This window comes from Paenibacillus daejeonensis DSM 15491 (assembly GCF_000378385.1).
GTDB lineage: Bacteria > Bacillota > Bacilli > Paenibacillales > Paenibacillaceae > Paenibacillus_D > Paenibacillus_D daejeonensis.
Genome location: NZ_KB899667.1, coordinates 115,343 through 230,685, shown reverse-complemented (window position 1 = coordinate 230,685; position 115,343 = coordinate 115,343). Strand labels below are relative to the sequence as shown.

The following is a 115,343-nucleotide window of genomic DNA, read 5'->3' as shown; positions in this document are numbered from 1 at the left end:
TTCGCACCAGGCCAACCCCATCTGAGCCCCTCCGGTTTCATAGCCGAGCTCGGGATAGGCGTGATAGACCATCCAGTAGCGTCCGTCCACCTTCTTCAGCGTCGGCATGGCGTACAGATCATTGGATTCCAGCAGGATCCAGGAGCCTGCCGCCCCTACCCAGTCCCAGCACGACGTATCCTCTCCGCGGCCCAGGATAATCGCTTCGTGCCGCCACTCCTTCAGGTCCGGACTCGTGGCCAGCGCCGTCTGGTAGCCTTGCCCGTCAAAGCCGACATACATCATATAGAATTGCCCGCCATGGCGGAATACGAACGGACAATCGACCGCCTTTGCATCGAACGCCCCGGACGCTCCAGAGCCTTGCAGCACAGGAACTCCCGACCGGTTTGGCGTACGCAAGTGGGCAAACGCTTCTATTCTTATAGGCTCCATTGTAAGCTCATTCCCTTCCTTATTCCTTGACGCTGCCCATAACGATGCCCTTGATGAAGAACCGCTGCAGGAACGGATAGACACAGATGATCGGCAGCGCCGCCAGGAAGATCTGCGCACCCTTCATCGTCCGGTCCGACACCATGGCCAATGTCTCGGCATCCGCCATCGTGATCAAACTGAGATCGCGATTAATGACTACGGTCTGCAGATAGCTCTGCAATGGATAATCATTGGGCGAATTCATGAGGATTAGTCCGTCAAACCAGGAGTTCCAGTGGCCTACCATCGTGAACAAAATCAGCGTTGCCAGCGCGGGCAGCGAGAGAGGCACGAAGATGCTCCACAGAATCCTCCAATGTCCAGCGCCGTCAACAAATGCGGCTTCCTCCAGCTCCTTGGGCAAGTTTCGAAAAAAATTGAGCAGCAGCACCACATTAAACACATTGACCGCCCCCGGCAGCACGAGTGCCCAGATGGAGCCTAGCATACCGAGCTGCTGAATGATCAGGTACCAGGGGATCAAACCGCCGCTGACCAGCATCGTCACAACAAAGAACCAGACATAGAACAGCCGCCCGGCAAAGGCCGCTGGCTCCTTGGAAAGCGGATAAGCGAGCGTAATCGTCAGAACCATATTCAACGTCGTACCCAGAGCAACCCGCTCCAGACTGACGGTGAAGGCACGCAGAAACTCCGGCTTCTGCAAGACGTACGCGTACGCCTTCCAGGTGAAATCGACCGGCCACAGCTTGACCAGCCCCGCACTGGCGGCCGTGCTGGAACTCAGTGAGACCGCCAGCACATTCACCAAAGGCAGCAGGCACAGGATGGCCAGGACGAGCAGGAAGACAGAGTTCGCCGCATGGAACAGCTTGCCCGATGTTGAGTTCGTTACCATTCTGCTCTCCCCTCCTCTCTAAAATATCCGGTAATTGGCATAGCGGTACGCCAGATAATAGGAACCGGAGATCATCACAAGTGATACGACGGACTTGAGCAGCCCGACAGCCGTTGCCAGCGCATATTGCGCCTGTTCCAATCCGAGCCGGTACACCAGGGTATCAATAATATCGCCCGTCTCGTAGACTTGCGGACTGTAGAGATTGAATATTTGATCGAACCCAGCATTAAGCACATTGCCCAGACTGAGCGTCGCCAGCAGCACGACGATCGGCAGCATGCCGGGAATCGTAATATGCAGCGTCTGCTTCCAGCGGTTCGCTCCATCGATGACCGCCGCCTCGTATAGAGCGGGATTAATACCTGTGAGGGCGGCCAGATAGACGATTGTACTGAAGCCGAATTCCTTCCAGACATCCGAGATGACGACCACGCCCGGGAACCAGGAGGTACTGCCCAGGAAATAGATCGGCTCGATGCCGAATACGCCGAGCAGTTGGTTGACGATGCCGCCCGACGGCGACAGGATATCGATCAGGATGCCCCCCAGAATGATCCAGGACAAGAAATGAGGCAAATAGATGAGCGTCTGAATCCAGCGCTTGAACACGCGAGCCCGCAGCTCGTTGAGCAGTAGCGCGACGACAATGGGCACAGCGAGTCCGGCCACAATTTTCATGCCGGCAATGACCACTGTATTGCGTATCACCAGCCAGATGTCAGGCAAGGCGAACATATACTCAAAGTTGGCAAGACCGACAAATTCAGAATCAAACATGCCTTTGACAATCGAGAATTTCTGAAAAGCGATGACGAGCCCGCCGATCGGACCGTAGCTGAACACCAGAACAAGCAGAAATGAGGGCACAACCATCAGATGAAGCGGAAGCTGACGTTTGAATCGGGCTCTGAACATGCATAACGCTCCTTTCGCACACGTGTTGCCGACAAGGATGGCGGCGATTGGGATTGACAGTGCGGCACCTGCTTTGAAAAAAAAGTCCGGAAGCCAGCTTCCGGACTTTCACCTTCGTTTAAGATTTGTCCGCGTACCATTCGTTAACTTCATTGGTAATCTGCTCGCCGCCGAGCTTGTGCCAGTCGGAGACAAAGCTGTCGAAGCTGTCGATTGGCGCGCCAAGGATAATCTTCGTGAACGTCTCCAGTACGAGCTTGTCGAGAATGGCCTGCTTCTCCGTCATGCCTGGCGTCGGTGCGCCATAGAATTCACTTTTCTTGAGCAGGTTTTGATCCGCATAATTTGCTCCGATCACGGCCCATGAGCCGTTCTCGCCGAACACCTTGTTGGTGCCCCATTGTGCGCGGTCGCCCCCCAGATACAGTTGGATATTGTCGTAATAGCTTTTTTCCTCCGGCACCAGTCCAGATGGGTCTTCGGCTGCCACAGCGGCAATGACATTCTTATGAACACTCAGTAAGCCTTGCGGTGTACCGAAGCCATTGCTTAGCAGCGCATACTTGAAGTACTCGAAACCGTCTTTGCTGTGGAAGTTGGCCGGATCGGCTTGCTCGCTGACAATCTTGTCGTTATACAGGTTGAACAGCTTGATGATCGCCTCCGGATGGGCTGCGCCTTTCTTGACGACCCAGAAGGAGTTAAAATCAGCCTTGGACTGCGCACTTGCCGGCGTTCCATCTGCGGAAGGAATCGGGAACGCGCCCCACTCCGCGTTGGGATCGTTGGTCACCGAATCCTGCAGTGGCCAGAGCGGGTTCCACATCGCACCGAAGCTCATGCCGACCTTGCCGGCCGTCTGCAGCTCCGCCGCCTTGCCGCCATCCTTGACGCCGAACTCCTTGTCGATCTGACCCGACTTATACATCTCTTGCAGCTTGCCCAGCGCCGTCTTCATCTCAGGCTGCACACTGCCATTGACCAGCTTGCCGCTCTCGTCCTTGATCCAGATATTCATGTACGCATGGTAGCCGTTCATGAAGCCCGACAAATCGGGGTATCCGCCGATCAGATCCTTGGAAGCCGCTAGGCCGTAGGAATTATTTTGACCGTCGCCATCCGGATCACCCGTCGTGAACGCCTCGGCGATGGTCAGCAGATCGTCCATCGTCTTCGGCTCCGGCAGGTTCAGCTTATCCAGCCAGTCCGTGCGCACCCACAGCAGTGGCGCACCGCCATAATAATCCTCTGCCGGTGGAATAGCCAGCAGCTTGCCGTCATACGTGGCAGCCGATTTGGCATTGGTGCCCCGTTCGATCATTTCCTTGGTCAGCTCGGAGCCGTACTGCTCCACCAGCGGCGTCAAATCTTCCAGTTGGCCGGCCTCCGCCAGCTCCCGGAATTGCTTGGCATCCACCATGAATAGGTCGGGCAGCTCCTTGGAGGCAATCGAGAGGTTCATCTTCTGATTATATTGATCGCCATTGACGACCCATAGATTCTTCACTTGAATGCCCAGCTCGCTCTCGTAGGCACGGGTCCATACATTGTTGTCGATGGAGTCGCCGTCCGGGAAGCGGAACGAGGAGTCCGTGTAGCGCACCGTCGAGATCTCAATCGGCGGATCGTACTTGGCATTCGGATCGATGACAGGCGTCTCGGTCGATGGTGAGTTGGTATTTGTCTCTGCTGCGGGCGGCTGAGCCGCCGGGCCGTTGTTGGTCGTGCCGGTGTTGCTGCAAGCCGTTGTCAGAGCCAGAGCGGTCGCAATGACGGCGATGGCGCAGGTGTTGCGGCGTTTTCTATTCATGTGTTTTCCCCCCAGGCGATGAAGTTGATCAAGGAAGCGCTCCTTATGCCTTTATCATAATGCACACCGCGCCTCGTTCCTATCGTCCATTATTGACAACCGCTCTACCCTTTTCTACCCGCACTTGCTGCAGAAAATTAACGATGCAAGAGACGATTATTGAAATACACGAATGTAATCGACATACAGATCAATCTGGTTGCCATAGCGCTCCAGATCAACTGGCCAGCCGCCGCCCAGCGCCAGGTTGACCATAAAATACATCGGTGTCTTGGCCTGCTCGAACGTTGCGTGGCGCCATACCTCTACGTTATCGATATAGTAGATCGTATCGGTAGGTGTAATCTTGGTACCATAGATATGCCACGTGGAGGCGCTATCGCCAAAAGCAAAATTGGAGGAAGAACAATTCGTCTCATGCATCTCCGGACTGCCTTCCCACCAGTGCACGGCCTGGCAGACGCCTTGCGGATTATGGCCATACCCTTCCACCGTATCAATCTCCGCTGTGGAATGAACGCCTTCAGAGATGCTGTTCTGGCTCATCAGCCAGAATGCCGGCCAGGCTCCCTTGCCTGCAGGCATCAGCATACGTGCTTCAAAATAACCGTAGGTGGCCGCAATCCCGGTGCCATCCGTACGCAGCGAGGATAACAATCCGCCCGTAAACGTGCGGTTCCAGCCCATCGGATCGACGGTGCCTGCCGGGGCTTTCTTGGCACGGATGCGCAAGTAGTTATCCCCCAGAATCGTAAACGGCTGATGCGGTCCATTAATATCCGCGAAGATCGCTTCGCCGAATTCCGTACCATTAGGCGCGTCCGGCTTGGCTGTGGCGTAGGTAGCGCCCGCGCCTGTGCGGGATGCGGAGAGCGGCCCGGTGAAATCATCGGCATAGAGCACGCTCATACCCGCTGCTTGCGGTGGCGCAGATGGCAATCCTCGTTTCCAGACGACGCCGCCTTCATTAAACAATTGCAAATAGCAGTTATCCGAGTGGGTGAAGCTCGGGTTGCCTTCCGCCGAATCCCAGGCGCTCAGAATGACAGTCGTCGGGCCATGCGGAAACTGGTTGGCCGGGAACACGATCTCGCCGTAGCCATTCGCATCCGGTGTGACACGGGCAAACCACGAATCATAACCGTTCGTTCCGGGATTGGCCGCATCCGGCTGCTTCCAGGCACGCGCCCAGACATTCTGCATGCCCGGGGCGTAGAACTTAATAGTTACATCCCCGTTCACAGACGCACCATAGCTCGGGGATACGACGCTCACTTGATACATCGGATATCCTCCAGGCGGCGTGACCGGCGGCTCTGTTGGATCGGTTGGGTCTGTTGGATCGGTTGGGTCTATCGGGCCTGCAGACTCACTTCCGTAAGCAATTTCGGTCGCCCCCGACTTTGCACCTGGTGCATGAGTGAACAACACTCGGAACTTCGAGGCGCTCACCGACGTGAACGTAATCGTGTGTTTCTGATTGGCAGCCGGTACGGCTGGCGTCATCGACGGGCTAGCTACCGGAGCCCACGCGCTGCCATTCCAGTACTGCACATTAAGAGCGCTGGGCGCGCGAACGCCGCCGCCATCGTCATACACGTAGATGTCTGCCGAGCTCTTGGTAACCGCCACTCCGAAGTCTGTCTCAATCCAGTCCGACGCGTTCGGCGATTCATAAGCGGTCCAACGGTTTCGTGGGTCATTGGTGTACGATACAACACCGTCGTTGACGTGCGTTACCTGATCCATGTAGAACGTGTAAGAGGCGCTGACCGTCGCCCCCGTGTCGTAAGCCGATACACTGACCCCGGACATCAGCGTCATCAGGAATGCGCTTACAATCAATAGAGAAATCCTACGTCTCCACCGGTTTCTTGCTGTCTTGCTCATCATCGTCACAGCCCTTCGATTAATTTGCGATGCACCCTGAGTATACGGAATATGGGGTGCGCCGCCATCAACCGTTGCGGACTTTCGCTCTGCCGATCTTGACATGTTGTCTGAATCGGCGGTAAAGGTAGACAAGTGTTGAGGCAATGTCACAAACGGATGATGTGCGCCTGCACTGCCTTTCGGTATCGTAGAAGCACCATCTTCGCAATCCGGGGGTTGCGTCGTGGAATTCAGCCTGAACCGAGGTGCCAGACTACCATGAACCGATTATTCAACAAACCAGTCTTCCTGCTTGCGCTCGCCTTCCTCCTCTGCGCAAGTCTGATCCACGTCCCGCCAGCGTCAGCCGAACCCGAGCCGGACGAAACCGTGACGGCGTCCTACACGTACCCTGGTGACCAGCTCGCTCACGTCATCGACGGCATCATCTCCTACAATGAGACGCCCAAAAATCGCTGGACCGCGTACGAGTCCCCGAATAGCCAAGACTGGATTCGGACTACCTACGCCTCCGCCCGCACCAAGGATGCGGTAGGCATCTATCTGTTCGCCGACGGCGGCGGTGTCCGGGAGCCAGCAGCCATCCAGGTGCAGTATTGGGACGGTACCGGCTGGTCTGATGTCGCCGAGCCTGTGGCCACGCCTGCCCAGCCAGCGGGAAATGAGTTAAATCTGATTACCTTCGAGCCAGTGACAGCCACCGACTTCCGCGTCTTGCTTACACACGGCGCAGCCAAAAGCGGCGTCACCGAGCTGCGCTATTGGGATTCTTCAGTCGAGCCGCTACCAGGCTCTGAGGTCGTGCCGCTCGGCATCGTCTCCGCCTCATACACGTTCCGGCTGGACCAGGCAGGCCATCTGAATGACGGTATTGTCTCTTATACCGACGATCCCAAGAACCGGTGGACCGCGTATGAATCGCCGAACGCCTCGGACTGGATCCAGACGAACTTTGGCAGTCCTGTCGTCAAGGATGCCGTTGGCCTCTATCTGTTCGCCGACGGCGGCGGCGTGAAGCTACCGCAGTCCTATGATGTGCAATATCAGGATGCCCAGGGGGAATGGGTCACCGTGCCCGGACAGGTGCGAACGCCGCAGCAGCCCCAGGGCAATGCGCTTAATCTCGTCACCTTTACCTCGACCGAGGCCCAACGGTTCCGAATCGTATTCGTCCATGCCGATGGTGCCGGATCAGGCGCGACCGAGATTACGTATGTGGACTCCACTCGGCATACACTGCCAGCTGAGCCATCCGCTGGCACCGCCACGGCTTCTTATGCACATGAAGGCGATCCCGCGACGGTCGTGAACGATGGCATTGTCTCCTTCACCGATTTCCCGCGCAATCGCTGGACAGCCTACGGGACTCCCCATGCCTCCGACTGGGTAGAGACCACTTACCCCAGCCCGCGCTCCGTCAACGCCGCAGGCATCTATCTGTATGACGATGGCGGCGGGGTACAAGCGCCAACCACCCTGGAGATTCAGTATTGGAATGGCAGCGACTTCGTCGCCGTGCCGAATCCGGTCCTGACACCGGAGCAGCCGACAGGCAACAGCCTGCTGCTCGCCATCTTCGATACGGTCATCTCGGACCGGTTCCGGGTCCTCTTCACCCATGCGCCGGGCACCGCTTCGGGCGCAACCGAGATTGTGTACGTAGATAATCACATGCAGCCGCTGCCGCCACCCGCTACAGTGCTCGTACCGGACCCGTATATCCTCGTACTCTCTCCAGAGCTGGGGTCCGCGGTCTCTGGCGCAACCGAGCTGCATTTCTACTCGCCCGATGTCACCCATGTCCGGGCTTCAATCTGGCGTCAGCCGGACGATGCGCATCCAGATCCCAACGGGTACGCCTTCGAGTTCCCTCTGATCGAGCTGGATGGAGAAGGCTATGGCGATTTGAGCTTCAATGCTGCAGACTTCCCCAGTGGTCCACTCACTGTTGTCCTGCACGGCTGGGACGCCAATGACGAGGACGAAGAGGATGTGACTACAGCTGATGCTTATGTTCAGCTCTATAATGAAGGTGGCGTCGCTTGGCGGATTGGCCTGCCCGCTGCACCGCCACAAGCACAAGGGATGACTGTCAAGTTCCAAGACGACTTCACCGGCCCGCTCTCCGTATCGAAGACGGGCGTCGGGACGACCTACACCTCGACCAAGCCAGACTGGCCCAACGGCTCGCAGTTCGGCGAAGCGATTTTTGCCGATCCTACAGACGCGGTCAATCCGTTCGCCATCCTGGGTGATGATTTCTTGCGAATTCGTGTCACCAAGGCTCCTGACGGTTATGTCGATCCGATGGGCTGGAACCGCAAGTACATTGGCGGTCTGCTCTCCTCCGTGCGCCTGGACGGTACGGGCATCTCTGCAACCAACGGTTACTTCGAAGCGCGAATGCTGATGCCTGCCGGCAAAGGGGCATGGCCGGCATTCTGGCTTATGTCACAGAACAGCTCTGGACCGAACCACCTCCCCTCGACGGCCGAGCTGGATACGATTGAAGGCTATGGGCATAATCCAAGCGGTGCATGCCAGGCAACCCATTGGTGGGCTGGCAACCCGGAGATGCATATGACGAATTGCTCCTCCGACAACTATGCCTTCGGCAATAGTGCATCCACTTGGCATATCTACGGCACGAAGGTCACTCCGGAGGAAATCATCTACTATATCGATAATGTAGAAGTCTGGCGTCACCCGACATTTGAGCAGGCGAATACGCCGCTATACTTCATGATTAATCTGGCGCTTGGTGGCGGCTGGCCGATCGACCTCGACGCGTACCACAACCAGCTCGACCTGTATGTGGACTATGTACGGGTGTTCGAGCCTGCTGGCGACGGAGGTTCCGATGGGGGCGGCTCCGGCCCGCCGACAGGACCGCCTGCTGGGCCCCCTGCTGGACCATCGGGGCCAACGGAATCCGAGCCACAGCCGGGGACCGAGCCTGGGCCGACCGTGACCTCGGGCGTGATCCAGCCAGTCTTCTCTCAGGAAGCATCCGGCATGGCACGTTCAAGCTTCGGTGCAAGTGCCTGGCAGACGGCATTGCAGCAAGCACGCGACGCCGGGAAGCGCACCATTGTCGTCGACGTGCCGGTCCGAGGGGACCTGCTGCAGGAACTCCCTCCTGAAGCACTATCTGCCGCTGACGGCGTGTCGCTGGAGATCCGGACCTTGTCCGGGAGTGTAACATTGCCTTCCGGCTGGCTGGCCCGTGAGGCTGTCGAGACAGGTAGCGTATCCCTGCAGCTCGCATGGTCTGGCAGCAAGCTCAGTGTCACCGTGCTGATCGACGGACAGCCCGCGCCTGCAGGTGCACTGCTCTTGCCGATGAACGCTGTGATCCTGTATACCCCAACTCCTGCACAGCTGGCTGCACCAGAGTTCCTGGTCATTACGCGTGCAGGTCGTGGTGACACTCATGAGGTCATTGCCAGCGGCCGCTACGATGCCGCACGGGCGGGGGTCCGCTTCCAGGCCAAGCCGCACGGCACCTTCTCCGTCGGCTATCACAAGAAGAGCTTTGCGGATGCCCCTGTCCAGAGCGACATGCGCCATGCGATCGAAGTGCTGGCAGCCAAGGGCATCGTCCGCGGTGTCTCCGCCGAACGGTTCGAGCCCCGGGCCGCACTGACGCGGGCCGATTACGTCACGCTCTTGATGCGTGTGCTCATGACAGAGCCCGCTGATGAAGGCCGTGCCGCCTTCGCCGATGTCGATCCGCAAGCATATTATAGCGGCGCGGTCGCCGCGGCCCGTGCCATGGGCATCGTTCAAGGCACCGGCGACAACCGCTTCGAGCCGACCCGGCCAATCAGCCGGGAAGAGATGACCTTGCTCACCTATCGCGCGCTGGTAGCAGCTGGACTGCTCGAAGACAACGGAACGCCGGCCGAGGCCCTGCAGCACGCTGGTCTCTTGCGTGGCACCGGCAACGGCCTGGCACTTGAGCGTGGTGCGACCCGTGCCGAGGCGGCTACCGTCATTTACCGCATCTATCAACTGCTTTAAGAACAGGGGGAATGGGTCCGACCACTTCGGTGTGGTCGGACCCGTTTTTTTGTTGCAGCGAACAGGGCATTAACCAGCAGGGCAAAAAAAAGTAAAAATAGAGCGATAGAAGGTCAAAATCCCGGCATGGTCAGCAGCAGATAATCCTTATAATTGAAAGCGGATTCATAAATCTGGTCTGAAAGGGGTATTCCATGCTGAGGAAAACCAAAACCACCGCCATGCTGTTGGCCAGCGCCGCACTGCTCTGGGGTTCGGTGCCCTGGAGTCCGGCGCCTTCGGCTGTAGCTGCGGCACCTGCCCGAACGATTGTTATCGATGGCAACGACGTAGACCCGCACAACAGGTTCAAAGGCTTCGGAACGGTAACCGCCAACAACACCTCCCGCTTGATGGTGGATTACAAGGATGAGCATCCGGAGGCGTATTGGGCCATCATGGACAAGTTGTTCAACCCTCTGACGGGAGCCGGACTGACGCACGTCAAGGTCGAGCTTGGTGCCGATGTCGACTCCTCCTCTGGCACCGAGCCTGCCACCATGCGCTATCCCGATGAACCCGCCAATGTGCTGCGCGGCGCGGGCTTCCAGTTCGCGGCCGATGCCAAGCGCATCAATCCCGCCATTACCACCGAGGTGCTGAGGTGGGGCGAGCCACGCTGGACATGGAACGGCGCGGCTACTCAGAACTACGAGCCCCGATATCAATGGTTCAAGCAGACGGTTGACGCAGTTTACGAGGAATATGGCTTCCGGCTCGACTACATCGGCATCTCGCAGAACGAGCGTGCCCAGAACAATGGACGCAATGAGCTGGAGTGGCTGAAGTATTTTACCTCCAAAATCAAGACCGAGCCGAACTACGAGACGGACTACAAACAGATCAAGCTCGTCGGCGGCGACGGCTACCGGGATACGCGGACCATCAGCCGCACCCTGCTGGACCACCCTGACCTCATCGATGAGATCGATGTGATCAGCACCCACTATGGCCTGACTGGCTCTACTGAGCTAGCCCAGCTGCAAGCCCGGCTGATCGCAGACGGCAAGAAGCCCAAGGAGATCTGGACCTCCGAAGGCATCGCACCGATGATCAACGCGCGTTACCGCATCAATATGGAACCGCACTACCTGGGGCTGGGAGGCCAGGCCGGCATTATCGACGTCACCTCCCGCATCATCTCCAACTATACCTGGACGGGAGCCGGTGACCTTCCGCTGCAGGCGGTTTCTTTTGACTTCCAGCCCTCTGTCGGGGCATTCTACCAGGGCTCCAATTACAGTCCGAAGCATCTGATCAACGCCTTCACGCCTTGGAACGGCTTCTATGAGGTGGACGGCGGCATTCAGGGCGTTCGTCATGTGATGAACTTCGTCGGTTACGACGATCCCGACACGGCTGAGAATGAACGCTGGATGTATGTGAAGGGTGCGACGTTCAGCGACGGCAGCTTTTTCGACGGGGGCGTGGATGTCGACACGAGTACGCATAATTACATGACGCTCAAGGATCCGGAGACTGACGATTATACGACAATCTATGCCAACAATACCCGGGAGACGCGCACGTACAGCATCGAGACGGTCAACCTCGGGGACAAAGAGCGCGCCCCACTCTATGTCTGGGAGACCAGAGGGCCGGATCCGGGCCAGGCCTATGACGCCAACTGGTTCAAGCGAATTAATCGGATCGTACCGGAAGACGGACGCTATACAATCGAGGTCAAGCCTTATTCGATCGTGACAGTGACAACACTGGACCGTGAATCGGAAATCGAAGGCTTCGCCGATCCTTATCCGGCCGTGGATCTTACCGGTGATACCATTCTGCCGCTGCCGTATACGGACGATTTTGACTACAAGGACTACCCGCTCGACGACCAGGGCAGAACCTATGTGGAACGCCGTGGCGGCACGCCGCGCTATACGACCGATCAACTCGGGGCTTTCGAGGTGGTGAAGGAAGCGACAAGGCCGCAATCGGCTGGCAGCGCCGTTCGTATCCCGCGGGACATCCCCGAAGCAGAGGAACGCGGCAACCTGCTGCAGCAAAAGATCACCCACGACATCATCGGCGCCGATTGGGCCGTCTGGGGCGGTACGGACGGCTCCGCATCGGGCAGCAACCCCCATACCAATCTTGGCGATTACCGCTGGGTGAACTACAAGGTATCCTACGACTTCCTGCTCGATGACCATACGCCTGCGGCCGCAGGCAGAAGCAACTATGCCCTGATCGGCTTGCGCCACGTCAAGGCTGGTGGCACAGATTCCCACGCGCCTTACAACGCCCGCATCTATGCGGACGGCAGATACGAAATTCTCAAATGGAACCAAATCATGGCTTCGGGGACCATTGCGGATTTTGACAAGACCGTATGGAACGAGATGTCTTTTGAGGCCAAAGGACGTGTGTTCACGCTTTATTTGAACGGTGATACTATCACTTCTTATACGGATGCTGACGGAACCGTCATGGCCGGCAGAGCCGTGATTGGGTCCGGCTATTACGAGACGCTGTTTGATCGTCTGCGCATTGAGCCCGTTGAGGGGTATCCGTACGCCTCGGAGAAGGTCGACAGCGCCCAGGGCAAGTATTACGACAGCGAGGAACAAGCGCTGATTCATGTGGATGCTGCCAATCCCATCGGCTACATCGGCGATTGGACGTACAGTCAGGTCGGCTATGCGTATCACAACCGCACACGCATGACCGCACGTACAGAAACTCCCGTCGCCAATGTCACTACGGTCGGCTACCGGGATGCATTTGCGGGCGAATCGGTCCAGACCATCGGTCCGATGGAGATCGTCAAGATTCGAGACGACGAGTCGCTCATTGGTGACGAGCCGGATACGGTCTATGCGTTCCGCAAGAATAATGTCTGGGGCTCGCAGAGCAGCAATGCCTGGGCCAATTTCAACGATGATCCTTACATCTGGATTAACTTCACAGGGACGGGGATCGCCTATCGCTCCGGGTCCACGGACCAGACCGCCTATCACTTCGAGCTGGACGGAGAGGATGTGGGTAGCCATACCGTGGACTCGTCGACAGGTATCCGTTATGCGGTGAACCAGCTTGCGTACGGTCCGCATACGCTAAAAGTATCGCTGGGCGACAACGAGAAACGGGAAGACTTCATGGATTTCCGTGGCGTAGACATCTACCGGCCGCTGGATGAGGTGCCGCTGCACCAAGTCGTTTACTCCGGTTCGTGGCAGTCCGGCCCAGCTGATGCCCAGGGTACAGAGGGTTCCTCCTTTGCCATGAATGTTGAGGGAAGTGAAATCCGGCTCCTCGGCATCACGGGTCCGGGACGCGGGTCGGCAGATATCTATCTAAATGGCGAGCGGGTCGGCGAAGCCAATTATCTGAACAACAGCGAGGTGCCACGGGTCGTCTGGTCTACGGAAGGACTGGCCGATGGCATCCATGAATTGAAGGTTGTCGCCAGGGAGGGCTCCATCAGCTTCCTGCGTGCAGAGATCACCTCCTCTGCACCCGTGATATCTGTCCGGCAGCTGGGCCCTAACGACATTGTGAAAATTCAGGATGACGAGTCGCTCATCGGCGATGAGACGAACACCGTCTATGCGTTCCGCAAGAACAATGTCTGGGGCTCCAACAATAGCAATGCCTGGGCCAATTTTAACGATGATCCATACCTTGTCATCCACTTCACCGGTACCGGTATCGATTACTTGGCAGGGACCGGCGAGCAGACCGCCTATCACTTCGAGCTTAATGGCGAGGATAGGGGCAATCATGTGGTGGACTCGGCTACGGGCGTGCGTTTCTCGGTACGCGACCTGGAGGAGAAGTCGCATACGCTCAAGGTATCCCGCAAGGATAACGAGATCAAGGAAACCTTCATGGACTACCGGGGCATTCGAATCTACAGCACCCCTAATCCGGACAGCAGCAACAGCAGCATGGTCTTTCGCTTCCAAGGCACCGGATTCCATCTGTTCGGAGCGACCCCTGAGGCTGTTCTAGACATCTATATTGATGGTGAGCTGCATGAACGCAATGCTCGAATTCCAAGCCGAGGCCCACGGGAAACCTCGTATGTGGTAAGCGGCTTGGCAGATGGTAGCCATACGGCCAAGGTGGTGGTCAAGGGAGGAACGTTCGAATTGGAAGGTCTGGATATTCTGACTCGTGATCCTGAGACGGGAACGAATCCAAACCCCAATCCTAATCCGAACCCCAATCCAAACCCTGGGCCGAATCCGACGCCGAGCCCTGATCCGGAGCAAGAACCGGAAGAGCAACCGACGCCAACACCAGCAGAACCTGGTCAGCTCATCGTGAAGAAAACAGCCTACGGGATTACAACTGGCACAGGTGCTGGCGGACGAACAGAGTGGACCTATACCGTCGACGGTAAGCAAGTAATCGCACAATTGGACGAACACACAAATAAAGTTGAACGGTTGACGTTCCTGTTGGAACGGTCGGTCAATGACATCGATGCCGTTGTACTCCCTGCTGATCTGATTCAGCGGTTCGCGGAGACCCATCCCGAAGCAGACGTGGAGCTGGTCTCGGCTGGCATCGTCTACCGCTTCCCGGCAGCAGCGCTCGGTCAGGCTGTGAGCGCAAGCAGTCCGAGTGATGAATCCGAATTGGCATTGCGGATTGTCCTGCAAGATCACGACGCTTCTTCACTAGTGGCCCTTGCAAGTGACGTTATCCATTCGCGTGTGATTTCTTTCCGTCTGTTTGCAGAGGCGGGAGACACGATCGTGGAGCTCAATGATCTGGAAGACTATGTACGTGTAGTGCTCCCCGTGTCCTCGGACAGCATTAATCCGTCGCGGGCATCCGTTCTGCAGGCGATAGATGGCGACTATCGCTTCACGCCAACTCGAGTCAGCAGCTCTGCAGCCACCTTCATGACGAGATCTGCGGGCACCTACGTCCTTGCCCAGCAGGAAGTCCGTTTCAACGATGTACCCGCCGGATTCTGGGCCAGGGAATACATCGAGAAGCTGGCGGCCAAGCATATTATGAAAGGTGATCCAGATGGCACAGCGCGAGCGCATGATTCCATCACGCGGGCAGAGCTCGCCGTGCTGCTCACGCGCAGCCTGGCTCTTCCGGCTACCGCGCCATACATCGGTCCATTCACCGATGTGAATGAGCAAGCATGGTATGCTCAGGAGCTAGCTGCCGCCCACCGTCACGACATCATCCGTGGTTTGGGCGATGGCCGGTTCGGACCGCAGCAGCCCGTCTCCCGTCAAGAGGCAGCCGTCATGATGGTACGCGCCTATGCGTTGGTCGGCTGGGATGCGTCAAGACTAGACACTGAGCGCACTCTCTCCCAGTTCACGGACAACGGCCACATCGCGAACTGGGCCGCAGACGCTGTGGAGCAGCTGCTCCAAGCGGATATTATCGGTGGACGTGAGGACGGTAGCTTCGATCCCGCAGCACCAATTACTCGCGCCGAAGCCGCCAAGATGCTCGAACGCAGCCTCGTCTTCACCGGGCTGATCGATTGAGCGCAGGTCATGAATAATCGGCGGACGTAGACAAAAATAACGATAACCGCTGCGCGTGACGATGCATGCGTCCCGCCACCGTTACCAGCACCCCGCACCAAAACCAAGCTGCTGCCCAAACTGGGTAGCAGCTTCTACACTTTCAACGCTACTTTTTAGCTCTACTCACGCCTCCTCTCTACTCCAGCACCTCCACAACTCCACTCCCTTACACTAGCCCCACATTGCTCCCACCCCGACTATTAGCTTTAATTGGCAAGTACAATGACCGATTGGCGAATGCTCTCCCCGTGCCCATAAGTAGGCGGACTTGCAAGGGAAGAATGGTGCGCTACTGCAGCGCGTGACCGGTTTCAGAGTAAATAGAGGAAGAAAGGTGTGTTACTGCGGGCGGTTGACGGAGATGCGAGCAAATAGAGGAACAAAGGTGCGCTACTGCAGGCGCGTGACGGGTTTGCGAGCAAATAGAGGAACAAAGTGCGCTACTGCGGGCGCGTGACGGGTTTGCGAGCAAATAGAGGAACAAAGGTGCACTACTGCGGGCGGCATGTATTCAAAAAAACCTCCATCCCGCTTAAGGGAGGAAGGTTGGCCGGGTTGGCCGGGGAGCCAGAGGTGCCAGGGTTCCGCAACTACCGGCTTCCCCGGGGCTGCCGGCGCCGAAATCAGTCGGGCCTTAAGCCCCTACTGTGCCTGTGTCCGATACTCGGCGGGCGTCATCCCGACGGCGGATTTAAATAGCTTGATGAAGTAGCTCTGGTTGTCGTAGCCCAGCGTTTCGCAGATTTTGCCCACCGGCGTTCCAATTCCCTTGAGCAGCTCTCGGGCCCGGTGCATCTTCATCCGCGTCACATATTCGATGAAGGTCTCGCCCGTCTCTTTCTTGAACAAGCGGCTAAAATAACTCGGATTCATGAAAAGGGATTCTGCGACTTCCTCCAGGGTGATCTTGCGATCCAAGTGCCTGGACACATACGCGCAGGCTTCAGCAATCTCTGTGCGCTTGGTGGTGCTGCCCGCATAGTGGTCCGCCGCGATGATCGACAGGCAATGAGCGATCATCCATTCCTGCAACTCGATAAGTGTGTCATGGGTCAGCGCCTCATTGGGCATGAGGTCGAATTCGGCAGCGGGCCGGTAGTTCAAGACGGATTGGAGCTTCAGCCGCAGATCCAGCAGCACCTTCAACACCCAATCCCGAACAATGGCGGGATCCACTTGATGCTGCCGGGCCCCCTCCAGCCAGCTATGAATGACCAGCGGCAGCTCTGCGACCCGCTTGCCCAGGATCAACTGCCGCAGCTCATCACCCGCCTGCCCGAAATTCGCGAACAAATCATAGTCTCCGCCTTTGTGCGCCTTATGCGTCAGAATAGATCCGTATGACCGGTAAAAGCGTATGACAGCCTCTTGTTTAATCTCCGCTATCGCTGCCTTGATGCCCGCCGGGTCGCTGCAGCTCCGGCCCATAATAAATGAGACTGACAGCTTCAAGCTGCCTACCGCCGATTGCAGCAGCTTCAGCAGGACGGCAGCGGCTTCGTAGCCGTTCACCTTGAGTCCGCCCTGGAACGCTGCCAGCACCACGATTTCCCTGGCGTCGTAAGGAAAATGGACCGCCTGCACCACTGAATCCCGGAGCGTTTCCTCCAGCACATTATCTACCGCGAACCGCAGCACTTCGTCGGATTGGAACCGCAGCCTGGCAGACTTGGCATCGTCCACAACGCCCAGGATCGGGATAACGGTCGTCCCGCGCGCAAGCGGCAGTCCGAAGCCCTCCAGCTCCTGCTGCCATTTATCAGCATCCCACAGCGGCTGTTCCAGCGTCATCCGGAGGAATTTCTCCTTCATGAGGGAGCGGTTGCGATCCATCAGCCATTCCATCCGCAGCTGCCGGGAACGCAACGCTTCTTTTTCATCCAGGTCGGCAATGAATGCGGAGAGCAGCTTCGTCATATCGCTGGGGTCCAGCGTATCCTTCAGCAGATAATCCTGTACTTGCAGCTTCACCGCCTTGCGCGCATAGTCGAACTCATCGTGGCAGGACAGGATGGCAACGCACAGCTCTGGATGCAGCTGCTTCAGCTGCGCGATCAGCTCCAGACCGTCCATCTGCGGCATTCCGATATCCGTAACGAGAATATCCGGCATTTGCTGACGGGCCGCAGCCAGTGCATCTGCCCCGTTCTGATGCAGGCCGATCACCTGTAGCCCCAGACTATCCCAATCAACCGCATAATGAATCAAATCCAGCACCGGATAATCATCATCCACCAGCATGACTGTATACATCGTTCTCTTCCACCTCCGCCTTGGGGATGCTCATCGTAATGGTTGTGCCTTTACCTGGATGACTGACCGCCTGCACACCAAATTCCTCCCCGTATGCTAGACGCATACGCTCACATACGTTTGCCACACCGATCCCGGAGAAACGTCCGCTCGTCTGATCCGGGGGCTCTGGCCGCTCGCCGCGCCAAGCCAGCTTGTCCTGTAGCGTCTGGAGTGTAGACTCATCCATGCCTTGTCCGTTATCCCTGACAGCTATGATACATCTCCTCTTCTCGGAAACGGCTGTGATGGCGATGATGCCAACTCTCTGATGCAAGCCATGAATAATCGCATTTTCAATCAACGGCTGTATAAAAAAACGCGGGACCGGCAGCATCAACACTTCCGGCGAGATGTCGAGTGCCAGCTCCGTCTCCTCCTTCTGCCGCATGTTCATCAGCTTGACGTAAGCCGCCGCCATAGACAACTCCTCGTGCAGCGGAATCATGCCTTTGTCCTGAATAATTGTCATACGCAGCAGCTTGGACAAGGAACTGATCATCTCTGCGCTGTCCATATCCCCCTTGCGCATCACCTTCATGCGTATGGAGTTGAGGACGTTAAACAGAAAATGCGGATTGATCTGCGCCTGCAGCATGGCCAGCTCGGCCTTGCGCTTACGGCTCTGGGTCCGCATCACCTCCGCGAGCATCTCTTTGATATGCTCCAGCATGAGGTCGAAGGAAGAGCCGAGATAGCCGATCTCGTCATGGCCACGGATATGGGAGCGCACCTCCAGATTGCCCCGCTGTACCGTTTCGGCTACCTTCCCCAGCCGCACAAGCGGCCGGGTGAAGCTCCCTAGCAGATAGAGAAACAGCAGCAGGAACACCACAAACGAGACAAGCTGCAAGACAGCAATCCGGTTGAAAATCGCATTCAGTTGAAAGACAGCAGCCTTGTAAGGCGTCAACGACACCAGCTCCCATCCGGTCACGGTATGCGGCTGACGAGTCAGAATGGCGCTGCCCTCTTCCAGCTCCACGATCTCGGAGACCGGGGCGGCCGAGCCGCTGGGCGTGAACGTCTGCCCAATTCGTTCCCCGTTCAGATGGGACAGAATGCGGCCTTCTCCGTCGAGCAGCATCGTCTCCTGCCCCTCCGCCAAGCGATTAAAAATGGTGCTCACCTGTCTCTCCATAATGGTCACCACAACATAACCATACGGGGTAATACCCGAGCGCAGCGTGCGCGCCATCGAAATTTGATATGGACTGCTTCGCCGGTCATTGGGAAAAACAGTCGGTGAAGTGCCCAACCACAACGATTGGACCCCTTTGAGCTGATTCAGATCTTCAAACCAAGGCTCCTGCCGGAGATTATTAGGTGCATACTCGTCGGTTGAATAATTGGTAAAGGTGCTGCCATCTGTGAGCAAGATCGTCACATAGGCCTTGTCACCGTAGACCGTCATATGCTCAATCTTGTTGATGATCCGCATCCAGTCGGTGTACTTCTCGTATTCGGCATTTGCCCCTTCATACAGCTTGCCTGCGGCAATTTCCTTGAGCACTCTGCTCATCTCCGAGTCATGCTGCACCGTGTTGACGATATAGAGCATATAGTCCAGCAGATTGGATACATAACCCTCCACCAGCTGGAGCTTCTGCCGGGATTGGGTCATGGCTTCCTCTTTGACCGCGTCCTTGGTCAGCATATTATAGAGCGCCAAAGTAATGAAAGCGGGTACAAGAAGACAGACCACCGAAGTGATCATCAGCCGGAAACGGAATGATCTGGACCAGTGCCAAGGCTTCACAGACATAACTGTCCTCCCGCTGCGGAATTCGGCTGGGCCGTGGCGAACGCAAAGAGGTGCAGCCATATCCGCACCTCTTGCTCATTCTACCCTCTAGTATAGCTTATTATGGGTTGGCATCAATGATCTTTTGGACCCGATCTTCCAGCGCCGCGATGGTCGCATCCACATCCTGCTGACCGAAGATCAGCTTCTCGTACTCTTCATTAATGACCTTGTAAATTTCGGATTGATAGGTGACCGGAGGGATAATGCGGGAGGACTTCGCCCCTGCCAATGTACTGACCAGTGAAGCCTTATCGACCTTCTCCGGGGTCTGTGTACCGCTGAGGATAATATCGATCAGCTCTTCCAGCTGGGAATCCTCCACGCCATTCCAAGCCGGGACGTTTTTGGCCTGAGCGATCTGTCCCTCTGTCGTATACCAGCGTACAAACGTGTAAGCCGCTTCTTTGTTCTTGGACGATTGTGCAACCGATACATAATCGGTCGTTACCATTGTATAGCCGCCTTCATCGCTGGCGTTGTTTTTTGGAATGGGGGCCACAGCAACTTCGAAGTTGAGCGGGAACTGCTCGGTGCCGCCAATCTCGGTGTTCATCCAGCTGCCGATCATAATCATGCTAACCGACTGGTTGAAGAACTGGTTGCGGTAGTGCAGCTTCTGCGACATCATGTCGGTATAAGGCGTCGCCGATTGGTCTTCCTTCTCCATCTGCATCCGCAGCTCCAGTGTCTTGCGGAAGCCAGGGTTGCTGAAGTTCATCGATCCGTCTGCCTTCAGGAATTCCGTGTCATCGGGCTGATTGGCCAAGGCCAGCTTCATGTATTCCATCCAGCCGCCGTTTTGCGGACCGTGGAAATAAGTACCGTACCGCTTGCCAGCACCGTCACCGCTCGTCAGTGCTGCCGCATAGCTGGTGAAGTCATCCCATGTCCAGTCCGTTGGCACATCAAGCCCGGCTTCGTCCAGATGCGTTTTGTTGAGCAGCACATACCAAGGATTGAACTTGCCAGGCAGCGCATAGATCTGACCGTCGAGCGTCGTGTCGACCTTGTACTCCTCGGTCAATGTGTAGCCTTCCGCCTGAATGAACTCATCCAGCGGCGCCACCATACCCAGTCCGACGCGCTGCGCATAGCTGGCCGGGTCACTGAACATGAGGACGTCCATCGCTTCGCTGGAGGAGGCAGCCAGGTCCAGCTTCTGGAGCGCTTCCTGGGTATCCCCTTTTTCGCTCAGAATGTTGACGTTGACCTTAATGGACGGATATTGCTCTTGGAAGGCCGCTATGGTCTGCTGCCAGTTGTAGTTGGCTTCATTACCGAATGTATGGAGTTGGATGGTGACCTCTTCCTCCTCAGCTTCTGGAGCTGCATCTGGCGTATTGTTGCCCGCTCCGTTGTTGGCCGGTGGGTTCGATCCCCCTGTACCCGTTTGGTTGTTGCCGCTGGAGCAGGCGCTCAGCACCAGAATCAGTGCCAAGGCCAGCATAACCAGTGCGTGTGTACGTTTTACCATTTCTAACCCCTCCTCATTGTATAGGCGAGAACCCCGGACAACGAACCGCTTGCTGCGGTTGAATCCGCTTTCTTGATTTCTATTGTATCAAGCTTTTTCTGTCGCTCATGCCGCAATCTTTACTTCCTTTGCTGTGATTTTGACTTTTGTCCTAACCTTTGACCCCGCCGAGGGCAATCCCTTCAATAACACTCTTCTGACCAATGATGAAGACGATCAGCAGGGGCAGAATGGCCGAAACCGCGGCAGCCATCATTAGGGAATAGAACTCACCGTTAATGGTGGTGAACTTTTGCATCGCCAATTGAATGGTATACAGGCCGTCTGTTCGCAGGAAAATCAGCGGATTCTGGTAGTCGTTCCACGTCCAGATGAAGCGAAGAATCGCATAGGTGGCGATGGCCGGACGCACCAGCGGGAAGGCAATCTGCCAGAAAATCCGGGCATGGCCGGCCCCGTCGATTTTGGCGGATTCAATAAACTCGGTGTGGATTCCCATGAAAAACTGCCGCAGCATGAACGTCCCCAATACACTGAAGCAGCTCAGGAGGATTAAGCCTGTGTGACTGTCGAACAGACCGATGAACCGGTAGAGAATGAATTGCGGCACCAGGATGGCCTGCTGCGGAATCATGTATGTGGCGAGAACGATCAGAAACAGGTACCCGCTCGCTTTGAACTGGATTTTGGAAAAGCCGTACGCAGCCAGAGCCGATACGCCTGCTGAGATCAGCGTCGTCAGCACGGTCACTTTGACCGTATTCCAATAGTAGATATAGAACGGGAACTGGCCGACCCAGACTTCCTTGTAGTTGTTGATGATGTTCCATTGGGTGGGCAGCCACTGAATCGGATAAACGAACACCTCGGCTTCGATCTTGAATGAGGTGGACAGCATCCAGATGAAGGGCATCAGGAATAGGATGCTCATCCCCAGCATCAGGACCGTGATGATGGTTTTGCGTAAATTAATGGTGCGCAGGGCGGTCATGCCGCTCCCCTCCTCTCTTGGTGGCTAGTAATTCACCCATTTCTTCTGGCCGATCCATTGCAGGAGCGTGATGAAGAGGACGCAGAAGAACAAGACGACTGCCATGGATGAGGCGTAACCGATTCTCAGATTGACGAAGGCGGTATCGTAGAGATGCCACACGATCATGGACGTCGAGTTGAGCGGTCCGCCCTTGGTCAGCACGGCGATCAGGTCGAATACCTTGAAGGTCGAGATGATACCGGTAATCAGCAGGAAAAAGGTTGTTGACGACAGCTGTGGGAAGGTGATGCTTTTGAATTTGGCCCAGGTGCCTGCGCCATCAATCTCCGCCGCTTCGTACAAATCCCGCGGGATCGACTGCAGCCCTGCGATATAGACGATCATATTGAAGCCAATGGAAATCCAGATCGAGATCATCATCAGCGACACGAGGGCATACTGCGGATCTGCAATCCACTTGGGGGGATCGTCCCAGCCCAGCGACATGAGCACCTGATTGACCGGTCCAGCCGACGGGTGGAACAGGACCTGCCAGACGATGGCCACGGCTACGATGCTGGAGATGTAAGGCATGAAATAGGCGACTTTGAAATAACTCTTCATATAGACATGCTTGTCAATCAGAATCGCCAGCAGCATGGAGATGGCCAGGTAAATTGGTACGGCCAGAAGAAACAGCGCGTTGTTGCGCAGCGACTTCAGAAAAGCCTCGTCCTGGAACAGCCGGTTGAAATTGTCGAGGCCCACCCACTTGATGTCCTTCAGTCCCGCCACGAAATTCCAGTCGGCCAAGGACAGAAAAAAGGTCGCCAGAATCGGAATCAGCGTTAATACTGTCACGCCGATCAGCATTGGACCGATGAACAAAAAGCCGGACAAGGTTTCTTTTCTCTGGAGCGTACTGGTCTTGCGCTTCGGCCGGACGGTCGGTGCCGGAGCCGGCGGTTGTGTCTGCATCGTGCTCACCTCGCAACTTAGTTCATACTCGTATTATAGGGAGCTAGACGCGTCGTTTCGTACCACTATTTTGATCGGCTATGCCGCTATTTTTACCTTTTGTGACTTCTAACGTTGACAATGAACAGAAAAAGAGGCTGTCCAAACGTCAGTTCACTGACATCTGAACAACCCCATCCCTTGCTTTACGATATGTTTTACAACAAATGCATCTTCCCCTCCGCCTCGTCCCACGGGACGGCATAGCCTGCGCCCTTGGCACAGAAGATGGAGGTGGAGGTGTATAGCGGATCGGCGTCCTTGCGGTACGCTTTGCGTTCGATGACCTCTTGCTCGTTGTGGCAGCGGTCGTAGCCGGCAAACACAAGCTGCAGCGTGCCTTTGCCTCCGGTATAGGAAGCCAGCTCTGTGCTGTATCCCATGAACGTTGCCACGGGCACGAGGCCTCTCACGATGGCATGCGTATCCGTCGTCTCTGGCGGATCGAAGCGGCCCGATGCCCGCTGAATATCCGACATCACCTTGCCCAGATGGTCCAGCTCGGTCCGGATTTTGAACCGATAGTACGGCTCCAGCAGCACATTGTCTGCCTTCTCCAGCCCTTGCCGGAGCGCCCGGAACGTCGCTTCGCGAAAATCACCGCCATGTGTGTACTCCTTGTGCCCGGCTCCCCGGACCAGCGTCACCTGGATATCGGTCAGCGGCATCCCTGTCAGTAATCCATGGTGGTCCCGCTCCTGCAGATGGGTCTCCACCAGCCGCTGGTGAGCCACGCTCATTTGATGGACATGGCACTCGCTGCGGAAGGTGATGCCCCTCCCCCGCTCGCCAGGCTCCAGCTGCAGATGGACCTCGGCATAATGCCGGAGCGGCTCGAAGTGACCGTAGCCCATCACAGGAGCTGCAATGGTCTCCTTGTACAGAATCTCGGGCGGGCCAAACTCCACGCTGAACCCGAATCGGTCGCCCACCAGCTGCTGCAGTACCTCCAGTTGAATAAGGCCCATCACATGAATATGGATTTCCTGCAGCTCTTCTTCCCATACGACATCCAGCGATGGGTCCTCGGCCCCCAGAATGCGGAACGCGCCAAGAACGTCCTTCACCGGCAGAGCGCTATCATAAATCACCTTGGATGTCAGCGTTGGCACCAAATCATAGCTTAGCCGGTCCTCACACGTCCCCAATCCCTGCCCGGCCTCGGCTGCTGATAGGCCAATAACTGCACACAGCTCTCCCGCAGCTGCCTCCTCAATGGGCTGCGACTTGCGCCCGTTGATGCGCAGCAGCCGCGTCGCCTTCTCATAGATCGGCTCCTCCGCTCCGGGGTAGCTGAGTTCGTCCCGTACCCGCAGCGTGCCGCTCAGCACCTTGATGTAGGTCTGGCGGACCCCTTGCTCATCGTGACGGATCTTGTAGATTCGGGCGCCAAAGGCAGCCTTCGCATCGTAGGCCGTTGCGGTGAGCTGATGCAGCTGCTCCAGAAACTCGGCGATCCCTGTATCCTGCAGCGCCGAACCGCTAGCGACCGGGAACACCCGGTGCTCCCGGATCAGCCCGCCCAGTGCTTCCCGCCAGTAGGCCGCGTCACCTTCGCCTGCCATATAGGCTTCCAGATGCGTCTCGTCCCGCTCTGCGATCTGCTCAATCAGCGCTGCCGATGCTGCTCCATCCGTCCAGTCGCCGGTCAGCATTACAGCATCCCCCGTCAGCTGCGTGTGGATTTCCTCCACTACACGTGCAGCGTCAGCACCGGTGCGGTCGATTTTATTAATGAAGAAAAAGGTCGGGACCCGATGCTTGTGCAGCAGCTGCCAGACTGTCTCGGTATGTCCCTGCACACCCTCCACGGCGCTGACAATCAGGACAGCATAGTCCATCACTTGCACCGCGCGCTCCATCTCCGGCGAAAAATCGACGTGACCCGGCGTATCAATCAGGTGATACGTCTCCCCCTGATACGACAATACGGCCTGGTCCGCGAACACCGTAATGCCCCGCGCCCGCTCAATCTCATGACTGTCCAGGAAGGCATCGCGGTGGTCCACTCTTCCCCGCTCCCGGATGCTCTGGGTGTGGTATAACAGCTGCTCGGCAAACGTCGTCTTGCCCGCATCGACATGCGCGAACAGGCCTAATGTAATTGGGCTCATTGCAATTACCATCCTCCGATCCACTTCAATGCCTGATCAGTATAGCACAGGTTCGGGGGACAGTGGGGTTACGGATCGTTCTTACGATCGCTGTTGTTCCCAGATTTCTTTATTTTGGACCCCCTCATGGGGGGGAAATCCGGGAACAAAGGCGAGCGCTACGCAGCTTATGCTCCCGAAGTCGCTTTCTTGCAGAAAGCGTTGACCAGAATCGATCCGTACCCTTGGATAAGATTGCAGTAAGCCGAAATCTACATTAGATAATGTCCTTCTTTAACGGACAATCCCTTCGATATCCTCCTCGGTCAGTGCTCGGTTGAAGACGGCGAGTCCGCCTAGCAGGCCACTGTAGAAGTTGCCGGGGACGCCAGAGCGATTGACCGCCGCCACTGTGAAATCCGCGCCGTCTGTGCCGCCATCAAACAGCCCGCCCTCGTAGGCAAACGGGTTCCACTGCTCCCGCTCATCGAGCTTGCCGTCCAGGTAACAACGCGCCGTCTGCCCGTCATACGTGAAAGCGATGGCGTGCCACTCCCCCTTCACAACCGGTGAATTCCCGATTGCCGAGGACATGCAGTATTTGTAGCCAGGGGTTGGTCCCCCCTCTCCGGAAACATGGCCGCACACCTGATCTTGGCTATCCCAGATCTTGAGATCCAGGAACAGACAATACTGGCGCTTCTTGCGCGTCTCATCCCACATGCCAGCGACCGCCTGACATTCCGGTGTATCGCGTTGCTCCCTCTTCACCCAAGCCGCAACGGTGAGCTGCGCATTCGCTCCGCCTATATTCAGCGCGGGCGCGGCCGCTCTCGGCAAGTTGAACCACTGACCAAAGGCAATATCCGCTGCATAAGGGCCCAGTACACCCTCCGCCGCCCGCGACACAGGTCCGCTCTGCTCCTGCAGGGCATAGGGATAGGGCCCCTTGGCTACCCGCGGCTGCCCCGCCTCCTCCTGAAAATCCCACACGCTAATCAGGCCCGGGTGGGCCAGCAGCACTTGCAATCGTTCCTGTTGGCTGTTCATGACGGCATCTCTCCTTTTCTTATGACAAGTATACGTTTACGGCCTTGCCGGAAGCTTCACGCCGCTCTTCAGCTCACGCTGACAGGCCGACGGCGGATACCCCATCCAACGTCGGAACGCTCGGTTGAAATGAGACGGATCACTATAGCCCAAATAGGCGGACACCTCCGCGATCGTCATGCGAGTGTTGAGAATCAAGTCCCGGGCCGCATGGATGCGAACCTGATGCAAATAAGCAATCGGCGATGTACCGGTCAATTCGGTGAACAGATGCGTGACATAATTCGGTGCCCGGTCCACCAGCGCAGCGAGGTCGGCGATACGGAGCGGCTCCCGGTAATGAACAGCGATATACGCTTGCATCTCTCGAATCAATCGCAGCTTCACGGAGGCCACGTTCATCTGCTGTCTATCCTCGGCGAACATGCCCGCCAGCTCCATAGCAATGCCGTTGCACAGGATCGGCGCGTAAGGCCGCTGCTCGAACCAGTGCCGTGCCAGCACGCCAAAGCGTTGACGAATGTATTCGAATTGTCGTGTCTTGATTTTGCAGGGTCCCGCTGGCCCCGAGAGCTGCAAGGCCAACTGCGGCGTGGCATGAAAATGGATCGAATACTTGCGGTGCGGGCCGTCCGGGCTGTTCCTGCCGGATCGCCGCACCCCTTGCGGCAGATAGAGCAGTTCGCCCTTCTCCACCTTATACGGCACCCCCTCCACCTCATAGAGGACGCTTCCCTCCATGACCGCAATGAGCATCGCCGTCAGGGTCGGCGCTTCTTCCTTGGACCATTGCTCATCCATGTCATCGAGGTACACCGAGATCAGCTCCAGCATCTCCTTCCCCTCCCCTCTTTTGCTCCATTATAGCTTAGAATCGTTCAGATTATCATTGTTTCAACAATGGTTTTCAGGTACAAGAAAGCGCTACAATTTAGATAGAAAGGAGTGACGGTCATGGCCGTTCATCGCGTTGCCAGAACAGAAGACATTCCTGAGAACACCCATCTGATCGTGGAGGTGGATAACCGCTCCATCGGCGTCTATAACGTCAAAGGCCAGTATTATGCGATCCATAATCGCTGCCCGCATCAGGGCGCAGAATTGTGCAAGGGTACACGCTGCGGGACTACCCTGGATTCCGAGGTGTACCAGTTCATCTACGGCCGGGATCAGGAGATTGTCCGGTGCCCCTGGCATGGCTGGGAATTCGATATCAAGACGGGACGCTCACTGTTCAATGAAAAGATTCGGACGCGTAGCTATCCGGTCCTCGTGGAGGACGGATTCATCGGCATCGTGCTCGCTCATTAAGAAGGAGGTTCATACGCATGACAGAAGCACAAGAGAAGCTCACCATCATCGATTGCGACGTCCATCCGCAGCTCCGCAGCGGTGCCGACCTGCTCCCCTACCTGGATGAGCCGTGGCGCAGCCAGGCCGCCCGCGCCGGCTTGCCCGGCGCCGGCCTGCCGTACGCCTCGCCCATCGGCAACAAGCGCAAGGATGCGGACCCGCCGAGCGGTCTGCCTGTCGGCTCGGACCCCGCTTATATGCTGGAGCATTATGTCCTGCCCTTCCAGGTCGAGTATGCCCTGCTGTGCTCGGATTCCATCATCGGAGTCTCTGGTTTCGCCGATGCGGATTACGCTGCAGCCGTCTGCAAGGCCTACAATGACTACCAGATCGCCGAGTGGCTGCCCCGCAGCGACAGGTTCAAGGGATACCTCTGCGTCGCCACCCAGGATCCGTACCAGGCCGCAGCCGAGATTGACCGCGTCGGTCCTCATCCCGATATCGTGGGCGTCAGCGTCACCGGCGGCTCCCGGATGCCCTACGGTCAACGGTTTTTCCATCCAATCTACGAAGCCTGTCAACGCCACGGACTGCCGCTAGTCATTCACCCTGGCGCAGAGGGCGGCGGCATCTTCAACCCGCCAACGGCAGCCGGCTATGTGTCGAACTATCTACAATGGCATACGTGCCTGCCCCAGACCTTCATGGCGCATCTGGTCAGCTTCGTCTGCGAAGGCGTATTCGAGAAATATCCCGGATTCCGCGTCGTGCTCTGTGAAGGCGGTGTCGCCTGGCTGCCCCCGCTGCTGTGGCGGCTCGACAAAAACTTCAAGGCGCTTCGCGCATCCACCCCCTGGCTGAAACGAATGCCAAGCGAATATGTGCGGGACCATTGTTTCCTGACCACGCAGCCCATCGAAGAGCCTGACCAGCCCCGGCATCTGGACGCCATGTTCGAGATGTTCGACGCTGAGAACATGCTGCTGTTCTCCAGCGATTATCCGCACTGGGACTTCGATGATCCGACCCGGATTTTGACACGCCTCTCCCCGGAGAAGAAACGCAAAGTGTTCCGCGATAACGCCCGCCAGCTGTTTGGGCTTGTCTGAGAGCTGGGATGACACGCGGGCTCTTGAAACTGCCACTTAATAAATCGACCTCCGCTGGACAACGTCCAGGGAGGTCGGCCACGCGGTTACAACGGACGGCTGGGCTTGCGCTCATTAGAGCGAACCGCTTGGCAATCAGAGTGCAAATGTTCAGTCCTTGGTCGTATACCATTCATTCATGGCATCGATCGCGGATTTCCCGCCACGGGCGTTGAATTCTTCGACAAAGCGGTCGAACTCATCCAGACTGCGGGTGCCCATGATGAACTTCACCGCATTCTCGTCCTTGAACGATTGGAGCTCATTGAATTTGTTGCTCCACTCATCGATAGGCGGAGCGTAGAAGGTTTCCTCACGCACCATCTCATAGCCCGTAAGCTGGTCATGATACGGCGTGAATCCTTTGCTCTCCAGCCGGGCTTCATAGTTCTCCTGCGTGTCTGCCAGTTGATACAGAATGCGCCATGGAATCTGGGCCATCTGTTCATCGCTCGACACCGGCTTCCCGTTCTCCATCGCATGGTCCCTGCCTTCAACGCCCCAATCCTGGGTGAACAGCGCTTCCTCCGTAGCAAAATAGTCCATGACACGAATCGCGCCTTCCGGGTTCTTCGCACCCTGCGGGATCACATGGTAGCCACCAAACGGATTCGACTCGATGATTCCGCGCTCGCCTTCCGGACCGGCAGGCAGCCCCAGGTAATGCATCTCTACGCCCTCTCGCTTGCTGGAGAGATTCTCATAGGTCGTCTTGGCGTCCCACCACGCCATCGTGGCGAAGGCCGCTTGCTCGCCGATCAGTTTTTCTTTCATATTGGAACCCTTGTTCAGCGCGAACTCCTGATCCATCAGGCCCTCGTTGTACAGCTTGTTCATAAACGTCAGGAACGCTTTGTATTCCGGCTCCGTCCAGGAAAAAGCGAGCTTGCCCTCCCGTTCGACAGTAATCGTCGATACACCGAATGCACCGGCAATCGGGGCTGCTGAGCCGTCCAATTCACCTGGCGTCGAGGCTGCAAGGGTGAACGGCGTCATGCCGAATGTGTCTTTGATGGCGCTCAGCACCGCATACAGCTCATCCAGCGTTTCCGGGGCTTCCATGTTCAGCTCCTTCAGCAAATCCGTGCGACCATAGATGCCGTTCGTGAATTTGACCGTATTGCGGAACGGCAAGGCATAGGTCACACCGTCCACCTGCACGCTGCTCAGCAGCTCCTCGGACACCGTATTTTTGTAATTCGGGAGATCGTCCAGGTACTCGTCGAGCGGCAAGAAATTCCCTTGCGCTGCTAGCTTGAAGTAATCCGCCCTGCTGCCAATCTTCATCATATCCGGCACATCGCCAGATGCCAGAATGAGGGCAATTTTCTGCGAGGGCTCATCCTTGGGCAGCAGCTCAATGGTGAAATCCAGCCCTGATTTTTCTTTATGCCAATCCAGAATGTGATTGTTATTCAGATCCGAGCCGGATGGGAATTGATCCGCTGCCGGATTGTAATTCATCAGAATGGTCGTAGGCCCGCCGCTTGCTCCGTTGCCTGCCCCCTCACCGCCTGCTCCCGAAGCACCGGTTTGCCCGCCCCCGCCATTGCCCCCTGAGCATCCGCTCAGGACGAGTAGCAAGGCCATCCCTGTCAGTACTGTTTTCTTCATATGTGTATCCTCCCCTTTGTATAGAACACTTCAGCCCTTCACGGCTCCCAGCATGACACCTTTGACAAAATACTTCTGCACAAACGGATAGATAAGCAAGATGGGCACCACGGCCGCAATGATAGTCGCCGCCCTTACCGATTCTGCGGCCGTATTCATCATCGACTCCGCATTGGCCAGGTCCATTCCCATCTGGTCGGTAATGATCTGCATGAGGTAGACCTGCAGCGGAATGAGATTGCGGTCGGTAATGTACATCAAGGCCTGGAAGAAGCTGTTCCAGTAGCCCACGGCGTAGAACATGGAGATTGTGGCGATTGCCGCCATCGATAATGGAGCATAGATGGTGAACAGAATGCGCAGATTCGACGCACCGTCCATCTTGGCCGATTCCTCCATATCATCGGGCACGCTGCTGAAGAAGTTTTTGAGCAGGATCAGGTTGAAGGGCGCCAGCGCGACCGGAAGAATGAGCGACCATAGCGAATTGGTGAGCGACAGCCCCTTGACCACTAGATAGGTCGGAATGAGACCCCCGCTGAAAAACATCGTCAGCACATACAGAAACATGATGGCACGCCGGTGCGGCATGATCTTGCGGGATAACGGATACGCCGTGAACATGGTGATCAGGATGCTGATGGCTGTTCCGACGACGGTAATGAAGATGGAGTTGCCAAATGAAATCAGAAACTGCTTGTTGTTCAGCACGAATTCAAACGCGCCGGTCTGGAATCCCTTGGGCCACAGCGTCACTTCCTTGGCGAGCACATAACGGTCATGACTGAGCGCCTTCGCCAGCACATGGATGAACGGCAAGAGCATGCTCAGACTGACCAGCGACAAGAACATGGCATTGACGGTGCGGAACCATTGCTCCCCCTTCGTCTCCTGCATAGCAAGCCCTCCTTTCCAAGTGGTTTCTCACGGATGATTAATAGATGCCCTCTTCCCCGATTCGTCGGGCAAACGCGTTGGCGAGAATGAGCAAGACGCAACCGACTACGGATTTGAACAGCCCGGCCGCCGTCGTGAAGCTGAATCGCAGCTCGCCAAGTCCAATTCGATAAACATAGGTATCAATAATGTCGGCCATCTCGTACACGGACGGATTGTACATCATCAAGACTTGCTCCATGCCGACGTCCAGCAGGTTGCCGATCCGCAGCAGCAGGATAACGATGATGGTTGCGCGTATGCCGGGAAGCGTCACATGCCAGATTTGCCGCCACTTGCTGGCCCCATCGACGGTAGCCGCCTGATAGAGTTCGCTATTGATGCCCAGAATGGCTGCGAGGTAGATGATGGCACCCCAGCCCGCTTCCTTCCAGACGTCGGAGAACACCAGTACCCCGCGGAACCACCAGCCGTCGCCCATGAAGAAGATCGGCTGGCCGCCCAGCGCGACGATGATCCGGTTGACAATACCCGAGCCGGGCGACAGCAGATCCATGAAGATACCGCCGACCACGACCCAGGAGATGAAATGGGGAATGTACGTGATCGTCTGGATCGTGCGTTTGAACACCATGTGGCGAATCTCATTCAGCAGCAAGGCCAAGACGATCGGGGCCGGAAAGCCGAACACCAGCTTCATCAGACTAATCACCAGCGTGTTGCGGATGACCCGCGGAAACTCGTTGAAGGCGAACAGGTTATAGAAATGCTCCAAGCCTACCCACGCACTGCCGAACACACCTTTGACCAGGTTATAATCCTTGAAGGCAATGATGACCCCGTACATCGGTGCATACTTGAACACCAACAGAAAAATCAGTCCCGGGATCGACATCAGGATCAAATCGTAGGCACGCGTGTATTGTCTAATGCCCAACCCCTTTTTCATTCACTTCCCCTCCTATCCTCAATCTCTCCACTCTCTATCTCTGTATCCCAGGCTGATGAAAAAGAAAGCCTACAGTCACGGATCGTTCTTCCGATCGCTGTTGTCCCCAGGTGTCTTGGATAGTGTGCGACCTGCGGTAGACACCCGGGGACAAAGGCGAACGCTTCGCTTCTCCAGATTCGATTCCGTGCCTCTCCGGCTATTCTTCATCAACCTGATATCTGTCTCTGAGATAACTATAGCGCTTTCATGTATAAGCCAAAATAACAGTACGATGACTTCGCATGCAACTCTGATGACTTTAGCGGTTATGCCGCTTTTGTTGCGCGATCGCATGGGGGGAGCAGTTAACTAACGGCCCGCAGACGCGCACGGCGCATGGCCTGACTGCGGGCTGCGGGCGGATTTAACTGCCGTTTGGCAGGTATTTCGGCGCTCAGGCCCCATCCGAGCTCATCCAGCTGCCATCTTGCAGGTATTTCGCTCCATACCCGCCGCACGCACCATACCAGCCACGACGCACTATCCAACTGCCGTTTGGGCAGGTATTTCGGCGGCTCGGCATTCTAACGGCCACCAGCGCACTTATTTGAGCTGTTTTGCCCGGCTTCCCATCCTAACGGCCACCCGTGCACTTATTTCAGTGTAATTAGGCTAAAACAGGCTCCGACAGAGCAAATAGGTGCTTATATGGCCGTTACATTCTCGAACTAGCGATTTAAAGCGAAATAGCGGCCTGGGTGTCCGTTAGAGCTGATACAGGTTGAAATAGCAGGAGTCGTGTTGGTGAGATGATAAGGTGCAGAAGCCTATTGGGTATACTCGCCTGGTTTGACGCCCCAGTACTTTTGGAAGGTCTTCGAGAAATAATTGACATGCCGGTAGCCGACCTGCTCGGCGGCTTCGTAGACTTTGAGCCCCTGATTCAGCAGCTCCTTGGCCCGCTCCATCCGCCTGCGGATCAAGTAATCGCTGAATGTCATCCCCAGCTCTTCCTTGAACAGCCGGCTCAGGTAGGAGGCATTCATGTACAGCATGGAGGAAACCTTGTTGAGGCTGATCTCATCTCCCAGATGCGCATCAATGAGATGCAGCATTTCCTGGACGGTCACCTGGGTCCCGGAGCGTCTGCGTTCGGAGGCATAGGTGCACCACCGGATCGTCATCCGGCGCAGCCAGTCGTGAATCTGCTCCCTCGTCTTCAGTGCGCCGATATTCTCGAACAGGACAAAATCCTCGCCTGCCACCTCGCTCAGCAGCCAGTCACGCTGATGGGCCAGACGCGCAAACAATCCGCTAATCTGCAAGAGTGCCTCGCGAATGCCGGTCACGGTAACAGGCGGCACAAAGGCAGCCTCCACGAGCGCCGCGACGGTAACGAGCGCTTCCTGCTCCTCGCCCACCTCCAGCTGTGCCTCCAGCTTCTGTTCGAGCTTGGCCAGCGAACGCCAGGCCGGATCGGCCGTCTGTCCCTGCCGGTAGGGAATCGCCAGATTATTGCCCAGCACCGTACGCTGCAGAAGCGCCTGCTTGGCTTGGCGGTAATGGTCCGGCAATCTTTCCGGCAGGGCGACGATGGAGCCGATGCCTGCGCTCGCGGTCACTTTGAGACAGCTCTTGACTGTGTCGAGCAGCCCTACGACACTCTGATTGATGCGGTGATAGATCTCTTCCTCGACGCCATCCGGGGGAACGCGGAAAAGAGCGACCGTAGGTCCCTCGTCATTTTGCCAGGTGCGACAGTCCAGCGCTTCCGTATACTCGCGGGCGATACTGTGCAGGGAAAAATAAAGCAGGGAAGCATCCTTGGCCGTGTAGCGCGCATCCTCCTCCTGGATGGGATCGATGTCCAGCACAACGGGGACAAAAAGGATTCCAGCCAGCTCCAGTTGGACATTCCGGCTCTTCGTCTCGATTTCCCAGGCATTGTACCGCCCCTCGGCCCAATTTTTCAAAAATACATCCTGCAGCTGCGTCAAATGGGCTTCCCATTTGGACTTCAACGCTTCGTAATTATGCTTGGCTCGCAGTTCTTCATTCCGCTGGCTGGCTGCAGCCTGAACGCTCTTCAGAATGTCCTCGTTGCTAGCCGGTTTAATCAGATATTGGATGACGCCGTAAAGAATGCTCTGCTGGGCATACTCAAAATCCGAATGGCCGCTCAAAATAATGATTTTGACATGGGGGTAGCGGGCGTGGATTTCACTGGCCAGCTCCAGTCCCGACATCTCCGGCATTTCGATATCTGTTAACACAATATCCACCGGGAATTGATGCATCAGGGCCAGCGCTTCCCCGCCGTGCGTGACGGCGCCGGTGAGCGCAATCTCATGCTCCTCCCACGGAATCATGCCGACAATTCGCTCTCTGAGCCGGATCTCGTCTTCAACGACCAACAGATTCATGCTCCATCTCCCCCTCTTCCTCTAATGGAATCCAGACGTTCACAGTCAGCCCGCGCTGCGGGTGATTCTCTAGCTCCAGCCCCGCCGCCTCGCCATAATACAGCTTCAAGCGCGACTGCACATTGGTCAATCCGAAGAAGCGGGTTGGTGGGATAGACTCCTCTCGCTCCTGCAGCAAGAGCCGCATCTGGTCCACCGTAATGGCTGCCAGACGGGACTGCAGCTCTTGGCACACTTCGACAGGCATGCCCAAGCCGGTATCCTGCACTTGAATGAGCAGCATGCCATCTACGATGGAGGATGCAATGCGCAGCTCGCCCCCCGCTTGCCGCTTTTCCAAGCCGTGAATGACCGCATTCTCAACAATCGGCTGCAGCAGCAGCTTCAGAACAGGAATTGACCGGGTCTCTTCCGCCATCTCAATCTGCACCTCGAAACGATCCATCAGCCGGAGCTGCTGGACACGAAGATAATACATCAGATGCGCCATCGTCTCCTCAACTGTGAAGCGATCCTTCCCTTTGCCCAGACTAACCCGGAAAAAAAGCGCCAAATTGTAAACCATGTCGCTAATCTCGCGCTCTTCATGCTCCAGGGCGACGGAGTAGACGCTATCAAGCGTATTGTATAGAAAATGGGGATTGATCTGGGATTGCAGCAGACGGAACTCCGCCTTCGCGAGCCGGAGCTGTTTCTCGTAATCTTCCTCCACCAGGACTCGCTGTTTCTCCGCCATCTGATTGAAGCTGTCCATGACGTACCCGAACTCGTCACTGCGACGATGGGGGATTCGGGTCTTGAGGTTGCCCAGGCTGAACTGATTCATCGCCCGCGTGAGGCTCGTCAGCGGCTTGGCAATCCGATTGTAGATAATCCAAGAGATCAACACAGCCAGGAGAATACTGAGGACAATGATCAGGTAGGTGTAGGTGCGATTGTGCTGAATGCTCCGCAAGACCTCAGCCTCTGGCAGATCATACTGGAGCGTCCAGCCCATTTTGCCGGTGACCTCGACTTGAAAAAGCTTCGTATCCGCTACGACTTCTCCTAACTCCACTGCCGTCTGCCCGTTGTACCGCAAGGCAATGCTCGCCTGCTCAGAAGACAACAGTGGCGCGACAATGTCCTGCAGCCGCCGCTTGTTGATCGATACCAGGACAAAGTCCGAGCGGCTCGTCTGGTTCAGAAAATCGACACGGCGAATCATATAAAGACGTTCCCTCTCGAACATCCCCGTACCGTCCGTGATCCCGAGCGAGGTCGAATTCGGAAGATACACATAGCTCGAACCTTGCCGGCGTGAATGCTCCATTCGGTACCACATTTCCTGCTGGTACCCGTCCGTCCGGTAAAAACCGCGATCCGAAGAGAGCACATAGCCGCTGGAGCCGTGCAGCACGATCGCTTCATCCAGCTTGCTGGATACCCGGCTCATCGTATTGAGATCCTGCTGTACGGTGCGCAGATCAAAGAGCGATTCGGGCGAAATCGACACGCTTGCACTGTCCATGGCCTGGATGACGTTCTCGTTCGTGCTAAGCAGAAGTGACGCCTCATCAAGATTTTCCATAATCAGATCGATGTACGTCATCGAGGAGGCTAAGGCGGAGGCCGTCTGTTGGCGGGCCTGGCTCTCCAGTGCCGTCTCGGCTTGGGCATTCACATAGAGACCGACAGCCGTTAGGGGCATCAGAATGGTCAAGAATAGTAAGGTGAGTCGGAACTGTATGGATTTCAAGCCCATCGGGGCGCCTCCTTCGTTTGACCAGGTCCTGTCGTTAGAAAAAAAGGCCGCCTTGCTCAGACGGCCTTGTGGATATCAAGACTACTATAGCGCAGCATGCGCCTGTTGAACACCACAGTTTCATGACTCTGAAGGCAACTCTGATGACCCGCTTGCTCTACACAGTAAAAAAAGACGGGAATATTGCCAGCTCACGTGATAAATTACCTTGCCAAGCTGGCGTGAAGTCGGTAGAATTCGAATGGGCATACTAACAATAGCACCCTATTTGAAGGAGAATCTTAGCATGATTAGAAAAGAAATCGGGGTTCATGAACGACCTCCCCTCCGGCAGAGCCTGCCGCTAAGCTTTCAGCATCTATTCGCGATGTTTGGCTCGACGGTATTGGTTCCTAATATTTTGGGCGTTGATCCGGCGATCTGTTTGCTGATGAACGGCATCGGCACCTTGTTTTACCTGTGGCTGTGCCAAGGCAAAATCCCGGCTTATCTGGGGTCGAGCTTTGCTTTTCTTGCTCCTGCTGGAGCGGTTGTAGCTAGTGCATCAGGCGGGGGGTACGCTGCGGCCCTAGGCGGTTTTATCGTTGCAGGTGCTATCTTTACAGCTGTCGCGCTTCTTATCACCGTTGCAGGGACAAAATGGATTGATATTGTATTTCCCCCTGCTGCGATGGGGGCGATCGTCGCAATCATTGGTCTGGAATTGGTACCGGTCGCAGCGCGGATGGCAGGTTGGATTCCTCCAGCCGATGTAGATCCCGACCTGTGGACGATGGACGGAAAAGTCGTCTTTCTGTCGACTATCACGCTACTCATTACCGTGTTTGGATCGGTTCTGTTCCGCGGGTTTATGAAAATCATCCCGATTCTGTTCGGCATTGTGGCAGGCTATTTGATTGCCATGCCGCTTAAACTGACGAATTTTGAAAAAGTAGCCGAGGCAGGCATTATTCAGGCCCCCACGTTTACAATGCCTGTTTTCGAGTGGACAGCGATTATCGCCATTGCACCAGCGGCCCTCGTGGTTATTGCTGAGCATATCGGACATCTCGTCGTGACCGGCAATATCGTGAAGAAAGATCTGTCCAAGGATCCGGGCCTGCACCGTTCAATGCTGGGTAACGGCCTCTCGACCATGGTGTCGGGCTTCGTCGGAGCTACGCCTAATACCACTTACGGTGAGAATATCGGCGTGCTCGCCATTACCCGGGTCTATTCAACCTTCGTCATCGGCGGCGCTGCTGTTATCGCGATTCTGCTGTCGTTTTCGGGCAAATTCTCCGCACTGGTTGCTGGAATTCCCGAAGCGGTCATGGGCGGCGTGTCGCTGCTACTGTTCGGCGTCATCGCCGCATCCGGCCTGCGGATGCTGATCGAAGCCAAGGTCGACTATAGCAAGCCGACCAACCTGTTTCTGACGACGATCGTGCTCGTCACCGGACTCAGTCATGTGGAGGTAAAGTTTGGGGACTTCTCCCTGACAGGTATGGCCCTCGCTACGGTCGTAGCCATCCTCTTCAGCCTGCTGTTCAAGCTTTTCGAGGTGCTGCGTATCTCCAACGATGAAGAGGGCGCGGGACACTAGGCTGACCTGGTAACACGTCTAACAACGCCCCCGGCTCCCCGCCGGGGGCGTTTGGTTGTTCTGGCGCCCGTGCGTCCAATATAATAGTAAGTAGCAAAAACATTAAGGAGGCGTGTCTATGACGCAGCAGATGAGCAACTGGGATGAAGCGCAGATTCCGTCCCAAGCAGGAAAGATCGCCATCATCACCGGAGCGAGCGGCGGGCTCGGACTGGAAACCGCCCAGGCGTTAACCCGTAAGGGTGCGACTGTCATTATTGCCGTGCGCAGCGCAGACAAGGGCAATAAGGCCAAGGCCGCGATTCGCAGCAGTCAGCCGGATGCGGACGTTCACGTCATGCCCCTGGATCTGGCAGATCTCGATAGCGTCCGCGCTTTTGCCGAGAGCTTCGCCTCGTCTTACACGTCCCTGGACCTTCTCATTAACAATGCGGGAGTCATGATTCCGCCTTACAGTCAGACCAAGCAGGGCTTTGAGCTGCAGATGGGCACGAATCATTTTGGCCATTATGCCCTGACAGCGAGATTATTCACACACTTGAAAGGAACGCCCGGGTCACGTATTGTCAACGTCTCCAGCTCCGCCCACCGGATGGGTAACCTGAACCTGAACGATCTTGACTGGCAGGAGCGCAAGTATAAGCCTTGGCAGGCTTATGGCGACAGCAAGCTGGCAAACCTGTACTTCACCCTAGAGCTGGACCGGCGCATCAAAGAGGCCGGACTCGATGTGGTTACGACCGCCGCACACCCCGGTCTTGCCCGCACCGAGCTGGACCGCACATCCGGCGGCGTGAAGCTGTTCTTCCGGCTGTTCGGACAGGATGCCGTAATGGGCGCCCTGCCTACACTGCGCGCGGCGGTGGACCCGCAGCTGCAAGGCGGCGAATACATCGGACCCGGCGGCCGGATGAAAATGAAAGGCTATCCTGTGCTGGAGGCCCCCGTCCCCTTGGCCTTCGACGAGAAGATCGCCCACCAGCTATGGCGCATCTCCGAAGAACGCACCGGCGTGACCTTCGATTTCTCGCCGCTGCCCGCACATATCCTGCACTGACAGCACGGATAACACCGATAGCACGGACCAAGCTGCCAGACCGCACGAACAGCCCGTTTCTCCGTACTGCTGACTGTACGTGGAAACGGGCTATTCTTAATGAGCCGACTATTGCTGGATTAGAGTGTTTTTTCCGGGTCTTGGGGAAAGGTTGTTACAGTTATAATTGGCATTGTCTTCTACCACCGCAACGGTTCGTAGTTCTTCCAGAGCAGCCAGCGTCCGGTCTCGCGAATCGTGCCAGTGCCAATCTCATAGTCGCTGCGCTTGGAATTCGTCAGGTCGATGCGGTGCAGCATGCCTGCATAGGTGCCGACATGCAGCTCGCGCCCATCGATACTCAGGTGCAAACCCGAGAGCGTTCCTCCGACAAAATAACGCCAGTGCTCCGTCCCCTCATTCGAGAGATACCGCAGGTAGCCGTAGGCATCACCAAGGATACAACCATCACCATACGCCACCCCGGCATAGACGCGCATCTCATGGTTCACCACCGTCTGCTCATCCTCTCCTGCAAGGCTGTCTGCCTCAGCAAGGGGGATGGTTATCGTGTCACCATTATAGAAATGGCAGGCGTTGAACCATACGTGGCTGCCGTCCGCAGAGAACAGACTGAAGTGCGGGTAACTGGACTGCGGCTCGTATTCGTGCCGGACCCCCTGCTCCCAATCCTCCAGCAAATGATCGCTGTCTTGCCCGCCATAGGCGAGCCAGCGCCCATCCGGCGAGACCGCGCCGTGAACCATGTCTACATGGACCTCATCCAGCTTCCACTTCTGCATGCTCTCCTGGGAAGGATAGAGTACCAACACCTGCCCATTGGCCCGCAGCTGGTAGATTCCCTGCATACTGACGAGCAGAACCTGCTGTCCGTGGTCAAAAGGAATCAACTGCTCCATGCGACCTTCCGGCTCCTCTTCATTAGCCAGTGATGTCACGTCCCCCAACTGCTCCTGCACCTGCGAGCGGAATGTCTCCCAAGTCAGCGAGAAGACCTCTTCTCCTGCAAGAGTAGTATCCGGCTGTTTAAGGACACGAATGCCGGAGCCCTCCGATACCGCCAGATAGACTCCATCATTGGAGCCGCCTGCCATAGCAATGCCGGAGAGCTTCCGAGCGCGTTCCTCTCCCGCTATAACCAATGTATTCGGTTCCCAAGAGGCCCCCGTCCGTACAAGGACTTCCCCGTTGGGCCAGACGAAGAGTGGTTTGATGCTCTGAGTCTCGTCCTTGAAGGCCTCCGTCAAGGGCCAAGTCGCCGGTGGCAGGTACTCACGCAGCTTGTCCACCTCACCCGCCTCATTGGCAGCGACAATCATCTTCACCGCCTTATGAGCCAGTGGCGGACGAGCGTCATCCTCAATCTGCTCCTCCAGCTCCCAGTCCGTCTCCATACCGATGCGCACATATTCATTGACATCTCCTGCATAACGCTTGCCTTCCTCACGCCAGGTCTGTGCCGTTTCCTCCTGCAACCAGTTCATCCTCATCCTCCTGTCTGATGCGATATTTCCAGTTTATAGAAAAGGCATTTAAATGCCATCGTACCATGGACCCAAAATGGCGATTCATCAGGGGCAATGTTTAGCCAGATATTGCGCCGGGGCCCCGAAAACTTATTCGCTATTACCAGGCAGGTCTGGCCCGGGCGAATCGCAAGTCCTTGTGCGTTTCCTCACATCCTGAGCCGGCATGACATGCTATGCTCTAAAAAGAAAGTCATCCGGACAGTCTTACATGATAAGGAGGGAAAGCGGAATGAAAACCTCTCGATTCGTAATACTGGGGATTGTGGTACTAGCCGTTGGGATCTACTGGCTCGTGGCACAGCAATCACAGCCGGCCCTCCAGCAGCAAGCATCCCCTGCATTGCCAACTGATGTGAAACAGGTTGTTGAGCAGCTCAGTTCAGGCATACTGCCGGCACGAAGCGCCTCCATTGATGCCAGACAACTCACCCTGATTTCCGGTGATGATGCCCAAAATGTTTTCGCGCTGCCTGCCGAATCGTTTTTTGTCTCAATCGCTCCGTATCTGCAGGACACACACCCCTGTGCTATTCATAACCTGGCTGGCTGTCAGGGGGAACTGGCGGGGGAAGCCTTCGCAGTTTATGTTGTTGATGATACCGGCCGAGTCCTTGTTGATGAACAGATGCTCTCGCATCCGAACGGGTTTATTGACCTCTGGCTGCCGCGGGATCAGAGTTTCAAGATCAGCATTACTCAGGATGGAAGAAGCGCTGACGCTGTGATCTCCAGCTTTGATGAGGATCCCACCTGTATTACAACGATGCAGCTGAGCTAGCACGGTACGCCTCCTCTTCTACTCAAGCCAATTGGACTGCATGACGCAGCTAGCCCCGCACCTCTAGGATAGAGGGCGGGGCTAGTTCGTCTGTCCGTTAAGACATATACGTATCTACAAGCTCATAACAACGTTCTTTGGTCATACTGGCCATGGCCATCATCTGTTCGACGGGCTGCAAGGTGCCACCTTCTGAACCTGCCGCTTCTTCTTCTGCTTGTTCATCACGCAACGCGGTCCATTCCCGCTGCTCCTCGCGCAGTTGATCCATCTCGACATCGGACAGCTGTTCCTCAAGCGTCATATAAATCTCATTTAACGCGTCGTCCCAGCGCTGGAACTCCTCGCCTGCGGCTTCGCGCATGGAAGCGGTCGTGCCCTCTTCATACATCGCCTCGACGTCGTCCATGTTGGCCTCAATATCATCCAGCATCGCGCGGTATTCCGCCTGGCTGCCGGCAGCGCCAGTATCGTTAGTCCCATTCTCCCCTGCCGTATTATCCGGTGCAGGCTCTTCCACAGGCGGCGTCTCATCCTCCGGCGGCGGAGGTGGCGGCGTGTTGGTTCCTGTATCAGCCGGTGGAGTAGTATCCTGCGTATTATTGCCATCCGTGGCGTTGCCGCATCCAGCCAGCAGCATCCCGGCAAGAAGTACGACGAAGATTTGCTTTTTCATGCGTCATCACCCTCTTTTTGAATTTGAAGCCATCCTTGGCAACTTATACCCCCTTACCCTCTCCCGGCAAAAGAAATCATATGTCCCGGATTTTTGAGGCCATTTGCCCACAAACTGCCTTTGACTTCGAACGTATGTTCGTAATATAATATGGATATGTAAGGAGGAGAATCGTATGGATGTAATGGACAAACTAGAAATCCTCACCGCCTCAGCCAAGTACGATGTTGCCTGTACCTCCAGCGGCTCCCGCCGCAAGGGCGAAGGCCCCGGCATGGGCAGCGGGGCCGGGATGGGCATCTGCCACAGCTTCTCATCGGACGGACGCTGCATCTCGCTGCTCAAAGTTCTCATGACTAATGGCTGCACCTTCGACTGCGCCTACTGCGTCAACCGCAAGTCCAACCCGATTCGCAGAGCCGCCTTCACACCACAGGAGCTTGCCGATATAACAATGCAATTCTACCGTCGCAATTATATAGAGGGGCTGTTCCTCAGCTCTGGCATTATGCGCAATGCCGACTACACCACGGAGCAGTTGATTGCCGCTCTGGAGCTGCTGCGCTACGAATACCATTTCACCGGCTATATCCACGTCAAGGCCATTCCCGGCGCGGATGAGAAGCTGTTGTCCCGGCTCGGTCTGCTCGCAGACCGGATGAGCGTCAACATTGAGCTCCCTTCCCAGGACAGCCTGGCCAAGCTTGCTCCCGACAAGAGCAAGACGTCGATTCTGAAGCCAATGGGCGTCATTCGTGAGCGAATCCACGAGAACCGCGCCGATCTTGTTAAATATAATCACACCCCCAAGTTTGCACCCGCTGGCCAGAGCACCCAGATGATCGTCGGAGCAACGCCAGACAGCGACCACCAGATTATGATGCTGACGCAGGGGCTGTACAAGAACTATAATCTGAGGCGCGTTTTCTTCTCGGCGTATACACCAGTCGTGGAGGACTCGCTGCTGCCGTCGCTGGACACCAAGCCTCCCTTGTTGCGGGAACACCGGCTGTACCAGGCGGATTGGCTGCTTCGCTTCTACGGCTTTCGAGCGGAAGAGCTGCTGAATGAGCAGAACCCCAACTTTCACCCGCTTCTGGACCCCAAATCGAGTTGGGCTATTCATAACCGGGAGCAATTCCCCGTAGAGATCAATAGTGCACCGTACGAAATGCTGCTGCGCGTACCCGGTATTGGCGTCCGCAGCGCCCAGCGTATTGTAAGAGCGCGCCGGGCGGGGGCGCTCGATTTCCAAGCGCTTAAGAAGCTCGGGGTCGTCCTGAAGCGGGCCCGCTTCTTCATTACCTGCCGGGGCAAGCTGCTGGACGGAATAAAAGTCGGCGAGCATACGCTGATCCGGACACTGATGTCTGGAGGAGAAACCGCGTTGCCGCAATCCCAGCCGGAGCAATTGTCGCTGTTCGACGACCAGCAATTCTCGGCTCTGCGCGTTGGTGGCTCCTCTTGGCTGCAGGGCTGAGGAAGGAGAGCATCGATATGACCAGGACGACCTCCCTCGCCTACCAATATGACGGGACCTTCGACGGCTGGCTGTGCTGCGTGTTCGAGAGCTATCTGTGGAAGGAGATGCCGATCGCCATTCACTCGGCGGAGGACCCCCAGGGTCTGCTGCTGGAAGCCAAGTGGATCGAGACCGATCCCGAGAAGGCGGCTCGCGTACGGCGGTCGATGCCGGAGAAGATGGGACCGGAGGCCACGGAGTGGATCCGCCTCGGCTTCTTGACCTGTGTGGCGGATAAGGAGCTGCTGCTGCTCCGCTTCCTGCGTCTGGGCTATACGCACGGTCCCACAGTGATGGACAGACTGGCGGATGACACGGTGCATGCGCTGGGCAAGGCGATTCAGCAGCTGCGCCGGGAGAGCCATGATTATCTGGCGTTTCTCCGGTTCTCGGTGTACGGTTCGGTGATGGCTGCGATCATTGAACCACGAAACGAAGTGTTGTCTCAGATTGCCGAGCATTTCTGCGAACGGTACCGCAACGAGACGTTTCTGATCTATGATCAGACCCACAGACAGGCAATTGTCCATCGCCCGGGCCGGTACGAGATCATCCCCTTGGATGAATGGGCACCGCCTGAGCCAGATGAAGCCGAAGAAAAATACCGCAGGCTCTGGAAGGGATTCTATAATGCCGTCGGCATCCGGGAGCGCCGCAACCACAAGCTACGCGCCTCCCACATGCCCAAGCGTTATTGGCGGCTGCTGCCGGAGATGCAGGTCGGCTGGCGGGCTGGCGCCCACCAGGGGAATGCGTCCCATGAGTATGCGGCCGATCTTAAGCTCCGATCCGTCAAGCCACGCAGCCGGTTACGCTCTACCCCCGGGCCTGAACAATACTAATCACTCTCACCAAAAATTCATTTACTTTAAAAGTAATTCATGGTAACGTATCCTAAATGCGATGAAGAGAAGAGTAAACAGGCTGATGTATCTCAGAGAGCTCCGGTAGCTGAAAAGGAGTATAGATCACTTGTTGAACCAAGGCTCTGAGCAGCACATCGAAACGAACTCAGGGATGATGTGACAGGTGCTTCTGTTATCGAGCACGAGTATACTCATGTACTCACAAAGGCTCATGTGGCAACACATGTGCGAACTTGGGGTGGCACCGCGATCCAATCGCCCCCGGGAATTCCTATTCCCGGGAGGTGATTTTTTTTTGATTTTGTCTTCTTGAAGACATAAATCTGTTTTAGAAAGGGTGCCCCCATGAGTTCAAAGCCTTTCGCGTATTGGAAGTATGCTGCAATCCTTTTATTTGGTATCGGTCTGTCTAACGTTGGGGCGTGGATTTATTTCATTGCGTTAAATTTAATTATTTTGGATATGACAGGCTCCCCCCTCGCGCTAGCGATCCTCTATATGATGCGACCCTTGGCAGGTCTAGTCACCAACGCATGGTCCGGCAGTCTGGTCGATCGGGTTAATAAAACGAAAGCTTATGATTGTTCTTGATATCATCCGGGCTATAATGATTGGCCTCTTGCCATTCTTCACATCCGTGTGGATCATTTTCGCCATGGTATTCCTCATTCACATGGCTAGCCATGTGTTCGGCATAGGCGCCTTCATCTATGTAACAAAATTAATCCCTGAAGCGATGCGGCCGCGTTTTAATTCGTTGCACACGCTGCTTGGTTCAGGCTCATTCCTCATTGGGCCGGCTATCGCAGGACTATTGTTCATGATTGGCACCCCGGTAACCGCCATTTATATCAACGCAATGGCCTTGTTGATCTCCGGGTTCATTACCTTCCTGTTGCCGAACATCGAAGAGGGTGAACCGAGCCCGCAACACCAGTCCTCGCACTTTTCATTCGCCGTATGGAAATCTGACGTTCATCAAGTCATCCATTACTATAAGCAGCATCTTCTTGTCATGGCTATATGCCTTTTATTCGGGGGCCTCACGGTCGTGATGGCTTCTTCAGTCGACTCCTTGGAAGCTGCATTCTCGACTCTCGTGCTAGGCCTTACCGAAAGCGAATACGGCGTACTTGTAAGTATCGCAGGTGCAGGTATTCTTACCGGGTCAATGATTAACACCTTTATCGTTACGAGGGTCCGACTTGCGACCTTGATTAACGTCGGAGCCCTTGGCAACTGTCTAGGTTATTTGATCTATGCATTCTCGGATTCTTTTCTCGTGGCAGCGATAGGCTTTTTTGTGCTTGCCTTCTTTCTAGCCTTTGCCAACACCGGGTTTGCAACATGGTATCAAAAAACGATACCTATTCATCTGATGGGGCGAATCGGAGGATTCAACGGCCTGATCGAATCCCTGCTTACGTTGGTCGTGACATTGTTATTTGGTGTTCTGGCTGAGATGGTGCCCCTTAGAAGCGTAATTGTCGGTGGTGTCTTGATGATGCTGGGGTTAGGCGTTGCTCTGACGGCATTCAATCGGGAGGCTCAACCGAATCATCGAACGGTACAATTCAAGCAACGATGAATCCACAAAAAAACCTGCAGCAAAGCCGACATAACGTCGATTTGCTGCAGGTCACTCTTTATTAAGATACATTTAGAAGTTATTGTAGATCCGCTCCGCCGTCACTTGACCGCTCGCTACATCTTCAGAGGTGAAGCCGGATACCGCATTGCCAACTTTGAAGTCCTCGCTCACCAGTTGCTCAGACAGCGGCGGTGCAGTTGGGCCCGAGATCCCATATTCGGTCGCATCCGTTACCGTCACCCACAGCTCGCCAATGCGGAAGCTTGTGCCGTCGGCACTGACTTCGTCAATGATCCCGTCAATGTTGACCATTTGTTTGGCCGTAGTAGGCGCCGGTTGATTCTCGACAACGGCAGTACCTGTACCTGGTGCAGGCGCCACTGGCTCGCTGCCTCCGTTGAAGGCATAAATACCCAAGCCCAATACCGCGCATGCCGCCACGCCTGCCGTCCAGGCCGTGAGTGTTTTTCTTTTCCGTGTTGTTGGTTGTGTTGTTGTCATGGTATTTGCTCCTTTAGCTGTCGTTTTCTGATTTAATTTAAGCTTCTGTATGGTGCGTGCCTCGAAATCTTCGCTTCTCCGCAACTGGTCCAGAGCATCCTTGTAGCTCGGCTTCTTCTTCATGCTTCCATACCTCCTATCGCTCCTCGGAGCTGAGTGCGGCCGCGTGCCAGCCATGTCCCTACGGTCGCGGGCTTAGCATGAAGAATATCCGCGATCTCCTCCAGGGAATAACCTTCGTAATAATGCAAATGGATGGGAATGCGATATTTTTTGTCCAAGGATAATACCGCCTGCAGGACCGAGTATTCATCCTTGGGGAAATACGCCAGGTTGTCCGGAATGGGGGTTCTGCTGCGGAACCAACCGGCCTTCAGCATATTTTTGCTTTTGTTGATCGCTGTCCGGATCAGCCATGCCTTCTCATGCTCGTCGCTCTCAAATACAGGCGCGGTCTGAAGATAGGTTAGGAATACGTCCTGCGCTACTTCCTCGGCATCGGCCACATTTTTGAGATACGTAAACGCGATCTTGATGAGATTGTCCGAATAGGTGACCACAGCTTTGCGTACGGATTCATTGAGCTCATATGAATCGTGCACCTCAAATCCCCCTTTCACTAGTAATACAACTGAGCACCCGATTATTTTTCACGCGAACAAAATTTTTTAATATGATTCATCGTACGCCTTGTGGTTGACGGCAGGCAAGAACATCCCCTATTGTTAGGAGATATTGATTTTTGGAATAGTTGGGGGATTGTGGATGACGGGAAGCAAAAGCAAATTATGGACATGGGGCATGCTGCTGGTCATTGTTGTATTGATCGGCATGATGACGGCGAACTGGTTCTACCAGAATCGCAGCGAAGCCGTGTATAATCGAATTTTTAATCAGGATGGATACAAGTTAACCTTCATAGAGGAGGGTGTTGAAGCGGAATTCTTCTTTAAGCCGGAGTGGATTCCGGAGCAAGAGGATGAAGTGAACGAACTGGGACTTGTTATCGAAGAGAAGTATGATACTTCAATTGTCTTGGATAAAGTGGGGAAGCGGCGGGATGACTTCTACTTGCATTTAACCCTAGACCCGCATCTGGAACGCAGCTCAGGCTATGTCCTGTCCACGAGGCTTCATGAAAGTAACCGTTCTCTCATTCACGCGAATTCGGTCCGTTGGCAAATCACCGATACTGCAGGCCAAGACCTCCTGGGGGGCCAATTTGGAACTGGGGACGGTCCTGGTTCATTAGCCGCCATCGTCGTTTCCGATGAATACCGCGACAAGTTCGCAGACGGGGCAACCATTCGTTTTTCTGGCTATTATTCGTACTGGTATGAGAAGATTCCCGGCGAGGGCACATCCCCTTCCTTATGGTGGCCGCTCTTTAATCTTCTTCTGTTCAGCCTGCTGGTCATCTTGTATCGCAGACGTTCCACGGATGAAGCAGGACTGGTCTTCAAAATCGCTGGCTATTTCCTACTCGGTGCCTTCACCTTCAATCTGAATAACGTTGGCCTGCCACTTGGCTTTGTCATCTACCTGCTATTCTTCCGCCACCCACCCACCAACCCGGAGATCAAGCAGCAAGCGGCGCTGCTGGGACTTGTCCTGTATATCTCGCAGTTCTTATTCGGACGAATATAGATACGCAAGCGTAAATCGCAAATAAAGGAACTAAGACAACGAAAGAAGTCTCCAGCTAACCTGCGTCAGGTTAACTGGAGACTTCTTTGTCATCTGCTCGTTCTAGACCTCGCTGAATACGCCCAAGTATCGAACCTCATCGGAGATCGGCGTCAGTACATGCTCCTCCAGCGAGTTGAAATAGACGGCGTCCCCCGCTGTCAGGGTATACTCCACTGATCCGACTTGGTACTTCATGGTGCCTTCGAGCACATAGACGAATTCCTCGCCACTGTGAGAGAACACATGCTTCTTCACTTCTCCCTTGCGGGCAACAAAATAATAAGGCTGCATTTTCTTGTCCGCCCGGCCGGCGGCAAAGGCGTAAAACGAGTAGCCTTTCTCCGTCTTGATCCAGTTATCGCGATCCTGCACATGCGAGGCCTGGGCATAGAAGGTGCGCGCCTCCTGGTTCTCTTCCAACAGATCGGACACCTTCACGCCCAGCGATTCAGAGATCTTAACCAAGGTCGAGATCGGCGGCGTGGAGACACCGTTTTCAATTTTGGAGAGCAGGCTCTTCGTGAAGCCGCACTGCGTCGCGATGTCCTCCAGCGTACGTTTCTGCTGCTTGCGTATCATTCGGATGCGTTGCCCAAGTGACATAGAGATGATTTCCTTTCTCCGTGGTCTGCCAGTGATCGGCGATGCGCCGTCCAGCGGCACTATGCCTCTATTATAATCGTTAACAGACCGGAAAGAAAAACAATCCTCGCTGGCATTCTTATTTTGACTCCATCAATCGGTCGTAGTTGGTCTGATAGATTTCCACAATCTCTTCAATATTCATCCGTTTCAGTTGCTCCACATAGGCATCCCATTCCGCATCAATATTACCGCGCATGACCCACTGAGTGAACTGGCTGTCGATATAACCGTTCTCTTGGAAGAGCTCCGGTTCCAGTACAGCAAGACGATTCACGTCCTCTTCATCCATCATCAGACGAGGATAGACCTCCTCCGGTGTAAATGGCGCATACATCTCCACCAGCTCACGCTTCTCCTGCTGCGACGGACGACGCTGAATGAGGTCACCGATGATATATACTGCTCCGGGCCCCGGCGTCTCTTGTACCCGAAAAGCAGCTTCGGCTGTACCTTCCGGTGGCCAGTGAAGACCAATTTTTCCATCGTCCGTGTCATACAAATGACTGCCGAAAGGCCCAAAAGCATGCTCCACGCTGGTCCGTTCTTCATAGACATGATCAAGCCAACGCATCGTCAGTTCCGGATAGGGATTCGTATTGGTAATTGCAAATGAGCCTACTGTCGTTCCGCCGGGCTGTCTAGGCCAGAGTTGATGTCCTTCCGGACCCTTGAGCGCTGGAATCGGAACATAATCCCAGTTTTCTCGCTCCTGTCCCCACAACACTGAACGGCTCCATCCGAATAACACACCTACTGTGCGCTCGTCAGCCCGGATTTTGGCATCATATACTTGCCCTTCCTGGGAGAATACTTCCGGGTCAATTAATCCCTCTGCATATAGTTTGTGCACGTAGCTCACATATTCTTTGTATTCCGGTTCCATCGGCGTGAAATACACCGTACCGTCCTCGACATAGAAGCGGTTTGTACCGGTAACCAACTTGCCAAAAGCACCCGTGAGCGCCTCTATACCACTGATTGAGTCGCGTGTTCTGAAGCTCATGGGAATCTCGTCCGCCTGTCCGTTCCCATTCAGGTCAGCTCCTTTAAACGCTTTCAGAACCTCATACAGTTCATCTGTTGTCTCCGGCACATCCATGCCTACCTGGTCCAGCCAATCCTGATTCACGAACATGGCCGCGCTGGCTTCTGCAGCCGGGTCAAATTCATTGACATGCGGCAACGAGTAAATATGACCGTTAGGCGCTGTGATCAAGGCTTTAATATCCGGACGTTCCTCCAGGAACGCATGAAGATTCGGAGCATATTCCTCGATCATGTCCTCCAGCGGGATGATGAGTCCCTCAACGCCGTACTGTACTACCTCGTTATTGCTCAGCACACCCGTGCCATAGAACGCATCCGGCAGTTCGCCGCTGGCGAAGATCAGATTTTTCTTCTCTGCGAAATCAGGCCCTGTCGCCGTAGTCCACTGAATCGTCATATTGGTTTTATCCTGCAGATCTTTGAATACCTGCATCTCACCAAACGGTTTAATGGCGTTGGCATTGCCCTGAGCAAAGAATTCAAGTTCAATCGTCTCTTCCAGCGGAAAAGCGCTGGCCGCGTCTACATCCGGTCCATTCCTGGTGTTGTCTGACGAACAAGCGGTCATTCCAAGCGCCAATGCCATACTTGCCAGAACAATGGATTGCTTACGCATATTCATGTCCCCTCACCTTTAATTTTGGATGTTAACCTTTAATGGAGCCAATCATCACGCCTTTGATAAAGTAACGCTGGACAAATGGATAGAGGATGAGCACCGGCAAACTGGAGACGATGACGACCCCGTATTTAATCAATTCAGAAAAATCCTGCAGTTGTGCTGCATCTTCGACGTTCATGAGCTCTTGGGCTGAGTTGCGGACAAGAATCTCACGAAGTACCATTTGTAACGGATACATCGACTCATCACGCAGATAGATTAATGCACTAAAATAAGAGTTCCAATGCACGACGGCACTGAACAAAACCATAACAGCGATGATCGGCAGCGACAGGGGCAATACAATCCGCAGGAAAAAACGGGTGTTATTGCAGCCATCCACCTTGCTGGCCTCTAGCATCTCAATGGGTATCGTCGATTCAAAATACGTGCGGACGACAATGAGATGATATACGCTGACGGCATTGGGAATGACTAGCGCCCACATCGTATTCAGCATCCCCAGGTCGCGAACAATCAGATAGGTCGGAATGATCCCACCTTGGAAGAACATCGTGAAAACAATCAACAATGTGATGATGTTACGGCCGGGAACATCCTTGCGGGATAAAGCATAACCACCCGTCATTAGCAACGCGACATTAATAACAGTGCCGACAACGGTGTACAAGGCTGAGTTGCGGTAGCCGTTCCATAACGCTTCATGTTCAAAAATCTTGCGGTATCCTTCCAGGGTCATATCAACCGGCCAAAACCAGACTGCACCCGTGTTAACCTTGACGGGATCGCTGATGGAAGCAATGATAATAAAATAAAGCGGATACAAAACAAGAGCCAGTACGAACAGGAAAAACGTCACATTGAGTGCGTCGAAGAGCCGGTCGCCCTTGCTTCGATTCATAAGCATACGCTACACACCTCCTCTACCATAAGCTGGTCTGATTCAGCTTCCTGGCTATCATATTGACCGACAGCAAAAGGACGAAGCTGATCAACGAATTAAATAGGCCGATTGCAGTGGAGTAGCTGTACTGGGCATTGAGCAGACCTGCCTTGTACACATACGTCTGAATGATCTCGGACGAGGTGATATTCACAGAGTTTTGCATCAAATACACCTTCTCAAAGCCGATACTCATGAACTGGCCAATATTTAATATGAGCAAAATCATGACGGTCGGCATAATGCCAGGCAGATCGATATGCCAGATGCGACGCGCTTTAGAAGCACCATCCATGACAGCGGCTTCATGAAGATCGGGACTGACCCCTGCAAGCGCAGCGATGTAGATAATCATGCTGAAACCGGCATTTTGCCAAACACCAGAGAAGACGAATACCGTTTTGAACCACTCAGGCGCAGCAAGAAAGAAGACCGGATCCAGACCAAACAACATAAGGATCTGATTGAGAATGCCTTTACTAGGCGACAAAAAGAGATATAACATGCCTACCATAACTACGACTGAGATAAAATGAGGCGCATACGTCACCGTTTGAATTAGTTTGCGAAACCGATGACTCGTCAATTGGTTAAGTAGAAGCGCTAGGATGATAGGTATTGGGAATAGAGCGAGTTCATAGAGGCTGATGAGCAGTGTGTTCTGCAGTAGATTCCAGAATTGGTAGGATGAGAAGAAGCGTTCGAATTGTTCAAAGCCGACCCATGGGCTGCCGGTAATTCCCCTAGAGATCGTAAATTGCTTGAAAGCAATTTGCACTCCGTAGATCGGACCGTACTGGAAGATCGCGAAATAAATCAGCGTCGGAAGCATGAGCAGGTACAACTCATAGCTTCGAAGTATTTTTTTTAGCATGCGGGTCCCTCCTGCTTTGGAACAAGGTCAGGGCTGACACGATCGGACGTTTCTCCGATCGCTGTTGTCCCCGGATCACGGGATCAGATTTGCGTTGCGATCCGGGAACCGCTCATGCAGAGATAGCAATCAGAGCTGGACGATCCGCCCTTCGCTGGCGGACACATAAGCAGCGTCTAGCATCTTGATCGTCTGCAGGTTATCCTGTGCACTATTGGGAGCCGGCTCCCCGGTTTCCAGTGCGGTGAGAAGCTGGTTCAGCCCGCCATAGGTGGCTGTCTCGCGGGAAATGGTATTTTTCCACGATTGGACCGGATTCTGCTCTCCCCGCTTCAGCAGGTTAACAGTGCCGTGCTCAACGTGCAGCGTCCCCTCTTCGCCGATGACGATCATCTCGGTGCGATTGAAGATGGACGAGAAGCTCTGAACATAGGTCAGGACCGTATCGTTGGCAAAGGTAACCTGGACAGTCGCGTCCGTCTCGCCCTTACAGTCGACTGCTGCGGAGGAGCGGTTGTGACCATGCACCGACACGGCCTGCGAGCCGAGCAATAGACGGACGCCATCAAACCAATGAATACCCATGACGGACAGGGCATGGCGTTCGCAATCCAGCCGCCAGCCCGTATCCTGTCGGAAGAACAGGTTGGTAAAGAGCACCGATGTGACCTTGCCGATGGTGCCTTCTGCTACAATCTCCCTTGTCACCTCGAAGGGGAAATGCTGTCTGAAGTTCTGATTCACAGAGACGGGACGAGCGTGCTGCTCCGATAGCGCTACAATTTGCTCAGCCTCGGCCAAGGTATCCGAGAATGGCTTTTCTACGAAAACAGGCAGTCCGGCAGCCAGCAGCGGCTCGATAATTTTCTTCCGCAATGGGGAAGGCGTACAGACGACTGCCACATCCACGCCACTGTTGGCAATAAAATCTTCGAGCGACGAGTAACGATCAGCAATGCCGTATTTATCGGCTCGCATGGTTAGCATTTCCGGGTTCAGGTCACATAGCGCGGTCACCTGCACCCGCTCCGGATGCTCCTTATAACCTTCCAGATGCAATTCACTGACGCCGCCCGCTCCAACGATACCTACCTTGTACGTTTTCACTCGTTACCCTCTCCCTTAGTCCATAGTAATCGCAGCAAATCTGCGAATTTGTTCCGTAATGGCCTGTTCAACCGGCAACCGCTCCATGCTCGATGCGCCATAGAAGCCATGGACGTCCTGCGTCCGCTTCAGCACATAGGCTGCATCCTCCGGCTCGGAGATCGGACCGCCGTGACAGAGCACGATCACGTCCGGATTCTCTGCCCGTGCCCCATCCGCTATCCGCTGCACGGCGGCTGGCGCTTCCTCCAGGGGGATAGACGTCTGCGCGCCAATCTTGCCCTTCGTAGTCAATCCCAAGTGAGCCACGACAATATCGGCTCCTGCTGCTGCCATGCGCCGGCCTTCTTCTTCATTAAAGGCATAAGGTGTGGTCAGGAGGTCGCGGCGTGCGGCCAGGCGGATCATCTCGATCTCCTTGTCGTAGCCCATCCCCGTCTCTTCCAGGTTGGCGCGGAACAGGCCGTCGCACAGTCCCACGGTCGGGAAGTTCTGAACGCCAGCAAATCCCGCTTCTTCGACTTGATGGAGAAACCGCTCCATATCGCGGAAGGGATCCGTGCCGCACACCCCCGCCAAGACAGGTGTCTCTCGCACCGCGGTCAATACTTCGCCAGCCATCTCCATGACAATTGCATTCGCATCGCCATAAGGCATCAACCCCGCCAGCGAGCCTCTCCCCGCCATCCGGAACCGGCCGGAATTATAAATAATGATGAGATCTGCTCCGCCTTGCTCTTCACACATGGCGGAGATACCTGTGCCTGCACCAGCTCCCACGATCGGACGCCGAGCCGTGATTTTCTCCCGCAGGCGGCTGATGATCTGTTGCTTCTTCTCGTGCATATTGTTACCCTCCCTCCGGCTTGCTCACGGGCGCAAGTCCCGTTTTCATGAATGCAATACAGTCTGTCAGCCCTTCCTCCACACCGCCGCCACTCTCTTCATCCGCAGACATCCAGCCGGTGTACCCGATCTGGCGGATCGCAGCGAAGATAGGGTCAAAGGGGATGGATCCCCGTCCAAGAATTTCGAATTCGCCATTCGCGAAGTCCTTCATGTGGAAGTTGTCGATGAACGGGGCAAAGCTGGTAATCACGTCAGCCACGTCATCAACCCCCGACTTCACGAGATGTGCTGTATCTAGCGTTAAGCCAACCAGTGAGGCGTCCTTCACTTCGCCATAAAAGGTATCGAAGTCACGCCGGTGCATGACCGGCTGTCCGTGATGGTGATGCAGCGACAGGCGGATACCGTGCTGGTGCGCTTCCTTGCCCATTTCCTCAAACGCTGGGGCAAAGCCCGCAATGTCGTGGTCCGTCAGTCCCTCCCGACGCACGCCGTGGCAGTAGACGATCCGCTCTACGCCGATCTTCTGTGCAAAGCGATAGAGTCTGCGCAGCTGTTCCTTACTGTCTCCCGCTGGCAGTGATCCGCCAGCAATGAGCGCAGAAGCAACACCTGGCTTGCCTCCATACTGGTCAAGAAAGGCTTGCGGGTCGTTCAAGTACGGCTCATACTGGCCCCACTTGAGCTGTAAGCCGTCATAGCCCGCCGCCTGGTAGCCTTCAAACAGCAGGGCCGTCTCCGTATCATTAGCCGTTGGTCGTGAAAACGCATACTTAATTGTCATTGGTTCCACTCCTATTGGTTCGGTTTGTTCGTCTGGATCATCGCCAGCAGCCGATTCACGGCCTCATCAGCGAAGGCCTCGTCGTTGACCGTCAGCTCCAGCGTATCACATGGGATTCGCGGGTGCAGATGCTCACGGAGGGTCACCTCAAATGCGTTATCTGCCTCTGGCAGGTGAAAGCGCTCTCCACTTGCACCAAGTAAGGAATAGCCAAGTGACGGAATCAGTACAGTGACTGGGCCCTGTGCTGCATTCAACTTCTGTGCAAAAATCTCACCCAACTGTTCGTTCTCCTCCACGCTGGTTCGCATCAAGGTCACATTGGCATTCCAGGCGTAGAGCAGACGATTCTGGTACCGCTCGGGAACCGTTGCCGTTCCTCCGAAGTTTACCATATCAATACAGCCCGGAACGACAAGGTGCGGTACCCCGCTTCTTCCCGGCGCCTCCAGCCTGTTGGCACCAGCTGTGAATACACCCCCGCACAGCTCATCTGCCCACTCCGTCGTGGTCATATCCAGCACAGCTGCAATCCGGCCATCCGTGACCAAGCCTTCCATCGTGCGGCCGCCAATTCCTGTGCAATGAAAAACCAGACATTCATAACCCTTGGCCTCTAGCTGCTGCTTGCAGCGCTCCACCGCTGCTGTCGTGTTGCCGAACATCGTAATGGCAATAAGCGGCTTCTCCTCCCGCTGCTCTGGCGGTGACTGTTCCATCATCCCGCACACGGCGGCAGCCGCTTGCCGATAGATCAACTCGCTGATGCTGTTCACTCCGGCCACGTCGACCACGGAAGGGATCAAGACCACATCCCGGGTTCCAACGATGGGCTGGGTATTGCCACTGGCCGCCGTAGAAACCAGCACCTTGGGGAAACCAACGGGGAAATGCCGCATGACCGCCGCAATCACCGACGTACCTCCGGTGCCGCCCATTCCCAGGATGCCATCAATTCGCCCCTGCTGGTACAGCTCCTCAACGACATGCATGGCTCCGTCGGCCATGGCTGCGAGCGCTTGTCCGCGGTCTCCCGCCTTGCGCAGCGCCTCGCGGCTTGTGCCTGCGCGCCTCGCCACTTCATCGGCCGTCCATTCCGGCGTGATGCCTGTCGCCTCACCCGCCACACCGATGTCTACCGTGATGACGTGATGTCCACGCGCGGTGACAAGCTCGCGAATGTAGCGGTAATCTTCACCTTTTGTATCCAATGTCCCGATCAGCAGCAGCTGTTTCGGTTGGTGCATAGGTATCGACCTCCCGGACTCCCGAATGGTTACTCGCCGATCGTTTCCCTGTCCACTGCAGAATACGCGATAATCATCCGGCACGGCTCCCAGCTCGTCACCTTGGCATGATGTGGAACGCCCTGTGGAATGCGAAGCGCCATGCCCGGTTTCAAGTGAAAGCTCTCATCGCCCAGCGAATGCGAGCATTCACCCGAGAGGACGAAGATGATTTCCTCACAATTCGGGTGGATGTGACGTCCGTTCTCGTCCCCGGCTTTGATATATACCATCCCAAAGGTCATTTCACCCTCCGGATCGATTTCTTGCCCATAGAGCCAGGAAATTTGTCCCCAACCCATATCTACAACGTGATTCTCCTCATTCAGATCAGATGGTTTTACCATGCTATTCCTCCTTAATGTTTGTCAAATGGAACCTCACTTCGAATGCTTCGACTGCTTGGGCAGTCCTTTCATTCATCGTGGTATGCGGGGTGTGCTCATGACGTAATGATGAATATAGGGTTATTCTAATTCAACTTAGTAGAATTTACAACAACTTATTTGAATTTTATTCCTCGAAGTTTATTTTATGCATGGATAAGCTAATTTTAAAGGCGGGGTCGGTGAGCTGCGGTGGGGGGCTTGGGGGCTTGGTGAACCCTGTAGCCTGTCCTGAGGCGAGTTCTCCCATGAGCCATGGGCTAGGCCAACATGATGCCCAATGTGGACCCAACGAACACTCGCCCCTATCTCTAACGGCCACCACAGCCGCTATTCGCCCCAAAATAGGGCCTTTAACATTCTAACGGCCACCACCGCGGTTATTTCGATGATATTAGCTCATTTGAGCTCATTTCATAGCAAATAAGTGCGCCTGTGGCCGTTAGCCGACCGAGTGGTGCAAAAAGAGCGAAATAGGCGCATATATGGCCGTTAGAGCAGTTAAGCATTGAGGGTACGCGATGACTGGTGCCTTCTTTCACCCTCCATTGGATTAAAAAAAGGTATCGCGCAGCAAACGTAGAACTGAGGTAGAATTGAGGTAGAACGGACACGAGATGACGACCGAGGAGACGGAACCATGACCACTAATGAGAAAGCCTTAGCCTGCTTAGAAGCTGGCGAAGATGATCAAGCATTTGAGTTATTCCAGCAGGCTGTCCGGGAGTAGCGTACGGTGGAGTCCTTGACCAACCTTGCCTGGTTCTACCTCAATGAAAAATATGAACCCGATACGTCTCTGCAGCTCATGTTGGAAACCATCCAGCTTCAGCCTCAATCTTACGTACCGTATAACTTGCTGGGCGAAATCTACATCCGAACCGAGCAGTGGCAGGCTGCACTAGAGACTTTGCTTCACGCCATTCGTATTCAACCCACGGAGCAAGCCCACAACAACTTGGCCGTCGCCTACTATCATCTGGGACAGTTGCAGGAAGCTGCGGAGCATTGGAGCCAGTCCGCCGCCCCTTCGGACTTTGCGATGTACAGCCGTGTGATTTGTCTTATCCAATTGGGACAAGGCGAAGAAGCAAAGATGCTGTTGGAGACATTCTCGGAAAAGGATGATGAATTTGTGGGTTGCGGGAATGGCAGACTTGTGGTTGGAGTTGGGGCATTATGAAGAGGCTGTCTACTGGTACGAGAAAAGCTGGGGTCACTATTGGGTGAAGCCCGACTGGGTAGCGCAGTTCGCATATGCCTTATATAGATGCAACCGCATGGAACGCATGCGGGCAATCATTGACGAAGCCATTCGGGAGAAACGAGAGCAATTCACAGAATCGGGAGTGGAAGAATGCAGTGAGGCGTGGACCGAACAAGACAAGCGCGACCATTTAGATGAGTTGTCTTCGGATATTGCAGCCTTTGAGAAGATGACAAGTCGAATCGAGGAAGGGTATATCCCGCCGCTCATTTTCAATCCGAATCTGAGTACACGATGCTATTTGTTTGGCTGCAGGCAGCATGATCCGGAGTTTGAAGACAAGGAGTAGGTTAGTCCCCGGATCTACTGCCCCGCTGCACCCGCCTACTTCCCCTTTTTCTCCGGCACTAGTTTAAAGTAGAACAAGACCAATAGCCAGAAAATACAGCCTAGCAGAATATGTACGCCACTCTCATGAAGATTCTGTCCTCCGCCGCTCACTAAGATGCCGCTAAAAAAGCCCGCCCCAATAACAAATATTAAGTCCATCAACTTTGCCACCATGTATCCCCCCCCTCCCTTTCACGCCATTAACCCTACACTCCCTTAATCCTTATCGATATGAAAGATGCCAATTTCATTATAATGATCGAGCTTGTAATTAATGACCCCGAGGCTCCGCGTTAGCACGCGCATCTGCCGCTCGATATTTGCCCGGTGCAGCTCCAGCATCTCCCGCCGCTGCTCACTGGTGGCCGAACCCTCCAGACAGAGCATCATAAACGCCTTGATTTCGTCTAACGGCATACCACTGTCTTTCAGGCAGCGCACCAGCTCCAGCCAGTGGATGTCCGTTTCTGAGTATTGGCGCGTCCCGTAGGACGTCTTCTTGAGCAGCGGCATTAACCCATTCTTATCATAATAACGCAGCGTCGATGCGGGCAGCTTCACGCGCTCCGCGGCCTGCTTAATTGTGTATTCCATCACTTTCTTCCTCCCTTTCTACCCCTAAAGCTTGACTTAAACCTAACTTTAACTTGTAAGCTGAATTTGTTCAATACGACAATACTTCAAAAAACCGGAAGGTGGGAATCCCGTGAAATACAGAAGACTGGGCAGAAGCGGATTAAAAGTGAGTGAGGTCGGATTGGGCAGCTGGCTGACCTATGGCTCAGCGACCTCCGAGGAAGCAGCTCGGGCTTGCATTACAACAGCTTATGATAACGGCATTAATTTCTTTGATACTTCCAACTCTTACCCTGGGGCCGAGCAGGTGATGGGCAGCGCGCTGCAGGCGTATCCGCGGAGTAGTTATGTCCTTGCGACCAAGGTGTTTTTTGCCCAGGGTCCGGGTCCCAATGACCGGGGACTCTCGCGCAAGCATATTATGGAGCAATGCGAAGCCAGCCTGAAAAAACTGGGCACCGACTATATCGACCTGTACCAATGCCACCGCTTCGACAGCGACGCTCCGATCGACGAGACGCTGCGGGCACTGGATGATCTGCAGGCACAAGGCAAAATTCTCTACGCTGGCGTAAGCGAATGGTCTGCAGCGCAGATTGCTGAAGCGTCCGGCATCGGCAAACAACTGAACCTGCGGCCGCTCGTCTCCAATCAGCCAATCTACAATATGTTCGAGCGCTACATTGAAAAAGAAGGCGTGATCCGCCAGTGCGAGACCGAGGGGCTTGGCCTTGTCGTCTTCTCGCCATTGGCTCAGGGCGTACTGACCGGCAAATACAAACCAGGCCACCCGATACCCGAGGGTACACGGGCAGCCAATGACCAAACCAATGGCGTGATCAACAGCTACTTGCGCGAAGATGTGCTGCAATGTACGGCTGAGCTGTCCGATTTGGCCGCCGCGTCTGGCGCCTCGCTCTCCCAATTCGCCTTGGCCTGGATTCTTCGCCAGCCGGTCGTCAGCTCAGCGATTATCGGCTCGAGCCGGCCAGCGCAGATCGAAGAGAATCTCAAGGCAATTGATCTGGAGCTTACACCAGACATTGTGAAGCGGACCGAAGACATTCTGTCCAAGGTAAGTCATTTCGCTCCAGCACGATAACGCGGTGAAAACCTCCACTGAATCTCTGCAAGATGTAGAGTTCAGCGGAGGTTTTTTTGTTGCCTGGACGCCGTCGTAACGTCTGAGGGAACAATCTATTTCTCTTCCTCGTGTCAGTGGCCTATAATATAAAAAAGCCTTTAATGAAAGAACGTCTTCTGAAGGGAGAGCCCAAGATGAATGACAAGCACCCAATATCCGATACCATCACGCTATCTCATGGCTCACTTCAGGGAATACATCAGCCCGAAACGGGGGCTGTCGCCTGGTTGGGCGTTCCCTATGCCAGACCGCCGGTTGGTGAGCTGCGTTGGAAAGCCCCCCGCGAGCCGGAGCCGTGGACAGGCGTGCGATTGGCACAGGATTATGGGCCCTGCAGCCTTCAAAACGGTCCGGACGGCGTCATCGGCAGTGAGGACTGCTTGTACTTGAATGTATGGCGGCCGAACCAGGAGGAGACGGACCTCCCGGTCTTCGTGTACTTGCACGGCGGCGGCAATATTAGCGGTTCGGGTCGGGACTTCCCCGGTGGTGAATTGGCGCGCGACACGCGCAGCCTTATCGTTACCGTCAACTACCGGCTGGGGGCCCTCGGATTCTTCCGGCACCCAGCCCTTTACAGCGGCGACCCACTGGATGATTCGGGCAACTATGGTCTGCTCGATGCCCTACAGGCGCTCCGCTGGGTGCAGACTCATATTGCCCAGTTCGGCGGCAATCCCGGCAACGTCACCCTCGCCGGTCAGTCGGCAGGCGCCCGCAATGCCCTCGCTGCATACTTGTCTCCGCTGGGCCGGGGGCTGTTCCACCAGTTGTTCATTCTGAGCGGCGGCATGACGACGGCCTCCAGTGAGCTGGGCGAGACAAAGGCAAAGGAAATTGCGGCAGAGCTAGCCCGGACAAGTGGCAAGGGCTTGGATGCTGTCGATACTGTGGATGCAGCTGAAGCACAAGCATGGCTATCGGCACAATCGGACCAGGCCATCGCTGACTGGTTGTACCGTCAGGAGGGTACAGCTTTTGCAGAGGCTATCAGGGACACGGGCCTGCGCATGGCGGCCTTCCCGCATCTGTTCGAAGACGGCGTCGTCATTCCAGCAGGGGGCTTCGCCGCCCTGAGTTCAGGTACACATCCGCCGCTGCCTGCCGTGCTCGGAAGCAACGCGACAGAGTTTTCAGGCTTCGCCTTGTCTCACCCTCTCTTCGCCCCACTAGCGCAGGAGGGCATATCTTCAAGCAACACAGAGCTCCAGCTATTGTATAAAGTAGCTATTCAACACGGAAGCGAGCTCTATGCAGCCTTCAATGTGGAGGAAGTAGCTTCACAGCTCTTGCACGCGAATGCAGATATGCCTGTGTACGGCTACCGATTTGGCTGGGGACTGCAGGATGGTGTCATTGACCCAACAGCCCGCTTGTTGCTGGGAGCGCCTCATGGGGCTGACCTCCCCTTCTACACCGGAGACTTCTCCGAGATGGAGCACAGCTACCCGGGGGCAGCCGTCACCAGCGATAATGAACCCGGGCGGCTCGCGCTTCTCTCGCTGATGAGGGGATACCTGCGGCAGTTCCTACATACGCAAAATCCAAATGGAGCCTCACTGCCTGCATGGAGCAGGTTGCAGACCAAGCCAGGTTCTGTCACAGTTCAGTGGCTGGATGCTACAGCGAATGAAGCTCTCGCTCAGCCCTCTAGTGGGCTGAATAGGAAAGATATCCTGGCTCGCATGGAGACCGACAAGCGGTTAACCCCGCAGCAGCAGAGCTGGCTGCGTACGGAGCTGTTTGCGGGGCGATTCTTTTGGCAAGACAAATGAGTAGGACAATTAACATCCGGAAAGGATCGGTTCTGTGGTCACTTACCTTCTCTTGATCGGCATCGGACTGATCGCGGGCATGTCGGGCTCTCTTGTGGGGCTGGGTGGCGGGTTCATTGTGGTCCCTGCGTTAGCCTTTCTGTTCCCGGAGCTGCCACCGTCACAGCTGGCTGGCACCTCCATGGCCATGCTGCTCTTTAATTCGATTTCCAGCACCTATGTATATAGTAAGCAAAAGCGCATTGACTATCCGGCAGCTATTCGATTCGCTCTGGTTGCGATCCCGGGTTCAATTATAGGGGCGCTGTTGGCCACGATGATTACGGGCAAGGCTTTCTTCGTCAGCTTCGGTATCTTTCTCATTCTGGTCGCGCTGCTGCTGCTATTTAAGCCGACCAAGCCGATCGCCTGGCCATTCCGCCCGACGGTCCAGCGGAGCTTTGCCGATCAGACGGGGTTCCGGTTTGATTATGCATACCATATGCCGACAGGCATCATTGTCAGCTTCCTCGTCGGCTTCCTGGCCAGCCTGTTCGGCGTCGGCGGCGGCAGTCTTATGATTCCGACGATGACCTTGCTGCTCGCATTCCCTGCCCACATCGCGGTCGCTACGTCGATGCTGCAGATCTTTTTGTCAGCAATCGTCAGTACAGGGACACATGCATTTTTGGGCAATATCGATTGGATGATGGTGCTCTTCCTGGCTCCTGGCGCCATCATCGGCGGCCAGATTGGCGCGCGGATCGCCCGCCGTTTACCCGGACAGCTGCTGCTGAAGATCCTGTCAGTCTTCCTCATTATTGTTGCGATCCGGCTGATGTTTAGTGGAGGCTGATTGTCGTTCTATCAGGCTGCTGAAAAACGGCCGAAGAGGCATGGAATCGAATCTGGAAAAGCGAAGCATTCGCCTTTGCCCCCGGATTTCAACCGCTAAGCGGTTAAAAAATCAAGAAATCTGGGGGCAACAGCGATTGGAAGATCGATCCATGACCGGAGGTTGCATTTTCCACCAGCCATTCAAATACACATACCACGGAGGAACAATACCATGCACGAAACCGTTCAATTGTGGGACGATGTCTCTTATGTGAAGCTGCAATGTTATCCCGTTCCTGAAACGCATGGGGACCCATCCGTTCAAAAACGACCAGCCATCATTGTCTGTCCCGGCGGCGCCTTCCTGGGTACCTCGGACCGGGAAGCAGAGCCGGTAGCGCGGCGCTTTAATACCAAAGGTATGCATGCCTTCGTTCTGCGCTACACGACGTATTATCAGGAGCGGATAACCAATCTAGCGGAGGTGCCGCCAGGCAATCCGGCCAGCGCATATCCGCAGCCGCTGCTTGATCTGGCTAAGGCGATTCTGTATGTGCGGGAACATGCTGAGGAGTTCGGCGTGGACTCGGATCGAATCGTAGTGTGCGGCTTTTCCGCAGGGGGTCATCTGGCGGCCAGTCTAGGCGTCCATTGGTCTTCCGAGCTGCTCCGGGATACCTTCGGCAAGGAGAGCCGCTGGTTCCAGCCCAATGCGTTAATCCTAGGCTATGCCTTGCTAGACTACGCAGCGATGACGCCGAAATCTAATCAGGCACCCGACCCAGGCAACGCTCGGCTGGCCGAGTTGGCCAATATGGCTGTGTTTGGCAAGCCAGATCCGACAGCAGAAGACTATGAGCATCTCAGCCCCGCCCGCTATGTCTCTCCAAGCACGCCGCCGACCTTTCTGTGGCACACCCAAGCTGACGGGCTAGTTTACGTGGAGAACTCGCTGCGGTTTGCGGGCGAATTGGCCAAGCACGGCGTCCCGTTCGATCTGCATATCTTTGAACAGGGGGGGCACGGACTGGCGCTGAGCGACGAGACGTCTGCACGAGGCCCCGAGCACATCGACGCCCATGCTGCCCACTGGGTGGATCTGGCGTTCAGTTGGCTGGCGCTGCGATTCTAATCCGTTTGGCAACATAGGAAAAGCGCCCAGCATCAGTGATTAGTGATGCTGGGCGCTCTTTCGTTTACTTTGCTTGACGTTACTGCTCCCTCCAGCTCACCAGTAGGCGCAATGAAGATAAATTTTCCCTGGTGCGCCAGGTGGAGTTGTTGAGTTAGCTGCAAGGCAAGAACGTTTCGTTGGAGAATCTGTCCGCCGGGGCGTCCCAGGCCGCCTCTAAATAAACTTTCTATACTTGCGGACATTGCTGGGGCTGGCCCTGCTGCCTCTAAGTAAACTTTCTATACTTGCAGACACTGCCGGGGCGGTCCCAGCCACTCTAAATAAACTTTCTATACTTGCAGACACTGCCGGGGCGTCCCAGGCCGCCTCTAAATAAACTTTCTATACTTGCAGACACTGCTGGGGCGGTCATGCCCGCAGGCTACATGCATTTTTTCGCTACTGCTCCCTCCGACGCCCCACCAGACCCTCCAACGAAACTTTCTTTCGCTACTGCTCCCTCCAACGCCCAGCCAGACCCTCCAACGAAACTTTCTTTCGCTACCGCTCCCTCCAACGCCCCACCAGACACTCCAACGAAACTTTCTTTCGCTACTGCTCCCCCCAACGCCCAGCCAGACACTCCAACGAAAGTTTCTTTCGCTACTGCACCCTCCGACGCCCCACCAGACACTCCAACGAAAGTTTCTTTCGCTACTGCTCCTCTCGGTGCGACTTCGGTGTCTCGCTCTACAATGAGGTCACTCTGCTATCCGGCTATCGGCCCCGCAGTCACAGCGTCTCGTCCACGGGTTATACACTCGAGTAGATCCGCACCGTCAGCCCGTCCGAGTGAAACTCCAGTGCGGCCGTCAGATCGGCGTCATTCAGAAAGGCGAGCGCCTGGCTATCCGTAGTCACCGTCGGCTTCCATTCCCCGCCTCTATTCTGGTTGATGATATGGATGCGGCACCGCTCTCCGTCCCTGTCCGTTCCCTCCAACGTATAATCTGCCCGCAGTTGCACCAGTTGGTCTCCATTATACTCTTGAAGATCCTCTGCGCCCGGCAGGATTTCCCCTTGAAAAAAGCTGCTCTCACTCGTACCTGTGAAGTACACCGCCGTCTGCCGCATCGCCCCTTCTTCCTTGCGCACCTCACTTCCGGTAATCTGAACCTGAATGGTCAAAATCTCTTGGTGGCCGAGCAAAAATTCTCGCATGGCGATACGTGCGCTGGCTGTTTGCTGCTCTGTAAAAGCATGCCCAGCCCCAATCATCAATTGCAGGTGACATTGCCCTGGCGCATAGGCTTCTTTGGCCTTCTCGGAGTATGTGTAGGGGACAACGATATCTGCGGTCCCATGCATCAGCAGAACCGGCCCGCGGTAGGCAGCAATTTCGGCATACGGGTCCATATCCACCACCGTGTCGTGAAATACCTTGCCGATGGGCATACCCCCGCACTGAATCACTGCAGGAACCGCACCGACATCGTAGGAAGCGCCACCCAGCGCACCCGCACGGGCATGATCGGGTATACACAGCGCCGGATACACAAGGATCAACGAAGCAATGTCATCTGCGCGCTGCGCGGCAGCAAGCGCCGACACAAAACCTCCTTGGCTGAAGCCCACCAGTGTTATGCGACTGGCATCAAGATGAGGCAAGCTTTTCACATAATCCAGCACAGCCAGCAAGTCTTCGACTTCCGTGCGCACCGTCATCGCTGTAGTCTCGCCATCGCTCCTGCCTGCCCCGCCGGCACAACCACCGCAAAAATCAAAACTATAAGCAGCATAACCCCAGGAAGCAAACGTTCGGCCATATTCCGTCAGATGTGTGGCGTTTCCTCCGAATCCATGACTCATAATCAACACTGGCAAGTTATGACCCTTTGGCAAAAATTCATTTCCGCGAATCGTCAAGCCATCCCTTGTGCAACTAAACTCTCGTTCCTTGATCGGATGCGTCATCTATTTGATCTCCTCCAATTTCTTGAATACGCTATCATCATTATATACCAACTCCTACATCCGGTCTCGCACCTCTCCCTCTCACGCACTCGCTCACTGGTCCATGGGCATGATGCCGCTGTTCGCACATAGAATACTATGGATAACGTGTGAGGGAGGCAACACTATTTATGAATGGATACTACTATCCTGGGTACGGGTGGTACCGGGCCGCTTTTTCCCCTGTCTGGGCAACGAGCTACACGCAAGCCTTAGAGCTGATGAAAGAGTCAGTCCAAGGAGAAAAGTCAGACGAAATGTTCTATGATCAACTCATCCGTCTTGCGCCTACACAGGAGCAGGCCGATATCATTGCTTCCATCCGTGACGACGAAAGAAGCCATAACAAAATGCTGCGAGAAATGTACTTTCACTTGACGGGACAGCAAGTAGGACCAGGCAACGCCCAAGAAGAGTCTCCTCCAGTTACTTATGCAGAGGGTTTGAAGACGGCGTTGTTTGGCGAGCTCTCTGCCGTTGAGCGATATCGCAAGATGTGGTTCGGACTGCCACCAGGGATATACAAAGATACCGTGTTCGGTATTCTGCTGGACGAACTGAAGCACGCCGATAAATATAATTATCTTATCGGACAGAACAATGCCCAGCATCATTAGGGAGGAACTTGGCCCGGAATAGGTCGGAAAGCCGTGGCGTCCGAATCTGAACAACCAGTATACTAATACCAGCAAGTCATGAATTATGAAGGCTGGTTGACACTTCCGAAGCGAGTTTTCCTTCGGAAAACTTCAAAGCTTATGCTTCCGAAGCAAGTTTTCCTTCGGAAAACTTAAGCTTATGCTTCCGAAGCGAGTTTTCCTTCGGAAAACTTTTAGGAGGAGACATTCATGTTCAAAATCGGACACCTCGGTACGTTTCCTGCGCTACCGGAGCTCGGCATGGCGATCTATGCTGGGGATACTGCTGCCGTCGAGGCCTTGATACAACAAGGCGCAGACATCGATGAACAATTGACGCTTAGCCGACACAGTGTTGTGGCGCCGCTGGATCTGGCACTGATGACTAATCAGCCTGAGGTGGTGCGGGTCCTGGTGGCACATGGGGCGAATCTGAATGCAAAAGACTCCCCCGCTATCCTCACGGCAGCTCGCTATGGCAACCCAGACATACTCCGCTACCTTCATCTGGAAGGGGCCAAATTAAACGCGGTGAACCGCGTAAAATCCAATGCCTACGACTAAGCGTACTATGGGAACAAAGCAAACCTGCCCATCCTGCAGGAGCTCGGACTGGACATTCGGAAGCATGCAGGCCGCGTCCTGCGGAAGGCCGTCTCCGATCACGATATGCGCACCCTCCGCTACCTGCTGGAGGAGGGCGTCGATATCAATTACAATGCCGCGGATATGGTGTATCCCTACAAAGCAACACCTCTCACGGTGGCCGCCCGCAGCAACAATCTGAAGATGGTGCAGTTTCTGGTCGAGCAAGGGGCTGATGTCACTCTTCAGGAAAAGGACGGCGAGCGCGCCTATACGATCGCGGTCAGTCAGAACAATGAAGCTATGGCTACCTATCTGAAGGAACACGAACCAGAAGCTTTCCACAACCTGAGCAACCGGCTGCATGCGCTCAAGCCGTACAAGCTTCCCCCAGACTTGATTACCTTTCTCTCCGTGGAGAAGCACCGTCTAGAGCTGCCGCCCAATGCGTCAAACGTTCATTATGTCGACTTTTTTCACCTGATTGATACGGTGGAGATGAAGTCGGGACGCCAGAAGCTGCTGCGCCTCTCTGCTGATGTGGATCAATATTCGCATCTGATCATCGTCTGGAACCCCAGCAAAAAAGCAATCGGCTACGCCGACATCGAACATCAGGAATACGGACAGATCGCCCCGCTGGCAGACTTCATGGCGGCCCCGGGCCACGTGCTTGCTCAGTATTTCGAAGCCTTATGAATACTCCTCATCCCAACAAAAAGGACAACTCGCCACGAGTTGTCCTGAGCTGAGCGCCTTATATGCAATACCCCAACAGAAACACCATCATGAATAGCAAGCCAAGGCTAGAGATCAGCAGATTCCGGCGATTGGTTACCTGGATGTTCAGTTCGGTATGCCGGTGAATCAATTGCTCCATCCGATAGTTTACTGCCGTCTCCGCAAAATGGCTCACACTGCCCAACTCACGCTGATACGGCTGTTTAACATAACCTTGAACCAAGGCTAACAACACCGTCGCAAGGGGCCGTTCACTGTTGAGCCGCTTCATGGCATAACGATCGGCAAGCAGCTCCATCCAAATTTCATAATAGCGCGAGAGGTCCCGAACCAGCGGAATGAATGCCATCCCTCTACTTATCGCTGTCCCGACCACAGTCTGCAACGGATGGTACGCACGGCAGTGATACAGCTCATGATACAAAACCGCCAGCACCTCTTCCTCTGAGAATCGGTGCAACGCCCCCGTAGAGATCACAATCCGGCGCTTGAAGAAACCGCAGGCCATCGCTACGAATGCCTGTTCACGGATAACAATAACCGGAATTCCATCCGCATCGAGCCGTTCCGTCCAGCGTGCCGAGCTGCGCTCATCTCGGGTCAGCGACAGATACCGCAACAGCTTCACCTGCTGTCTCCCTTGTGTACCAAGATGAACGAACACCATTACCACACAATATAAGATAGCTACGTTGTAGACCTGTTCCATGACCGGATGTTGAGTGAAGAAGCTGCGCAACGTCGCCCAGATGCCTGGTTCTCCGGCAGCTTCCGGTAGTTCGCTTAGTTGATGTCGCACTCGAACCCCCATTTGTACCAGGATCCAGCTCACTAACCCCACGTTCAGCCCCAATGCCCATCTCAGTTTGGGTGGCATCGTCATTGCTTTTTCAGCTCGTTAATCCGGCTTTCCAGCTTCTTGATCAGTTCCGGATCGGCGCTGTCCAGTTGATCAATGAAGTGATTGACTATGAGGGGGCCAAAGTCCTCCATTAATCCCTCTGTCACCACCCGAGTCTGTTCCACAATGAACTGCTCTTCGCTTTGAACGGGGAAAAAGAAGCTCACCCGGTTCCTTCCCCCGCCGGTCGTTTCTTTTCTCAGGATGCCTTTGTCCGTCAACCGAAGCATCACTGTCATGACGGCATTCAGGGAAATCGGAGCCTGATCGTCCAGCAGCTCGTGTACCTGCTTGATCGTTAGCTGTTGATGTTCCCAAATGGCCTTCATAACCCTCGCTTCAAGGGGACCGAAAAACCGCTGCAGCCCCTCTTCTTTTACATTGAATCGTTTGATCCCCATCCGTACAGCAAGCCTCCCCTCTTCGGTTTATCTTGCCGACTTCCTCCCCAAAATCATCAAGATTGTAATCAGGATGAACGCAGTACCTGCGAGGAAGGGAATGGTAATAAAACCGAACCAGTTAATATATTGTACATTACAAGGCACGCCTTGGGTACAGGGTTGAATGGCATCCAGCCACGGCAGCTTTTGCTTGAAATAGTGATACGTCGACACCACCGCGCCTAGAGCAGCTAAAGGGAGCACGTATTTCTTGCATTTGTCATCGTCAACAAACGCAGCTACGCCCAAGATGAGGCTCAGAGGATACATGAGAATCCGTTGATACCAGCATAACTCGCAAGGAATGAAACCGCGAATTTCACTGAAATACAGGCTCCCCAGCGTAGCCACAACAGCAACCAGCCAGGCCGCATACAAATAGTAGTCTTTTACGATTCGCATCGATACGCCCCTCTTATTCTAATTCCTGCTCAATGACCTGACGGATTTCATCCATATCGAACGGATTGGCAATGACCCGGTCATTCACAACGATAGTCGGCGTCTGCTGAATGTCGTACGTGTCCACCAGCTCTTGGTCCTTCATGAGCTTGTCCACCACCTCGTTGGCTCGCAGATCCGTCTGGAACTGCTGCGCATCCAGATCAGGGACAGTCGCCTCCGCAACCTCCAGCACTTTGTCCTGCGTCACCCACAGTTCGTCGTGATTGACTTGCGCCGGCTGCTCAGCGAAGAGCGCCTTGTGGAAATCCCAGAACTGCTCCGGATGGTTCATAAGAATAACCTCGCTTGCCTGGCCTGCCAGGATGGACTCCTCGCCATGAAACATGGTATTCACATAGGCGAAGGAAGCTACTCCGGTGTCCAGGTAATCCTGCTGCAATTGCGGCTTTATTTGCTCTTCCCAGATTTTACAGGACGGGCATTTGTAATCTCCGAATTCCACAATCGACACGCCTGCATTCGGGTCCCCCGCGATAGGTTGTCCTTCGATAGCCGGCGCTTCGGCGAGACGTCTCTCCTCTGCGTTCCCGTTATTCCCCGCTTGATTCAGGGCAAAGATTCCGCCAAACAAAACGATGACGACCAGCGTGTACACGACAAGCATACGGGATTTTTTCTTCTTCATGGTGTACCTCCATCACAATGATTAGTTTACCCTGAACCCAGTCCGGCTGGTACCACGACCACCCGATTCGGTCAGCGCGGTGTGTCCCTTCTGGCAATCCATTATTAAACTACACACTGTAGTTTAATGGGCTGAATTGAGTATACCAGAGGAGAACGAATCTGATCACATGGAGATATCACAAATTTAAAAACATTCAAGGTGAAACGGCTGTCGCCGTTGATGCTTACGAAGCCAGTTTTGCTTCGCAAAGCTCTGAGCGCAGTGCGTTTCATTCCGGTTGCACTCTAAAGCGTTCACTATGCACAATCTTTTCCACAAGCTCTCCAGGCTTCTTCTGTTCCGTGTCCAGCAAGAATGGCTGATTGGCCGGGGATGTCGTCAACTTGTTGAGCAGGAACAACGAACGGTCCAAGTATTGTACATCTCCTCGTTGGTGAAGCCTTGCAGCAAGCGTGTCCGGTGTCGCATGGAGCACCACGTAATGGAAAGTCACCTCTAGATCCGACAGCTGGTCCAGAAACCATGGCAGCTCCTCTTCCACGACGAAATCGATGACCACATCTAACCCATTTCCCACAAAATTCCGCGTCACCGCAGCAATATTAAGCCACGCGAGTCTGAGTCTCTCTTCCCACGTTGGTTCGGTCTCCCCGCGATAGACATGGAGCAGCAAATCCCCCTCAACCAGCACACCTTGTTTTCTGGAGTCCGCCAGCGCTTTCGAGACCGTCGACTTGCCCACTCCCAGCGGACCTGAGATGAGATAGACATGAACTGGTTTGCTTGTCATTGTATGGATACCCCTTTCCGTGTGACGATATATCGACGCGTTGTTGCTTACGGTGCCTAGTGCCAATAACCAGACGATACCATGAGCCAGTTTATGTAGTAAATGCTTTCTTTGCGTTAGCGGTCAGTTCGGCTCAGAAAGTCTAGTTTTTCGTGTGCTATAATGGGTGTGAAAAGTTACGCATCGATAGAATCGGGGTCCAAATTTGGAGGAAGTCGCATGAGAGAACACGCGTATACCGGGGAGAGTCTGGTTTGCACGCTTGGCGGGTACAAGGAGCCGAATTCGCACCGGTGGGGCCCAGGCATCCGTAATATTTTTGCCATGCACTATATTATCAGCGGCTCGGGGACGCTGGAGACTCGGGGGAAAGCGCACCGGGTAAGCTCTGGAGAAAGCTTCATGATCTTTCCGCATCAGGAGGTCTATTACTATCCCGACCCCGAGGATCCGTGGGAATATGTATGGATCGAGTTCAAGGGCGATGCGGCGCGGCGTCTCGTCGGCATGACGAGCCTGACGCCCGATCTGCCGGTCACCGGCAAGAGCGATCACAACCTGCAGCCGCTATTCGATATTATGGAGCCCGGAAATGGACTGCCGCACCACAAGCTGCGCTCCGCCGCCCGGCTGCAGCTGCTGTGGTCGTATTATGCGGAGGCGTTCCCTCATGCGGCTCTAGTCCGCCAGACGGACTATGTGTGGGAAGCCAAGGAATATATTCACAATAACTATTGGCGTACTGGGCTGAGCGTATCCGAGATCGTCCGCTTCGTCGCGATCGAGCGGAGCTATCTGTTCCGGTTGTTCCGCGAAGCCACGGGGATGTCGGTGTCCGCCTACCTGGCATCGTACCGCATGCAGCGCGCCTGCGAGCTGCTGGAGATGGGTACCCTCTCCGTCCAATCGGTCGCGTATTCGGTCGGCTACCAGGACCCGCTCTATTTCTCCAAGGTATTCAAAAAAGCCACATCCCATACCCCAACGGCGTACAGGATGCAGCATCGCGTGGACGCGGCCTTAACGGAATAAGACGCAGTTGCCCGATTCCCGGTAATAACGAATCAATTGCTCGATCGGCTCGCGGCCGCACTTCAAGGTGATGCCCAGGCACCCGATGCACTCAAACTGCTGCGAGGTACGAGAGACAAGCTTGAGATAGATGGCTACGTCATCCGTCCGGAGCAGCTCACCGCAGGAGAAGCAGGTGCGCCGGTCACTCATCGGCGGGCAAGCTTGGCACGAACGACATGGCTGCCATGCCCAGGCACCGTTGGAGCGTAGCGTTCCGTGAACACGCCCAGCTCCTGCTGCTCCCAGCAATCGTAGAGGGACAGGGAGAAGCCTGACGCATACGGCAGCCCGAGGTCCCAGAACTGCAGCGAAATCTCACGCTGATCGTCGCTCAGATTGAAGAAGCCGATGGCCAGATCGCCATCCGTCAGCACCTTCACCAGAATGAACACCTCGTTAGTATGGAACCACTGGGGCTCTGGCTTGATGCGGTACGCACCGCGACCCTCCAGATCCTGGTTGATCGCGATCAGATCGGGATTCAGCAGTGTTGCCTTGGCCGCCTCGTTCGCAGAGCGAATGTCACAGCCGATCATCAGCGGTGAGCCCATCATACTCCAGAGGGCGAAATGCGTCTGATATTCCAAATCATTGCAGCCGCCAATCTTGCTGCCGATAAAACCATTGTTGCTGCCGCCATACATCCCGACCACCAGCATGTCCATATCGTTGTGGCAGAAGGAGCCGGTGTAGCTCGTCTTATCTAGCTGTGACAAGGCCAGCTTTTTGATCGATTCCCATTGGTCCTGAATATCGTGCGTGGAGCGATACATATGTGCCCCCGACTCACGAATCCACTGATACACGTTGTCCTCCCCCCAATTGCAGGCAGAGAACAGGATCTCGCGTCCGCTATTCTTGAGCGCCAGACTCATCCGCTTGTACAGCAATTCGCCAGACATGTGTCGCGGCTTGAAGCAGTAGTCATATTTGAGAAAATCGACGCCCCACTCCGCGAGCTGCTTCGCATCCTGAAATTCGTGCTCGAAGCTGCCCGGGTAGCCCGCACACGTGTGGGTGCCGACGCAGGAGTACATGCCGAACTTCAGACCCTTGCTGTGAATGTAATCGGCCAGCGCCTTCATGCCGCTCGGAAATTTATTCGAGTCGACAATCCAGTTCCCTTCCGCATCCCGCTCCTTCAGACTCCAGCAATCATCGATAACGATATATTCATACCCTGCATCCTTGTAGCCATCACTCACAAACCGGTCCGCCACTTCCCGAATCAGTTGCTCATTAATATCCCAAGTAAACGTATTCCACGAATTCCATCCCAAAGCGGGCTTAAGTCCAAGCGGTGTATGACTCATCTTCCTCATCATCCTTTCGCGTTCGTTCCTCCCCGTATTTAATCATGAGCCGCACTTGTGGGACTATAGCGAAAGGTTGCTTTTACATGGACAGATGTTGTATCTGGTTGCTGGGACTTCACTCCCTTTGTTTGTAACTACCTGGGTCAGGCGAAGGAAGACACAAAAAAGCGGCAGCCGGACGATGAGCGTCTTGGACTACCGCAAATTCTTTTAATGACTAAAATAATTAAGCTCCTTTATGTTCTTGTATGTAACCTTCAATAGCGTTTAAATAATCCGCTAATCCTTTTTCACGGTTAGTTGAAATACTACAATAATACGGGTGATTCAGTCTGGGGCCGATATCGTAAGCTAAGAGCCCTTGCGCTTTCATAGACAAGAGCGATTTCTCCACCTCCTGGCTTAAGGGGAGAATGATACGTGGCTGCACAATCTCCATCTCCTCAAGAAAGCCTGTTGTAAACACCTTTTGTTCGATAGCCGGTAACCCATAATAGTTGAGATTTTTCGTTGTTCTATCTGCCTTCTGTACAAATCCAAACCATGAGATATTCGTTAGATAGACATGATTAAAAAACCTTTCTCGGCCAATGGTTTGGATGACTTCGTAGATAAATTGCGCACTGCTTTCCCGATCCTTACTGCTGATACCTGGAAGCATTTTGGACAGGCTTAGAAAGTCTAAGAAAGGTACTCCCGTTTTTCCTGCGCCATTACGACCTGGATTAATTCCACACAGTACAATTCGCGGCTTTGTTGACATGCCATAAAAACGGCGATAAAATTCCCTTACCGTCGCTGCTTGCTGTGTAAATCCATTCAGCACACTAATCTTTTCTTGTTCCATCCTTCCCATAATGTCTTGCCGCTCTTGCAGCGATTCCAGAAAATTAAGATGCAGATCAATGATACGCTCCATATTCCATCCCCCCGTAACCATCACAATAAGCACTGCTACCTTGAATGAGTAGAGAACCTACTAAGCATCATACCTATCCAGGCTTGAAAAGTATGTCGTATTTTGCTGTATGCCCGCATCTTTAGAGTGAGATGTAGTTTCCGAGTTTAGCGCCTGTATAAGTTAAAGTAACCAAGGTGAAGGCTGGATCTATAGTCAAAGGAGTAGGCTTGTCTTCTTGGAGGGGGAAGTGAAGTAATACATCTTTAATATCTGGCTTTTGTATATATCTCTCTTTAATTAAACGCAGGATGCTCCCCAAATTATCAGATAGCAGAGAATCTACAGGAGCTAGTTTTTTAAAACCAACATCTCCATAATATGAGGAAGCCACCATTTCAAAACTTGTCCAATCTGGAAAATGATCTTTGTACCATTCGTCTACATAATGTCGGAAGATCTTATGCCTTAATGTTTGTACAGATCTCGGTACGATGGTTTTTGATTTATCTATATTCTCCTTGCTCTCTATTAAGTAAATCGTATGTTTTGATAAAACAATTGCATCAAATTCGCCAAACTCAGCACGATTTATACCACCTCTACGCCCAAAACTGGGACGATAGAATACGATACACTCATCTTCTAATGAATTGTCGTTAAACTGGGATAGAATATAAGGCAGTCGATTCTTCATCGCCCACAGGGTGAGGGCATCTTCGCCATAGCCTAGAATCTGCAATCAACACACATCCTTTTTCTTCCACTATACCATATTTACCTAGTCATCACCCTACGTATAACTTGACAGAAATATAACCAATTAGTAATATGTAGTCATGAACACCGACCAATTGTTTGAAGTGCTGGCCGAACCCAACCGTCGTCACATGCTCGATCTGATGCGGGTGCGTGAACGCTCCGTAGGCGAGCTTGTACAATTAATGCCGCTGAGCCAGCCCGGCGTGTCCAAGCATTTGCGTATCCTGCGCGAAGCTGGCTTGGTGTCGCTGCGCAAGGAGGCCAAGCAGCATCTGTACCGCTTGAATCCACTGCCGCTGCAAGAGGTGGACCACTGGTTCGAGCCTTACCGCCAGTATTGGTCCAACAAGCTGGGTGACTTGGAGCGCGCACTGGACGAATCTGAGGACTCATAAACTTCGGAGAACTGTGAGGAGGATCCCCTTATGTTAGCTGTATTACAACAGACCGCCGAGGGCTACACGGCCCGGTACGAGCGGCATCTGCAGCATCCGGTAGAGAAAGTGTGGGCCTATCTGACGGAGAATGACAAGCTAAAGCGATGGTTTTCAGAGCTGGAAGTCGAACAGCTTCAGGAAGGCGGCCTCATCAAATTTGATATGCAGGATGGCACCTTTGAAGAAATGCGGATTCTGGAGCTGAAGTGGCAGGAAGTGCTGGAATATACGTGGGGCGAGGATCAGGTACGTTTTGAGCTGTACCCCGAGCCTCATGGATGCAAGCTCATCCTGATTGAGACGATCCGCCAGTTCACAGACCACTCGCCCAGAGACCTCGCCGGTTGGCATGTCTGCCTTGATGTCATTGAAGACCTGCTCGAAGAGCGCCCTAGCGATGACCGCAAAGATCGGTGGTCTGTTCTGCATCCGCAATACCGCGATCAGATTGCGCGGCTTACGCAGGCATGAGCAAAAGGGTGGAGTGAAAACGCCATGTTCTCACCCCACCCTTGTTCATTCTATTCACCGATAGTAAATCCGCACCCTCATATCTTGGTCATAATTGCCGAAGCCTTTGCCATAGAGGGTCAGACCTCCCCGCCCGCGGCTGCGATCCTCTGCCGTGATGCGGAACGTCCAGTTCATCCGGTTAGTCTCGATATCCCGCAGGCCGATATCCGATATCTTCTGACCGTCTACATACGTTCCCGTCTCTTTAATCCGCAGCACCTTGAGCAGTCCGTACTGATTGACATCTGAATGCCACCACTCGGGCGTGAAGCGCCCCCGATGTTTGCCGAAATCTCCGGGGCTTGTCCAGCTACCCAGCGGCTGGTCATTGAGAGAAAACTGGATATCCGATGGCCAGTGCTCATTGACTCGCGGTGCTTCCGACCCGATCTCCAGCGAGATCTCAATCTCATGCAGCGATTCGTCGTGGCGCAAGTAATTAGGAAGCTTGTACTCCACCCAGCCTCTGGCGAACCATAGAATTCCGGCCTCTCCACGCCCGGGATCCATAAAACAAGCCGGGTTGTCATAGTGACCAATCACCGCCTTGGTCGTCGCGATGCCACAGGTCGGATAGGCTTCGTAGTCCGTATATTGTCCAATTGGAATCGATAGCTCATGAACGGAGAGCGATTCCGGACGATCCGGCGATAATTTGATCTGCATAAATTCGGTTCGGATATAACAATACTTATAAGTAGCCCCGCCCGTCCGCTTCATTTGACTCCCGATGATTCCAGCTTCCTCCAGCTTGCGAATATGGCTGCTGACGACCGCATTACTGAGATGCAGCCGAGCTGCCAGCTCCTTCACATGACACTCCTTCTCGTAAAGATAATCAATTATATTTAACCGCACCTCACTCGCCAGCGCTTCATACACTCGCAGCGAGTCAGCGTTCGTATTCAATAGCATGACCCCACCCCTTGAATTACGTTTTTTACGAATCCTAAGAAAAAACCTTTCTTCTATCTTCCCATTATGATAAGAATAAGGGAGTAAATCAATCCCTTTGAATTCGCAAATACCCTTATCCATTAGAAAACTTTCAGGAGGTTTATCATGACTATCAAATCAACCATGCTGATTGACAAAAACTTTCGCGTCTCCGAGGTAGATCCGCGCATGTATGGTTCCTTTATCGAGCATTTGGGACGGGCGGTCTATGGCGGTATCTATGAGCCCGGCCATCCGACGGCAGATGCGAACGGTTTCCGGCAGGATGCGCTGGAGGCTATCCGTGCGTTACAGGTACCTATCATTCGTTATCCTGGCGGCAACTTTGTGTCCGGCTATAATTGGGAGGACGGCGTAGGTCCCGCTTCCGAGCGCAAACGCACGCTTGAACTCGCCTGGTGGACTACCGAAACCAATGCGGTCGGCACCAATGAATTCGCGGAGTGGGCCAAACTCGCCGGCAGCGAGGTCATGATGGCCGTCAACCTGGGCACCCGGGGCGTAGACGCAGCAAGAAATCTAGTCGAATACTGCAATCACCCCTCTGGTTCATACTATAGCGATCTCCGGATCTCTCATGGCTACCAAGAACCGCACCGGTTCAAGACCTGGTGCCTGGGCAATGAGATGGACGGACCTTGGCAGATTGGAGCCAAGACCGCTGTCGAATATGGACGTCTGGCCAACGAGACTGCCAAAGCGATGCGCTGGGTCGACCCGACAATTGAACTGGTCGCTTGCGGCAGCTCGTCGAGCGGTATGGCTACCTTTGCTGACTGGGAAGCCACGATTCTGGATCTGACGTACGATCAGGTCGATTTCCTGTCCCTCCACACCTATTACAACAACAACGCCGGGGACACCGCTAATTTCCTGGCCACCTCCATGAACATGGATCGTTTCATCCATAGTGTGGCTTCAATCTGTGATTACGTACAGGCCAAGAAGCGCAGCAACAAAAAAATCATGCTCTCCCTCGATGAGTGGAATGTATGGAATACCATCGGCACGAGCCGAAATCATGAGCGCTGGCAGATTGCTCCGCCGGAATTCGAAGATGTGTACACCCACGCGGATGCACTCGCAGTTGGCTGCTACCTCATCACCATGCTGAAGCATGCGGACCGGGTGAAAATGGCCTGCTTGGCCCAATTGATCAACACCATCGCGCCAATCATGACGGAAACCGGCGGTGAGCTCTGGCTGCAGACCACCTACTACCCATTCCTTCATGCATCCCACTACGGCAGAGGCACCGTATTGCTAGCTAATGTGGAATCGCCCAAATACGATTCCAAAGACTATACCGATGTGCCTTATCTTGAATCGGTCGCGGTATTCAATGAAGAGCAAGGCGAACTGACGATCTTTGCCGTGAACCGACATCTGGAAGAAGCCATGACGCTGGAGATGGATGTCCGCAGCTTCGGCGAGCTTCGCGTCATCGAGCACATCGTGCTGGAGAGTGAAGACCACCTGCTCGCCAACACCAAGGCCGATCCACACCGTGTCACCCCGCACAACAAAGGGCAGGCCGAGGTGGATGACGGTCGTGTCAGTGCACAATTAAGCAAGGCCTCGTGGAACGTTATTCGTTTTCAGGTGGGAAAAAAGTAAAACCCAGAGGCATGGAATTCTGGTAAACATCCGTCAAGTGCATTTGTCGCGGACCGGGATGTTTCTCAACCCCATAAAAAGCGGCAAATCCGGACAGTTGCGTCCAGATTTGCCGCTTTTTTTGAACTCGCCAAAGAACGCACCTCCACTCCAGCCCAGGTAGCGTTCTTGTTCCTCTTCAGTCTACTCGTGCGCCGCCAGCGCATCCGCCTTCGTCACATGCACCGTCCCCCGTGGATGCTCAGGCGGGGCATAGATGACGTACACCTTTAATGGTGTGTTGCCCATGTTGGTCAAGTTATGCCATTTGCCTGCAGGGACCATGATAGCATCGTCTGCGTGCGCCATCATCTCGTAATTAAGCTTCTCCTTGGTATCCCCCATCTGCACAAGACCTTGCCCTTCTTCAATCCGGATAAATTGGTCCGTCGAAGGATGCACCTCCAGGCCAATGTCCTCTCCGGCCGGGATGCTCATCAGCGTAACCTGAAAATGCTCGCCCGTCCAAATCGCGGTACGGAACGTATCGTTCTGTTTCGTTGCTTGTTCGATATTGACAACAAACGGCTCTTTCCCATGGTCTGTCAGCTCCTGCCGGGGCCGTGAAAACGATGGCTGGAGAGGGTACGGCGAGCTATAAAACGGGTACTGCGCAGGGTAAGCCTGAACGTAATAAGGATAGGCAGGCTGCCGATACACCGGATAGGCCTGCCATGGATTATAGGGGTAACCAGCATTCGGATACACAGGGGCTTGCGGGACAGTATACATCGTCTTCATTCCTTCCAAACCAGGATGCTACATCCTATGCCCGGTTCGAAGGATGGGCAACTTGCCCACAGCCGCCATTGGTTCAGAAATGTCTGCATCTTCACCTACCTGCTCTTGATCAACAACCCTACGGCTTCCTGCACCATCTTGCTGGTATCGCCGCCATTCTCCTGCTCCTCGCGGATACACTGCTCCAGATTGACCGCTACCACGAGCGCCATGGTCTTGTCGACCGCGCTGCGCACGGCAGAGAGCTGGCTGACGACGTCCTTGCAGTCTTTGTTCTCTTCCATCATTTTCAGTACACCGCGGACCTGGCCTTCCACTCGGCGCAGGCGCCGTTTCATATCATCATCGTACGTCATCATTGGTCTTCTCTCCCCGATACCTGGATAGGTATAGTATAACCCGGGAGGGGGGGCCGGGATCAAATAAATAAATTCACCTTTGCATCCGACGCATCCCCCAGATACGCCGCCACGCCAGCATACTCAAGTCCGTCCAGCAGCTCTTCCTGTTGAAGACCCAGCAGATCCATCGTCATCGTACAGGCCACCAGCTTCACGCCTTGCTCGCGGGCGAGCTCGATTAGCTGCGGCAGCGTGAGGGCATTGTGCTTCTTCATCACATGCTTGATCATCTTCGGACCCATGCCGGCAAAATTCATTTTGGAGAGGCCCAGCTTGTCTGCGCCGCGAGGCATCATCCAGCCGAACATCTTCTCTAGCAATCCTTTTTTTACAGGCACCAATTCATCTTTACGCAGCGTATTGAGACCCCAGAACGTGAAGAAGATCGTTACCTCATGATCATAGGCAGCCGCACCGTTGGCAATAATAAAAGCTGCGATCGCTTTATCTAAGTCCCCGCTAAACAAAACGATCGTCGATTTTTCCTTCTCCATCCTCTTTCTCATCCCTTCTTCACTAGAAATGTAAAGATCCCGTTCTCTTCTCTGGCTGCTATGAGCTCATGCTTGGACTGATTAACCCAGGCTTTGAAATCGCTCATAGACCCTTTATCCGTCGTGTGCAGCTCCATTGTCTGCCCGCTCTGCAATGCATCAATTCCTTTTTTCGCCTTCACAATCGGCATGGGACATGCCAGTCCTTTTGCATCTACAATGATATCTGCCATCGTGATTGGCCTCCTTTAAAATGTGTAATTGTGGTTCGCGCGTCACGTCATGCAATATACAGCCTGATTATTCGTCCCACTCCACGGGACCTTCCCAGGCCGACATCCCCGGCACGACGTTGATGACCTTCGTATAGCCCCGCTCGGCCAGTAGTTGACAGGCGAGGTCGCTTCGGCTCCCCGTCCGGCACACAACCAAATATGTTTCCTCCTTCGGCAGGGTATCTACCTGCTCCTCAAGGGTGCCGAGCGGCACCGAGATTGCGCCGGGAATCCGCTGGAAATTGTACTCCGCCGGTTCCCTGACATCCAGCAGACGAAACACTTCGCCCGCCTGCAGCTTTTGATTCAGCTCATCATTGCTAATGACTGCCGGATGCTGCCGTGTCCCGGATCCCTTCTCCGGATCCGAGGCTTTGCGCAGGAAATGACGGAGGATGCCTGCCTCTTCCTTCAAGCCAAGATAGTGGTGTCCTGTCCGGCCCGCCCAGCTCTGCAAATCAACCACCGATCCCTTGTCCGTAGCCCGCACCTCCAGCACCTCACCGCCTGTCATCTCCTCCATCGCTTTCTTCGTCTTCACGATTGGCATCGGGCAAGCCAGGCCCTCACAATCCACAATCCGATTCGTTTGAATGTCTGCTGTCATCTGAAGCACTCCTTCCCTGGTCTTAAGCCAGAATATCCATCCAAATCTTGATTACTGTTGCTGTAATCAGTGCGGCTAACAGCCACTGCAGCACCTTTACATTCATTCGTTTGCCCGCCATCGCGCCGAGCGGGGCGGCGAGGATACTGGCAATCACCATAACTGCGGCAGGGAGCCATAGCATGTGACCGCCCATGATCTTGCCGGCCGTCGTGCCGATGGAGGCGATGAACGTAATCGCCAGCGAAGATGCAATGGCTACCCTTGTCGGGATTCGGAGCAGCACCAGCATAATCGGCACGGTGATAAAGGCTCCGGCAGCGCCCACGATGCCAGACAAGAGACCGACTGCGGCAGCAGTAGCGGCCGCCAATGTCCGGTTAAAGGTTAGCCCGGCATAATCGCTGTCATCGCTCCCCCGCTTGGGCAGGAACATCATGACTGCTGCGGCTAACGCCATGAGGGCGTAGGTTATATTAATTGCGTTGTCGGGCAGCCATCTCGAGCCGTACCCTCCGAGAAATCCACCAATTACGATTGGAATGCCCATCGTCACGACTAGCTTCAGGTTAATCAGGCTGCCTTTGCGGTAGGCCAGCATCCCGGCCAATGTCGCGAAGAAGACCTGAATGGCGCTAACCGCTGCCACCTCCTGCGCCCTAAAGGCAACGAACCCCAGAGCAGGCGGGATGTACAGGAGCATCGGATATTTGATGATCGATCCGCCGATTCCGACCATGCCAGAGAGGAACGAGCCAATGAAGCCTATGGTGAACAAGAGAAGAATCCACATCATATCTAAATCCATACTGACTCCACCGCCTTATACCCATAGGGGTATTAATTTGTGCAAAAAAAGCACGTAATGATGATAATCTTTACTTGTCATGCACCGCACAGCGATTCGGCCCCAGCTCCATCTCTCGCTGCTCTTCACAATCCGGCATCAAGAGCCCCATATTTGTGTGACGGATCTCCTGATAGGCGTTCGGCTGCGGCGGTAAATTCCCCGTCACCTCAGCCCGGAACTCCGTCTCGCTCCCTATCCTCAAACCCGGATTGCTGGCGTACAAGTCGCCCAAACGAGCCGCAACCCGGCCGTCCTCATCCAGCTCCCCCGTCTGGCCGAAGTGGGCGGGCAAGACGATCAGATTCTCCGACAAGCTACGGTACGTCTCATACAGTGTCGTTCGAAGATCTGTCACCCAATCCTCCGCCTTCCCGGCCAAGTCCGGTCGTCCGATGGACGCGACGAATAAGATATCCCCGCTAAGCAAATACTGATCATCAACAATAAGGGACGTACTGCCAATCGTGTGCCCTGGCGAGTAAACCGGCTGGATGCGGATGCACGAGTTTCCGACCCTCATCTCCTGGCCTTCTTCGAGAGGCGCATAGTCAAACGTCACTTCTTCAGCATCCTTGGCGGGCAACCAATACGTGGCACCGTTCTGCACCGCCAGCGTCCGCCCCCCGGAGATATGATCAGCGTGCAAATGCGTGTCCAGCGTGTGCACGATCTTCGCGCCCTTCTCGCGGGCGAACTGCTCGAACACGTCAGTCATGCGCAAGGTGTCGATCATCGCCGCCTCCCCGCTTGAGAGCACCATGTAAGACAGGCAGCCCTTGCCGATGCGAACGAACTGGTACAGCTCGCCGCCACCCCGCAGATCGCCGATCTTGACAGGCTCCAGATGCTCGCTCCAGGCTCGCATACCGCCTTGCAGATAGTGGATGCGGCTTCTGCCTGCTTCAACAAGCTGCTCTGCAACGAAGATCGATGAACCTTCCTTGGCGCAGACAACGAGCACGTCCTTGTCATTCGGGATACGATCCAGCGCCTCATCCACCCCTTCCAGCAGATCAAAGTAAGGGATGTTCACGATCTCCGTCTTGCCGCCTTCGATCTTCCAGTTACCGTAATCTTCTTCGTTGCGCACATCCAGAATGAAGAGCTCTTCGCTTGCGAGAATCTTCTTCGTCAATTGTTGAGCTGTCATAGGCTGCATCGTTCGTGATGTCATGTATGTTTTCCTCCTGTCCGTTCACCCTATACCCTATAGGGTATATTTATGGTAAAAATAAATACCCCGTGGGGTATGTTGATATAGTAACGCCTCCAATAAATTCTGTCAACCTCCTAGCTTTCTTTCCTCTCCCAATCCCCCCGCCTCCTCCTCCCTGCAAGCTTGTTCGCATGGTTTTCCTATTCTTGAATACACTTAAGTATTCCGTACTACAGGAGGGCAACCGCACATGTCACAACCCGGGCAATCGTTTATGCGAGGGACGCTGGTCTTGTCTGCCGCGGCCTTCATCAACCGTATTCTTGGCTTTATCAGCGGTATGTATATCGCACGCGTCTTGGGTGCCGAGGGCATCGGAATCCTGATGATGGCCCATCCACTTGTTCCGCTTGTCATTACGATTACTGAGCTGGGATTGCCGGTTGCCATTTCCAAGCTCGTAGCAGAGGCCAACGCCCGCGGTGAACGGGAGAAGGTTCGGCGCATCCTGCACGTTTCGCTTGCGGTCACAGGCTTACTGAGTGTTACACTCACCACCTTGTCGCTGCTCGGCTCGGAGTGGATCGCCTCCATCCTGCTGAGCGACCAACGCGCGTACTATGCCATGCTGGCAATTACGCCGATCGCGCCCATCATTGCCGTATCTGCCGTGCTAAAAGGTTATTTCCGTGGAATGCAGCGGATGAAGACCATCGCAGCATCCGATGTGCTAGAGCACACCGTGCAAATCGCCATCGTGCTGGCGCTGGTCCATTTCCTGCTGCCGTATGGCATTGCTTATGCGGCTGCCGGTGCCATGGCCGCCTCTGTGGTCAGCGAAGCGATTAGTCTCTCCTTCCTGCTCATCAGCTACAAGATGCACGGCGAAGTGAAGCTTCCGGGCGAGACGTGGGCCAGTCATCTGCGGCATGGCAGACGCACCCTGGGCGAGCTGCTGCACATTGGACTGCCAACAACCGGGCATGGTGTGGTTCACTCGCTATACAGCGCCTTCCAACCGCTCTTGATTACGACCAGTCTGGCGCTGGCCGGAATCGGGACGGAGCTCGCGACCAAGCAGTTTGGTTTGTTGGCGGGCTATGTATTTCCGCTCCTGTTCATGCCGAGCTTTATTACGCAGTCCCTGTCCACCGCACTGATCCCTGCGATTGGCGAAGCCGCGGCCAACCGAAATAGCCTGCTCATCCATCAGCGGATGAGTCAGGCAGTTAAGCTGGGGCTACTCATTGGCGCTCCAGCGACGATTATTTTGTTCGAGTGGGCCACCCCGCTCACGACGCTGATCTACAACGCGCCGGAAGCCGGCGTGCTGCTGGCCATTCTGGCGCCGATCTTTTTTCTCCATTATTTCGACGCACCGCTGCATGCCATTATGCTGGGGCTTGGCCAGGCCAATGCCATGCTGTGGAACTACGTGATCGCCACCATATTTAAGGGCATTTCAATCTTCGTACTGGGCAGCCAATTCGGCATCACCGGGGTCGCGTACGGAATTGGGGTCGGCATTGCCATGCAGACGGCACTGAACTTCTTGTCCATCTCCAGCTCGATCGGATTCTACTGGAGTGTCCGTCCGCTCATCAAGGTCGGCATCTGTACGATGCTGATGGCGATTGGCGGAAACTGGGCCTACGACTACCTTGTTACCAGCCATAGTCTTCCATCCGCCTGGAGTGTCGCCGTCTCCATCATCTGCGCCTTGCTGGTCTATGTTCTTGCCCTTCTCATTACGGGTATGTTTCACGGCAAGCACCGGCGTTACCGATTTTCGATTCCTTGGTAAGAGGGGAATTTACTATTCATCGTCGAAGATCTCGTGATTCGGGCACGCATCCGGGAGGATTAAGCGACCACTGGCATAGTACGCCGGGTTGGTATCGCGCATAATGAAGGTTCTATCACATCTCTTGGTTTTGCACACCAGAAATATCGGCTCCTTCGAGGAAACAATCAGTGTACGTGCACGGTCTTTTACAAGGACCTGCCACTCGGCATCCGTCATCTGGTTGCTGTTCGTCAAGTCGCTAATGACTTGCTGGATGGCGGCTTGCACCTTCTTAAACTCGGTTTTTTTCCAAATTCTTAGTAGTGGAATGTACTTTTCGTTCCGGGAGCACAGGAGTTTGTACAGCGTCAGAAATATCATCCCACGGTTTCGATCCTTGAGGTCGTTAAAGTCGAGGGGAACAATATGGCTAGCAATCAAAGCGTCAAACTGGCGGACAAACTCCGACGCCCGCTGGTCCCTCTCGACCACCCACCCCAGAGGGGTGAATACAATCATGGGCAGCTTGCCGGACATTCCGTTTTGAGATACCACTCTTCGAACATGGCGTCCACTTTCTCCAGGATCTGCTCCATCTTGAGCTGACTGAAGTAGCCATAGGAGGGATTAAGATTTAGCTCCAGCTCCAGCAGCTTTTTCTCTTTGGACCCCTTCAGAATTTTGGACAAAAGCGTCCGCCCGCCTTGCCCGATAATTTCATCTGCAGCCCGGAGAATCGCTAACTTCTCTGCCTCAGGCAAAGCAGGTTCTACACGTATATATCGCTTTCTTGGCATTAGAATTCCTTCCCTCTTACGCTGTGTGTTGTTTTTATTATATTACATTGAAATAAAATCCAAAAAGCCGAATGCCATCAGAAGCATCTTCTGACAGCACTCGGCTTTTATGCATGAACCACCTCTGGCGAGATGGCCCCTTCACATTATTCATTGCCTAAACTAATGTTACGCTTTAACCTTCACTTCCGTACTAACCTGGAATGTCACACCGAATTTGTCCGTTACATCCCCAAAGCCTGGGCTGAACGACGTTTCGTTGAACGGCATATTGACTTTGCCGCCCTGCTCCAGGGCTTCGAAGATCCGCCTGGATTCTCCGGCATCCTCCGACGTGATGCAAATGGTTACCTGTTTACCCTGTGGGATGTTGGAGCCGCTTGGCGCGTCCGACAGCATGAGCTCGGATCCACCGACCCGCAGCTTGGCATGCGCCACGAGGCTTTTTAAATCATCCGTGAACGAATCAGGAATGTCCGGCATCTCTCCATAAGTGACAATCGAGAGTAGTTCGGCACCTAGCGCTTGTTCGTAAAATGCGATGGCGTCCCTAGTCTTGCCTTCCAGCGTCACATAAGGGGTAAGTTGAATGGTCATGAATCGAACAACTCCTTTTTTCCATTTTTCCCATCATACCATATGACAATGCACCGATTACTTCTCGATTGCTAGGTTGGCAGGTCCAGGATCAACCTGGACCCGGGTCGGGTTCCAATTCATCCGGCGGTCGGATGATCCGTCCAGTGGACAAGGGGTACAATAAGAGCAACAACAACAGAAAGCGTGGTATGTATATGAGGAAGCCTAGCGCTTTATTGGCATGGAAAATGCTCGTCCTCGCTCTCCCCAAGGGGATCGGGGCTTTCGTTATTATCGTTGTCGGACTATCGGTCAGTCTGCCATTGTCGATTCTTCTCATCGGTGTGCCGCTGCTGGCCGGGACACTCGTGCTGAGCCGTCAGATGATGGTAGGCGAGGCGAGATTCGTGGAAGGCTGGCTAGAGGGAAAAGAATACCCCGCTGCTCCTGCAGCTGAGGAATCCTCTGCGATGGGACAAGGGTGGAAATCCTGGCTGATGTCCGTTCTGAAGGACGGCCGGTCGTATCGGTCCATCCTCTTCGGGTTTCTGCAGCTGCCAATCGGCATCGCCGCTTTTACTTTAGCTATCGTCCTGCCTGCAGTAGCCTTGTCCGTGCTGCTCTCCCCTCTGGCTCAGGAGCTCAGCATGCGCTGGTTCGAATTTAATTTGTTTGCCGACACCTGGGGCTTGGACCGTGTGACCAACTGGGAGCTGACCTCCACCCACCGCTCCTGGATCGCCGGCGGCGTAGGTGCCGTATTGACCTTGCTCTTGCCACTCATGCTCAGAGGACTCGGCCGCTGGTACGGGGCTTGGATCCAGGCCGTTGCCGGTCCAGAGAGAGTACAGCCTACAGAACCGGATGCCATGTCCATGTACAATGAGGATTTCTCACCCTTCGGCATGGAACAGGCAGAAGTTCTCCCTTTTCAGTCCAAGCGGGCGTAGTCACTCTGTGCTTGCTCAAGACCGCTCCCTATAATTCGATCCTGAATCGCCTGCCGTCCTGAGATTGCACATCGATCAGCGCCATTCCTTTGTAATGTTGCAGCTCTTGAATGACCTCACGAAGGGCTGGCTTGGTGCTGGCATTCTCCAGAATCGCCAAGGCTACTTCTAGCTTTAACCGATTACTGGCCGTGTCAGGATTTTCGCCAGGCATGGCGCGCCAATCTGCAGGCTCGTTCAGTTGATCGAGCCGTTTTCTCAATTTCCGTTGGACGAAACGGGATGTCAGCAGGCGGCTGGCCAAACGCAAGAGTGTGTAAGGCACAGGGAACTTATAGGTACGCCTATTGTTGTTGACCATAATTTTCATCATAGGCATCACTCAATTACGATAGATACAGCTTCGTCTTCGGAGCGCATATCGACCAGTTGTCCAACAAACTCGTTATCCATCGCATGGATCAGCAGATCAATCTTGATTTCATCCATGTACCTCGCTATTTGGGGGATACTGGACGCAATGCCATGCCCCGAGGCCAGCAGAACCTTTACCACTTTCACAGGCACATTGATCACCACGTTATCGCTGGTTGGAGAGGTAATTTGGATGCGCAAGGTTTTGTCCCCGTAATGACCCGATGCCCCGGTTGCCTGCTGTGCCTTCAGCCCCGCAATCCTCTCCGTCGCCTGATCCACTCCAATTCGCCCTTCCTGCATCATTTGAAGCACGCTACGAATGTCTTCCTTCATTGTATTCTCCTCCGTTCTCACTCCAACACCCAATGCATATATCATTTCTCCACGACTTACCTATTCAAGCAGCCATTTCATTCGCGAGTTTGACAGGACAGCCACTCCAGCAGTGATACTTCCTTGCCATCCATGGTTACCGGCTTGCCGTCATAATCGAGACGACAATCGTTATTCAGCATATAGATCCATGAAAAATGGCCATGGTAGGTATAAGGCGGCGGCCCCTCCTCCGTGAACAAGCCGTGCAGGTCCAATACCTCATCAAACAAGGAGAAATGAACGTTGTCCGCTCCTGCCCGCAGCAGCCTCTCATATGTCGGGACAGCAGTCTCCTCCGGCTTGACGACGTTATCAGCCTGGGCATGGGTGAACCAGATCGGCACATGCTTGATCGACTCGACGTCCGCGTCGCTGATCGTTTCATCATATAATGCCTCGCATACCGGATAGGCGGCGGCGAAGAACTCCGGATGATCCAACACCATACGCATCGTCATAAAGCCGCCGTTGGAGCAGCCGCCGATGTAGATGCGGGAGGTATCAATCGCCGCATCGTTGCGGGCAATAAATTCATCGATGAGCGCCTTAAGCACTGTGCTATATCGCGACTTTCCCGTCCGCCCGTACTGTCCGGAACCATCATCCATCCAGAAAGTCGGTGTCTGCGGCGCCAGTACGAAGGCCCCGCCGAATAGCGCCTGGATGTCGTCGCTCGCCAGATTAACCACCTTATTGCCCGCGTAGGCAACCGTTGGGTCCTGCCCGCCCTCGCCAGCTCCATGCAGCCAGATGATAAGCGGTCGCCGCCCCCCACCCTGTTGAGGCGCATAATAGCCGTAGCCCAGCGGCTCCTCATTATACGTGGAGCGGCCATGCAGGAATTTCTCTGCCTGGCTCATTGTATCCCCGGCACAATGGTCGAAGACGAGGCCACTGAGCGGTCCTGCTGCCGACTCGATAGCCGCGGTCTGCGTAATGCGGTAATTGCAGATAACGAATTCATTGAGGCCATTTGGTGCAGCAAGCGGGGAGATGACATCGAACGGCCGCAGCTTCATCTCCAACGTCACATATTCACTACGCGGCAGCCGCTCGCCGCCTTTCGTAGAAGGATAAGCCTCCTTAATTACCCCATAGCCTTTGCTAGCAACCCGGATATGCTTCTCCTCCCAGCTCTTCGGCAACAAGAGCTCCTCGCCATTCTTTGTTCTCCGTTCCACAAACACATTAAAAGCGTCTGCGCTTACTGCTTCCGCCTCCACCTCTGTGCCCAGCGCCAGCACCAGCTTCGTATGGAACGGTCCCAGATCCGTAACGGTCGTGATTGTATAGTAGATACTTCCCATTTGTTATTCCTCCTCTTGCATTTTTTCGTGCTAGCCTAACCTGCAGCTTATGCCCATCAAAGTGGCTCCATGCTTTCTCAATCGTATCACATATCGTGAACGCTTTCATTTACAATGATAACAATCAATCTGTCTGGACAATGCCTGCATATCTTCTTCATCGCTCATCAATGTTTCAAGTCAAAACGAAAACCGCGTGAAAAAATATAACAAAACGAGTTAATTACAAGCTGTATGTTGATAAAGGCAGATAACACTCGTATATTCAAGAAAATTAAGTGTTTAAGCGTTTTTATAAGCTTGTATAAAACTTGTACCTTTGGTTCTCTAAACGCTATAATCCCCATTGTATAGGTTAATTGTGTCATATAATGTGACACCCATGTGAAAGGGGAAAGCAAATGAAGAGAAAGTACAAACTGCCTGTCCTGAAAGTTGCTTTGGCGGTAGCACTGGCCGTTACCGCCTGTCTGCCCTCCGCGATGAACCTCAATACCGCGAACGCCGCGGAACCAGAAGGCTGGCAAGACCTGCGGGGGATCGTACAACCGATTATTAATGCTGCGGAAGAGCAAGGTGTTCGGGTATCCGTCAACATCCAAGACTTGAGCGGTACGTTTGGAAACCAGCGCTTGTCGCTGGGCTCAACAGAGAGCTACATGCCAGCAAGCACGATCAAACTGGCGTTGGCGACGGCCCTGATGCAGCAAGTGGACAAAGGTGACCTTTCGCTGACAGATGAGGTGGAAGTGTCACCGTCTGATGTTGTAGGCGGTACCGGTTCGCTGCAGAAGGAGACCTTCCCTCAGCAGGTGACGCTGGAGCGACTAGCTCGGCTGATGATTACGCAGTCGGATAATACGGCAACCAATGTGCTGATCGACGTCGTTGGGCTGGACACGGTGCAGCAGCTGATGGATGAGCTGGGTCTAACCGTCATGCATTTGGGTCGCAAAATGTTTGCCCCGGCCCCGACGCCGGAGCAAGACAATTATATCGATGCGTCCGATCTGACGACCTTGCTGGAAGAAGTCTATCAAGGGGATGTGCTGAGCGAGGCGTCAAGTGAACAGTTGATCACCTGGATGAGCGAACAGGAGGTCGACACGAAGTTCGGCAGCGCGCTGCCACAGGCACCGATCGCTCACAAGACGGGCGAGAACGCTAATGTCACCCATGATGCTGGCTACTTCTTGGTGCCGGGACGGGAGCTCGCGATCAGCGTGCTGACCCAGGTGACAACCACGACAGAATTCAGCGAAGCACAGGCGATCGGGAATCCCATCGTCCAGCGTATCGCAAAAGCGGTATACAACTATCAGCGTGACCATTCAACGGAATCCGTCTCGCCGTTGCACCTGCCGCAATTTGTACGTTCGGTGGAGCCTCTGATCCAGGATGCATCGGAGCGGGGAATCCGGGTCTCGGTCGCCATCAAGGATCTGAGCGGCAGTTACGGGTATAAGGAGCTGCATCTTGGCTCCCGGCAGCCTTACATGCCAGCAAGCACAATCAAGCTGGCACTGGCGACGGCCCTGATGCAGCAGGTTGACAAAGGTGAGCTATCGCTGTCAAACGAGGTGGAAGTGTCACCTTCCGATGTTGTAGGCGGTACCGGTTCGCTGCAGAAGGAGACCTTCCCTCAGCAGGTGACGCTAGAGCGACTGGCCCGGCTGATTATTACGCAGTCGGATAATACGGCAACCAATGTGCTGATCGACGTCGTTGGGCTAGACACGGTGCAGCAGCTGATGGATGAGCTGGGTTTAACGGTCATGCATTTGGGCCGCAAAATGTTTGCCCCGGCCCCGACGCCGGAGCAAGACAACTACATCAATGCCGCCGACCTGACGACCTTATTGGAAGAAATCTATCAAGGGGATGTGCTGAGCGAGGCGTCAAGCGAGCAATTGATCACCTGGATGAGCGAACAGGAGGTCGACACGAAGTTCGGCAGCGCGCTGCCACAGGCACCGATCGCTCACAAGACGGGCGAGAACGCCAATGTCACCCATGATGCAGGCTACTTCCTGGTGCCGGGACGGGAGCTCGCGATCAGCGTGCTGACTGAGGTTACTACGACCAGTACCTTCAGCGAAGCGCAGGCAATCGGCAATCCTATCGTGCAGGACATTGCTCGCACGGTCTACGGAATTTTGACCTATGAGCTGACATATTCGGATGTGCCGGATAGTCACTGGGCAGCGGCCAGCATTCGAGAAGCTGCAGTGGCGGGACTGACCGAGGGGATGCCAGACGGGCGCTTCGAACCGGAGTCTCAGGTGACGCGCGGCCACTATGCTGCACTTTTGGCAAGAGCGCTGCAGCTTCATGCGACAGGTGACCCGGTATTTGCCGATGTCGAAGCCGACAGTTGGTACGCCGGAGCCATCGCGGCTGTCCATGATGCAGGAATTGTTAGCGGGGATGCGGGAGATGCTTTTCAACCCGAGGCTTTGCTGACCCGGGCAGAGCTGGCTGTCATGACACTTCGCGCGTATGAGTATGCTGGTGGAGCCCTGCCGGTCGGTGCTGCAGAAGCTGCCTTTGCCGATGAATCGCAGATTCCCCTTTGGGCATTGACGTCGGTCCAGCAAGCACGAGAGTTAGGGTTGTTAAAGGGTTATCCAGACGGCAGATTCCTACCGAATGGTACGGCATCCAGAGCCGAGGTCGTCAAAGTCATCACCAGTTTGTGGGACCTTTAACTTCGATAAGTCAATAATTAAGAGCCTTCTTTCTCGGTTATGGAGTGAGAAGGTTCTTTTCCTTTTTCTCAACCATATCTGCTCTCGAGCCGATATCTATATAAGTTCATGATCCGCACTTGTTCCTCACTTAGGTTCGCGGCATCCCAGTATCGGTGCATGCAGTTGTATTCAAATATTTCCTTCAACTGCAGAAAAAGCGGCAACCGCATGAGCATCTCTGTAGTCAGATTACTTTCTTCCCTGTACCCTTCAATTAACGCCTCCGTGATGGATCGCTCGTAATCCCTGATGTTCTCTCCCCCTGCAAAGGAATACTCCAGTGCAGAATAGATGGGCACAGCCAAGTCGTAGACATAGTAGTGTTGTTCACCGTCTTGAAAATCAATCATCGTTAACTTGCCGTCACTGTCGACAAGCGTATTCTCAAGCCATAAATCTCCGTGTATTAAGCCATATGTGGATTCATCCTTCGGCAGTTCCTTCACCTGGTTAAGTACATTGTCTGCTATGGCACGAATCGTTTTCACAGACGCAGGAATATGACGGAGAAAATCGTATTCTTCGCTCTCATACCAATGATTTATCTGCACGGTTGGTTGAGTCTTCAAGTAGTCCCGACTAACGCGATGCAGCTTGCCGATTTGTTGTCCAAGCGTTCTAAAGACCGTTCCGTTCCATTGCGATCGTGGTAGATGAATCCCAGGCGCAGCTTGAAAAACCACAACCGACTTGAGCGAATTCAACTGCACCTGTTCCACTAAGGCGTTTGTATGCGAGGGTATGATTTGAGGCACCCCTACGTCCTGGGTATGTAAATAGTTCAGCCATCGTGCTTCTTCAACTTGCCCCTGATAGGACTTGTAATTCGTTGCCCGAACAAAGTATATCCCCGTTTGTGATGAACAACGATACATCTCATTGGTTACAGCTTCGGCAGTTGTAAATTGTATCGGGTAGGCTTGATTGAGCGCTTGAATGATCCTGTCTTCCATGTGTTGATTCACCTCTACTTCCTCATCCGGAATCTATCGATGGTTTACCAGCATCTTAGCACACAAAAGACCTGCCAAGGTTGACAGGTTGTGTTCAACGGCTACTCATTAATCAGCCGCCTGATCTTATCCATAATAAAAGAACTATAAACCTCCTGATGCTCTGGATGCTCTGGATTCTCAAGATGTCCCACTTTCCATTCCGGGCCCGTTTGCCCGGTGCTGCTTAACAGGTTCTTTTTGTAACGCAACGGACTGACATGATACCTGGTTTTAAATGTGCGGTTCAAAGACTTTACATTAGGAAACCCCACTTCCATTGCTATTTCAGTAATTGTCCGAGAGGATTCCGATAATAGCAGCTCGACCGCCTTCTGCAGTCTAATTTGATTCAAGCACTCCGAGAAGGTTAACCCGACTTTTTCCTTGAAAAAATGGGACAAGTAGTAGGCGCTAAGAAACTCCTCCTTTGCAATATCTTTTAACCGGATCGGAAGCTTGTAATGATCGTTCATATACTTAATGATTCGGTTTAATCGATTGAAATCCATATCGGTCATCGCATTTGGCGCATGTTTGCCAACGCGATGCGGTACTTTACGCAATAAATCGCTAATGAATTGGTAGAGATGGGACATGACCTGCACCTGGTACCCTTTTTCTTGTCTACACATTTCCAGAACAATACATGCGAGGGTATTCTTTATGCTTTGCTTCGTTTCCAGGTCAATCCATGGCTCACGCTGCACGGTAATTTGGGAGAAGTCGTAGCCGTACCTCTTTAGAAATTGAACATCAATTTGGACAACCAAGACGGCGTCTGCATGACCCGGGCAATGAGAAGCATGAATCTCATTGCTGTTTAGGATGAGAATTTCACCTTCTTGCAGCGTATATTGCGTCCGGGTCGTATGAATGACCACAGAACCTTGCAGCACCACAAATATCTCCAACTCCTTATGCCAGTGATAGCTATAGCTCTGTTGGCGGTGCATGACAAGTCGGATCGGCAGACTATCATGAAGCGCTATCATTTTATAAGCGTACTCCAAGCTTATCAGCCTCCTGCTGTGATTGCTATAAATCTAATCTACCATGGCCATACCTGGCCCTGCCAATCACTCATCATTAATCGGCGGTCAGCTTCGCCTGACGTCAAAAAGTAGTGGAGCGCCATCGTTGCCACCTCGTGCGGCTCTAACTCCGCCGCGTCGTTTCTCACACCTGACATATACGTTTTCATCCATCCCGGATGAAAAAGCCGGTACGTGTAGCCTTCATGGCGCAGCTCCTCGTAGAGACGTGCAACCCCCATATTCAAAGCGGCCTTGGACATGCAGTAGCTGAACCATGCTTTGCGGTGGCTGCGTTCGATACTTCCGGCCTCCGATGAAATAATACATTGGCGCTTCAGCCCGCCGACATCTGTTAGCGATCGAAAGGCTTCGGTAACACGCAACAATCCAATAGCATTGACATTATAGAGCCTGATCATCTCCTTATAGTTGAGTCCGCTCCCTATCTCCTGATCCTTGAATGGGCTGGATACCGCCGCATTATGAATAACCAGATCGATGGCTTTCACTTCTTTTGAAGCCCGGCGCGCCGCTTCACGTACCGATGCGTCAGAACTTATATCCAGCGGTAGCAAGACGATCTGTTTGGGGTGGCACCTTGCCAAATCCAACAGCTCACTCCACTCCAACAGATACTGACCGGCAAGTACTCGCCAGCCCTGACTGGCTAACTGACTGGCAAACGCCAAGCCCAGGCCACGGTCCGCCCCTGTCACCAATGCCGTCCCTTTCATACCTCTCCCTCCTCATCCCGTTCCTCGGTCAACCTCTGACAAACGAGTTGAGCACGTCTATTCATCTCAAGGTCGCTGCCCCGCTGCATATCCAACATAACTGTCCGAATTGCGAACCCTTCTGGACCAAGCGCATTGGACATATTTTTGACTCCCATCCGTAATGCGGCAAGCGACATATCGTAACCGATATGCCGCCCATCCACCTCTTCATACATGCCCCCTCGCGAATCCGTGATAAACCCTATGCGTCGCCTGCCTCCCTCCATGAGCGGTAACAGTGCTTCCGTTATTCGTAAAGGAGCAACCGCATTGTACGTATACAATGCCATTACTTGGTGGCTGTCGATACATTCTCCCGGCTCCATCGCCTCGCATCGGAGGGCACAGTGCACAATCATATCCACGTGATCCATAACGGATTCAACGTCAAGAACCATTGCTTCAATGGATGCAGCCTCCAACGGATTAAAGGTTGACTCATGGAATCTACTGAGAAGTGCCTCACCTCCGACGCCACTCGTGTTTGCTACAGGTTTAACACCCTCCATACCCTCCGTTCCTGCTGCAGCTGCAAAAACGGTCCACCCCTCGGCAAGCCAAAATGCACACATCTGCTCACCAAGCGGATGCTCGGCTCCGATTACAACGATCGTTTTCTTCTCAGGCGTTGCCATCTGTCTCCCCTCCCATCTCATCGTGATGTCTTCTCCGCACACCAACGCAATGCAAGGCTGATCAATGACTGGTATCCCGGCTCTCTCCACACCTCTGCAAAGTGTCCTGGCGTAAGCGTGCAAATCCTTCCTAGCCCGTGATGCTTGGCCCAGCCTGCCGCCTGCATCCCATGCTCCGACGCCGCTGTCAGGAACACATCAATGGACTCATCGGCGATGTCCATCATATAATGCTCGTCATGAACGACCATATCCTTCATCGCATCGATGGGAAAAGGGGCATTCGCTGGGGTCAAGGATAACGTAACCTGGCAGGGCTCGGGATGATAAGCAAACCCGCCACCGATAAATTGAGAAAAGCTTGCGTCGTCCTTAAAGCCCGCGGTTCCAGCATGAAGGATAGTCAGTCCACCTCCTTCAACGACATAATCCATGATGGCCAACTTACTATCTGCTGTGAGCCACGGCGTTGTATCCTGGGCAGATCTATGATTAATCTTGGCCAATACGATGACATCCTTGCTCTTCATCCAGGTCTGGGATAGAGCCACGTCTTGCGGAAGCACCTCCCGTACCTCCAGCTCCACTTGTCCATCCATCGCTTCCTGTAGCCCTGCGATAACAGTGCCCGCAGGATGATACCGGTCTCCACACAGTACACCGATCTTCATATTCCTCCACCTCCTGGCACAGGCATCATCCAATCCAGCACATGGCGAATCTGCTCATCCCAGTAGTTCCAGTCATGTCCTTTGCCCTCATGCGATTCATAGGTCAAGTCTAACCGCCCTTGGAATTGATCGTAGAACGCCTCATTAATCGTATAGTTATGATCCCGCGTGCCGCACGCCTGATACAACCTGGGCAACTGGACTCCGGCCTGTAGATGCTTCTCCAGCACAAAGGCCAAGTCATTATCGCTGCCTGAGTATTCTTCTGTGGAGCCGAATGTATAGTGTGCCATCCGAAGCATTGTCTGGTTCGTAATAGCAGGAGACGGACCCAGCCGGTCCCGCTGATCGAGGCTGCCTGATAGGCTAGCCACCGCAGCAAATTTGTCTGGGCAGTTGATGCCTAGCTTAAAGGCCCCGTAGCCCCCCATAGACAAGCCCGCCGCGAATGTATTCTCTCTCCGGTCTGAAGCATGAAACAACCCTTTCACAACCCTCGGCAATTCCTCGGTCAGATAAGTGAAATAAGGAAATCCAGTCTTTTGATCACTATAAAAGCTGTAGTGTACCGCTGGCATAACGACAATCAACTGACGATCCGCAACGTATCGTTCGATCGCTGTGTACCGCTGCCAGCTTGTATGATTATCCGATCCGCCGTGAAGCAGGTATAGGACAGGACATGGCTCCTGTTCGCGCCTCTCTGGTGCAATGACATGAATCGTACTGGCCATCGCCAAGGTTTCCGACTTAAACTCTACTTGTAAAAAAGCCAACCTACCCACTCCTCTCATTAGTCAAAAATTTATAGCAACAGCAGGGTTGCACCAAGCATGGGGATCGATACCATCGCCACTTTTAGTAAGGTACCAGGAAGCCGTCTAGTAAACTTGGCTCCGATATATGAGCCTAGCGTAATCGCCGCAAGCACTACGGCCAACAACTGAAAATCAAGATTACCTGTTCCATAGAATCCGGCACCGCCTGCTAGCGCAATCGGAATGATAACGAGCATCGTCGTGCCAGCTGCTTGGGTTATTCTCATTTTCATAAACACCATTAATGAAATCTGGATGAATGGCGTGGCGCCCACGCCAAAAAGTCCGGATAACGCGCCGCAGAGCAGTCCTATAACTCCTGCTGTTATCCACGATACGGGATAATCCTCTACGCCTGCAGCAGTTTCATTGGCCATTGCCGACATCTTCTGCTGCCGGTTTAAGAATAGCATTCGTAGCCAGAGGATAGCTGAGGATAGATAGAGGACAGTGGCGGTCAAATATTGAATCACCTCTTCATCAATTCGTACAGACAGGCGGGAGCACACCCAAGCACCTATACCGCCGAAAAGGCCGACGACGATTCCGCTACGGAGCATAATGTTGCCTTCGCGGTAATGACTTATCGTACCTGAGACGGAAGAGAATATCATGGCTGAGAGCGCCGTCCCGAGTGCTGTATGGATCGGTAGTCCGAACAACGTCGTCAAGATAGATATAATAAAGCCCGAACCGCCCGCCCCAACGAAGCCCAACAAAAGCCCTGCACCAAACATTGTCGTAAAAATGCTTATGGACAGCATCACGTCTATTTCCATCGGATTCATCCTTTAATTGAGCCAATCATCGCACCTTTGACAAAATGCTTTTGCAGAAACGGATAGACGAGCAGGATCGGCAGTGTAGCAAGCAGGATGGAAGCAGCGCGAACTGTAAACGCCGATACGTGAATCTGGTCCCCATTAGGACCCGCGCCTGAACTTTGTACCGCCTGGTCAATCAAGTTACGCAGCACCGCTTGTAGCTGCCATTTGTCTTTGTCATTAATATACAGAATAGTAGAGAAGAAATCATTCCAATACATCACGGCCATAAATAAACCAATGGTCGCTAACACAGCCTTTGATAGCGGCAGCACAACACGGAAAAACACCATCAAGTCATTGGCCCCGTCTATCTTCGCCGCTTCCTCCACTTCCTCCGGCAAACCAACGAAAAAACTCCGCATCACAAAAATGTTAAAGGCGGACAATGTGCCGGGAATGATAAGCGCCCACAAGGTGTTCAGCATGCCAAGCTCTTTGATGAGCAAGTAACTGGGCACCAGTCCGCCGCTGAACAGCATGGTGAACAAAATATAGAACGATACGACCATCCTGCCCTGCAGACGTCTTTTGGAGATCGCATAGGCAGTCGTCGCTGTCAGGAAAGTCCCAATCGCCGTACCTGCTATTGTCACGAGAATGGAGACGCGGAATCCAGACCAGAACGACTGGTCTCGAAGCACGGTTATATAGGCATCCCAAGAGAATCCCCTGGGCCACAAATATAAGCCCCCCAGCGCCGTTAGTTTCGGATCGCTGAGCGAGGCCATAATGAGATACCAGAAAGGATAGATCATGGCGATGGCAAGTATAATCATGACCAAGTGGTTAAAGAAACTGAATAATCGATCGCCTCGCGACATTCCCATGTTAAGCCATCCTCCTTACCATAGTCCGTTATTGCCGGATTTTTGTACAATTTTGTTGGCCGAGTAGATGAGGACCAGCGCAATAACGGATTTAAAAACTCCGGCTGCAGTGGCCAGGCTGTAATTGGCACTCTGTATCCCTACGCGATAGACATACGTGTCGATAATATCCGCCACTTCATAAACCAGTGGATTGTATAACAGGAACACTTGCATGAACCCGGCATCAAGAATGTTGCCAAGATCAAGTATCATCAAGATCAGGATGACAGAACGGATAGAAGGGAGTGTGACATGCCACATTTGCTTGAGCCGATTAGCACCATCTACGCGAGCTGCCTCATACAGGTCTGGATTCACACCGGACATGGCAGCCAGATAAATAATCGTCCCCCAGCCCATTTCCTTATAGATATGCGTGCTCACCAAGAGCGTACGGAAGTAATCCGGAATGATCATAAAATTAATTGGCCTCATGCCTAGCGTACTCAGAATATAATTGACCATGCCGTCCACAGGGTTTAGAAAGGCTACGATAATGCCGGTGAATATTACCCATGACAGGAAATGCGGCAAATAAAGAACGGACTGTGTAAACCTTTTAAACAAGCCGTTTTTTAGCTCATTCAGCAAAAGTGCCAAAATGATAGGGGCCGGGAATCCAAATATGAGCTTGTAAAAGCTGATAATAAACGTATTGGCAAATATCGTCGCAAAGTCTGGCGTCCGGAACAGTCGTTCAAATTGCTTTAATCCCACCCACGGACTCTCCAATACGCCAAGCAAGATGTTGTAATCCTTGAATGCAATGACAATTCCATACATGGGCACATACTTAAATAAGAAGATAAGCAATACCCCGGGCAGTAATAACAGATACAAATATTTGTCACGTTTCATATGTTTCCAGCGGCTTTTCCTTATTGCCGTCTCACTCAACATCCCAGTCCACACCCTTTTCCATCAAATGAATGAGAAGCGGCTGCCTTCCGCCTCTCATTCTCGTACGTTTACTTGTAAGGCACGATGTTTTCCTGATACCAAGCAGCGAATGATTCCCGCTCATCGCGCTGAGATTGATACAGAAGATTAGCCTCTTCCTCCACTTGCTCACCGCCTTGCTGGTAGAACCGCTCCACAAAGCTGTCAAAGGCGTCAATTGGGAGATTTCCAGCGATAATGCCATAGAAGGTCTCGTCTCTCAACTTGATGAGGTCGGCAGAAAACTCATCCCATTGCGGACGGTTTGAAGATTTGAAGAAAACTATTTTCTCACGCATAGGCTGCGAGGTTTCGATTCGCCGTTCAAATAGCTCGATAACCTCCGGCGTGTTACGGATATTCGCCTCATCCTTACGTGTAACAAACCACGTATAGTTGTCCAAACCGAGCTGTTTTCCTTGATCTTCGTTGATCAAGCTTTTGAAGACTCCCTCTTCGAAGGTGTAATGCTCCCCTTCCAACCCAAACTTGATCAGGGTATTCACCTCTACCGAAGCCATACGATCAAGCACCTGAACAACTGCATCTGGCTCGTCTGCTGCATCTGTGACAGATACAAAGCTCCAACCCTTACCATCAGTAGGGACATCAGCTTGGAAGCCGTCTTTTCCTTGCATTGGTTCCAATGCTACGTACTGGCCGTCAGGATTAATTTCTTTAAACGACATTTGTTTCGGATGCGCTTCATTGAGAAAGGAGATCCAATAGTACAACGACCCTACCTTTCCCTCTGCAAACAAATCTCCCGTATTGCTATTGGGTGTCACCATCCTGGGATCAATTACGCCTTCTGCATACAGCTCTTGTAGTATTTTTAACGTTTCCTTAACAGCAGGCATCGTCGCGCCAAATTTGACCGAACCGTCTTCCTGCACAATAAACTGTTCTACATCCACACCATTCGGATAAAAGAACGGGGCAAAAGCTCGCCAGTCATGATCCCCGACAAAACCGAAGGTATCGTGTAACCCATTGCCATCGGGATCTTCATTTGTGAACGCTCTCAAAACAGAAATGTATTCATCCAGTGTGGTTGGCTCTTCAAGGTTCAAAGCATCAAGCCAGTCCTTACGCAGCATCGTGGTCATGGAGCCTAGTTCAGCAACATCACCGGGTATACGAAATAATTGTCCATCGTCCCAGCTGTAGAAGAGCGTATCCTCTGTGTAATAATTGAGAATGTTCTTGCCATGCTGTTGCAGAAAGGGCACCAAATCAACCAGGACACCCGCCTGAATCCAGCTGTTATATTCCTTCTCCATATCGGAATGCCAGAGGAGATCGGGCATGCTTTTGCGGTCACCCATCATCAAATTGATCTTCGTCTTGAAGTCACTCCAACCTGGCAGGAACAAATTCTCCAAATCGACAGGACGCTGCAGATGAGCCGACAAGTTTTCCTCAAGCGCTGTCTCCACCCAAGAATCAGGCGTTTTGGGTCCACCCATCAGAGTAATACTTACATTCAATGGCCCTGTTCCTTCTTGACCATCGCCACCCTCGGTCCCCGTAGGCGCATTGTTGACGTTAGAACAACCAGCAAGTATTGTGGTAAGCAGCGTTAGAGAAACGATTTTGCGTTTGCTAATGGACATCTTTTTTCCTCCCTTTTTCATCTATAATTTCTCTTTCTGCTCCAATTATAAAGAGAGTTTCTCTCCAAAACTCCCACTTGATTGAGGACATTTAGGGCAAATATTGCTGTTTCACAAATAAGAAAAGCCAGCTCAGCCCTCGTTAACGAGTTGCCTTGCCGGCCTTGTTATACCCTACTGAATCTATCACTTTCAGAACGCCTTCGAATGGTAAATGGGTGAGTATGCTCCCGCTATGCCTGACGCATTATGTGCATTCACACGGTAGTACGCCAGTTGGCTGTGGATACGAGTTGGATCCGTCCAGGATGCCGAGTGATCCGCCGCCCTCCGGTCATAAATCACCTTCCACGGCCCTTGCTCACTTTCTGTAGCCCGCTCCACCGTATAATAAGCTCCACCTACCACCCGTCGAAAAACAACTTCACCTTCAGCGCTGATAATCTCCGGCTTGGCTGGCACAGAATGCACAGGCTCAGAAAGTCCTCTCATCCGGTACAAATGGGTCCGGAGTTGACCAATACGCTGGGCAAGATCATGGTTGAGGCCCGTCCCGGGATAATGAACAGAGAAACCATCGTAATGCTGGACATAGCCGCCATGATCTCCGTGAGGAAATAAGGACCAGAACAAGGTACCAGACACTGCTGGTTCTCTTTCCGCTGCCTTTGTAAATGCCGTTAAATCAGCATCCGGCCACCCGTATTCCCCCTGAATGTATACTTTCCCAGCCGCCGTCACCGCTTGTGCATCGGCCACCGTCTTTTCGGCACTAGCCGGGTAATAATGTACGTCGAGGATATCCAGACTGGCGATCTCGAGCTTGTCCTGGTCCACTCCGAACTGCTTGCCATGGGCAATAAGATGATTACCGTCCAGGTATTTTATATAATCAGCCAATTCTTCTACCCATGCCGATGGCGCATCGTTCAGCTCGTTGCCCAGTTCCCAGGCCATAATCGTGGGATCATCCTTGTACCGCTTACCGTTACAGGTGTTGAGCCGATTAACAATGGTACCAATATAACGCTTGAACAACGCAACACATGCAGGATCGGTGTAGAACGTCAGCGGGTCGTCTGATCCTTGCCATCTTGCAAAGGTGAAGCGGCCACCATGATAATAATCCCAATTGCACACGAGGGGAATGATTAGCTTGAGCCCTCTTTTCCCTGCCTCGGCAATGGCGAAGTCAACCTTGCGCAGCGCTTCTTCATTATAGACGTCAGGACTAGGCATGATTGATTTAGGATCGCCGTGGGAAGCGCCCAGGGTATGGGAACGAACAACGTTAGCCCCCATCTCCACCGCTGTATCCAAGGCGTCGATAACCCGGAAGGATGTCGGCCAGTCTACCCCGTCTACATTCTCATCCAAGCCCAGCCAGTAAATGTTCGGTCCTGCAAAACGAAAGGGCTTGCCATCCAACCACAGTCGGCTCTCTTCTCTTTGTACAAATGCTCCAGTCATACTTACCTCTCCCATCATGTTGCAACTTTGAATTCGCGTGATGACTTACCCTTTTACCGCTCCATTCATGACCCCCGAGAAAATGTACTTCTGCAGAAACAGATAAAGCACTGTCGTTGGAATCATAATGAGCAGAATGGCTGCACTGATATTGCCCCACTGGGCCTGGTTATTGCCTGCAAACCGCATAATTGAGGTCGATACGACGACCAGGTCTTGTCTTGGCATATACAAGAATGGAATGTAAAGTTCATTGTACATATTGATTGTCTTCAGAATAATAAGGGTTGCTGTAGCAGGACCTAGCAGCGGAAATATGATACTTCTGTAGATACGGAACAGACTTGCTCCATCCATCATGCCGCTCTCATCCAACTCATATGGAATGTTACGGATAAACTGGAGGTAGATATAAATCTGAATTACGTCTGCGCCGATAAACAGCAGGATCGGTGCAGCCAATGAATTATACAAGCCCAAGGATTGTATCAGTGAGAACACGACGACTTGGGTGGTTATGGCCGGTATAATCATGGCGAACAGGAACGCCCCAATAACAATGGATTTGCCTCGGAAGTCAATTCGGCCCAGCACATAGGCCACCATCGTACCCAAAACGATGTTACCGATTAGAGAAACAATGACAATGATGGCTGTATTCGAAAAGGCCTGCAAAATATTCGCCCGGACAAACACATTGACAAAGTTATCTATATTTAAAAAGCTCTCTGGCAAAGCAAATGGATTCGCCCCTTCATTGGCTGATTTAAAAGCATTAATGAAAATGATATAAGGCGGAAACAGTACCACAAATGTGGCGAAGGCCAGAATGATATATTTGAGTCCTTGGACGGGGTCCCATTTTTTCGTCTGCATACCAAGTTAATCCCCCTTCCGTTTGATGACTGCGTTCTGAATCAACAGAATAATTGCGGTTAGCATAACCAGCACGATGCTCATTGCTGACGCCAGACCAAAGTTGTTGAATTGGAAGGCCGTTTGAATCGTCTTCAAGAGGAAGGTTTCACTCGCCCCAGCCGGACCACCCTTCGTCAGAACGAACGGCAAATCAAATACGGCAAGCGCTCCGCTAAGCGTCAAGAACATATTCAGTTGAATAATCTTTGTCATGTTTGGCAGGGTCAGGTACCATAAAGTCTGAAAGCGGTTCGAGCCGTCAATTTTTGCTGCTTCATACATATCTGCCGGAATGGACTGGAGAGCGCCTAAATAAATGACCATGTTGTAGCCCATGAACCGCCAAAACCCGATGGAAGCCAAGGAATAATTGACAAGGGACGTATTACCCAGCCAGCTCTGCTGCAAGGATTCCAGACCCAGAAAGCCGAGCAACCCATTGAACGAACCATTCGATGTATCAAACACATATTGGAACATAAAGGCTACGGCAACCGCGTTCATCATAAACGGTAGAAATAAAAGCACGCGAAAGCCGTTGCGGCCTTTAAGTTTTGAATTCAAAATAACAGCGAATAAAATTGCCACGATATTCTGGATGATACCAATAATCACATAAGGAATTTGATTCAGAAAAACACCAAACAAAGCAGGGTTCGTGAAAATCTCACGGTAGTTATCAAATCCAAGCCACGTGCTGGACGCGCTTACGCCATTCCAATCTGTAAAACTCTGATAAAGCAGTCTGGCGGCAGGATAATAAGTAAACATGCCCAGCAACGCCAGCGGAACTGCCAAAAATGCAATGAGGATCAGCTTGCGTTGTGTCTTGTAAGACCATTTATTCATACGTCCACTCCATTCCGTTCTTTGCCGCGCGAGAAGGAAATAAAAGTGGATTATCCGGTTCTATTCCTCCCGGGTAATCCACTCTCTTCCTATAAAGATGGGTCCGTACCTATTTAATTACCGCACTCTTTGCTTTGCTCCAGGCATCATTATATTTGTCCAGAATGGACTGCGGATCTTTGGATAACACAAACTCCTGTACAACCGCTTCTTTTGTAATCTGCGCCCGGTTTACAATCTCAGTTACCACCTCATTGTCGGGTACAGCCTCGATGTAGGTTGGGTCAAAGCTATTGAATTCAGCCAGTTGGGGAACTTGCGGCTCAATATCGCGCAGGACCGGGATAAAACCGGCAAAGGCATCGAATCCCGAATCCTCAAGCATCCATTTCACGAAGGCTTTGGCTGTGGCAAGGTTATCGCTATTTTTATTGACACCGTATCCCCAATCGGGAGCCAGCAGTACATTCGTCTGACCGGAGTTGTCATAAGGGAATGGGAAGAAGCCGACATTGTCACTGGTTGTTCCGCTGTCTGCCACTTGCGGAATCACCCAGTTGCCCAGCAGATACATCGCAAACTTGCCGTTTGCGACATCAATTTTTGATTGCTCCCAGTTGGTGGAGTTGATATCTGGCTCAAGGTATCCCTTCTCGTGCATCGTACGCAAAATGGTCATCGCCTGGCCGTAAGGATTATCCATTTGATAAGGCTCATTGGAATCCACGCGATCATTGTTCAGATTGGCATTGTTCGCCATAGAGATTGGAACTTCAGATGCCCATGGATAGAGCGTCCATTGATCTTTGAAGTTGGAGGCCAAAGGCACGATACCGTTCTGCTTCAGCTTCTCTGCCGCCTCGTAAAACTCATCCAGGGTCGTTGGAATTTCGGTAATGCCTGCATCTGCAAACGCTTGCTTATTATACACAATGCCAGTCGTTGTAGCTCCTGCAGAGATTCCGTATACCTTGCCGTCATAAGCCTTGTAATCCTGGAAATAGATGCGATCATTCAGTTCAAGATCATCAAGCGGAGCGAAATAGGTAGGCAGGTCGGAATTGGGTATGGTCGGAATTAACACAACATCCGGAAACTCACCTGATGAGAGACGAATTTTAGTCGTTTGATCCAGATCGGTTACTGCTTCAAAGTTGACTTCTGCATTTGGATATTTCTCTTTAAAGCGGTTGGCATAGTCAACATACTCGTTGTCAATCATGTCGGTCCGGTTGGTAAGAAACGTGATTACACCGCTGATTTCTTGATCTGCCGTCTCTCCGTTAGTTACGCTTTCATTATTTGCCGGTGTTTCAGTCGTATCGGGTACTGAATTACCCGGGGTGTTTCCCCCATTACTGCCACAAGCCGCTATAAGCATAACTAACAGTAATGTACTAATAATTAATAACCCTGACTTTCTCACTTGTATTCCCCCTTAGAATCTTAAAGATGATTGCAAGGTAATATTAACATACCGAAACTTTCTTTTCAACTATTTTTAATTTTTTTCAATAGTTAAAAAGAGCCTTTGTGCATCTGGCACAAAGACTCTTCCCTCTCTCAAGTTATATATGGTGTGGTGCTGTATTTCAATTATTCCGCAGCAGGTACATCTGCAGGAATTGTGCGAACGGAGTCGCGCGTAACAAGCTCTGTTGAGAGCATCACCAATCCCGGAGCAACTTCCGGGTAGCGGATACGTCTGAGAATAAGCTCTGCCGCGCGTCCTCCAATTGCAGTCTTTGGAACTTTCACAGTCGTAAGGTTTGGACGAAGCAGTTTTGCGAGTGTTGTATCATCAAACCCCACAATTGACACATCGTCCGGACACTGCTTCCCTAGCTCATTTAATCGTTTCAAGGTTTCGAAAGCTGTCAAGTCGTTGGCGCAGAACATAGCAGTTATCGGACTGTTCTGCGTAACACTGTCACGAATCCCCTGGTCCAACTCGGGATGCGTATACATCCCTGTGCCGGATACGCCGACACCGCCAATCAACTTGGCCCATACTGGCTCCCCGCACCTTTTGGCATAGTCCATCACCGCTTCTCGAAAACCGCGGTAGCGCTCTTTGAAGCTCCAGGAAGTATCAGGATCCCCGACGAAGGCGAGATTCCGATGCCCTTGCTCCATCAGATAAATCGATGCCTCATACGCACCAAGGTAATTGTTTGCCAGCACATGATCTAGGGTCGGATCATGCATATTGGCATCCAGAATGATGAACGGAAAATGCTTCTCCTTCAGCGCATCAATGTAGTTGTTCGGGAGATGGCCCATGACAATGGCTCCATTCACCTTGTGATCTTCAATGGCTGACAATAGCCCCTCCTTGGGAGGGAGCGATATATCGATACTGGATAGAAGCATGCTGAAGTTATGCTTTAATAGCTCCTTTTCGATGCCCTGAATCACATTGCCCCAATATTCCATATCATCCAAGTAAGCTCTCGGCATCAGGACCGCCATCATGCCACTGTGGACTTCAGCACTTGATGGCTTTGGTTTTTTAAAGCGGTAGCCCATCTCCTCCGCCGTCTTCCAGATCGTCTCCTTCGTACCTTCATTGACGGCACTGTCCCCTGACAATGCTTTGGATACGAGCGCCTTGGATACATTCAGCCGATCCGCAATCATTTGAAGCGTTACTTTATTCATAGCCCTTCCTCCATCTCTGATTCGCTTATTATACTTTATTAAAAAATTCAACAAATTTCAACCTAATCTCAAAAAACTTTCAATTTCCGTTTAAAAACTATTGCCATTTTGTTAGATTGAGTGATAACTTGTTATATAACAAATACCGATTTGTTATATTCGAGGAGGTGCTGCGTTATGGATAATGCACATTGGGCGATCCAAATTGAAGAAGAGTTAAGGAATAATATACTCCCCTTCTGGCTCGAACAAGCCGTCGATGAGGAAAACGGAGGGTTTTACGGCTACATTAATCGCAATTTGCAAGAGGACCGAATGGCCGATAAAGCGCTGGTATTAAACACACGGATCATGTGGACCTTTTCCGCGGCTTACCGGATGTATGGCGAGCAACGCTATCTGCAAACAGCGAACAGGGCTTATCGGTATCTCACAGACTATTTTGAGGATACCGAGCACGGCGGACTTTACTGGTCCGTAAGTGCCAAGGGCACTGCGGTGTCCACCAAAAAACAAGTCTATGGGCAAGCGTTTACCATCTATGCTTATACGGAATATTACCGGGCGACGGGAGACGAAGAGACGCTGAAGAAAGCAATTGAGCTGTTCCATTTGTTGGAGCGCCACGCCTTCGATCCTGTACACAAAGGCTATATTGAAGCGTTGTCACGCGAATGGCAGGAAACAAACGATAATAGTCTCAGTACAAAAGACTTGAACAGCAAAAAGTCTATGAACACACATCTCCACGTCTTGGAAGCCTACACCAATCTATACCGGGTCTGGCCGGACAATCAGGTAAGGCTGAAGCTCCAAGATCTGATCGCGGTTACGATACATCATATCGTGAACGAGGAATCGTGGCATTTCAAACTTTTTTTTGATATGGCGTGGACAAGTGAATCGGATCACATCTCATATGGTCACGATATCGAGGGCAGTTGGCTCCTATACGAAGCAGCTGAGGTGTTGGGTGATTCCGACCTTCTTGGGGCTGTACGCTTAGTTGCTCTGCGCATGGCCGAGGTCACACTGAAGGAAGGTATAGACGAGGATGGAGGCCTGTTCAACGAGGCAGGACCTGAAGGGATATGTGATACAGACAAAGATTGGTGGCCTCAAGCGGAAGCCGTAGTCGGCTTCTATAATGCCTTCCAATTAACCGGCAACGAAGCCTATCGGGAAGCCGCCTTGAACGCATGGCATTTCATTGACCGATACTTGGTCGACCGTAAGAACGGCGAATGGCATTGGAGTGTTCGGCGGGATGGCACGATCAGTGACAATGAGGAAAAAGCGGGTCCCTGGAAATGTCCTTATCACAATAGCCGCGCCTGCATGGAGATGATCGAACGTTTGGCCAAAGCCCCTGTAGCGAAAATATCTAACCATAACGGAGGTTGATTTGGAATGAGTAGATTCGAGGAAAGAAAACACAAGCTGTCTGAGCAATACGAAGCATTAATTAGCCGAAAAAACACGCCAGAAGCACTTGGCAACGGCGTACTCGAACGCTATGAGCTCCCTGTGCTTACGGCTGCACATGCACCACTGCATTGGAAGTACGACTACAACGAGGACACTAATCCTCATTTTATGGAGCGGATTGGCGTCCATTGCGTATTCAATCCGGGGGCCATTTATCGGAATGGCAAGTATTATCTGGCTGCCCGTGTCGAAGGGACGGACCGCAAGTCGTTCTTTGCCATCGCAGAAAGCGATAGCCCGGTGGATGGCTTTCGCTTCTGGGATCGCCCGCTTGTAATGCCAGAGACCGGGCATCCCGATGTCAATGTCTACGATATGCGTCTCGTCCAGCACGAAGACGGCTGGATCTACGGCCTGTTTTGTACGGAGCGCAAAGATCCGGATGCGCCAAGGGGTGATCTCTCGAGCGCCATTGCACAATGCGGGATTGCCCGGACAAAAGACCTTGTCTCTTGGGAACGGCTGGCCGACCTGAAAACGAACTCCAATCAACAGCGCAATGTTGTGTTGCACCCTGAATTCGTCGACGGAAAATATGCCTTCTATACCCGGCCGCAGGACGGGTTCATCGACACCGGCTCAGGCGGAGGAATTGGCTGGGGGTTATCTGCTTCTATAGAGCAGGCAGTGATCGAGCAGGAGGAAATTATAGACGAACGTCATTATCATACCATTAAGGAAGTCAAGAATGGCCAAGGTCCCGCACCTATTAAAACGGAAAAAGGCTGGCTGCACATTGCTCATGGTGTTCGCAATACAGCTGCCGGCCTCCGCTACGTACTATATGCCTTTCTGACGGATCTTGAACAGCCGACTAAAGTCACCCATCGCCCGGCAGGTCATCTGCTTGCTCCAGAGGGCGAAGAACGAGTTGGAGACGTCTCCAACGTACTCTTCTGCAACGGCGTTGTGGCTCAACCTAACGGAGAAGTGTATATCTACTACGCCTCTTCCGATACACGTTGTCATGTGGCGTCGACGACGCTTGATCGTCTGCTCGACTACGTGATGCATACACCGGAGGATCCGCTCCGTTCCTATGCATGTGTTCAGCAGCGATTAGAGCTGATCGAGCGCAATCTAGCATTACTTACCTAATACTGAACTTTCTCTGTGCAGCAGCTCGCAGGCAAGCAGCACTTTTTCTTTAGGCTCCTCCCGCTCATCAACTCGTCGCAGCAGTTGCTCCACCGCCCGCCTGCCCAAAGCCTTCTTGGGCACATTCACCGTCGTAATTGGCGGGTTCGTGCGGTCTGTGTCTTCGATATGATCGAAGCCCGTGATGGAGATATCGCCAGGCACAGCGTAGTCTAGGTGTTGCAGCGCCATCAGGGCACCTAGTGCAATTTGGTCGTTGGCACAGACCATAACCGATGGCAGGGCACCGGCTTGAGCCCACTCCCTGACAGACTGTTGAATCGTTTCGACAAAATGCTCCTTCTCAAATCCCTGCACGGGCAAGCAGTAGCGATCCGCCCTGTTGCCCGTTGCAGGCCTTCCTCTATCCGCCTCTTCCATGGCTCTGTGGAATCCTAGATATCGGTCATAGAAGCTCCGAGAATATTCAGCATCGCCTACGAAGACAAGCTCCCGGTGTCCGATCCCGATGAGATGCCGGGTCAATCTATACATACTGTCATAATTATCGGCGAAGATGGTATCAGAGGGGATGAGCTCATCCTCGTGATCAATGAGCACAATCGGCAAGCCCATTCGGTGTGCTTCAAGCAACAAGGGCGTTTCGACTGCTCCCACGCCTATCATTCCAGCCAAAGCCTCCGGGTTTAGCAGGTGGATGAAATGTTCAACGCTTTGTTCCGTTACGATGACCATCCCCATGCCTCCCGTCTCCAGCTTCTCCGAGATGCCTTCAAGGATCCGGCCCCAATAAGCAGAGTCCTTGGTCTGAAAACGGATATTAGGCATGAGTACCAGCACCGAACGTCGATTCGAGCTCGCAATTTCAGTTGTGGGATTCAAGCCTGTCTTTAGATAGCCATTCTTTTGGTTGAAATAACCCAACCGGGTCGCTGTCTCCATCACGCGCGCTCTCGTTACATCACTAACGCCTTCTTTTCCGGACAGCGCCTTAGACACCACAAACTTCGAGACGCCCAAGGCATCCGCGATTTGCTGCATCGTTATTTTTTTGGACAAGGATGCGTCCCCCTTACGACTACATGTGCATCTTATTATAACATCGCAAAGATTGGGATGGGAAAAAGCCATGCATATACTCATGCACAGCTATATCTATTCATATTCAGGAAAACGGGCCTGTTCGGATTCAGCCCTTGACCGAACCAATTAATGCCCCTTTGACAAAATGCTTCTGCAGAAAAGGGTAGACCAGCAGGATCGGAATACTGGATACGATGATGGAAGCCATCTTGATCGTAAACTCATTCACTTCGCTCTGATAACTGATCGAGATCCCCGCTTGGGCGATCGCATTAGAGGTATTGCTTATCAGATCTTTCAGCACCATTTGCAGCTGCCACATTTCTTTCTGAGTCATATAGAGCACCGACGAGAAAAAATCGTTCCAGTACCAGACGGCGATAAACAGACCGATCGTTGCCAGAACCGCCTTCGATAGCGGCAGTACAATACGGAAGAAAATGGTGAGATCATTGGCTCCGTCGATTTTGGCCGCCTCCTCCAGTTCATCGGGGATATTGCGGAAGAAGCTCTGCATAACAAAGATGTTCCAAGCGCCCATCGCAGCAGGCAGAATTAGCGCCCAATAGGTGTTGATCATCCCAAGCTCCTTGATCAGCAGATACGTCGGTACCAGACCGCCGCTGAACAGCATGGTGAAGAGTACGACAAAAGAAAAAAACATCCGGCCGCGAAGTCTTGTCTTGGAAAGCGCATAAGCTGTGGTTGCCGTAAAAAAAGTTCCGATCACTGTCCCACCAATCGTTGAAATGATTGAAACTTTAAAACCCGTGAGAATGGATACATTACTCAGCACCGCTTGATACGCGGACAGCGAGAAACCGGCTGGTGTCAGAAAGAAGCCTCCAGTCGCAATAAAGAGCGGGTCGCTGAGCGACCCCATCAACATATACCAGAACGGATAAATCATAATCAGCATTAAAACAATGAAAAACAAGTAGTTCGCAAAGGAAAAGATCTTTTCACCCGTCGTCATTCCCATCTTCTGATCCTCCTTACCATAAGCCGTCCTGGCCGCTCATTTTCACCAATTTATTGACGGTAATAATCAGCGTCATCGCGACCACGGACTTAAACAGGCCAGCTGCCGTCGCATAGCTGTAGTTCGCTTCCTGGATACCTACCCGATAGACGTACGTATCGATGATATCGCCAACATCGTAAACTAGCGGACTATAGAGCAAGAACACCTGTTGAAATCCCGCTTCCAGAATGTTGGCCAGACTCAGGATCACCAGAATAATAATGACGGGCCGGATTGCGGGCAACGTCACATGCCACATTTGACGTCCTTTGTTGGCCCCATCTATTCTTGCCGCTTCATACAAGTCTGCGTTGACTCCAGCGATGGCAGCCAAATAGATGATGGTTCCCCATCCCACTTCTTTGTAAATATCACTAATAACCAGAATGGAGCGAAAATAGGCGGAGCTGCCCAGGAAATCTATCGGTGTACTGCCGAAGTTGGCCAGAATCGCATTGAACAGCCCGTCAATCGGGTTCAAGAAGGAGATTAGAATGCCGGAAAAAATAACCCAGGAAACAAAGTGGGGCAAGTAAATGACCGATTGCGTCACCCGCTTAAACACCAGATGCTTCAGCTCATTAAGCAGGAGCGAGAGAATGATTGGCAGGGAAAATGATGCTGCCAGCTTGTAGAGGCTGATTAGCACCGTGTTCCGCATGATCTCGTAAAAATCAGGTGACCGGAACAACCGCGCGAACTGAGCGAATCCGACCCATTCGCTGCCCATAATCCCCTTGAAGATGTTGTACTCTTGAAATGCGATGACGATTCCGTACATTGGTGCGTAGCGAAACAGAAGAATAAGAAGAAGGCCAGGAAGGAGTAGCAGATACAAATGCCGATCCCTCACCAGATCCCTCCTCATTCTTTTTCTGGAGGCTGCGCTTGATGAATGTACAGGTGCCGTCTTTGCAGTGGATGCCTTCATCCCGCTTCACCCTTCTCTGGATTACTTATAAGGCTCGATATGCTCGCTGTACCATGCTTCATAGGCTTCGTATTCCTGACTTTGCTTCTCGAACAGCCCCGCTGCTTCCGCATCAATTTCCTTGCCGCCCATCTGTTCGTACTTGGCTACAAATTCATCAAACGCGCTGACTGGCAGCTTGCCTGTAATAATGGACCAGAATACTTGGTCACGCTCCTTGTTAATGTCTGCCGAATATTTGTCCCACACCGGTCGATCTAATGCTTTGAAGACAACGATTCGGTCTCTCATAGGCTGCGAAGTTTCGATTTTGCTCTCGAACAACTGCGTCACTTCCGGCGTGTTTTTGACGTTCGCGGCATCCTTGCGCTGGATGTACCATCCGAAGTTGCCGAGACCAAGTTTGTTGCCTTCATCTGGCGTGATCGTCGGCGTGAAGATGCCGTCCTTCATTTCGTAATGCTCACCTTCGCGGCCAAAGGTAAACAGCTTGAAGGTCTCCGGTTCCGCCATGGTATTCAGCACCTGTACCGCACTGTCTACTTCTGCCGTGTCTGTGATAACCAGGTAACACCAGCCAATGCCCGGATCCGGTTGATCAGAAGCGAAGCCATTCGGACCCGCAACAGGATCGATCGCGATATACTCTCCATTAGGGTTTAGCTTCTTGAACGACAGTGCCGCCGAATTGCCCGGATTGAAATAGTCGACAAAGCGATAAAAGGAACCGATCTTGCCGGAAGCATAGATGTCATTGACCATTTGATCGTTACTGTTGGCCGAAGTCGCCATTCGTGGATCGATGACCCCTTCTTGATATAGCGTCTGCAGCAGACCCAATACCTCCTTCACCTCGGGCATGACCGAACCGAAGATGATCGAGCCGTCGTCCTGCCGGATAAAATTCTCTACATCAACACCATAAGCATAGAAGAACGGGATGAGCGAGCGGTAGTAATTGTCACCTGATAGACCATAGGTATCCTGTTTGCCGTTGCCATCCGGATCATTATGAGTAAAGGCCCGCAACACCTCTACATATTCATCCAGCGTGGTGGGGACGTCCAGATTCAACTGATCCAGCCAATCTTTGCGAATCATGGTCGTCATGTAACTTGCTTCAGGTACATCTGCCGGAATCCGGTACATTTTACCGCTTGGGTCCCAATGATAGAAGAGCGTATCCTTCGTGTAGTAATTGATAATTTCCTGACCGTATTGCTGCAATGAAGGAGTCACGTCCTGGACAATACCGGCATCTACCCATTTTAGATATTCCCTGGTCTCGCCCGTCCACAGGATGTTCGGGCGTGTATCCTTGGCACTCATGAGCAGATTAATCTTGGTATTAAGCTCAGACCAGTCGGGAAGAAATACAGGCTCGATACTGACATCCCTACCCAATCTCTTGGTAAGCTCCGCCTCAAGTGCCTCCTGCGCCCACGAGTTCGGAGTCTTTGGTCCCGCCATGAGTGACATACTAACAGATAGGGGCGATTCGCCCCCTCCGTTCCGTCCGTTCGAGCCAGATGACCCCGGATTCTCTCCTTCCCCTGTATTGCCCGAGCAAGCAGATACCATTAGTGTCAGGATCAGCAATGACGTGACCAGCGGTGTTTTCTTCATTCTTTTTCAACCCCCATTATGATAGTGCCTTTCACCTGTCCACAGTCCAACTCCCAGTTCCCTGCACCGGGAGTTGGATTTAATATAGACCTAATGGAATGCCGGCAGTTCGTCGCGTGTAATCACGTTCGTAGCCCCATAGAGTGCTTGTAATTGTGCGTTCGTATTGTGCTGGAAGGTGAGCTCAGCCCAGCTCATAGCAAATACCCATCGCGGCTGCGCCAATAGCTGACTGGCAGTTGGAAGCCTGTCGCACTCTCCGATCGCAATCGGTTTGTTACCCGCTACGTTAAGTGCCGTATTGTATTTGGCCGTGGTGAATCCATCCGGATTGTAGACATCAACAGAAAAGATGTCCCAATACGCATTGCCAGGATTATAGACGCTCCAGTTCAAGTCCAAGTCCTGCATGTTCCACACCCAGATTAGGTTGTCCAGGCCTTTCACATTTTGCAGATAATCCCTCGTCAGACGATAGAGTGCGGCCGTCCCATTCGAGCCGGGGCGTCCCGCCCACCAAAAAATACCCTGATTCATCTCGTGGAAGGGGCGGAATAGTACGGTCACGCCATTGTCCTTGAGATACTGCAGATAGACGGCATACGTATCGAGGCGCTGCTTCCATGCCGTATTCAGCGTACCGCCATTCGTAATTAGGGAATTCCATTCCGCATTCGTAAGACTGCTGACGACACCGCCATCCCATGACCCGACTTCTCCCTGCTTGGGATTGGTCACATGCATCATAATGTTGACGATTGCGCCGTTGTCCCACTGCCGCTTGGCTTCATAGATCATGTTCCAACGGTTGTTAACGTCGTTCTGCGAGAACAGAAAATCACCGCTCCACAGCCCTGGATAACGGCCGGTAATGTTATATACTCTATCGGTCTGAAGGGAAGGCTGGGAGTTGGGCTCACGGTTGTGAATACCGATGACGGTCTGGTTTCCGCTGATGCTTTGCAAGTATTCCAGCACCCCGACCGTTCCCCCGCCCCCAGAAGCACTGCCATAGATTTCGAATTCGTACAACGAATATCCATATTGCGTGGCACGTTGGAAA

The 115,343-nt window shown here is 53.4% G+C and carries 106 protein-coding genes, 1 pseudogene and 1 other annotated feature (2 of these 108 running past the window's edge); of the genes and pseudogenes, 29 read left to right on the top strand and 78 right to left on the bottom strand.

The window, feature by feature from the left end; translation table 11 throughout:
* The 5 genes from F556_RS34955 to F556_RS0122850 form a co-directional block, all read right to left on the bottom strand.
* Positions 1-435, bottom strand: partial view of a GH92 family glycosyl hydrolase gene (locus F556_RS34955; RefSeq protein ID WP_083938105.1) — the start only. It extends 2,745 nt beyond the left edge of the window; only the first 435 of its 3,180 coding nucleotides appear in the window; its start codon is at positions 433-435; its stop codon lies beyond the left edge, outside the window.
* A gap of 19 nt (positions 436-454) precedes the next feature.
* Positions 455-1,336 carry a carbohydrate ABC transporter permease gene (locus F556_RS0122865; protein WP_020619327.1) on the bottom strand — a complete coding sequence of 294 codons (882 nt, stop codon included), beginning with the start codon at positions 1,334-1,336 and terminating at the stop codon, positions 455-457.
* 18 nt (positions 1,337-1,354) lie between these two features.
* A complete protein-coding gene (locus F556_RS0122860) occupies positions 1,355-2,254 on the bottom strand; it encodes an ABC transporter permease (RefSeq protein WP_020619326.1) in 900 nt (299 codons plus the stop codon).
* A 118-nt stretch (positions 2,255-2,372) separates the two neighbouring features.
* Positions 2,373-4,064, bottom strand: a complete 1,692-nt coding sequence (locus tag F556_RS0122855) for an extracellular solute-binding protein (protein ID WP_020619325.1) — start codon at positions 4,062-4,064, stop codon at positions 2,373-2,375.
* Positions 4,065-4,220: 156 nt separating this feature from the next.
* The gene (locus F556_RS0122850) at positions 4,221-5,909 is read right to left on the bottom strand and encodes a family 16 glycosylhydrolase (RefSeq protein WP_020619324.1); all 1,689 of its coding nucleotides are present in this window, start codon (positions 5,907-5,909) and stop codon (positions 4,221-4,223) included.
* 306 nt (positions 5,910-6,215) lie between these two features.
* Between F556_RS0122850 and F556_RS0122845 the strand changes: the two genes are divergently transcribed.
* The gene (locus F556_RS0122845) at positions 6,216-9,980 is read left to right on the top strand and encodes a discoidin domain-containing protein (RefSeq protein WP_020619323.1); all 3,765 of its coding nucleotides are present in this window, start codon (positions 6,216-6,218) and stop codon (positions 9,978-9,980) included.
* A gap of 194 nt (positions 9,981-10,174) precedes the next feature.
* On the top strand, positions 10,175-15,493 hold the full coding sequence (locus F556_RS39090; RefSeq protein ID WP_020619322.1) for an S-layer homology domain-containing protein: 5,319 nt from the start codon (positions 10,175-10,177) through the stop codon (positions 15,491-15,493).
* A gap of 684 nt (positions 15,494-16,177) precedes the next feature.
* Here F556_RS39090 and F556_RS0122835 read toward each other — a convergent pair.
* The 8 genes from F556_RS0122835 to F556_RS0122800 form a co-directional block, all read right to left on the bottom strand.
* Positions 16,178-17,788, bottom strand: a complete 1,611-nt coding sequence (locus F556_RS0122835; RefSeq protein ID WP_020619321.1) for an AraC family transcriptional regulator — start codon at positions 17,786-17,788, stop codon at positions 16,178-16,180.
* The gene (locus tag F556_RS0122830; RefSeq protein ID WP_020619320.1) at positions 17,763-19,592 is read right to left on the bottom strand and encodes a cache domain-containing sensor histidine kinase; all 1,830 of its coding nucleotides are present in this window, start codon (positions 19,590-19,592) and stop codon (positions 17,763-17,765) included. Before F556_RS0122830 ends, F556_RS0122835 begins: the two co-directional genes overlap by 26 nt.
* 100 nt (positions 19,593-19,692) lie before the next feature.
* Positions 19,693-21,108, bottom strand: coding sequence for an ABC transporter substrate-binding protein (locus F556_RS0122825; protein ID WP_020619319.1), 1,416 nt, complete (start codon positions 21,106-21,108; stop codon positions 19,693-19,695).
* 151 nt (positions 21,109-21,259) lie between these two features.
* Positions 21,260-22,099 carry a carbohydrate ABC transporter permease gene (locus F556_RS0122820; RefSeq protein WP_020619318.1) on the bottom strand — a complete coding sequence of 280 codons (840 nt, stop codon included), beginning with the start codon at positions 22,097-22,099 and terminating at the stop codon, positions 21,260-21,262.
* Positions 22,100-22,123: 24 nt separating this feature from the next.
* The gene (locus tag F556_RS0122815) at positions 22,124-23,059 is read right to left on the bottom strand and encodes a carbohydrate ABC transporter permease (RefSeq protein WP_020619317.1); all 936 of its coding nucleotides are present in this window, start codon (positions 23,057-23,059) and stop codon (positions 22,124-22,126) included.
* A 197-nt stretch (positions 23,060-23,256) separates the two neighbouring features.
* Positions 23,257-25,212 (bottom strand): elongation factor G, encoded by a 1,956-nt coding sequence (locus F556_RS0122810; protein WP_020619316.1) that lies wholly within the window; start codon positions 25,210-25,212, stop codon positions 23,257-23,259.
* A 273-nt stretch (positions 25,213-25,485) separates the two neighbouring features.
* A complete protein-coding gene (locus tag F556_RS0122805; protein WP_020619315.1) occupies positions 25,486-26,241 on the bottom strand; it encodes a LamG domain-containing protein in 756 nt (251 codons plus the stop codon).
* A gap of 36 nt (positions 26,242-26,277) precedes the next feature.
* The gene (locus tag F556_RS0122800) at positions 26,278-27,075 is read right to left on the bottom strand and encodes a helix-turn-helix domain-containing protein (protein WP_020619314.1); all 798 of its coding nucleotides are present in this window, start codon (positions 27,073-27,075) and stop codon (positions 26,278-26,280) included.
* Between the two features lie 120 nt (positions 27,076-27,195).
* Here F556_RS0122800 and F556_RS0122795 point away from each other — a divergent pair, with 120 nt between their 5' ends.
* Both F556_RS0122795 and F556_RS0122790 read left to right on the top strand, forming a co-directional pair.
* Positions 27,196-27,552 (top strand): Rieske (2Fe-2S) protein, encoded by a 357-nt coding sequence (locus F556_RS0122795; RefSeq protein WP_020619313.1) that lies wholly within the window; start codon positions 27,196-27,198, stop codon positions 27,550-27,552.
* Positions 27,553-27,569: 17 nt separating this feature from the next.
* The gene (locus F556_RS0122790; protein WP_020619312.1) at positions 27,570-28,643 is read left to right on the top strand and encodes an amidohydrolase family protein; all 1,074 of its coding nucleotides are present in this window, start codon (positions 27,570-27,572) and stop codon (positions 28,641-28,643) included.
* Between the two features lie 150 nt (positions 28,644-28,793).
* On the opposite strand, the gene F556_RS0122785 is transcribed toward F556_RS0122790, so the two are convergent.
* The 6 genes from F556_RS0122785 to F556_RS0122765 form a co-directional block, all read right to left on the bottom strand.
* Positions 28,794-30,296, bottom strand: coding sequence for an extracellular solute-binding protein (locus tag F556_RS0122785; RefSeq protein WP_020619311.1), 1,503 nt, complete (start codon positions 30,294-30,296; stop codon positions 28,794-28,796).
* A gap of 30 nt (positions 30,297-30,326) precedes the next feature.
* The gene (locus F556_RS0122780; RefSeq protein ID WP_020619310.1) at positions 30,327-31,193 is read right to left on the bottom strand and encodes a carbohydrate ABC transporter permease; all 867 of its coding nucleotides are present in this window, start codon (positions 31,191-31,193) and stop codon (positions 30,327-30,329) included.
* 37 nt (positions 31,194-31,230) lie between these two features.
* Positions 31,231-32,142 carry an ABC transporter permease gene (locus F556_RS0122775; protein WP_020619309.1) on the bottom strand — a complete coding sequence of 304 codons (912 nt, stop codon included), beginning with the start codon at positions 32,140-32,142 and terminating at the stop codon, positions 31,231-31,233.
* 347 nt (positions 32,143-32,489) lie between these two features.
* The gene (locus F556_RS38620) at positions 32,490-32,672 is read right to left on the bottom strand and encodes a hypothetical protein (protein WP_211222631.1); all 183 of its coding nucleotides are present in this window, start codon (positions 32,670-32,672) and stop codon (positions 32,490-32,492) included.
* A gap of 279 nt (positions 32,673-32,951) precedes the next feature.
* Entirely contained in the window at positions 32,952-34,547 is a 1,596-nt protein-coding gene (locus F556_RS0122770; protein ID WP_020619308.1) for a response regulator, read from the bottom strand.
* Complete coding sequence (locus tag F556_RS0122765) at positions 34,528-36,291, bottom strand: sensor histidine kinase (RefSeq protein ID WP_020619307.1); 1,764 nt, start codon at positions 36,289-36,291, stop codon at positions 34,528-34,530. Before F556_RS0122765 ends, F556_RS0122770 begins: the two co-directional genes overlap by 20 nt.
* Positions 36,292-36,577: 286 nt before the next feature.
* Here F556_RS0122765 and uraA point away from each other — a divergent pair, with 286 nt between their 5' ends.
* Together uraA and F556_RS0122755 are read left to right on the top strand one after the other, a co-directional pair.
* Positions 36,578-37,876 (top strand): uracil permease, encoded by a 1,299-nt coding sequence (gene uraA / locus F556_RS0122760; protein WP_020619306.1) that lies wholly within the window; start codon positions 36,578-36,580, stop codon positions 37,874-37,876.
* Between the two features lie 118 nt (positions 37,877-37,994).
* A complete protein-coding gene (locus tag F556_RS0122755; RefSeq protein WP_020619305.1) occupies positions 37,995-38,933 on the top strand; it encodes an oxidoreductase in 939 nt (312 codons plus the stop codon).
* A gap of 179 nt (positions 38,934-39,112) precedes the next feature.
* Here the strand turns inward: F556_RS0122755 and F556_RS0122750 are convergent, their stop codons facing one another.
* Positions 39,113-40,417: a hypothetical protein gene (locus tag F556_RS0122750; protein ID WP_020619304.1), complete on the bottom strand. Its 1,305-nt coding sequence runs from the start codon at positions 40,415-40,417 to the stop codon at positions 39,113-39,115.
* A 274-nt stretch (positions 40,418-40,691) separates the two neighbouring features.
* On the opposite strand from F556_RS0122750, the gene F556_RS0122745 reads away from it, so the two are divergent.
* Complete coding sequence (locus tag F556_RS0122745; RefSeq protein ID WP_020619303.1) at positions 40,692-41,240, top strand: CueP family metal-binding protein; 549 nt, start codon at positions 40,692-40,694, stop codon at positions 41,238-41,240.
* A 97-nt stretch (positions 41,241-41,337) separates the two neighbouring features.
* On the opposite strand, the gene F556_RS36570 is transcribed toward F556_RS0122745, so the two are convergent.
* A complete protein-coding gene (locus tag F556_RS36570) occupies positions 41,338-41,916 on the bottom strand; it encodes a lysozyme inhibitor LprI family protein (RefSeq protein ID WP_020619302.1) in 579 nt (192 codons plus the stop codon).
* A gap of 175 nt (positions 41,917-42,091) precedes the next feature.
* On the opposite strand from F556_RS36570, the gene F556_RS0122735 reads away from it, so the two are divergent.
* The 3 genes and pseudogenes from F556_RS0122735 (at position 42,092) to F556_RS34940 (ending at position 45,892) form a co-directional block, all read left to right on the top strand.
* On the top strand, positions 42,092-43,396 hold the full coding sequence (locus F556_RS0122735) for a putative DNA modification/repair radical SAM protein (protein WP_020619301.1): 1,305 nt from the start codon (positions 42,092-42,094) through the stop codon (positions 43,394-43,396).
* Positions 43,397-43,413: 17 nt separating this feature from the next.
* The gene (locus F556_RS0122730; RefSeq protein ID WP_020619300.1) at positions 43,414-44,280 is read left to right on the top strand and encodes a TIGR03915 family putative DNA repair protein; all 867 of its coding nucleotides are present in this window, start codon (positions 43,414-43,416) and stop codon (positions 44,278-44,280) included.
* A gap of 52 nt (positions 44,281-44,332) precedes the next feature.
* Positions 44,333-44,570: a binding site (T-box leader), on the top strand.
* A gap of 79 nt (positions 44,571-44,649) precedes the next feature.
* Positions 44,650-45,892: pseudogene (locus F556_RS34940) on the top strand (MFS transporter).
* Positions 45,893-45,964: 72 nt separating this feature from the next.
* On the opposite strand, the gene F556_RS36565 reads toward F556_RS34940, so the two are convergent.
* Positions 45,965-46,519 (bottom strand): hypothetical protein, encoded by a 555-nt coding sequence (locus tag F556_RS36565; protein ID WP_020619298.1) that lies wholly within the window; start codon positions 46,517-46,519, stop codon positions 45,965-45,967.
* Positions 46,516-46,998: an RNA polymerase sigma factor gene (locus F556_RS0122715; RefSeq protein WP_020619297.1), complete on the bottom strand. Its 483-nt coding sequence runs from the start codon at positions 46,996-46,998 to the stop codon at positions 46,516-46,518. The genes F556_RS36565 and F556_RS0122715 overlap by 4 nt, the downstream gene beginning before the upstream one ends.
* 163 nt (positions 46,999-47,161) lie before the next feature.
* Between F556_RS0122715 and F556_RS0122710 the strand changes: the two genes are divergently transcribed.
* Positions 47,162-48,043, top strand: coding sequence for a hypothetical protein (locus tag F556_RS0122710; protein WP_020619296.1), 882 nt, complete (start codon positions 47,162-47,164; stop codon positions 48,041-48,043).
* Positions 48,044-48,145: 102 nt separating this feature from the next.
* Here the strand turns inward: F556_RS0122710 and F556_RS0122705 are convergent, their stop codons facing one another.
* The 9 genes from F556_RS0122705 to F556_RS0122665 form a co-directional block, all read right to left on the bottom strand.
* Positions 48,146-48,688, bottom strand: coding sequence for a helix-turn-helix domain-containing protein (locus tag F556_RS0122705; protein ID WP_020619295.1), 543 nt, complete (start codon positions 48,686-48,688; stop codon positions 48,146-48,148).
* A gap of 118 nt (positions 48,689-48,806) precedes the next feature.
* Positions 48,807-50,393: an extracellular solute-binding protein gene (locus F556_RS34930; protein WP_020619294.1), complete on the bottom strand. Its 1,587-nt coding sequence runs from the start codon at positions 50,391-50,393 to the stop codon at positions 48,807-48,809.
* Between the two features lie 31 nt (positions 50,394-50,424).
* Positions 50,425-51,306, bottom strand: coding sequence for a carbohydrate ABC transporter permease (locus F556_RS0122695; protein WP_020619293.1), 882 nt, complete (start codon positions 51,304-51,306; stop codon positions 50,425-50,427).
* Positions 51,307-51,322: 16 nt separating this feature from the next.
* Positions 51,323-52,216, bottom strand: coding sequence for an ABC transporter permease (locus F556_RS0122690; RefSeq protein WP_020619292.1), 894 nt, complete (start codon positions 52,214-52,216; stop codon positions 51,323-51,325).
* 129 nt (positions 52,217-52,345) lie between these two features.
* Positions 52,346-53,323: a Gfo/Idh/MocA family protein gene (locus F556_RS0122685; RefSeq protein WP_020619291.1), complete on the bottom strand. Its 978-nt coding sequence runs from the start codon at positions 53,321-53,323 to the stop codon at positions 52,346-52,348.
* Between the two features lie 15 nt (positions 53,324-53,338).
* Complete coding sequence (locus F556_RS0122680) at positions 53,339-54,169, bottom strand: phosphoenolpyruvate hydrolase family protein (protein WP_020619290.1); 831 nt, start codon at positions 54,167-54,169, stop codon at positions 53,339-53,341.
* A gap of 4 nt (positions 54,170-54,173) precedes the next feature.
* Positions 54,174-54,956 carry a sugar phosphate isomerase/epimerase family protein gene (locus tag F556_RS0122675; protein WP_020619289.1) on the bottom strand — a complete coding sequence of 261 codons (783 nt, stop codon included), beginning with the start codon at positions 54,954-54,956 and terminating at the stop codon, positions 54,174-54,176.
* Between the two features lie 11 nt (positions 54,957-54,967).
* Positions 54,968-56,203, bottom strand: coding sequence for a Tm-1-like ATP-binding domain-containing protein (locus F556_RS0122670; protein WP_020619288.1), 1,236 nt, complete (start codon positions 56,201-56,203; stop codon positions 54,968-54,970).
* A gap of 29 nt (positions 56,204-56,232) precedes the next feature.
* A complete protein-coding gene (locus F556_RS0122665) occupies positions 56,233-56,589 on the bottom strand; it encodes a cupin domain-containing protein (RefSeq protein ID WP_020619287.1) in 357 nt (118 codons plus the stop codon).
* A 775-nt stretch (positions 56,590-57,364) separates the two neighbouring features.
* On the opposite strand from F556_RS0122665, the gene F556_RS37285 reads away from it, so the two are divergent.
* Together F556_RS37285 and F556_RS37280 are read left to right on the top strand one after the other, a co-directional pair.
* A complete protein-coding gene (locus tag F556_RS37285) occupies positions 57,365-57,811 on the top strand; it encodes a tetratricopeptide repeat protein (RefSeq protein WP_051108779.1) in 447 nt (148 codons plus the stop codon).
* Positions 57,777-58,184 (top strand): hypothetical protein, encoded by a 408-nt coding sequence (locus F556_RS37280; RefSeq protein ID WP_051108778.1) that lies wholly within the window; start codon positions 57,777-57,779, stop codon positions 58,182-58,184. Before F556_RS37285 ends, F556_RS37280 begins: the two co-directional genes overlap by 35 nt.
* A gap of 35 nt (positions 58,185-58,219) precedes the next feature.
* Here F556_RS37280 and F556_RS0122655 read toward each other — a convergent pair whose 3' ends face one another.
* Positions 58,220-58,384, bottom strand: a complete 165-nt coding sequence (locus F556_RS0122655) for a hypothetical protein (protein ID WP_245583120.1) — start codon at positions 58,382-58,384, stop codon at positions 58,220-58,222.
* Positions 58,385-58,441: 57 nt separating this feature from the next.
* Complete coding sequence (locus F556_RS0122650) at positions 58,442-58,819, bottom strand: MerR family transcriptional regulator (RefSeq protein WP_020619284.1); 378 nt, start codon at positions 58,817-58,819, stop codon at positions 58,442-58,444.
* A gap of 112 nt (positions 58,820-58,931) precedes the next feature.
* Here F556_RS0122650 and F556_RS0122645 point away from each other — a divergent pair, with 112 nt between their 5' ends.
* From F556_RS0122645 to F556_RS0122630, 4 genes are all read left to right on the top strand, one after another.
* A complete protein-coding gene (locus tag F556_RS0122645) occupies positions 58,932-59,903 on the top strand; it encodes an aldo/keto reductase family protein (RefSeq protein ID WP_020619283.1) in 972 nt (323 codons plus the stop codon).
* Between the two features lie 176 nt (positions 59,904-60,079).
* On the top strand, positions 60,080-61,720 hold the full coding sequence (locus F556_RS34920) for a carboxylesterase/lipase family protein (RefSeq protein ID WP_020619282.1): 1,641 nt from the start codon (positions 60,080-60,082) through the stop codon (positions 61,718-61,720).
* A gap of 52 nt (positions 61,721-61,772) precedes the next feature.
* Positions 61,773-62,555, top strand: coding sequence for a sulfite exporter TauE/SafE family protein (locus F556_RS0122635; protein WP_245583119.1), 783 nt, complete (start codon positions 61,773-61,775; stop codon positions 62,553-62,555).
* Between the two features lie 213 nt (positions 62,556-62,768).
* Positions 62,769-63,668 carry an alpha/beta hydrolase gene (locus F556_RS0122630; RefSeq protein ID WP_020619280.1) on the top strand — a complete coding sequence of 300 codons (900 nt, stop codon included), beginning with the start codon at positions 62,769-62,771 and terminating at the stop codon, positions 63,666-63,668.
* Positions 63,669-64,463: 795 nt separating this feature from the next.
* Here F556_RS0122630 and F556_RS36550 read toward each other — a convergent pair.
* Entirely contained in the window at positions 64,464-65,624 is a 1,161-nt protein-coding gene (locus F556_RS36550; protein ID WP_020619278.1) for an alpha/beta fold hydrolase, read from the bottom strand.
* 170 nt (positions 65,625-65,794) lie between these two features.
* On the opposite strand from F556_RS36550, the gene F556_RS0122615 reads away from it, so the two are divergent.
* The 3 genes from F556_RS0122615 to F556_RS38855 all read left to right on the top strand — a co-directional run bounded on the left by F556_RS0122615 (position 65,795) and on the right by F556_RS38855 (position 67,585).
* Entirely contained in the window at positions 65,795-66,280 is a 486-nt protein-coding gene (locus tag F556_RS0122615) for a ferritin-like domain-containing protein (protein ID WP_020619277.1), read from the top strand.
* A gap of 231 nt (positions 66,281-66,511) precedes the next feature.
* Entirely contained in the window at positions 66,512-66,865 is a 354-nt protein-coding gene (locus tag F556_RS38860; RefSeq protein WP_020619276.1) for an ankyrin repeat domain-containing protein, read from the top strand.
* A 24-nt stretch (positions 66,866-66,889) separates the two neighbouring features.
* A complete protein-coding gene (locus F556_RS38855) occupies positions 66,890-67,585 on the top strand; it encodes an ankyrin repeat domain-containing protein (RefSeq protein ID WP_342663319.1) in 696 nt (231 codons plus the stop codon).
* A 58-nt stretch (positions 67,586-67,643) separates the two neighbouring features.
* On the opposite strand, the gene F556_RS0122605 is transcribed toward F556_RS38855, so the two are convergent.
* The 5 genes from F556_RS0122605 to F556_RS0122585 form a co-directional block, all read right to left on the bottom strand.
* Positions 67,644-68,504: a M56 family metallopeptidase gene (locus F556_RS0122605; RefSeq protein WP_211222630.1), complete on the bottom strand. Its 861-nt coding sequence runs from the start codon at positions 68,502-68,504 to the stop codon at positions 67,644-67,646.
* Positions 68,505-68,506: 2 nt separating this feature from the next.
* Positions 68,507-68,929 (bottom strand): BlaI/MecI/CopY family transcriptional regulator, encoded by a 423-nt coding sequence (locus F556_RS0122600; RefSeq protein ID WP_020619273.1) that lies wholly within the window; start codon positions 68,927-68,929, stop codon positions 68,507-68,509.
* Positions 68,930-68,956: 27 nt separating this feature from the next.
* Positions 68,957-69,373, bottom strand: coding sequence for a disulfide oxidoreductase (locus tag F556_RS0122595; protein ID WP_020619272.1), 417 nt, complete (start codon positions 69,371-69,373; stop codon positions 68,957-68,959).
* Positions 69,374-69,386: 13 nt separating this feature from the next.
* Positions 69,387-70,061 carry a thioredoxin domain-containing protein gene (locus tag F556_RS0122590; protein ID WP_020619271.1) on the bottom strand — a complete coding sequence of 225 codons (675 nt, stop codon included), beginning with the start codon at positions 70,059-70,061 and terminating at the stop codon, positions 69,387-69,389.
* A 271-nt stretch (positions 70,062-70,332) separates the two neighbouring features.
* A complete protein-coding gene (locus tag F556_RS0122585; RefSeq protein ID WP_020619270.1) occupies positions 70,333-70,854 on the bottom strand; it encodes a P-loop nucleotide/nucleoside kinase family protein in 522 nt (173 codons plus the stop codon).
* A gap of 219 nt (positions 70,855-71,073) precedes the next feature.
* On the opposite strand from F556_RS0122585, the gene F556_RS0122580 reads away from it, so the two are divergent.
* A complete protein-coding gene (locus F556_RS0122580; protein ID WP_020619269.1) occupies positions 71,074-71,886 on the top strand; it encodes an AraC family transcriptional regulator in 813 nt (270 codons plus the stop codon).
* Here F556_RS0122580 and F556_RS0122575 read toward each other — a convergent pair.
* From F556_RS0122575 to F556_RS0122560, 4 genes are all read right to left on the bottom strand, one after another.
* Positions 71,875-72,078, bottom strand: coding sequence for a hypothetical protein (locus tag F556_RS0122575; RefSeq protein ID WP_020619268.1), 204 nt, complete (start codon positions 72,076-72,078; stop codon positions 71,875-71,877). The two genes, F556_RS0122580 and F556_RS0122575, sit on opposite strands and share 12 nt — an antisense overlap.
* Positions 72,075-73,241 (bottom strand): glycoside hydrolase family 27 protein, encoded by a 1,167-nt coding sequence (locus F556_RS0122570; protein WP_020619267.1) that lies wholly within the window; start codon positions 73,239-73,241, stop codon positions 72,075-72,077. The genes F556_RS0122575 and F556_RS0122570 overlap by 4 nt, the downstream gene beginning before the upstream one ends.
* A 229-nt stretch (positions 73,242-73,470) precedes the next feature.
* On the bottom strand, positions 73,471-74,163 hold the full coding sequence (locus F556_RS0122565) for a uracil-DNA glycosylase family protein (RefSeq protein WP_020619266.1): 693 nt from the start codon (positions 74,161-74,163) through the stop codon (positions 73,471-73,473).
* Positions 74,164-74,284: 121 nt separating this feature from the next.
* Positions 74,285-74,884, bottom strand: coding sequence for a hypothetical protein (locus F556_RS0122560; protein WP_020619265.1), 600 nt, complete (start codon positions 74,882-74,884; stop codon positions 74,285-74,287).
* A gap of 97 nt (positions 74,885-74,981) precedes the next feature.
* On the opposite strand from F556_RS0122560, the gene F556_RS0122555 reads away from it, so the two are divergent.
* Both F556_RS0122555 and F556_RS0122550 read left to right on the top strand, forming a co-directional pair.
* Positions 74,982-75,299: an ArsR/SmtB family transcription factor gene (locus F556_RS0122555; protein ID WP_020619264.1), complete on the top strand. Its 318-nt coding sequence runs from the start codon at positions 74,982-74,984 to the stop codon at positions 75,297-75,299.
* Between the two features lie 30 nt (positions 75,300-75,329).
* Positions 75,330-75,812: an SRPBCC family protein gene (locus tag F556_RS0122550; protein WP_020619263.1), complete on the top strand. Its 483-nt coding sequence runs from the start codon at positions 75,330-75,332 to the stop codon at positions 75,810-75,812.
* Positions 75,813-75,866: 54 nt separating this feature from the next.
* Here the strand turns inward: F556_RS0122550 and F556_RS0122545 are convergent, their stop codons facing one another.
* The gene (locus tag F556_RS0122545) at positions 75,867-76,769 is read right to left on the bottom strand and encodes an ArsR/SmtB family transcription factor (RefSeq protein ID WP_020619262.1); all 903 of its coding nucleotides are present in this window, start codon (positions 76,767-76,769) and stop codon (positions 75,867-75,869) included.
* A gap of 147 nt (positions 76,770-76,916) precedes the next feature.
* On the opposite strand from F556_RS0122545, the gene arfA reads away from it, so the two are divergent.
* Entirely contained in the window at positions 76,917-78,428 is a 1,512-nt protein-coding gene (gene arfA, locus F556_RS0122540) for an arabinosylfuranosidase ArfA (RefSeq protein ID WP_020619261.1), read from the top strand.
* 183 nt (positions 78,429-78,611) lie between these two features.
* Here the strand turns inward: arfA and F556_RS0122535 are convergent, their stop codons facing one another.
* From F556_RS0122535 to F556_RS0122505, 7 genes are all read right to left on the bottom strand, one after another.
* Positions 78,612-79,199 carry a cupin domain-containing protein gene (locus F556_RS0122535; RefSeq protein WP_020619260.1) on the bottom strand — a complete coding sequence of 196 codons (588 nt, stop codon included), beginning with the start codon at positions 79,197-79,199 and terminating at the stop codon, positions 78,612-78,614.
* 104 nt (positions 79,200-79,303) lie between these two features.
* Positions 79,304-79,564 (bottom strand): metal-sensitive transcriptional regulator, encoded by a 261-nt coding sequence (locus F556_RS0122530; protein WP_026297445.1) that lies wholly within the window; start codon positions 79,562-79,564, stop codon positions 79,304-79,306.
* Positions 79,565-79,626: 62 nt separating this feature from the next.
* Positions 79,627-80,115 (bottom strand): DsrE/DsrF/DrsH-like family protein, encoded by a 489-nt coding sequence (locus F556_RS0122525; RefSeq protein WP_026297444.1) that lies wholly within the window; start codon positions 80,113-80,115, stop codon positions 79,627-79,629.
* Entirely contained in the window at positions 80,112-80,336 is a 225-nt protein-coding gene (locus F556_RS0122520; protein ID WP_020619257.1) for a sulfurtransferase TusA family protein, read from the bottom strand. Before F556_RS0122520 ends, F556_RS0122525 begins: the two co-directional genes overlap by 4 nt.
* A gap of 67 nt (positions 80,337-80,403) precedes the next feature.
* Complete coding sequence (locus F556_RS0122515) at positions 80,404-80,985, bottom strand: sulfurtransferase TusA family protein (RefSeq protein ID WP_020619256.1); 582 nt, start codon at positions 80,983-80,985, stop codon at positions 80,404-80,406.
* A 22-nt stretch (positions 80,986-81,007) separates the two neighbouring features.
* Positions 81,008-81,793: a sulfite exporter TauE/SafE family protein gene (locus F556_RS0122510; protein ID WP_020619255.1), complete on the bottom strand. Its 786-nt coding sequence runs from the start codon at positions 81,791-81,793 to the stop codon at positions 81,008-81,010.
* 70 nt (positions 81,794-81,863) lie between these two features.
* Positions 81,864-83,009 (bottom strand): MBL fold metallo-hydrolase, encoded by a 1,146-nt coding sequence (locus F556_RS0122505; RefSeq protein ID WP_020619254.1) that lies wholly within the window; start codon positions 83,007-83,009, stop codon positions 81,864-81,866.
* Between the two features lie 232 nt (positions 83,010-83,241).
* Here F556_RS0122505 and spoVB point away from each other — a divergent pair, with 232 nt between their 5' ends.
* Positions 83,242-84,795: a stage V sporulation protein B gene (spoVB, locus tag F556_RS0122500; protein ID WP_020619253.1), complete on the top strand. Its 1,554-nt coding sequence runs from the start codon at positions 83,242-83,244 to the stop codon at positions 84,793-84,795.
* Between the two features lie 12 nt (positions 84,796-84,807).
* On the opposite strand, the gene F556_RS36545 is transcribed toward spoVB, so the two are convergent.
* The 3 genes from F556_RS36545 to F556_RS0122490 form a co-directional block, all read right to left on the bottom strand.
* Positions 84,808-85,314: a hypothetical protein gene (locus F556_RS36545; RefSeq protein ID WP_157272899.1), complete on the bottom strand. Its 507-nt coding sequence runs from the start codon at positions 85,312-85,314 to the stop codon at positions 84,808-84,810.
* Complete coding sequence (locus F556_RS36540) at positions 85,293-85,574, bottom strand: RQC domain-containing protein (protein ID WP_051108776.1); 282 nt, start codon at positions 85,572-85,574, stop codon at positions 85,293-85,295. The genes F556_RS36545 and F556_RS36540 overlap by 22 nt, the downstream gene beginning before the upstream one ends.
* Positions 85,575-85,742: 168 nt before the next feature.
* The gene (locus tag F556_RS0122490) at positions 85,743-86,171 is read right to left on the bottom strand and encodes a VOC family protein (RefSeq protein WP_020619252.1); all 429 of its coding nucleotides are present in this window, start codon (positions 86,169-86,171) and stop codon (positions 85,743-85,745) included.
* A gap of 218 nt (positions 86,172-86,389) precedes the next feature.
* Here F556_RS0122490 and F556_RS0122485 point away from each other — a divergent pair, with 218 nt between their 5' ends.
* Positions 86,390-87,103, top strand: coding sequence for a sensor domain-containing protein (locus F556_RS0122485; protein WP_169447629.1), 714 nt, complete (start codon positions 86,390-86,392; stop codon positions 87,101-87,103).
* 28 nt (positions 87,104-87,131) lie between these two features.
* Here F556_RS0122485 and F556_RS0122480 read toward each other — a convergent pair whose 3' ends face one another.
* The 3 genes from F556_RS0122480 to F556_RS0122470 all read right to left on the bottom strand — a co-directional run bounded on the left by F556_RS0122480 (position 87,132) and on the right by F556_RS0122470 (position 89,202).
* Complete coding sequence (locus tag F556_RS0122480; RefSeq protein WP_020619250.1) at positions 87,132-87,476, bottom strand: hypothetical protein; 345 nt, start codon at positions 87,474-87,476, stop codon at positions 87,132-87,134.
* Positions 87,477-87,481: 5 nt separating this feature from the next.
* Positions 87,482-87,853, bottom strand: coding sequence for a hypothetical protein (locus F556_RS0122475; RefSeq protein WP_020619249.1), 372 nt, complete (start codon positions 87,851-87,853; stop codon positions 87,482-87,484).
* Positions 87,854-87,930: 77 nt separating this feature from the next.
* The gene (locus tag F556_RS0122470; protein WP_020619248.1) at positions 87,931-89,202 is read right to left on the bottom strand and encodes a prolyl oligopeptidase family serine peptidase; all 1,272 of its coding nucleotides are present in this window, start codon (positions 89,200-89,202) and stop codon (positions 87,931-87,933) included.
* A gap of 401 nt (positions 89,203-89,603) precedes the next feature.
* Between F556_RS0122470 and F556_RS0122465 the strand changes: the two genes are divergently transcribed.
* Entirely contained in the window at positions 89,604-91,910 is a 2,307-nt protein-coding gene (locus tag F556_RS0122465; RefSeq protein ID WP_020619247.1) for a serine hydrolase, read from the top strand.
* Between the two features lie 68 nt (positions 91,911-91,978).
* On the opposite strand, the gene F556_RS0122460 is transcribed toward F556_RS0122465, so the two are convergent.
* The 15 genes from F556_RS0122460 to F556_RS0122390 all read right to left on the bottom strand — a co-directional run bounded on the left by F556_RS0122460 (position 91,979) and on the right by F556_RS0122390 (position 107,030).
* Positions 91,979-92,905, bottom strand: coding sequence for a phosphotransferase enzyme family protein (locus F556_RS0122460; RefSeq protein ID WP_020619246.1), 927 nt, complete (start codon positions 92,903-92,905; stop codon positions 91,979-91,981).
* Between the two features lie 101 nt (positions 92,906-93,006).
* Complete coding sequence (locus F556_RS36535; protein WP_020619245.1) at positions 93,007-93,957, bottom strand: AraC family transcriptional regulator; 951 nt, start codon at positions 93,955-93,957, stop codon at positions 93,007-93,009.
* Positions 93,958-93,995: 38 nt separating this feature from the next.
* Positions 93,996-94,715, bottom strand: coding sequence for an SDR family NAD(P)-dependent oxidoreductase (locus F556_RS0122450; RefSeq protein ID WP_020619244.1), 720 nt, complete (start codon positions 94,713-94,715; stop codon positions 93,996-93,998).
* A complete protein-coding gene (locus tag F556_RS36530; RefSeq protein ID WP_020619243.1) occupies positions 94,712-95,392 on the bottom strand; it encodes an SDR family NAD(P)-dependent oxidoreductase in 681 nt (226 codons plus the stop codon). The genes F556_RS0122450 and F556_RS36530 overlap by 4 nt, the downstream gene beginning before the upstream one ends.
* Before the next feature lie 17 nt (positions 95,393-95,409).
* Positions 95,410-96,063 (bottom strand): ThuA domain-containing protein, encoded by a 654-nt coding sequence (locus F556_RS0122440; protein ID WP_020619242.1) that lies wholly within the window; start codon positions 96,061-96,063, stop codon positions 95,410-95,412.
* Entirely contained in the window at positions 96,060-96,839 is a 780-nt protein-coding gene (locus F556_RS0122435) for an alpha/beta hydrolase (protein ID WP_020619241.1), read from the bottom strand. Before F556_RS0122435 ends, F556_RS0122440 begins: the two co-directional genes overlap by 4 nt.
* A 29-nt stretch (positions 96,840-96,868) precedes the next feature.
* A complete protein-coding gene (locus tag F556_RS0122430) occupies positions 96,869-97,660 on the bottom strand; it encodes a sulfite exporter TauE/SafE family protein (RefSeq protein ID WP_020619240.1) in 792 nt (263 codons plus the stop codon).
* Positions 97,661-97,665: 5 nt separating this feature from the next.
* Positions 97,666-98,535 carry a carbohydrate ABC transporter permease gene (locus F556_RS0122425; RefSeq protein ID WP_020619239.1) on the bottom strand — a complete coding sequence of 290 codons (870 nt, stop codon included), beginning with the start codon at positions 98,533-98,535 and terminating at the stop codon, positions 97,666-97,668.
* A gap of 15 nt (positions 98,536-98,550) precedes the next feature.
* Positions 98,551-99,435 (bottom strand): ABC transporter permease, encoded by an 885-nt coding sequence (locus F556_RS0122420; RefSeq protein ID WP_020619238.1) that lies wholly within the window; start codon positions 99,433-99,435, stop codon positions 98,551-98,553.
* 110 nt (positions 99,436-99,545) lie between these two features.
* Positions 99,546-101,132: a type 2 periplasmic-binding domain-containing protein gene (locus F556_RS0122415; RefSeq protein WP_020619237.1), complete on the bottom strand. Its 1,587-nt coding sequence runs from the start codon at positions 101,130-101,132 to the stop codon at positions 99,546-99,548.
* Positions 101,133-101,324: 192 nt separating this feature from the next.
* Positions 101,325-102,602: a glycoside hydrolase 5 family protein gene (locus F556_RS0122410; protein ID WP_020619236.1), complete on the bottom strand. Its 1,278-nt coding sequence runs from the start codon at positions 102,600-102,602 to the stop codon at positions 101,325-101,327.
* Positions 102,603-102,647: 45 nt separating this feature from the next.
* Positions 102,648-103,478, bottom strand: a complete 831-nt coding sequence (locus F556_RS0122405) for a carbohydrate ABC transporter permease (protein WP_020619235.1) — start codon at positions 103,476-103,478, stop codon at positions 102,648-102,650.
* Positions 103,479-103,484: 6 nt separating this feature from the next.
* Positions 103,485-104,369 carry a carbohydrate ABC transporter permease gene (locus tag F556_RS0122400; protein WP_020619234.1) on the bottom strand — a complete coding sequence of 295 codons (885 nt, stop codon included), beginning with the start codon at positions 104,367-104,369 and terminating at the stop codon, positions 103,485-103,487.
* 109 nt (positions 104,370-104,478) lie between these two features.
* Entirely contained in the window at positions 104,479-105,795 is a 1,317-nt protein-coding gene (locus tag F556_RS0122395) for an ABC transporter substrate-binding protein (RefSeq protein ID WP_020619233.1), read from the bottom strand.
* A 170-nt stretch (positions 105,796-105,965) separates the two neighbouring features.
* Entirely contained in the window at positions 105,966-107,030 is a 1,065-nt protein-coding gene (locus F556_RS0122390) for a LacI family DNA-binding transcriptional regulator (RefSeq protein WP_020619232.1), read from the bottom strand.
* Between the two features lie 177 nt (positions 107,031-107,207).
* Here F556_RS0122390 and F556_RS0122385 point away from each other — a divergent pair, with 177 nt between their 5' ends.
* Together F556_RS0122385 and F556_RS0122380 are read left to right on the top strand one after the other, a co-directional pair.
* Positions 107,208-108,434, top strand: coding sequence for an AGE family epimerase/isomerase (locus F556_RS0122385; protein ID WP_020619231.1), 1,227 nt, complete (start codon positions 107,208-107,210; stop codon positions 108,432-108,434).
* 6 nt (positions 108,435-108,440) lie between these two features.
* Positions 108,441-109,616: a glycoside hydrolase family 130 protein gene (locus tag F556_RS0122380; RefSeq protein ID WP_020619230.1), complete on the top strand. Its 1,176-nt coding sequence runs from the start codon at positions 108,441-108,443 to the stop codon at positions 109,614-109,616.
* Here F556_RS0122380 and F556_RS0122375 read toward each other — a convergent pair.
* From F556_RS0122375 to F556_RS37275, 5 genes are all read right to left on the bottom strand, one after another.
* A complete protein-coding gene (locus tag F556_RS0122375; RefSeq protein ID WP_020619229.1) occupies positions 109,605-110,675 on the bottom strand; it encodes a LacI family DNA-binding transcriptional regulator in 1,071 nt (356 codons plus the stop codon). The two genes, F556_RS0122380 and F556_RS0122375, sit on opposite strands and share 12 nt — an antisense overlap.
* 130 nt (positions 110,676-110,805) lie before the next feature.
* Positions 110,806-111,681 (bottom strand): carbohydrate ABC transporter permease, encoded by an 876-nt coding sequence (locus F556_RS0122370; protein WP_020619228.1) that lies wholly within the window; start codon positions 111,679-111,681, stop codon positions 110,806-110,808.
* A gap of 13 nt (positions 111,682-111,694) precedes the next feature.
* Positions 111,695-112,576 (bottom strand): ABC transporter permease subunit, encoded by an 882-nt coding sequence (locus F556_RS0122365; RefSeq protein ID WP_020619227.1) that lies wholly within the window; start codon positions 112,574-112,576, stop codon positions 111,695-111,697.
* Between the two features lie 99 nt (positions 112,577-112,675).
* Positions 112,676-114,124, bottom strand: a complete 1,449-nt coding sequence (locus tag F556_RS0122360) for a type 2 periplasmic-binding domain-containing protein (protein WP_245583118.1) — start codon at positions 114,122-114,124, stop codon at positions 112,676-112,678.
* 246 nt (positions 114,125-114,370) lie between these two features.
* Positions 114,371-115,343, bottom strand: the 3' portion of a protein-coding gene (locus F556_RS37275) for a glycosyl hydrolase (protein ID WP_020619225.1). The gene runs 443 nt beyond the window's last position; only the last 973 of its 1,416 coding nucleotides appear in the window; its start codon lies off the right edge, out of view; its stop codon occupies positions 114,371-114,373.

Bases quoted from the DNA above. Each gene is read 5' to 3' on its own strand.
- F556_RS0122865 (WP_020619327.1), bottom strand. From the start codon at position 1,336: ATGGTAACGAACTCAACATCGGGCAAGCTGTTCCATGCGGCGAACTCT.
- F556_RS0122860 (WP_020619326.1), bottom strand. From the start codon at position 2,254: ATGTTCAGAGCCCGATTCAAACGTCAGCTTCCGCTTCATCTGATGGTT.
- F556_RS0122855 (WP_020619325.1), bottom strand. From the start codon at position 4,064: ATGAATAGAAAACGCCGCAACACCTGCGCCATCGCCGTCATTGCGACC.
- F556_RS0122845 (WP_020619323.1), top strand. From the start codon at position 6,216: ATGAACCGATTATTCAACAAACCAGTCTTCCTGCTTGCGCTCGCCTTC.
- F556_RS39090 (WP_020619322.1), top strand. From the start codon at position 10,175: ATGCTGAGGAAAACCAAAACCACCGCCATGCTGTTGGCCAGCGCCGCA.
- F556_RS0122835 (WP_020619321.1), bottom strand. From the start codon at position 17,788: ATGTATACAGTCATGCTGGTGGATGATGATTATCCGGTGCTGGATTTG.
- F556_RS0122830 (WP_020619320.1), bottom strand. From the start codon at position 19,592: ATGTCTGTGAAGCCTTGGCACTGGTCCAGATCATTCCGTTTCCGGCTG.
- F556_RS0122825 (WP_020619319.1), bottom strand. From the start codon at position 21,108: ATGGTAAAACGTACACACGCACTGGTTATGCTGGCCTTGGCACTGATT.
- F556_RS0122820 (WP_020619318.1), bottom strand. From the start codon at position 22,099: ATGACCGCCCTGCGCACCATTAATTTACGCAAAACCATCATCACGGTC.
- F556_RS0122815 (WP_020619317.1), bottom strand. From the start codon at position 23,059: ATGCAGACACAACCGCCGGCTCCGGCACCGACCGTCCGGCCGAAGCGC.
- F556_RS0122810 (WP_020619316.1), bottom strand. From the start codon at position 25,212: ATGAGCCCAATTACATTAGGCCTGTTCGCGCATGTCGATGCGGGCAAG.
- F556_RS0122805 (WP_020619315.1), bottom strand. From the start codon at position 26,241: ATGAACAGCCAACAGGAACGATTGCAAGTGCTGCTGGCCCACCCGGGC.
- F556_RS0122800 (WP_020619314.1), bottom strand. From the start codon at position 27,075: ATGCTGGAGCTGATCTCGGTGTACCTCGATGACATGGATGAGCAATGG.
- F556_RS0122795 (WP_020619313.1), top strand. From the start codon at position 27,196: ATGGCCGTTCATCGCGTTGCCAGAACAGAAGACATTCCTGAGAACACC.
- F556_RS0122790 (WP_020619312.1), top strand. From the start codon at position 27,570: ATGACAGAAGCACAAGAGAAGCTCACCATCATCGATTGCGACGTCCAT.
- F556_RS0122785 (WP_020619311.1), bottom strand. From the start codon at position 30,296: ATGAAGAAAACAGTACTGACAGGGATGGCCTTGCTACTCGTCCTGAGC.
- F556_RS0122780 (WP_020619310.1), bottom strand. From the start codon at position 31,193: ATGCAGGAGACGAAGGGGGAGCAATGGTTCCGCACCGTCAATGCCATG.
- F556_RS0122775 (WP_020619309.1), bottom strand. From the start codon at position 32,142: ATGAAAAAGGGGTTGGGCATTAGACAATACACGCGTGCCTACGATTTG.
- F556_RS0122770 (WP_020619308.1), bottom strand. From the start codon at position 34,547: ATGAATCTGTTGGTCGTTGAAGACGAGATCCGGCTCAGAGAGCGAATT.
- F556_RS0122765 (WP_020619307.1), bottom strand. From the start codon at position 36,291: ATGGGCTTGAAATCCATACAGTTCCGACTCACCTTACTATTCTTGACC.
- uraA (WP_020619306.1), top strand. From the start codon at position 36,578: ATGATTAGAAAAGAAATCGGGGTTCATGAACGACCTCCCCTCCGGCAG.
- F556_RS0122755 (WP_020619305.1), top strand. From the start codon at position 37,995: ATGACGCAGCAGATGAGCAACTGGGATGAAGCGCAGATTCCGTCCCAA.
- F556_RS0122750 (WP_020619304.1), bottom strand. From the start codon at position 40,417: ATGAACTGGTTGCAGGAGGAAACGGCACAGACCTGGCGTGAGGAAGGC.
- F556_RS0122745 (WP_020619303.1), top strand. From the start codon at position 40,692: ATGAAAACCTCTCGATTCGTAATACTGGGGATTGTGGTACTAGCCGTT.
- F556_RS36570 (WP_020619302.1), bottom strand. From the start codon at position 41,916: ATGAAAAAGCAAATCTTCGTCGTACTTCTTGCCGGGATGCTGCTGGCT.
- F556_RS0122735 (WP_020619301.1), top strand. From the start codon at position 42,092: ATGGATGTAATGGACAAACTAGAAATCCTCACCGCCTCAGCCAAGTAC.
- F556_RS0122730 (WP_020619300.1), top strand. From the start codon at position 43,414: ATGACCAGGACGACCTCCCTCGCCTACCAATATGACGGGACCTTCGAC.
- F556_RS36565 (WP_020619298.1), bottom strand. From the start codon at position 46,519: ATGAAGAAGAAGCCGAGCTACAAGGATGCTCTGGACCAGTTGCGGAGA.
- F556_RS0122710 (WP_020619296.1), top strand. From the start codon at position 47,162: ATGACGGGAAGCAAAAGCAAATTATGGACATGGGGCATGCTGCTGGTC.
- F556_RS0122705 (WP_020619295.1), bottom strand. From the start codon at position 48,688: ATGTCACTTGGGCAACGCATCCGAATGATACGCAAGCAGCAGAAACGT.
- F556_RS34930 (WP_020619294.1), bottom strand. From the start codon at position 50,393: ATGCGTAAGCAATCCATTGTTCTGGCAAGTATGGCATTGGCGCTTGGA.
- F556_RS0122695 (WP_020619293.1), bottom strand. From the start codon at position 51,306: ATGCTTATGAATCGAAGCAAGGGCGACCGGCTCTTCGACGCACTCAAT.
- F556_RS0122690 (WP_020619292.1), bottom strand. From the start codon at position 52,216: ATGCTAAAAAAAATACTTCGAAGCTATGAGTTGTACCTGCTCATGCTT.
- F556_RS0122680 (WP_020619290.1), bottom strand. From the start codon at position 54,169: ATGCACGAGAAGAAGCAACAGATCATCAGCCGCCTGCGGGAGAAAATC.
- F556_RS0122675 (WP_020619289.1), bottom strand. From the start codon at position 54,956: ATGACAATTAAGTATGCGTTTTCACGACCAACGGCTAATGATACGGAG.
- F556_RS0122670 (WP_020619288.1), bottom strand. From the start codon at position 56,203: ATGCACCAACCGAAACAGCTGCTGCTGATCGGGACATTGGATACAAAA.
- F556_RS0122665 (WP_020619287.1), bottom strand. From the start codon at position 56,589: ATGGTAAAACCATCTGATCTGAATGAGGAGAATCACGTTGTAGATATG.
- F556_RS37280 (WP_051108778.1), top strand. From the start codon at position 57,777: ATGGCAGACTTGTGGTTGGAGTTGGGGCATTATGAAGAGGCTGTCTAC.
- F556_RS0122655 (WP_245583120.1), bottom strand. From the start codon at position 58,384: ATGGACTTAATATTTGTTATTGGGGCGGGCTTTTTTAGCGGCATCTTA.
- F556_RS0122650 (WP_020619284.1), bottom strand. From the start codon at position 58,819: ATGGAATACACAATTAAGCAGGCCGCGGAGCGCGTGAAGCTGCCCGCA.
- F556_RS34920 (WP_020619282.1), top strand. From the start codon at position 60,080: ATGAATGACAAGCACCCAATATCCGATACCATCACGCTATCTCATGGC.
- F556_RS0122630 (WP_020619280.1), top strand. From the start codon at position 62,769: ATGCACGAAACCGTTCAATTGTGGGACGATGTCTCTTATGTGAAGCTG.
- F556_RS36550 (WP_020619278.1), bottom strand. From the start codon at position 65,624: ATGACGCATCCGATCAAGGAACGAGAGTTTAGTTGCACAAGGGATGGC.
- F556_RS0122615 (WP_020619277.1), top strand. From the start codon at position 65,795: ATGAATGGATACTACTATCCTGGGTACGGGTGGTACCGGGCCGCTTTT.
- F556_RS38860 (WP_020619276.1), top strand. From the start codon at position 66,512: ATGTTCAAAATCGGACACCTCGGTACGTTTCCTGCGCTACCGGAGCTC.
- F556_RS0122605 (WP_211222630.1), bottom strand. From the start codon at position 68,504: ATGCCACCCAAACTGAGATGGGCATTGGGGCTGAACGTGGGGTTAGTG.
- F556_RS0122600 (WP_020619273.1), bottom strand. From the start codon at position 68,929: ATGGGGATCAAACGATTCAATGTAAAAGAAGAGGGGCTGCAGCGGTTT.
- F556_RS0122595 (WP_020619272.1), bottom strand. From the start codon at position 69,373: ATGCGAATCGTAAAAGACTACTATTTGTATGCGGCCTGGCTGGTTGCT.
- F556_RS0122590 (WP_020619271.1), bottom strand. From the start codon at position 70,061: ATGAAGAAGAAAAAATCCCGTATGCTTGTCGTGTACACGCTGGTCGTC.
- F556_RS0122585 (WP_020619270.1), bottom strand. From the start codon at position 70,854: ATGACAAGCAAACCAGTTCATGTCTATCTCATCTCAGGTCCGCTGGGA.
- F556_RS0122580 (WP_020619269.1), top strand. From the start codon at position 71,074: ATGAGAGAACACGCGTATACCGGGGAGAGTCTGGTTTGCACGCTTGGC.
- F556_RS0122575 (WP_020619268.1), bottom strand. From the start codon at position 72,078: ATGAGTGACCGGCGCACCTGCTTCTCCTGCGGTGAGCTGCTCCGGACG.
- F556_RS0122570 (WP_020619267.1), bottom strand. From the start codon at position 73,241: ATGAGTCATACACCGCTTGGACTTAAGCCCGCTTTGGGATGGAATTCG.
- F556_RS0122565 (WP_020619266.1), bottom strand. From the start codon at position 74,163: ATGGAGCGTATCATTGATCTGCATCTTAATTTTCTGGAATCGCTGCAA.
- F556_RS0122555 (WP_020619264.1), top strand. From the start codon at position 74,982: ATGAACACCGACCAATTGTTTGAAGTGCTGGCCGAACCCAACCGTCGT.
- F556_RS0122550 (WP_020619263.1), top strand. From the start codon at position 75,330: ATGTTAGCTGTATTACAACAGACCGCCGAGGGCTACACGGCCCGGTAC.
- F556_RS0122545 (WP_020619262.1), bottom strand. From the start codon at position 76,769: ATGCTATTGAATACGAACGCTGACTCGCTGCGAGTGTATGAAGCGCTG.
- arfA (WP_020619261.1), top strand. From the start codon at position 76,917: ATGACTATCAAATCAACCATGCTGATTGACAAAAACTTTCGCGTCTCC.
- F556_RS0122535 (WP_020619260.1), bottom strand. From the start codon at position 79,199: ATGTATACTGTCCCGCAAGCCCCTGTGTATCCGAATGCTGGTTACCCC.
- F556_RS0122530 (WP_026297445.1), bottom strand. From the start codon at position 79,564: ATGACGTACGATGATGATATGAAACGGCGCCTGCGCCGAGTGGAAGGC.
- F556_RS0122525 (WP_026297444.1), bottom strand. From the start codon at position 80,115: ATGAGAAAGAGGATGGAGAAGGAAAAATCGACGATCGTTTTGTTTAGC.
- F556_RS0122520 (WP_020619257.1), bottom strand. From the start codon at position 80,336: ATGGCAGATATCATTGTAGATGCAAAAGGACTGGCATGTCCCATGCCG.
- F556_RS0122515 (WP_020619256.1), bottom strand. From the start codon at position 80,985: ATGACAGCAGACATTCAAACGAATCGGATTGTGGATTGTGAGGGCCTG.
- F556_RS0122510 (WP_020619255.1), bottom strand. From the start codon at position 81,793: ATGGATTTAGATATGATGTGGATTCTTCTCTTGTTCACCATAGGCTTC.
- F556_RS0122505 (WP_020619254.1), bottom strand. From the start codon at position 83,009: ATGACATCACGAACGATGCAGCCTATGACAGCTCAACAATTGACGAAG.
- spoVB (WP_020619253.1), top strand. From the start codon at position 83,242: ATGTCACAACCCGGGCAATCGTTTATGCGAGGGACGCTGGTCTTGTCT.
- F556_RS36545 (WP_157272899.1), bottom strand. From the start codon at position 85,314: ATGTCCGGCAAGCTGCCCATGATTGTATTCACCCCTCTGGGGTGGGTG.
- F556_RS36540 (WP_051108776.1), bottom strand. From the start codon at position 85,574: ATGCCAAGAAAGCGATATATACGTGTAGAACCTGCTTTGCCTGAGGCA.
- F556_RS0122490 (WP_020619252.1), bottom strand. From the start codon at position 86,171: ATGACCATTCAACTTACCCCTTATGTGACGCTGGAAGGCAAGACTAGG.
- F556_RS0122480 (WP_020619250.1), bottom strand. From the start codon at position 87,476: ATGATGAAAATTATGGTCAACAACAATAGGCGTACCTATAAGTTCCCT.
- F556_RS0122475 (WP_020619249.1), bottom strand. From the start codon at position 87,853: ATGAAGGAAGACATTCGTAGCGTGCTTCAAATGATGCAGGAAGGGCGA.
- F556_RS0122470 (WP_020619248.1), bottom strand. From the start codon at position 89,202: ATGGGAAGTATCTACTATACAATCACGACCGTTACGGATCTGGGACCG.
- F556_RS0122465 (WP_020619247.1), top strand. From the start codon at position 89,604: ATGAAGAGAAAGTACAAACTGCCTGTCCTGAAAGTTGCTTTGGCGGTA.
- F556_RS0122460 (WP_020619246.1), bottom strand. From the start codon at position 92,905: ATGGAAGACAGGATCATTCAAGCGCTCAATCAAGCCTACCCGATACAA.
- F556_RS0122450 (WP_020619244.1), bottom strand. From the start codon at position 94,715: ATGAAAGGGACGGCATTGGTGACAGGGGCGGACCGTGGCCTGGGCTTG.
- F556_RS36530 (WP_020619243.1), bottom strand. From the start codon at position 95,392: ATGGCAACGCCTGAGAAGAAAACGATCGTTGTAATCGGAGCCGAGCAT.
- F556_RS0122440 (WP_020619242.1), bottom strand. From the start codon at position 96,063: ATGAAGATCGGTGTACTGTGTGGAGACCGGTATCATCCTGCGGGCACT.
- F556_RS0122430 (WP_020619240.1), bottom strand. From the start codon at position 97,660: ATGGAAATAGACGTGATGCTGTCCATAAGCATTTTTACGACAATGTTT.
- F556_RS0122425 (WP_020619239.1), bottom strand. From the start codon at position 98,535: ATGGGAATGTCGCGAGGCGATCGATTATTCAGTTTCTTTAACCACTTG.
- F556_RS0122420 (WP_020619238.1), bottom strand. From the start codon at position 99,435: ATGAAACGTGACAAATATTTGTATCTGTTATTACTGCCCGGGGTATTG.
- F556_RS0122415 (WP_020619237.1), bottom strand. From the start codon at position 101,132: ATGTCCATTAGCAAACGCAAAATCGTTTCTCTAACGCTGCTTACCACA.
- F556_RS0122410 (WP_020619236.1), bottom strand. From the start codon at position 102,602: ATGACTGGAGCATTTGTACAAAGAGAAGAGAGCCGACTGTGGTTGGAT.
- F556_RS0122405 (WP_020619235.1), bottom strand. From the start codon at position 103,478: ATGCAGACGAAAAAATGGGACCCCGTCCAAGGACTCAAATATATCATT.
- F556_RS0122400 (WP_020619234.1), bottom strand. From the start codon at position 104,369: ATGAATAAATGGTCTTACAAGACACAACGCAAGCTGATCCTCATTGCA.
- F556_RS0122390 (WP_020619232.1), bottom strand. From the start codon at position 107,030: ATGAATAAAGTAACGCTTCAAATGATTGCGGATCGGCTGAATGTATCC.
- F556_RS0122385 (WP_020619231.1), top strand. From the start codon at position 107,208: ATGGATAATGCACATTGGGCGATCCAAATTGAAGAAGAGTTAAGGAAT.
- F556_RS0122380 (WP_020619230.1), top strand. From the start codon at position 108,441: ATGAGTAGATTCGAGGAAAGAAAACACAAGCTGTCTGAGCAATACGAA.
- F556_RS0122370 (WP_020619228.1), bottom strand. From the start codon at position 111,681: ATGGGAATGACGACGGGTGAAAAGATCTTTTCCTTTGCGAACTACTTG.
- F556_RS0122360 (WP_245583118.1), bottom strand. From the start codon at position 114,124: ATGGCGGGACCAAAGACTCCGAACTCGTGGGCGCAGGAGGCACTTGAG.